At 72.4% G+C, this 114,379-nt stretch carries 104 protein-coding genes (2 of these 104 cut by a window edge); 51 read left to right on the forward strand and 53 right to left on the reverse strand.

From position 1 onward, the window contains the following. Together AB0C84_RS01355 and AB0C84_RS01360 are read left to right on the forward strand one after the other, a co-directional pair. Positions 1-576 carry the 3' portion of an ABC transporter ATP-binding protein gene (locus tag AB0C84_RS01355; RefSeq protein WP_179838563.1) on the forward strand. Its footprint begins 165 nt before the window's first position, so only the last 576 of its 741 coding nucleotides appear in the window; its start codon lies beyond the left edge, outside the window; the stop codon is at positions 574-576. After that, positions 566-1,399 carry an ABC transporter ATP-binding protein gene (locus tag AB0C84_RS01360; protein WP_361060000.1) on the forward strand — a complete coding sequence of 278 codons (834 nt, stop codon included), beginning with the start codon at positions 566-568 and terminating at the stop codon, positions 1,397-1,399. Before AB0C84_RS01355 ends, AB0C84_RS01360 begins: the two co-directional genes overlap by 11 nt. 73 nt (positions 1,400-1,472) lie before the next feature. On the opposite strand, the gene AB0C84_RS01365 is transcribed toward AB0C84_RS01360, so the two are convergent. Both AB0C84_RS01365 and AB0C84_RS01370 read right to left on the reverse strand, forming a co-directional pair. Beyond that, on the reverse strand, positions 1,473-2,057 hold the full coding sequence (locus AB0C84_RS01365) for a DUF4352 domain-containing protein (protein ID WP_361060003.1): 585 nt from the start codon (positions 2,055-2,057) through the stop codon (positions 1,473-1,475). Positions 2,058-2,316: 259 nt separating this feature from the next. After that, positions 2,317-2,733 (reverse strand): hotdog fold thioesterase, encoded by a 417-nt coding sequence (locus tag AB0C84_RS01370; protein WP_179849198.1) that lies wholly within the window; start codon positions 2,731-2,733, stop codon positions 2,317-2,319. Positions 2,734-2,811: 78 nt separating this feature from the next. Here AB0C84_RS01370 and polA point away from each other — a divergent pair, with 78 nt between their 5' ends. Next, positions 2,812-5,502: a DNA polymerase I gene (gene polA / locus AB0C84_RS01375; RefSeq protein ID WP_361060006.1), complete on the forward strand. Its 2,691-nt coding sequence runs from the start codon at positions 2,812-2,814 to the stop codon at positions 5,500-5,502. A gap of 376 nt (positions 5,503-5,878) precedes the next feature. On the opposite strand, the gene AB0C84_RS01380 is transcribed toward polA, so the two are convergent. The 6 genes from AB0C84_RS01380 to AB0C84_RS01405 form a co-directional block, all read right to left on the reverse strand. After that, positions 5,879-7,579, reverse strand: coding sequence for an ABC transporter ATP-binding protein (locus tag AB0C84_RS01380; protein WP_361060009.1), 1,701 nt, complete (start codon positions 7,577-7,579; stop codon positions 5,879-5,881). 7 nt (positions 7,580-7,586) lie between these two features. Further along, a complete protein-coding gene (locus AB0C84_RS01385; protein WP_361060012.1) occupies positions 7,587-9,371 on the reverse strand; it encodes an ABC transporter ATP-binding protein in 1,785 nt (594 codons plus the stop codon). 4 nt (positions 9,372-9,375) lie between these two features. After that, entirely contained in the window at positions 9,376-10,425 is a 1,050-nt protein-coding gene (locus AB0C84_RS01390) for an iron-siderophore ABC transporter substrate-binding protein (protein WP_361060015.1), read from the reverse strand. Positions 10,426-10,505: 80 nt separating this feature from the next. Continuing rightward, positions 10,506-11,393 carry an ABC transporter ATP-binding protein gene (locus AB0C84_RS01395; protein WP_361060018.1) on the reverse strand — a complete coding sequence of 296 codons (888 nt, stop codon included), beginning with the start codon at positions 11,391-11,393 and terminating at the stop codon, positions 10,506-10,508. Beyond that, on the reverse strand, positions 11,393-12,463 hold the full coding sequence (locus AB0C84_RS01400; RefSeq protein ID WP_361060021.1) for an iron chelate uptake ABC transporter family permease subunit: 1,071 nt from the start codon (positions 12,461-12,463) through the stop codon (positions 11,393-11,395). The genes AB0C84_RS01395 and AB0C84_RS01400 overlap by 1 nt, the downstream gene beginning before the upstream one ends. After that, the gene (locus AB0C84_RS01405; RefSeq protein WP_361060024.1) at positions 12,460-13,527 is read right to left on the reverse strand and encodes an iron ABC transporter permease; all 1,068 of its coding nucleotides are present in this window, start codon (positions 13,525-13,527) and stop codon (positions 12,460-12,462) included. The genes AB0C84_RS01400 and AB0C84_RS01405 overlap by 4 nt, the downstream gene beginning before the upstream one ends. A gap of 599 nt (positions 13,528-14,126) precedes the next feature. Here AB0C84_RS01405 and AB0C84_RS01410 point away from each other — a divergent pair. From AB0C84_RS01410 to coaE, 5 genes are all read left to right on the forward strand, one after another. Further along, the gene (locus tag AB0C84_RS01410) at positions 14,127-15,161 is read left to right on the forward strand and encodes a polysaccharide deacetylase family protein (protein ID WP_361060027.1); all 1,035 of its coding nucleotides are present in this window, start codon (positions 14,127-14,129) and stop codon (positions 15,159-15,161) included. Positions 15,162-15,397: 236 nt separating this feature from the next. After that, complete coding sequence (rpsA, locus tag AB0C84_RS01415) at positions 15,398-16,873, forward strand: 30S ribosomal protein S1 (protein WP_179842712.1); 1,476 nt, start codon at positions 15,398-15,400, stop codon at positions 16,871-16,873. A 216-nt stretch (positions 16,874-17,089) separates the two neighbouring features. Then, the gene (locus AB0C84_RS01420; protein WP_361060031.1) at positions 17,090-19,042 is read left to right on the forward strand and encodes an endonuclease/exonuclease/phosphatase family protein; all 1,953 of its coding nucleotides are present in this window, start codon (positions 17,090-17,092) and stop codon (positions 19,040-19,042) included. A gap of 34 nt (positions 19,043-19,076) precedes the next feature. Beyond that, positions 19,077-19,568 carry a GNAT family N-acetyltransferase gene (locus tag AB0C84_RS01425; protein WP_361060034.1) on the forward strand — a complete coding sequence of 164 codons (492 nt, stop codon included), beginning with the start codon at positions 19,077-19,079 and terminating at the stop codon, positions 19,566-19,568. Between the two features lie 42 nt (positions 19,569-19,610). Further along, a complete protein-coding gene (gene coaE, locus AB0C84_RS01430; protein ID WP_361060037.1) occupies positions 19,611-20,210 on the forward strand; it encodes a dephospho-CoA kinase in 600 nt (199 codons plus the stop codon). Here coaE and AB0C84_RS01435 read toward each other — a convergent pair. Beyond that, complete coding sequence (locus AB0C84_RS01435) at positions 20,207-26,065, reverse strand: TIR domain-containing protein (protein ID WP_361060040.1); 5,859 nt, start codon at positions 26,063-26,065, stop codon at positions 20,207-20,209. The two genes, coaE and AB0C84_RS01435, sit on opposite strands and share 4 nt — an antisense overlap. Positions 26,066-26,131: 66 nt before the next feature. Here AB0C84_RS01435 and AB0C84_RS01440 point away from each other — a divergent pair, with 66 nt between their 5' ends. Then, on the forward strand, positions 26,132-27,358 hold the full coding sequence (locus AB0C84_RS01440; RefSeq protein ID WP_361060045.1) for an SLC13 family permease: 1,227 nt from the start codon (positions 26,132-26,134) through the stop codon (positions 27,356-27,358). A gap of 25 nt (positions 27,359-27,383) precedes the next feature. On the opposite strand, the gene AB0C84_RS01445 is transcribed toward AB0C84_RS01440, so the two are convergent. The 3 genes from AB0C84_RS01445 to AB0C84_RS01455 are packed head-to-tail and all read right to left on the reverse strand — an operon-like array spanning position 27,384 to position 30,067. After that, complete coding sequence (locus AB0C84_RS01445) at positions 27,384-28,268, reverse strand: inositol monophosphatase (RefSeq protein WP_361060048.1); 885 nt, start codon at positions 28,266-28,268, stop codon at positions 27,384-27,386. 30 nt (positions 28,269-28,298) lie between these two features. Next, positions 28,299-29,006, reverse strand: a complete 708-nt coding sequence (locus tag AB0C84_RS01450) for a hypothetical protein (RefSeq protein WP_361060051.1) — start codon at positions 29,004-29,006, stop codon at positions 28,299-28,301. 47 nt (positions 29,007-29,053) lie between these two features. Further along, the gene (locus AB0C84_RS01455) at positions 29,054-30,067 is read right to left on the reverse strand and encodes a hypothetical protein (protein WP_179842705.1); all 1,014 of its coding nucleotides are present in this window, start codon (positions 30,065-30,067) and stop codon (positions 29,054-29,056) included. Positions 30,068-30,250: 183 nt separating this feature from the next. Between AB0C84_RS01455 and AB0C84_RS01460 the strand changes: the two genes are divergently transcribed. Both AB0C84_RS01460 and uvrB read left to right on the forward strand, forming a co-directional pair. Further along, complete coding sequence (locus tag AB0C84_RS01460) at positions 30,251-31,402, forward strand: histidine kinase (protein WP_361060055.1); 1,152 nt, start codon at positions 30,251-30,253, stop codon at positions 31,400-31,402. A 93-nt stretch (positions 31,403-31,495) separates the two neighbouring features. Continuing rightward, positions 31,496-33,613: an excinuclease ABC subunit UvrB gene (gene uvrB / locus AB0C84_RS01465; RefSeq protein ID WP_361060058.1), complete on the forward strand. Its 2,118-nt coding sequence runs from the start codon at positions 31,496-31,498 to the stop codon at positions 33,611-33,613. A gap of 78 nt (positions 33,614-33,691) precedes the next feature. On the opposite strand, the gene AB0C84_RS01470 is transcribed toward uvrB, so the two are convergent. The 3 genes from AB0C84_RS01470 to AB0C84_RS01480 all read right to left on the reverse strand — a co-directional run bounded on the left by AB0C84_RS01470 (position 33,692) and on the right by AB0C84_RS01480 (position 35,228). After that, positions 33,692-34,318, reverse strand: coding sequence for a GNAT family N-acetyltransferase (locus AB0C84_RS01470; RefSeq protein WP_361060060.1), 627 nt, complete (start codon positions 34,316-34,318; stop codon positions 33,692-33,694). Next, positions 34,296-34,544: a hypothetical protein gene (locus tag AB0C84_RS01475; protein ID WP_361060062.1), complete on the reverse strand. Its 249-nt coding sequence runs from the start codon at positions 34,542-34,544 to the stop codon at positions 34,296-34,298. The genes AB0C84_RS01470 and AB0C84_RS01475 overlap by 23 nt, the downstream gene beginning before the upstream one ends. Positions 34,545-34,667: 123 nt before the next feature. Continuing rightward, the gene (locus tag AB0C84_RS01480) at positions 34,668-35,228 is read right to left on the reverse strand and encodes a hypothetical protein (RefSeq protein ID WP_361060064.1); all 561 of its coding nucleotides are present in this window, start codon (positions 35,226-35,228) and stop codon (positions 34,668-34,670) included. A 292-nt stretch (positions 35,229-35,520) separates the two neighbouring features. Here AB0C84_RS01480 and AB0C84_RS01485 point away from each other — a divergent pair, with 292 nt between their 5' ends. The 4 genes from AB0C84_RS01485 to AB0C84_RS01500 all read left to right on the forward strand — a co-directional run bounded on the left by AB0C84_RS01485 (position 35,521) and on the right by AB0C84_RS01500 (position 39,390). Further along, positions 35,521-36,639, forward strand: coding sequence for an ADP-ribosylglycohydrolase family protein (locus AB0C84_RS01485; protein ID WP_361060067.1), 1,119 nt, complete (start codon positions 35,521-35,523; stop codon positions 36,637-36,639). Between the two features lie 51 nt (positions 36,640-36,690). After that, positions 36,691-37,197, forward strand: a complete 507-nt coding sequence (locus tag AB0C84_RS01490) for a GNAT family N-acetyltransferase (RefSeq protein ID WP_361060069.1) — start codon at positions 36,691-36,693, stop codon at positions 37,195-37,197. 84 nt (positions 37,198-37,281) lie between these two features. Further along, positions 37,282-38,319: an SGNH/GDSL hydrolase family protein gene (locus tag AB0C84_RS01495; protein ID WP_361060071.1), complete on the forward strand. Its 1,038-nt coding sequence runs from the start codon at positions 37,282-37,284 to the stop codon at positions 38,317-38,319. Positions 38,320-38,424: 105 nt separating this feature from the next. Beyond that, positions 38,425-39,390, forward strand: a complete 966-nt coding sequence (locus AB0C84_RS01500; RefSeq protein WP_361060073.1) for a CapA family protein — start codon at positions 38,425-38,427, stop codon at positions 39,388-39,390. 5 nt (positions 39,391-39,395) lie between these two features. Here AB0C84_RS01500 and AB0C84_RS01505 read toward each other — a convergent pair whose 3' ends face one another. Beyond that, entirely contained in the window at positions 39,396-39,983 is a 588-nt protein-coding gene (locus AB0C84_RS01505; RefSeq protein WP_361060075.1) for a TetR family transcriptional regulator, read from the reverse strand. Between the two features lie 49 nt (positions 39,984-40,032). Here AB0C84_RS01505 and AB0C84_RS01510 point away from each other — a divergent pair, with 49 nt between their 5' ends. Next, complete coding sequence (locus AB0C84_RS01510; protein WP_361060077.1) at positions 40,033-40,851, forward strand: class I SAM-dependent methyltransferase; 819 nt, start codon at positions 40,033-40,035, stop codon at positions 40,849-40,851. A 25-nt stretch (positions 40,852-40,876) separates the two neighbouring features. Here AB0C84_RS01510 and AB0C84_RS01515 read toward each other — a convergent pair whose 3' ends face one another. After that, entirely contained in the window at positions 40,877-41,371 is a 495-nt protein-coding gene (locus AB0C84_RS01515) for a pyridoxamine 5'-phosphate oxidase family protein (protein ID WP_361060079.1), read from the reverse strand. Positions 41,372-41,467: 96 nt separating this feature from the next. Between AB0C84_RS01515 and AB0C84_RS01520 the strand changes: the two genes are divergently transcribed. Beyond that, positions 41,468-41,818, forward strand: coding sequence for a metalloregulator ArsR/SmtB family transcription factor (locus tag AB0C84_RS01520; RefSeq protein ID WP_258939083.1), 351 nt, complete (start codon positions 41,468-41,470; stop codon positions 41,816-41,818). Continuing rightward, entirely contained in the window at positions 41,815-42,342 is a 528-nt protein-coding gene (locus AB0C84_RS01525; protein WP_361060081.1) for an N-acetyltransferase family protein, read from the forward strand. Before AB0C84_RS01520 ends, AB0C84_RS01525 begins: the two co-directional genes overlap by 4 nt. Before the next feature lie 7 nt (positions 42,343-42,349). Here the strand turns inward: AB0C84_RS01525 and AB0C84_RS01530 are convergent, their stop codons facing one another. The 13 genes from AB0C84_RS01530 to pip form a co-directional block, all read right to left on the reverse strand. Next, complete coding sequence (locus AB0C84_RS01530) at positions 42,350-43,126, reverse strand: DUF2071 domain-containing protein (protein ID WP_361060083.1); 777 nt, start codon at positions 43,124-43,126, stop codon at positions 42,350-42,352. A gap of 169 nt (positions 43,127-43,295) precedes the next feature. Continuing rightward, positions 43,296-44,447 (reverse strand): nitronate monooxygenase, encoded by a 1,152-nt coding sequence (locus tag AB0C84_RS01535; protein WP_361060085.1) that lies wholly within the window; start codon positions 44,445-44,447, stop codon positions 43,296-43,298. A 9-nt stretch (positions 44,448-44,456) separates the two neighbouring features. Further along, a complete protein-coding gene (locus AB0C84_RS01540; protein WP_179842690.1) occupies positions 44,457-44,852 on the reverse strand; it encodes an OB-fold domain-containing protein in 396 nt (131 codons plus the stop codon). A gap of 2 nt (positions 44,853-44,854) precedes the next feature. Further along, positions 44,855-46,015, reverse strand: a complete 1,161-nt coding sequence (locus tag AB0C84_RS01545) for a thiolase family protein (protein WP_361060088.1) — start codon at positions 46,013-46,015, stop codon at positions 44,855-44,857. A 186-nt stretch (positions 46,016-46,201) separates the two neighbouring features. Continuing rightward, positions 46,202-47,149 (reverse strand): ectoine/hydroxyectoine ABC transporter ATP-binding protein EhuA, encoded by a 948-nt coding sequence (ehuA, locus tag AB0C84_RS01550; RefSeq protein WP_361060090.1) that lies wholly within the window; start codon positions 47,147-47,149, stop codon positions 46,202-46,204. Beyond that, the gene (ehuD, locus tag AB0C84_RS01555; RefSeq protein WP_179842688.1) at positions 47,136-47,789 is read right to left on the reverse strand and encodes an ectoine/hydroxyectoine ABC transporter permease subunit EhuD; all 654 of its coding nucleotides are present in this window, start codon (positions 47,787-47,789) and stop codon (positions 47,136-47,138) included. The genes ehuA and ehuD overlap by 14 nt, the downstream gene beginning before the upstream one ends. Next, positions 47,789-48,505, reverse strand: coding sequence for an ectoine/hydroxyectoine ABC transporter permease subunit EhuC (ehuC, locus tag AB0C84_RS01560; RefSeq protein ID WP_258939089.1), 717 nt, complete (start codon positions 48,503-48,505; stop codon positions 47,789-47,791). The genes ehuD and ehuC overlap by 1 nt, the downstream gene beginning before the upstream one ends. A gap of 3 nt (positions 48,506-48,508) precedes the next feature. Beyond that, positions 48,509-49,402, reverse strand: coding sequence for an ectoine/hydroxyectoine ABC transporter substrate-binding protein EhuB (ehuB, locus tag AB0C84_RS01565; protein WP_179842686.1), 894 nt, complete (start codon positions 49,400-49,402; stop codon positions 48,509-48,511). Positions 49,403-49,504: 102 nt separating this feature from the next. Beyond that, complete coding sequence (gene thpD, locus AB0C84_RS01570; RefSeq protein WP_361060094.1) at positions 49,505-50,470, reverse strand: ectoine hydroxylase; 966 nt, start codon at positions 50,468-50,470, stop codon at positions 49,505-49,507. After that, positions 50,467-50,862: an ectoine synthase gene (locus tag AB0C84_RS01575; protein WP_179842684.1), complete on the reverse strand. Its 396-nt coding sequence runs from the start codon at positions 50,860-50,862 to the stop codon at positions 50,467-50,469. The genes thpD and AB0C84_RS01575 overlap by 4 nt, the downstream gene beginning before the upstream one ends. A 34-nt stretch (positions 50,863-50,896) precedes the next feature. Next, on the reverse strand, positions 50,897-52,159 hold the full coding sequence (gene ectB, locus AB0C84_RS01580) for a diaminobutyrate--2-oxoglutarate transaminase (protein ID WP_361060096.1): 1,263 nt from the start codon (positions 52,157-52,159) through the stop codon (positions 50,897-50,899). A gap of 52 nt (positions 52,160-52,211) precedes the next feature. After that, a complete protein-coding gene (ectA, locus tag AB0C84_RS01585; protein ID WP_361060098.1) occupies positions 52,212-52,760 on the reverse strand; it encodes a diaminobutyrate acetyltransferase in 549 nt (182 codons plus the stop codon). Positions 52,761-53,376: 616 nt separating this feature from the next. Beyond that, positions 53,377-54,345, reverse strand: a complete 969-nt coding sequence (gene pip, locus AB0C84_RS01590) for a prolyl aminopeptidase (protein WP_361060100.1) — start codon at positions 54,343-54,345, stop codon at positions 53,377-53,379. Positions 54,346-54,718: 373 nt separating this feature from the next. Here pip and AB0C84_RS01595 point away from each other — a divergent pair, with 373 nt between their 5' ends. The 14 genes from AB0C84_RS01595 to AB0C84_RS01660 all read left to right on the forward strand — a co-directional run bounded on the left by AB0C84_RS01595 (position 54,719) and on the right by AB0C84_RS01660 (position 68,794). After that, positions 54,719-56,458, forward strand: a complete 1,740-nt coding sequence (locus AB0C84_RS01595) for a hypothetical protein (RefSeq protein WP_179842680.1) — start codon at positions 54,719-54,721, stop codon at positions 56,456-56,458. A gap of 742 nt (positions 56,459-57,200) precedes the next feature. Next, on the forward strand, positions 57,201-58,895 hold the full coding sequence (locus AB0C84_RS01600) for a CTP synthase (RefSeq protein WP_179842679.1): 1,695 nt from the start codon (positions 57,201-57,203) through the stop codon (positions 58,893-58,895). Continuing rightward, positions 58,892-59,536: an NUDIX hydrolase gene (locus tag AB0C84_RS01605; RefSeq protein WP_361060103.1), complete on the forward strand. Its 645-nt coding sequence runs from the start codon at positions 58,892-58,894 to the stop codon at positions 59,534-59,536. The genes AB0C84_RS01600 and AB0C84_RS01605 overlap by 4 nt, the downstream gene beginning before the upstream one ends. Before the next feature lie 36 nt (positions 59,537-59,572). After that, positions 59,573-60,610, forward strand: a complete 1,038-nt coding sequence (locus AB0C84_RS01610; RefSeq protein ID WP_258939097.1) for a site-specific tyrosine recombinase XerD — start codon at positions 59,573-59,575, stop codon at positions 60,608-60,610. 227 nt (positions 60,611-60,837) lie between these two features. Next, on the forward strand, positions 60,838-61,704 hold the full coding sequence (locus tag AB0C84_RS01615) for a ParA family protein (protein WP_258939163.1): 867 nt from the start codon (positions 60,838-60,840) through the stop codon (positions 61,702-61,704). Positions 61,705-61,740: 36 nt separating this feature from the next. Beyond that, positions 61,741-62,376 (forward strand): hypothetical protein, encoded by a 636-nt coding sequence (locus tag AB0C84_RS01620; protein ID WP_361060105.1) that lies wholly within the window; start codon positions 61,741-61,743, stop codon positions 62,374-62,376. A 116-nt stretch (positions 62,377-62,492) separates the two neighbouring features. After that, positions 62,493-63,383 (forward strand): segregation/condensation protein A, encoded by an 891-nt coding sequence (locus tag AB0C84_RS01625; RefSeq protein ID WP_258939164.1) that lies wholly within the window; start codon positions 62,493-62,495, stop codon positions 63,381-63,383. Further along, positions 63,376-63,951 carry an SMC-Scp complex subunit ScpB gene (scpB, locus tag AB0C84_RS01630; protein ID WP_179842676.1) on the forward strand — a complete coding sequence of 192 codons (576 nt, stop codon included), beginning with the start codon at positions 63,376-63,378 and terminating at the stop codon, positions 63,949-63,951. Before AB0C84_RS01625 ends, scpB begins: the two co-directional genes overlap by 8 nt. Then, entirely contained in the window at positions 63,948-64,679 is a 732-nt protein-coding gene (locus AB0C84_RS01635; protein ID WP_179842675.1) for a pseudouridine synthase, read from the forward strand. Before scpB ends, AB0C84_RS01635 begins: the two co-directional genes overlap by 4 nt. 66 nt (positions 64,680-64,745) lie before the next feature. Beyond that, on the forward strand, positions 64,746-65,108 hold the full coding sequence (gene aroH, locus AB0C84_RS01640) for a chorismate mutase (RefSeq protein WP_179842674.1): 363 nt from the start codon (positions 64,746-64,748) through the stop codon (positions 65,106-65,108). A 10-nt stretch (positions 65,109-65,118) separates the two neighbouring features. Continuing rightward, positions 65,119-66,210, forward strand: coding sequence for a prephenate dehydrogenase (locus AB0C84_RS01645; protein WP_258939099.1), 1,092 nt, complete (start codon positions 65,119-65,121; stop codon positions 66,208-66,210). Positions 66,211-66,330: 120 nt separating this feature from the next. Next, positions 66,331-66,993, forward strand: coding sequence for a (d)CMP kinase (gene cmk / locus AB0C84_RS01650; protein WP_258939100.1), 663 nt, complete (start codon positions 66,331-66,333; stop codon positions 66,991-66,993). A gap of 37 nt (positions 66,994-67,030) precedes the next feature. Further along, the gene (gene der, locus AB0C84_RS01655) at positions 67,031-68,416 is read left to right on the forward strand and encodes a ribosome biogenesis GTPase Der (protein ID WP_179842673.1); all 1,386 of its coding nucleotides are present in this window, start codon (positions 67,031-67,033) and stop codon (positions 68,414-68,416) included. Positions 68,417-68,590: 174 nt separating this feature from the next. Next, a complete protein-coding gene (locus tag AB0C84_RS01660; RefSeq protein WP_179842672.1) occupies positions 68,591-68,794 on the forward strand; it encodes a hypothetical protein in 204 nt (67 codons plus the stop codon). Here AB0C84_RS01660 and AB0C84_RS01665 read toward each other — a convergent pair. Further along, positions 68,791-69,393, reverse strand: a complete 603-nt coding sequence (locus tag AB0C84_RS01665) for a hypothetical protein (RefSeq protein WP_361060110.1) — start codon at positions 69,391-69,393, stop codon at positions 68,791-68,793. The two genes, AB0C84_RS01660 and AB0C84_RS01665, sit on opposite strands and share 4 nt — an antisense overlap. A gap of 92 nt (positions 69,394-69,485) precedes the next feature. Here AB0C84_RS01665 and AB0C84_RS01670 point away from each other — a divergent pair, with 92 nt between their 5' ends. Beyond that, a complete protein-coding gene (locus AB0C84_RS01670) occupies positions 69,486-70,616 on the forward strand; it encodes a nucleoside 2-deoxyribosyltransferase domain-containing protein (protein ID WP_361060112.1) in 1,131 nt (376 codons plus the stop codon). A 1-nt stretch (position 70,617) separates the two neighbouring features. Here the strand turns inward: AB0C84_RS01670 and AB0C84_RS01675 are convergent, their stop codons facing one another. Continuing rightward, on the reverse strand, positions 70,618-71,592 hold the full coding sequence (locus AB0C84_RS01675) for an alpha/beta hydrolase (RefSeq protein WP_258939103.1): 975 nt from the start codon (positions 71,590-71,592) through the stop codon (positions 70,618-70,620). Positions 71,593-71,763: 171 nt separating this feature from the next. Here AB0C84_RS01675 and AB0C84_RS01680 point away from each other — a divergent pair, with 171 nt between their 5' ends. The 7 genes from AB0C84_RS01680 (at position 71,764) to soxR (ending at position 78,175) form a co-directional block, all read left to right on the forward strand. Further along, positions 71,764-72,171 carry a helix-turn-helix domain-containing protein gene (locus AB0C84_RS01680; protein ID WP_179842668.1) on the forward strand — a complete coding sequence of 136 codons (408 nt, stop codon included), beginning with the start codon at positions 71,764-71,766 and terminating at the stop codon, positions 72,169-72,171. Between the two features lie 9 nt (positions 72,172-72,180). Then, the gene (gene modA / locus AB0C84_RS01685; protein ID WP_361060115.1) at positions 72,181-72,954 is read left to right on the forward strand and encodes a molybdate ABC transporter substrate-binding protein; all 774 of its coding nucleotides are present in this window, start codon (positions 72,181-72,183) and stop codon (positions 72,952-72,954) included. Further along, complete coding sequence (modB, locus tag AB0C84_RS01690) at positions 72,951-73,784, forward strand: molybdate ABC transporter permease subunit (RefSeq protein ID WP_258939105.1); 834 nt, start codon at positions 72,951-72,953, stop codon at positions 73,782-73,784. Before modA ends, modB begins: the two co-directional genes overlap by 4 nt. After that, a complete protein-coding gene (locus AB0C84_RS01695; RefSeq protein WP_361060117.1) occupies positions 73,781-74,833 on the forward strand; it encodes an ABC transporter ATP-binding protein in 1,053 nt (350 codons plus the stop codon). The genes modB and AB0C84_RS01695 overlap by 4 nt, the downstream gene beginning before the upstream one ends. A gap of 179 nt (positions 74,834-75,012) precedes the next feature. Then, positions 75,013-76,830, forward strand: a complete 1,818-nt coding sequence (locus AB0C84_RS01700) for a phosphoenolpyruvate carboxykinase (GTP) (protein WP_179842664.1) — start codon at positions 75,013-75,015, stop codon at positions 76,828-76,830. A gap of 135 nt (positions 76,831-76,965) precedes the next feature. Further along, positions 76,966-77,559 carry an HdeD family acid-resistance protein gene (locus AB0C84_RS01705; RefSeq protein ID WP_361060120.1) on the forward strand — a complete coding sequence of 198 codons (594 nt, stop codon included), beginning with the start codon at positions 76,966-76,968 and terminating at the stop codon, positions 77,557-77,559. 61 nt (positions 77,560-77,620) lie between these two features. Beyond that, entirely contained in the window at positions 77,621-78,175 is a 555-nt protein-coding gene (soxR, locus tag AB0C84_RS01710) for a redox-sensitive transcriptional activator SoxR (protein ID WP_179842662.1), read from the forward strand. 21 nt (positions 78,176-78,196) lie between these two features. Here the strand turns inward: soxR and AB0C84_RS01715 are convergent, their stop codons facing one another. Then, entirely contained in the window at positions 78,197-80,593 is a 2,397-nt protein-coding gene (locus AB0C84_RS01715) for a glycoside hydrolase family 65 protein (protein WP_179842661.1), read from the reverse strand. Continuing rightward, complete coding sequence (locus AB0C84_RS01720; RefSeq protein WP_338742613.1) at positions 80,590-81,339, reverse strand: beta-phosphoglucomutase family hydrolase; 750 nt, start codon at positions 81,337-81,339, stop codon at positions 80,590-80,592. The genes AB0C84_RS01715 and AB0C84_RS01720 overlap by 4 nt, the downstream gene beginning before the upstream one ends. Before the next feature lie 156 nt (positions 81,340-81,495). Here AB0C84_RS01720 and gndA point away from each other — a divergent pair, with 156 nt between their 5' ends. The 4 genes from gndA to AB0C84_RS01740 all read left to right on the forward strand — a co-directional run bounded on the left by gndA (position 81,496) and on the right by AB0C84_RS01740 (position 86,962). Next, a complete protein-coding gene (gene gndA / locus AB0C84_RS01725) occupies positions 81,496-82,920 on the forward strand; it encodes an NADP-dependent phosphogluconate dehydrogenase (RefSeq protein WP_361060123.1) in 1,425 nt (474 codons plus the stop codon). A gap of 73 nt (positions 82,921-82,993) precedes the next feature. Next, positions 82,994-83,590 carry an HD domain-containing protein gene (locus AB0C84_RS01730; protein ID WP_361060124.1) on the forward strand — a complete coding sequence of 199 codons (597 nt, stop codon included), beginning with the start codon at positions 82,994-82,996 and terminating at the stop codon, positions 83,588-83,590. A gap of 53 nt (positions 83,591-83,643) precedes the next feature. Then, positions 83,644-86,151, forward strand: a complete 2,508-nt coding sequence (locus tag AB0C84_RS01735; protein WP_361060126.1) for a DUF3516 domain-containing protein — start codon at positions 83,644-83,646, stop codon at positions 86,149-86,151. Between the two features lie 10 nt (positions 86,152-86,161). Then, positions 86,162-86,962, forward strand: a complete 801-nt coding sequence (locus tag AB0C84_RS01740) for a carbon-nitrogen hydrolase family protein (protein WP_361060128.1) — start codon at positions 86,162-86,164, stop codon at positions 86,960-86,962. A 206-nt stretch (positions 86,963-87,168) separates the two neighbouring features. On the opposite strand, the gene AB0C84_RS01745 is transcribed toward AB0C84_RS01740, so the two are convergent. The 9 genes from AB0C84_RS01745 to AB0C84_RS01785 form a co-directional block, all read right to left on the reverse strand. After that, the gene (locus tag AB0C84_RS01745; protein ID WP_361060130.1) at positions 87,169-88,683 is read right to left on the reverse strand and encodes a CoA-acylating methylmalonate-semialdehyde dehydrogenase; all 1,515 of its coding nucleotides are present in this window, start codon (positions 88,681-88,683) and stop codon (positions 87,169-87,171) included. Between the two features lie 64 nt (positions 88,684-88,747). After that, positions 88,748-89,704: an ornithine cyclodeaminase family protein gene (locus AB0C84_RS01750; RefSeq protein WP_361060132.1), complete on the reverse strand. Its 957-nt coding sequence runs from the start codon at positions 89,702-89,704 to the stop codon at positions 88,748-88,750. 135 nt (positions 89,705-89,839) lie between these two features. Then, positions 89,840-91,273 carry an FAD-binding oxidoreductase gene (locus tag AB0C84_RS01755; protein ID WP_361060134.1) on the reverse strand — a complete coding sequence of 478 codons (1,434 nt, stop codon included), beginning with the start codon at positions 91,271-91,273 and terminating at the stop codon, positions 89,840-89,842. Then, on the reverse strand, positions 91,270-92,253 hold the full coding sequence (locus AB0C84_RS01760) for an alpha/beta hydrolase (protein ID WP_258939115.1): 984 nt from the start codon (positions 92,251-92,253) through the stop codon (positions 91,270-91,272). The genes AB0C84_RS01755 and AB0C84_RS01760 overlap by 4 nt, the downstream gene beginning before the upstream one ends. Beyond that, positions 92,250-93,167 (reverse strand): ABC transporter substrate-binding protein, encoded by a 918-nt coding sequence (locus AB0C84_RS01765; protein WP_361060137.1) that lies wholly within the window; start codon positions 93,165-93,167, stop codon positions 92,250-92,252. The genes AB0C84_RS01760 and AB0C84_RS01765 overlap by 4 nt, the downstream gene beginning before the upstream one ends. Positions 93,168-93,212: 45 nt before the next feature. Continuing rightward, positions 93,213-93,986 carry an amino acid ABC transporter ATP-binding protein gene (locus AB0C84_RS01770; RefSeq protein WP_361060139.1) on the reverse strand — a complete coding sequence of 258 codons (774 nt, stop codon included), beginning with the start codon at positions 93,984-93,986 and terminating at the stop codon, positions 93,213-93,215. Further along, positions 93,979-94,905 carry an amino acid ABC transporter permease gene (locus tag AB0C84_RS01775; RefSeq protein WP_361060141.1) on the reverse strand — a complete coding sequence of 309 codons (927 nt, stop codon included), beginning with the start codon at positions 94,903-94,905 and terminating at the stop codon, positions 93,979-93,981. The genes AB0C84_RS01770 and AB0C84_RS01775 overlap by 8 nt, the downstream gene beginning before the upstream one ends. Then, entirely contained in the window at positions 94,902-95,903 is a 1,002-nt protein-coding gene (locus AB0C84_RS01780; protein WP_361060143.1) for an ornithine cyclodeaminase family protein, read from the reverse strand. The genes AB0C84_RS01775 and AB0C84_RS01780 overlap by 4 nt, the downstream gene beginning before the upstream one ends. Then, entirely contained in the window at positions 95,887-96,888 is a 1,002-nt protein-coding gene (locus tag AB0C84_RS01785) for a pyridoxal-phosphate dependent enzyme (RefSeq protein WP_361060145.1), read from the reverse strand. The genes AB0C84_RS01780 and AB0C84_RS01785 overlap by 17 nt, the downstream gene beginning before the upstream one ends. 35 nt (positions 96,889-96,923) lie before the next feature. On the opposite strand from AB0C84_RS01785, the gene AB0C84_RS01790 reads away from it, so the two are divergent. Further along, on the forward strand, positions 96,924-97,841 hold the full coding sequence (locus AB0C84_RS01790) for a LysR family transcriptional regulator (RefSeq protein ID WP_361060146.1): 918 nt from the start codon (positions 96,924-96,926) through the stop codon (positions 97,839-97,841). A 237-nt stretch (positions 97,842-98,078) separates the two neighbouring features. Further along, the gene (locus AB0C84_RS01795) at positions 98,079-98,573 is read left to right on the forward strand and encodes a hypothetical protein (protein WP_361060148.1); all 495 of its coding nucleotides are present in this window, start codon (positions 98,079-98,081) and stop codon (positions 98,571-98,573) included. 8 nt (positions 98,574-98,581) lie between these two features. Here AB0C84_RS01795 and AB0C84_RS01800 read toward each other — a convergent pair whose 3' ends face one another. The 4 genes from AB0C84_RS01800 to AB0C84_RS01815 are packed head-to-tail and all read right to left on the reverse strand — an operon-like array spanning position 98,582 to position 101,776. Then, positions 98,582-99,139 carry a Clp protease N-terminal domain-containing protein gene (locus AB0C84_RS01800; protein WP_361060150.1) on the reverse strand — a complete coding sequence of 186 codons (558 nt, stop codon included), beginning with the start codon at positions 99,137-99,139 and terminating at the stop codon, positions 98,582-98,584. Positions 99,140-99,142: 3 nt separating this feature from the next. Then, positions 99,143-99,376 (reverse strand): helix-turn-helix domain-containing protein, encoded by a 234-nt coding sequence (locus tag AB0C84_RS01805; RefSeq protein ID WP_179278852.1) that lies wholly within the window; start codon positions 99,374-99,376, stop codon positions 99,143-99,145. Positions 99,377-99,434: 58 nt separating this feature from the next. After that, entirely contained in the window at positions 99,435-100,454 is a 1,020-nt protein-coding gene (locus tag AB0C84_RS01810; RefSeq protein WP_361060152.1) for a CNNM domain-containing protein, read from the reverse strand. Beyond that, entirely contained in the window at positions 100,451-101,776 is a 1,326-nt protein-coding gene (locus tag AB0C84_RS01815; RefSeq protein ID WP_361060154.1) for a hemolysin family protein, read from the reverse strand. The genes AB0C84_RS01810 and AB0C84_RS01815 overlap by 4 nt, the downstream gene beginning before the upstream one ends. A 154-nt stretch (positions 101,777-101,930) precedes the next feature. Here AB0C84_RS01815 and AB0C84_RS01820 point away from each other — a divergent pair, with 154 nt between their 5' ends. Both AB0C84_RS01820 and AB0C84_RS01825 read left to right on the forward strand, forming a co-directional pair. After that, positions 101,931-102,890 (forward strand): MBL fold metallo-hydrolase, encoded by a 960-nt coding sequence (locus AB0C84_RS01820; protein ID WP_361060156.1) that lies wholly within the window; start codon positions 101,931-101,933, stop codon positions 102,888-102,890. Positions 102,891-103,023: 133 nt separating this feature from the next. Beyond that, on the forward strand, positions 103,024-104,028 hold the full coding sequence (locus AB0C84_RS01825) for a hypothetical protein (protein ID WP_361060158.1): 1,005 nt from the start codon (positions 103,024-103,026) through the stop codon (positions 104,026-104,028). A gap of 55 nt (positions 104,029-104,083) precedes the next feature. Here AB0C84_RS01825 and AB0C84_RS01830 read toward each other — a convergent pair whose 3' ends face one another. The 4 genes from AB0C84_RS01830 to AB0C84_RS01845 all read right to left on the reverse strand — a co-directional run bounded on the left by AB0C84_RS01830 (position 104,084) and on the right by AB0C84_RS01845 (position 108,241). Next, positions 104,084-105,952, reverse strand: coding sequence for a potassium transporter TrkA (locus AB0C84_RS01830; protein ID WP_339156660.1), 1,869 nt, complete (start codon positions 105,950-105,952; stop codon positions 104,084-104,086). 193 nt (positions 105,953-106,145) lie between these two features. Next, a complete protein-coding gene (locus tag AB0C84_RS01835) occupies positions 106,146-106,475 on the reverse strand; it encodes an Lsr2 family protein (protein ID WP_258939126.1) in 330 nt (109 codons plus the stop codon). A gap of 17 nt (positions 106,476-106,492) precedes the next feature. Continuing rightward, positions 106,493-106,849 (reverse strand): histone-like nucleoid-structuring protein Lsr2, encoded by a 357-nt coding sequence (locus AB0C84_RS01840; protein WP_179842639.1) that lies wholly within the window; start codon positions 106,847-106,849, stop codon positions 106,493-106,495. A gap of 111 nt (positions 106,850-106,960) precedes the next feature. Further along, positions 106,961-108,241 carry a helix-turn-helix domain-containing protein gene (locus tag AB0C84_RS01845; protein ID WP_361060161.1) on the reverse strand — a complete coding sequence of 427 codons (1,281 nt, stop codon included), beginning with the start codon at positions 108,239-108,241 and terminating at the stop codon, positions 106,961-106,963. Positions 108,242-108,531: 290 nt separating this feature from the next. Between AB0C84_RS01845 and AB0C84_RS01850 the strand changes: the two genes are divergently transcribed. From AB0C84_RS01850 to AB0C84_RS01860, 3 genes are all read left to right on the forward strand, one after another. Further along, entirely contained in the window at positions 108,532-110,625 is a 2,094-nt protein-coding gene (locus AB0C84_RS01850; protein ID WP_361060163.1) for a catalase, read from the forward strand. A 670-nt stretch (positions 110,626-111,295) separates the two neighbouring features. Beyond that, positions 111,296-112,339 (forward strand): hypothetical protein, encoded by a 1,044-nt coding sequence (locus tag AB0C84_RS01855; protein WP_361060165.1) that lies wholly within the window; start codon positions 111,296-111,298, stop codon positions 112,337-112,339. 13 nt (positions 112,340-112,352) lie between these two features. Further along, entirely contained in the window at positions 112,353-113,549 is a 1,197-nt protein-coding gene (locus tag AB0C84_RS01860; protein WP_361060166.1) for a helix-turn-helix domain-containing protein, read from the forward strand. A gap of 45 nt (positions 113,550-113,594) precedes the next feature. Here the strand turns inward: AB0C84_RS01860 and AB0C84_RS01865 are convergent, their stop codons facing one another. Further along, positions 113,595-113,981, reverse strand: coding sequence for a nuclear transport factor 2 family protein (locus AB0C84_RS01865; RefSeq protein WP_361060203.1), 387 nt, complete (start codon positions 113,979-113,981; stop codon positions 113,595-113,597). Positions 113,982-114,071: 90 nt separating this feature from the next. Continuing rightward, positions 114,072-114,379: the 3' portion of a zinc-dependent alcohol dehydrogenase gene (locus AB0C84_RS01870; protein ID WP_179842635.1), read on the reverse strand. The gene runs 880 nt beyond the window's last position; the window shows 308 of its 1,188 coding nt (coding positions 881-1,188); its start codon lies off the right edge, out of view — the gene reads right to left on this strand; its stop codon occupies positions 114,072-114,074.

The raw sequence follows: 114,379 nt of genomic DNA on the forward strand, positions 1-114,379 counted from the left end.
CGCATCGACGGCAAGAAGCGGTACGCCGTGACGAAGCTGGGTGTGGCGCGCACGTTCCAGAACGTGCGGCTGTTCCACAACATGACGGCGATGGAGAACGTCATGGTGGGCGCGGACGCGCACCACCGGACGGGTTTCGTCGGGGCGGCGCTCGGGCTGCCGTGGCATCACCGCGAGGAGCGCCGCGGGCGCGAGCGTGCGCGGGAGCTGCTGGAGCTGGTGGGGATCCCGCACCGCGGCGAGGAGGCGGCGAAGAACCTGCCGTACGGCGACCAGCGGCGGCTGGAGATCGCGCGGGCGCTGGCCACCGAGCCGAAGCTGCTGCTGCTGGACGAGCCCGCGGCGGGCATGAACCCGGCCGAGAAGGTGGCGCTGCAGCAGCTGATCCGCGACATCCGGGACACCGGGGTGACGGTGCTGCTGATCGAGCACGACATGAGCCTGGTCATGGGCATCAGCGACCGGGTCGCGGTGCTGGACTTCGGCCAGAAGATCGCGGACGGCCTGCCGGCCGAGGTGCAGAACGACCCGCGGGTCATCGAGGCGTATCTGGGGGCTCCGGCCGATGCTTCTTGAGATCAGTGACATCCACGTCCACTACGGGAAGATCGCCGCGCTGAAGGGCATCACCGCGGAGGTCGGCCAGGGGGAGATCGTCACGCTGATCGGCGCGAACGGCGCCGGGAAGACGACGACCCTGAAGACCGTCTCGGGGCTGCGCGGGCTGTCGTCGGGCGCGATCCGGTTCGACGGCCGGGACATCAGCAAGATGCCCGGGCACAAGCGGGTGCTGGTGGGGATCGGGCAGGCGCCGGAGGGCCGGGGGATCTTCCCCGGCATGACGGTGGAGGAGAACCTGCTGATGGGCGCCTACGCCCGCAAGGACGACCCCGCCAAGGAGCTGGCCGAGGCGTACGAGCTGTTCCCGCGGCTGGCCGAGCGCCGCAAGCAGATGGGCGGCACGATGTCCGGCGGCGAGCAGCAGATGCTCGCGATCGGGCGGGCGCTGATGGCCAAGCCGAAGGTGCTGCTGCTGGACGAGCCGTCGATGGGCCTGGCGCCCATGCTCGTCCAGCAGATCTTCTCGATCATCCAGGAGATCAACCGGCGCGGCACGACGGTGCTGCTGGTGGAGCAGAACGCGCAGCAGGCGCTGCAGATCGCGCACCGGGCGTACGTGCTGGAGACCGGCCGGGTGGTCAAGTCGGCCCCGGCGGCGGAGCTGCTGGACGATCCGGAGGTCCGGGCCGCCTACCTGGGCGGTGAGATGGGCGACGGGGCCGCTCCCGCGGCCGGGAACGCCGCTCCGGCGGCCGGGGACGGCGCTCCGGCGGCGGAGGACGGCGCTCCGGCGGACGAGGGCTCGGCGGACGGGTCCGGCGAGGAGACCGCGAAGTAGCGGCGCGTCCGGGCGTGTCAGGCCCGCTCGGCCCGGTTCGTCCGGGTCGGGCGGGCCTCGCGCGTCCCCGGGGTCAGGGGAGCCTGATCTCGGCCGGGGCGGGGTCGGTCGTGGCGCCGACCGGCGGCGACCCGTACAGCCGGACGGCCCTGGTCTTGGCGCCGCGGGGCACGTCGAACCACAGGTCGAACTCGACGCGCATGCTCGCCCCGACCGACAGCCGCTCCGGCTGCCGCTTGATCATGGTGGCGTTGACGTCGGGGGAGTGGGTCCGGCCGTCGGTGGTGACGAGCCGCTGCCGCCAGGTGTCGAAGACCTGGATGTCGCGCCCGGTGTTGACGGCGAGGACGCGCACGCGGGTGAAGGCGCCCTTGGCGTTCATGGAGGCGTGGGTGCCCATGACGTCCGTCATGGCCTCGCGGAAGCCGACGACGGTGAACCGCATGTCGGCGCTCTTGCCGGTCTTGCCCTCGGGGACGGCCTCGTCCTCCCGCGCCCTCTCGGCGGGGATCTTGTAGTCGGGGAGCGAGGCGGTGCCTTCGGAGCCGGAGCATCCCGCGAGCGGGAGGGCCGCGGCGAGGACGAGCGCGGCGCCCGCGAGGGCGGCGCTCGCACGGGTGCCCGCACGGTGCCGGGTGCGCGTGTCAGGGTGGCGCATGCCTCGGAAGGTACGTCCGGCGCCGGGGGCGGGTGAACGGGCGGGATCGTTTCGCAACGCAACCGCAACCGGTGATGAACCTACACCGGTGTCGGCCGGCGGGAGGCGTCCCCGGACATGCGTTGACCCGGGGTCACCTTTGGGGCCGTACGAACCTTCCCCGGGCGCGTACGTTGTCTACTCGGTGACCCCGGGCCGGTCCGATCCACGCTACAGACCCGGGGCGGCGCATCGCAAAGAAAGCGCGGATCACGCCGTGTCAGCGGCCGGGCGGCGCGTCGCGCAGCATGCAGGTGAGGCGCGCGGTGCAGACCCGCCGGTCCTGGTCGTCGGTGATGACGATGTCGTAGGTGGCGAGGGTGCGGCCCCCGTGCGCGCGGGTCGCCACGCCCGTGACGTACCCCTCGGTCGCGGACCGGTGGTGGGTGGCGTTGATCTCGATACCGACCGCGATGCGGTCCGGGCCCGCGTGCAGAGCCGAGCCGACCGAGCCGAGCGACTCCGCCAGGACGCAGGAGGCGCCGCCGTGCAGCAGCCCGTAGGGCTGGGTGTTGCCCTTGACCGGCATGCGCCCCACGACGCGCTCGGCCGAGGCCTCCAGGTACTCGACGCCCATGTTCTTCGCCAGGTCGCCGTGCGCGTCGAACTCCTCCCCCGCGAGGATCTTCGCGCCCAGGTCCTCCGGGCTCGCGCCGCCGGTGTCAGTCACTTACGCCTCCACAAAACTGTCCTACGCGCAGACTAGAGTCCTGGTGTGGCGACCTCACCGACGACCCCTGACAAGCGCGACCGGCTTCTCCTGCTCGACGGCCATTCCCTGGCCTACCGGGCGTTCTTCGCATTGCCCGTGGAGAACTTCTCCACGACCGACGGGCAGCCGACCAACGCCGTGTACGGCTTCACCTCGATGCTCATCAACGTCCTGCGCGACGAGCAGCCGACCCACATCGCGGTGGCGTTCGACCGCTCCGAGCCGACGTTCCGGCACGAGCAGTACGTGGAGTACAAGGCCGGCCGGCAGAAGACGCCCGACGAATTCCGCAGCCAGGTCAGCCTCATCTTCGAGGTGCTGGACGCGCTGCGCATCCCGCGGCTGTCGGTCGCCGGGTTCGAGGCCGACGACATCATCGCCACGCTGTCCGTCCAGGCCACCCGCGCCGGGATGCAGACCCTCGTCGTCACCGGCGACCGCGACGCGTTCCAGCTCGTCGACGACTCGGTGACGATCCTGTACCCGGTCCGCGGCGTGTCGGAACTGGCCCGGATGGACCCGGCCGCCGTCGAGGCCAAGTACGGCGTCCCGCCCGAGCGGTACCGCGAGCTCGCCGCCCTCGTCGGGGAGAGCAGCGACAACCTGCCCGGCGTGCCCGGCGTCGGCCCGAAGACCGCCGCCAAGTGGCTCACCAAGTACGGCGACCTCGACACCCTCGTCAACCGGGTCGACGAGATCAAGGGCAAGGCCGGCGACAACCTGCGCGAGCACCTGTCCGGCGTCCTGCGCAACCAGCAGATCAACAAGCTCGACACCGAGGTCGGCCTGGAGCTGGCGCCGCCGCAGCTGTCGATGGGCCAGTGGGACCGCGAGGAGATCCACACCCTGTTCGACTCGCTGCAGTTCCGCGTCCTGCGCGAACGGCTGTACTCCTCGATCTCGGCCGCCGAGCCCGAGGCCGAGGAGGGCTTCGACGTCGAGGTCGAGGCGCTCGAACCCGGCGCCCTCGGCGCCTGGCTCGACGCCAACACCGCCGGGCGGATCGGCGTCGCCGTCACCGGCACCTGGGGCCGCGGCACCGGCGAGATCACCGCGCTGGCGCTGGCGTCCACGAAGGGCCCCGCCGTCCACCTCGACCCGGTCGAGCTGATCGAGGACGACGAGCGCGCCCTCGCCGCCTACCTCGCCGACCCCGCCCGCCCCAAGGCGATCCACGAGGCCAAGGGCCCGATGCTGGCGCTCGCCGCGCGCGGTATGCGGCTGGAGGGCGTCACCAGCGACACCGCGCTCGCCGCCTACCTCGCGCTCCCCGGCCAGCGCACCTTCGACCTCGCCGACCTCGTCCTGCGCTACCTGCACCGCGAACTGCGCAGCGAGACCGAGGACTCCGGCCAGCTCACCCTGGACGGCTCCGGCGAGGAAGAGGCCGCCGAAGCCCTCGCCGTCCGCGCGCGCGCCGTCACCGAACTCGCCGACGTCCTCGACAAAGACCTCGACAAGCGCGGCGCCACCCGCCTCCTGCACGAGGTCGAACTGCCCCTCGTCGGCGTCCTCGCCGACATGGAACGCGCGGGCATCGCCGTCGACGCCGACCACCTCGCCGGCCTGTCGGCGTCCCTGGGAGGCCAGGTCAAGGAACAGGAGCAGCTGGCCCACGCCGCCGTCGGCCGCGAGTTCAACCTCGGCTCGCCCAAGCAGGTCCAGCAGGTCCTCTTCGACGAGCTGAACCTGCCGAAGACCAAGCGCACCAAGACCGGCTACACCACCGACTCCGAGGCCCTCACCACCCTCCTGGAGAAGGACGGCCACCCCGTCCTGGAACACATCCTGCGGTGGCGCGAGGTCGCCAAGCTCAAGAGCATCGTCGACTCCCTCATCCCCATGGCCGACGACGCCGGCCGCATCCACACCACGTTCAACCAGATGATCGCCGCCACCGGCCGGCTCTCCTCCACCGACCCCAACCTGCAGAACATCCCGATCCGCACCGCCGAAGGCCGCCAGATCCGCGAGGCCTTCGTCGTCGGCGACGGCTACGAGTCCCTCCTCACCGCCGACTACTCCCAGATCGAGCTGCGCATCATGGCGCACCTGTCAGAGGACGACGCCCTGCTGGAGGCGTTCGGCTCCGGCGCCGACTTCCACACCATCACCGCCTCCCGCGTCTTCGGCCTGCCCCCCGAACAGATCGACTCCGAGCTCCGCGCCCGCATCAAGGCCATGAACTACGGCCTCGCCTACGGCCTGTCCGCCTACGGCCTCTCCCAGCAGCTCCGGATCTCCCCCGACGAGGCCCGCGGCCTCATGGAGGAGTACTTCGAGCAGTTCGGCGGCGTCCGCGACTACCTGCGCGACATCGTCGCCAAAGCCCGCCAGGAGGGCTACACCGAGACCATCCTCGGCCGCCGCCGCTACCTGCCCGACCTCAACTCCGACAACCGCCAGCGCCGCGAAATGGCCGAACGCATGGCCCTCAACGCCCCCATCCAGGGCTCCGCCGCCGACATCATCAAGGTCGCCAGCCTCAACGTCGACCGCGCCCTCCGCGACGCCCGCCTCACCTCCCGCATGCTCCTCCAGGTCCACGACGAACTCGTCTTCGAAGTCGCCCCAGGCGAACTCGACGACCTGAAAACCCTCGTCAGCAACCAGATGGCCGCCGCCTACGAACTCCGCGCCCCCCTGAGCGTCTCCATGGGCACCGGCCGCACCTGGCAAGACGCTGCTCACTAGTTTTTTGCGTTTTTCTCCTCCTTCGGGCCTGGCGGCCCTCCATCGTCGATAAACGCTTGCGATCGCTGGCATCGCTTCGACTCGCCTTGCGGCTCGCTGCGCGATCAGATTCTTGCTTCGCTTGAATCTGCCTTCGGACGCGATCGCGGCCCTGAGGTTGTTGCGTGGTTGGTGTGGGGGCTGGGGTGGTCGTGATGGTGGGGGCTTGGTGGCCTGGCGGGCCTCCATTGTCGGTAAAGGCTTGCGATCGCTGGCTTCGTTTCGGCTTGCCTTGCGGCTCGCTGTGCGATCAGGTTCTCGCTTCGCTTGAACCTGCCTTGGGCGCGATCGCGGCCCCCAGGTTGGTGCTGGGTCGTGATGGTGGGGGGGTGGTGGCTTAGCGGGCTACTGTGCGGCGGTAGGTGTTGTCGGTGGCCAGAAGGTCGCGGTGGGTGCCTTCCTTGGCGATGACGCCGTCGTCCAGGACCAGGACGCGGTCGGCTACGTCGAGGAGGGCGGGGCTGGTGGTGACCACGAGGGTGGTGCGGCCCCGGCGCAGTGCGGCGATGTTGCGGGCGATGAGCTGTTCGGTGACGGCGTCCACGGCGGTGGTGGGGTCGTGCAGGACGAGGACGGGGGCGTCGGCGGCCAGGGCGCGGCCCAGGGACAGGCGCTGGCGCTGGCCGCCGGAGAGGTTCGCGCCGCGGTCGCGGACGGGATGGTCCAGTCCGGCGCGGTGGAGGGCGACGACGTCGGTCAGCATGGACGCCTCGACCGCCTCGGAGACCAACCGGGCGGTCCCCGAGGGGTCGATGTTCGTGCGCAGGGTGCCCGCGAAGATCTCGGCGTGCGAGGGGTTCACGAGCAGGTGCTCGCGGAGCGCACCGACCTCCAGGTGTGCGGTCTCCCGCCCGCCGACCCGCACCGCGCCCTCGAACGCAGCCGGCGGAACCTCGCCGGACAGGACCGCCACCAGGTCGGCCGCCGAGCGCTGCCCGTAGGCGGCGATGGCGACGAAGCGCCCGGCGGGCACGTCGAACCCCAGTTTCCGCAGGGACCCGTACTGGACGCAGTCGACCTCCAGGCCCGCGTCCGCGGCGGGACGGTCCGTGCCCGGCGTCGCCACCGGCGGCGCGGCCAGCACCAAGGCCATCCGCTCCGCTGACGCGCGAGCGACCATGATGTACTTCGGCATCTCCGAGAAGAGCTTGAGCGGCTCCATGATGAACTGCGCCAGCCCGACGGCCATGACGAGTTCTCCGGTGGTGATCTGGTCGCGGAACGCCAGCCGGCCGGCCATCAGGGTCACGGCGGTGGCGAGGGCCATGTTGAGGGCCACCGCCGTCCCCGTGTAGGCGCCGTTCGCCCGGGCGACGGCGATCGCCTGGTCCCTCGCCTCGCCGCTGGCCCCGCGGTAGGAGCGCAGCGCCGCGTGGTTGCCGCCGAAGCCGTGCAGCGGGCGCAGGCCGGCGATCAGGTCGGCGACCTTCGCGCCCGCCCGCGCCACCCGGGCCTGCTGCTCGCCGGTGCGGGAGCCGATGCGCCTCGACATCACGCTCAGGACCGACAGGATCGCGACGGTCCCCGCGATCACCAGCAGACCGAGCCCGAGGTCGGCCGTGCCGAGCGCGACCGCCGCGATCAGCACCGCGACCAGCGAGCTGACCAGCAGCGGAACCACCTCGATGATGTCGGCGGTCTGGTCGGCGTCCTCGGTGGCGATCGTCAGCACCTCGCCGGACTTCAGATCGACGCCCCGGGCCACCGGCTGGAGCCCGCAGGCCGCGACGCTCACCCGCCGGCGGTGCGCCTCGGTCGTGTTGGCCCTCTGCAGGATGCGCATCCCGAACCGCCACGAGAACGACACGGTCGTGATGATCGCGGCGAGTGCGGCGAACGACAGGGCGAGGGCACCGAGACTCCGGTCCCCGAGCGCGTGCTCGACGATCAGACCGAGCGCGATGGGGAAGGCGGTCTCGGCGGCCTGGTACAGGCCCATGAGAACGGTGCCCGCGGCCATGGCGCGGGCGTTGCGGCGCAGCGCGGTCCGCAGGATGCGGGCCCCCGTGGTGGGGGCCGGGCTGTCCGGGGTCGTCATCGCAGGTTCAGCGCCCCGTCCGCCATGCTTGCCACAGCCGCGCGTACGCGCCGTCCAGGGCCACCAGTTCGTCGTGCGTGCCCTGTTCGACGACGCGGCCGCCGTCCAGGACGGCGATCCGGTCGGCCGTCCTCGCCTGGGTCAGGCGGTGCGCCACGAGCAGCGACGTGCGGTTCCGGCACGCGGCGAGGACGGCCCGCTCCAGTTCGGTGGCGCCTTGACTGCCCGCCTCCGCGGTGGACTCGTCCAGGACCACGACCGGGGACCGGTTCAGCACCAGGCGGGCCAGGGCGATCTGAGTGGCCTGTGCGGCGTCGAGGCGTTGACCGCCCTCGCCGACGAGGGTGTCCAGCCCGTCGGGCAGCGCGTCGACCCATCCGTCCGCGCCGACCGTGCGGAGCGCGTCCGCGAGGGCGGCATCGGTCGCCTCCGGCGCGGCCAGCCGGAGGTCTGCGGAGAGCGGGCCGGAGAAGACGTGCGTCTCCTGCGTCAGGATGCTCACCAGTGCGCGCGCTCCTGCCTCGTCCAGTCCGGCCAGGTCGGTGCGTCCGATGCGCACCGATCCGGCCTGTGGGGTCCCGATGCCCGCGATGAGGGCGGCCAGGGTCGACTTGCCCGCGCCGGTCGCGCCCACCAGCGCCAGCGAGCCGCCCGCCGGGATCGTCAGGTCGACATCGCGCAGGACCGGTTCGGTGGTTCCGGGATAGGTGAACGTCAGCCCCGCGACCGTCACCGGGTGGGCCGCGGCGCCCTCCGGCGCGGCGGCGCTGCCCACCAGCCGCTCGTCCGGGGCCTCCGCCAGCACCCCGACGAGCCGGGCCAGGCTCGCGCCCGATTTCTGGGCCTCGTCGAAGGTGAACATGATGGCGCCCAGGGGGTTGAACAGGCGGTGGAAAAGCAGCGGGGCCGCGGCCACCTCTCCCAGGCTCGCGGAGCCGGCCTCCAGCAGGGCGTACCCCACCGAAATGATCAGGACCAGCCCGATGAACTCGGCGCGGTTCTCCCTGCCGACGAACCGGCCGAAGAGGCGGAACACCTCGATGCCGATCTCACGCACCCGCCACGACTCGCGGGTGACCCGCTGCTGGAAGGCGTCTTCGAGCCGGTACGCCCGGACCGTCCCGATCCCGTCCAGGCCGCTGATCAGCTCCTGTGCCCGGTCGGCCTGGGCCGTCCGCTGCTCGGCGTAGAGCGGGGCCGACCTCGGCAGGTACCAGCGCAGTGCCAGCGCGTACGCGGGCAGCGCGCCGAGGCCCGCCAGACCGAGCCGCCAGTCGAGGCCGAACATTCCCGCTGTGGCGACGGCGACCAGCACTCCCGCCGACAGGACCGTGGGCACGGCCGTGCGGATGCCCTTGGACAGGACGGCGACGTCGTCGCCGACCCGGGAGAGCACGTCTCCCCTGCCGGCCCGCTCCACGCTCGTGATCGGCATTGCGAGCACCGCCCGGACGGCTCCCTCGCGCAGCCGCGCGAGCAGGTCCGCGCCCAGCCGTCCGATGAGGTGCGTCGACGCCGCGGAGGCCGCCGCGGCGAGCGGCGCGCCGACCGCCATGAGCACCCCGATCGTGAGCAGGGTCGATTCGGGGCCCCCGCGGGCGACCTCGTCGACCACCCTTCCGAGCAGGAGTACGGGCAGTACCTGGAGCGCCGCGCCGGCCACCGTGGTGAGAGCGGCGGCGGTGGTCGTCCACGGCGTCCGACGGCAGCGCGCCGTGACCCATCGTGCGGCCTCCCGCCCGGTCGCCGTGCGCAGGGCGGCCGGGGCGGGGCGCGTGCCGGTGGCGCTCACGCGGCTAGGCGGCCGACTCGGCGATCGCGTCGATCGCGTACGGCAGGGACGGCAGGGTGCCCTGGGAGATGGCGGCGCCGACCGCCGGCCCCTCACTGTCCAGCAGGTAGGACACCTTGCCGCCCTTGACGGCGGAGAGGTTGGCGAACAACGCGAACTTCTTCAGCGCCTCCTGGTCCGCCTTGTCGTTGATGACGAAGATGCGGTCGACGTCGACGAGGTCGATGCGCTCGGGGGACAGCACGGTGAAGAACTTGCCGCCCGCGATCTTGTCGATCTCCGTGGCGCCCTTGAAGCCGATTCCGGACACCAGCCGCCCGCGCACGTCGGTGGTGGTGAAGGGCGCGACCGAGTTCTTGTACCAGGACAGCACGACGGCGGTCTGGCTCCCGAACTCCGGGTGCGCCTTGCGTGCGGCGTCGAGCTTGGCCTGAATGGCGGCGACCTTCTGCCTGCCTTCCGCCTCCTTGCCCAGGGCCTTGGCGATGTGCACCGCGTTGTCCTGCCACGGCGCGCTGAACGGCTCCTTCTCGGCCTTGGTGCGGCCCACCGTCGGGGCGATCTTGGAGAGCTTGTCGTAGCCGGCCTTGTCGATCTCGGAGTAGACCGCGATGATCAGGTCCGGCCGCAGGGCGGCGATCTTCTCGAAGTTCGGCCCGGAGTCGCCGTTGCTCATGACGACCTCGGGACGGGCGCCGCCCCACTTGTCCTTCACCCAGGGCCACTGGGTGTTGATGTCGGGAGTCCGCCCGGGCGGGTTCGGGTACTGGTCGACCATGCCGACCGGCTTGACGCCGAGTTCCAGGATGGTCTGGTCGTCGGTGTAGCCGACGGAGACGACCCGCCGCGGGGCCTCGGTGATCTCCGTGGATCCGAAGGCGTGCTCCACGGTGACGGGGAACACGCCGCCCGCGGCCGCGGGGGCTTCGCCGCCCGGCTCGCCGGCCGGGCCGGAACCGCACCCCGCGAGGAGGCCGGCGCCGAGGAGCGCGGCGGACAGTGCCGCGGCCAACCGGCGCCAGGAGATCGTGGGTGTCATTCGGTGGGGGGTCATGCAGGATCCTCGCTCTGTGCACTGTCCGATGCGGCGCGTACGGGCCATCCGCAATGGAGGTTAAGTTAGGAAAGGCTAACCTAACTCATTGTCGGATCCGGGGTGCCGCCGCGTCCCGGCCGGGTGTGCGCGCGACCGATCGGAACGATGAGCGGCCGGTCTCCCACCGGGTCGCCGATCACCTCGGCGCGCAGCCCGAACGCCTCGTCCAGCAGCTCGGCGGTGATCACGTCCCGCGGATGCCCCTGCGCCAGGATCCTCCCCGCCCGCATCACGACGAGGTTGTCGCTGTAGCGCGCGGCCAGGTTGAGATCGTGGAGGACCATGACCACGGTGCGCCCCGCCTCGTGCAGGTCGTCCACCAGGTCCAGGACGTCGACCGCGTACGCCAGGTCCAGGTACGTGGTCGGCTCGTCCAGCAGTAGCAGGTCGGTGCCCTGCGCCAGGATCATCGAGATCCAGACGCGCTGGCGCTGCCCGCCCGACAGGGTGTCGACCGGACGGCCCGCCAGATCCGACACCCCGGTCATGGCCAGCGCGCGTTCCACGACGTCGGCGTCATCGGACGACCACTGCCGCAGCCAGCTCTGATGCGGATGGCGGCCCCTGGCGACCAGGTCGGCCACCGTCAGCCCCTCCGGCGCGACCGGCGCCTGCGGGAGCAGACCCAGCTTCCTGGCCACGTCCCTCGTCCGGAGCCCGGCGATGTCGGCGCCGTCCAGCACGACCGAGCCGCTGTCGGGCCTGAGGAGCCGCGCCAGGGTGCGCAGCAGCGTCGACTTCCCGCAGCCGTTGGGCCCGATGATCGTGGTGATCACGCCGGACGGGATCCGCACGTCGAGCCCGTCGAGGACCGTCCGCCCGCCGTACCCGACGGCGACGTCCCTGGCGGCGAGCCGCGCCCCGCCGTCGCCGCTCCCGGCCGGGGCGGCCGGCAGGTCCGTTCCGGATCTTCTCCGCCACGCCATCACGCCGCCTTCCTCACGTTCGCCCTCACCAGCAGATAGACCAGGAAGGGGCCGCCGACCGCGGCGGTCACCACCCCGACCGGCAGCGCCACCGGCAGCGCGGTGCGCGCCACCAGGTCGGCTCCGGTCAGCAGCGACGCCCCCACCAGGCCCGAAGCCGCCAGCGGCGGCGTCGGACACCTCGCCAGCCGCATCGCCACCTGCGGCGCCACCAGCGCCACGAACGGGACCGGGCCCGCGACGCTGACCGCCACCCCCGCCAGCAGCACCGCGCACAGCAGCATGACCGCCCGCACCACCGGGTACCTGACGCCCAGTCCCGCGGCCACCTCGTCGCCGAAGTGCAGCGGCCCGAACTGGAAAGCGGCCCCCGCCACGACGGCCAGGAGGACGAGCGTGCAGCCGAGCGCGGTCCAGGCCTGGCCCGGCGACCGGCCGTCCAGCGAGCCGACCAGCCACACCTGAGCCCGGGCCACGTCGGTGATGTCGGCCGTGACCAGCAGCCAGGTCGTGACCGCCTGCATCGCCGCGCTCACCGAGACGCCGATGAGGACGAGCCGGAAACCGTCGATCCCGCGGCGCCACGCCAGCGCGTACACCACAAGGCCGGTCCCGAGTCCTCCCGTGAGCGCCGCCGCGGGGAGCCCGACGGATCCGGTGACCGCCGCGGTGGCTCCGCCCGACACCGTCAGCAGCGCCACCGCGACCGCGCCGGCGCCCTGGGTGATTCCGAGGACGTCCGGGCTGGCCAGCGGGTTGCGCGCGAGGGACTGGGTGATCGCCCCCGAGACCCCGAGCGCGACGCCCGCGGCGAGCCCGGCCAGAGCGCGGGGCAGCCGCAGGTCCATGATCACAAAGGTGTCGAACCGTTCGCCGCGGCCGAGGAGCGTGGCGAGGACGCGGGGGAGGGCGATGGGGAAGTCGCCGGCGCCGATGGACAGGCAGAGCGTCAAGAAGGCCGCCGCCGCCAGCAGCACCGTGACCAGGGCCGGCCAGGGCCGCCAGACGAACGACACCGGGCCGAGCCGCACGCCTGGCGCCACGGGCCGCTTCAGATCGGTCCCGCTCATGCGTTCCTGAGCTTTCCGCGCCACACCAGGGCCGCGAGGAACGGGGCGCCGAGCAGTGCGACGACGATGCCCGCGTCCAGCTCGCCCGGCCTCGCGACCAGGCGTCCCGCGATGTCGCAGGCCATCAGGACGGCTGCGCCGAGCAGTCCCGCGTATGGAACGAGCCAGCGGTAGTCCGGGCCGGTCAGGTACCGCGCCACATGGGCCACCATGAGCCCCAGGAACGCGATGGGGCCGCACGCGGCGGTCGCCGCGCCTGCCAGAAGGGTCACGGCGACGATTCCGACCGTCCGGCTCAACGTGGTGTTCACCCCCGCCGCCCGCGCGACGTCGTCGCCCAGGCTGAGGAGATTCAGGGCGGGCAGCGTGGTGAGCGCCAGGACGAGCCCGACGGCGACGAACCCCGCCACCGGCCATATGACGGGGAACTTCACCCCGGCCACCGACCCCGCGTTCCAGAAGCGCAGCGCGTTCAGCGACTGCCGGTCCGACAGCGCGACCGCCGTCGTCATCGCCGCCAGGAACACCGTGACCCCCTGCCCGGCGAGTGCGAGCGTCAGCGGGCTGCCTGCTCCTCGGCCGATGCTCGCCAGCCCGAACACCACGCCTCCGGCGAGTCCCGCCCCCAGGAACGCGAACCAGACGTACTGGAACGGGCTGGTGAACCCGAGACCCGACACCGCCGACACCACGGCGAACGAGGCCCCGGAGTTCACCCCCAGCAGGCCCGTGTCGGCGATCGGGTTGCGCGTGCACCCCTGGATCAGCGCCCCGGCGACACCGAGGGCGGCGCCCGCCACGACCGCGAGCACAGTCCGGGGCGCCCGCACCGTCCGCACGATGAGCCTGATCTCGCTGAGCCGCTGATCGGAGTCCGGCGCCGCGAACAGCCCGTCCCAGACCTCGCCGGGGCTCAGGGCCCGCGCTCCGACGGCCAGCGACGCCGCGCCCGCCGCCGCGAGCACCGCGACGAGCAGGCCCAGCCCCGCCAGGCGCCTTCTCCGCGCCGCCGCGGTCCCCGCCTCGGGACGGGACGCGGGCGGGTTCTCCGTGACCGCGCTCATCCGCGCCTGTCGAGCCCGGTCAGCACTGCTTTCCTCCGACATCGGCCGCCAAATAAGGGAAGCCTAACCTAACGCGATGCGACCGGGCGCCCCGCCCTCCGCCGCGGCGCCCGGACAGGTGGGACGGACGAGCGGCCCGCGCCTGTGGGCAGGCCGGCGGGGCCTCGGCGCGCCATCCGCGAGACCGGCGCCGCTGCGCGGAGGTGCCGGTTCTTCGGCTCGGCGTTGGTCGTCATGACGGGAGGGGTGGATGGCAATTTGGGCTTTTTGTTCTTTTAGTGGTTATTCGTCGCTTTCTTGTATGGGACGGGGCTCGGTGATGGGGGTGTTGTTTTCGGGGGTGAGCGCGTTTTACCGGGGGTTTTCGGACTTTGGTTGATGTGAGGTGAGGCGGGGGTGGTGGGCAAGGGTCATATGGGTACGTCGGTTGGTGTCCTTAGATGTCCGGGGGGTCGTACGCTGTCCTCCTGGTCCTGTTCGGGTCTACCGGCGGGGGTAATGTGCCTCTCCTTCACAAGATCGCTGGAGTTGTGGTCGTCTGCGCCGTGATCCTGGGGCTGACACTTCCCGGGGGGCGGAAAGAGCGCGGCAAGGAGAACGTGGCGCAGCGCGCTGGAGCCGCGTCCCAGGTGACGCCCACCGCGCAGGCGGCCAAGGCGGGGATCACGCCGGGGCCCGGGGCGCCGGGGGCATCGGGGAGCGCTACGCCTTCCGTGACGGTGTCCACGCCCATTCCCGCGGCGGCGGCCGCGGCGGTCGCGGCCAAGGCGAACGAGCTGGGGCAGATCCCGGTGCTGATGTACCACCGGATCATGAAGAAGCCCGAACTGTCGCTGGACCGGTCGAGCAAGGAGCTGTACGACGAGCTGACCGGGCTCGCCAAGGACGGCTACTACCCGATCACCGCGGCCGAGTTCGTCAGCGGGCGGATCGACGTGCCGGCGGGGCGGCATCCCGTGGTGCTGACGTTCGACGACAGCACGCCCGGGCACTTCGGGCTGGACCCGCAGGGCAACCCGGCGCCCGACACGGCCGTGGCGGTCATCGAGCAGGTCGCGCGGGAGAACCCGGGGTTCCGGCCGGTCGCGACGTTCTACCTGAACAAGGAGTTGTTCGGGATGGACGACACGCAGGCCGCCGCAGGGCTGAGGTGGCTCCGGCAGCACGGGTTCGAGCTCGGCAACCACACCGTGTCCCACCCGAGCCTGTCGGGCATGTCCGAGAAGGGCGTGCACAAGGAGATCGGCGACATGGAGGACCGGATCGTCCGGCTCACCGGGGCGCACGCGACCACGTTCGCGTACCCGTTCGGGGCCGTCCCGAAGAAGAAGGCCTGGGCCGAGAAGCAGGACGGCCGGTACGCCTTCCAGGGGATCTTCCTGGCCGGGTGGCGGCCGTCGATCTCGCCGTTCGACGCCGACTTCGACCGGTGGAACATCGACCGGGTGCGCTCCGAAGGCAAGATCAAGGAGAACGACTGCACCAAGTACTGCTCCACGGCCTGGCTCGAGTACCTCGACAAGAACCCCGGCGAGCGGTACACATCGGACGGGGACCCGAACACGGTGACGTTTCCCAAGGCGGCCGAGGACCGGCTCGCCAAGCAGTACAGGGGTTTCGCGCGGACGTACTGAGGGCGGGCGCCGGTGGCGGATTGACCCCGGGAGTTCGGTCCCATATCCTGATCGCTGCGCTGTGGGCCTGCGCGCGCTTCGGACGGAGCAGGCTCGCGCTCGGTCAGGTCGGCGACATCGGTTCGGTTCATTTACGCGGTTGCCCGCGTTCCCTTCCGGTCTTCGGCAGGGCGGATAACGGCCCTCCGCGCAATGCCCATCACGACTTCCATGTCCGTACCGGAGCCAGCCGACACATGACGAGCAGCACCGAGGCCACCTCGACCACCCCGCAGGTAGCGGTCAATGACATCGGGTCCGAGGAAGCCTTCCTCGCCGCGATCGATGAGACCATCAAGTACTTCAACGACGGCGACATTGTCGAAGGCACTGTCGTCAAGGTCGATCGTGACGAGGTCCTCCTCGACATCGGCTACAAGACCGAGGGCGTCATTCCCTCGCGCGAGCTGTCCATCAAGCACGACGTCGACCCGAACGAGGTCGTCTCCACCGGAGACCACGTCGAGGCCCTCGTCCTCCAGAAGGAGGACAAGGAGGGGCGTCTGATCCTGTCCAAGAAGCGCGCCCAGTACGAGCGCGCCTGGGGCACGATCGAGAAGATCAAGGACGAGGACGGCATCGTCACCGGCACGGTCATCGAGGTCGTCAAGGGCGGTCTCATCCTCGACATCGGGCTGCGCGGCTTCCTGCCGGCGTCGCTGGTCGAGATGCGCCGGGTCCGCGACCTTCAGCCCTACGTCGGGCGCGAGCTCGAGGCCAAGATCATCGAGCTGGACAAGAACCGCAACAACGTGGTCCTGTCCCGCCGCGCCTGGCTGGAGCAGACGCAGAGCGAGGTCCGCCAGACCTTCCTCAACACCCTGCAGAAGGGCCAGGTCCGCAAGGGCGTCGTGTCCTCGATCGTCAACTTCGGCGCGTTCGTCGACCTCGGCGGCGTCGACGGTCTGGTGCACGTCTCCGAGCTGTCCTGGAAGCACATCGACCACCCCTCCGAGGTCGTCGAGGTCGGCCAGGAGGTCACGGTCGAGGTCCTGGACGTCGACATGGAGCGCGAGCGCGTCTCCCTGTCGCTGAAGGCGACCCAGGAAGACCCGTGGCAGCAGTTCGCCCGCACCCACCAGATCGGGCAGGTCGTCCCGGGCCGGGTCACCAAGCTGGTGCCGTTCGGCGCGTTCGTCCGCGTCGAGGAGGGCATCGAGGGCCTGGTGCACATCTCCGAGCTGGCCGAGCGGCACGTGGAGATCCCCGAGCAGGTCGTCCAGGTCGGCGACGAGATCTTCGTGAAGATCATCGACATCGACCTCGACCGGCGCCGGATCAGCCTGTCGCTCAAGCAGGCCAACGAGGGCGCCGCGGGGATCGAGGAAGAGGACTTCGACCCGACCCTGTACGGCATGCCGGCCGAGTACGACGACCAGGGCAACTACAAGTACCCCGAGGGCTTCGACGCCGACACCGGCGAGTGGCTGGAGGGCTTCGACGAGCAGCGCGAGACGTGGGAGCGGCAGTACGCCGAGGCCCGCGGCCGCTTCGACGCCCACCGCAAGCAGATCGAGGAGGCCCGCAAGGCCGAGGCGGAGGCCGGCGCCGAGCCCGCGAGCAGCGGCGAGACCTCCTACTCCGGCGGCGGCGAGAGCGAGTCCGGCGGTGGCGCCCTGGCCACCGACGAGGCGCTCGCCGCACTGCGGGAGAAGCTCTCCGGCGGGCAGTGACGCCCAGCCGACGCGCCGTCCGCGCGCGGCCGCTCCGGCGGCCCGCGCGGCGGCCGGTGAGATCCTGAACACGGCCGGAGAACGATCTTTCGAGATCGGCCTCCGGCCGTGCTGCGGTTGCGCCACCATGACCGTGAAGGCACGCGCCGGTCCGCGGCGCTCCGCAGCATCCGCACGTCCCGAAGGTCCGCTCGTCCCCCGGGAGCAGTCGTTCAATTGGCCAGCACAGACGTAGGCACAAGGACCGGCGGCCCGGCCGCGGCCGGCCCCCCGATCGTCCCGCAGGGCCCCGCCAGACTCGCGCTGATCGCCGTCACCGTCGCGGTGCTGGCGCAGACACTGCGGTTCTCGCTGCCGCAACTCGACCACTTCGCCGACGAGGCCGGGACCGCGGCCGCCGCCGGCGCGGTGCTCGTGGTCTACCTCGCCGGGTTCGCCTCCCCCCTGATCCGCCGCTTCGCCGGCCCGCGCGGGCTGCTGCTCGCCGGCGTCGGCGGGCTGTTCGCCGTCCGGCTCCTCGCGCAGGCGCTCGACCCGCGCACCTGGCTCGCGTTCGCCGGCACCGCCATCGGCATGATCGCCGTCGCGGCGCTGTACGAGGGCGCCCGCGGCCTGTCGGGGGTCGGCTTCGCCACCGCCACCGTCGCGGGCCTGTCCATCGACGGCGCCGTGCGGATGTGCTTCGCCACCTGGGACCCGGTGTGGCGCGACGGCATCGGCCCCTGGCTGGCCTGCCTGGCGTTCGTCGGCGTCGGCGCCGCCGCGCTCTACCGCGAGCTGGCCTCCGGGCCCGTCAGCGCGCCCGGCGTGTCCTGGCGGGACGCGCTCGGCGCCGCGGCGTTCGGGCCGTTCCTCGCGCTGCAGATCCTCGTCCTCGCCAGCCCCGCGTTCGTGGCCTCGTCCGGTTGGCAGTCGCTGACCGGCGCGCACGTCGCGATCGTCATCGGGCAGGGCCTGGCGCTGGCGTTCCTCGCGTCCGGGCTCGCGGTGCGGGCCGTGCCGGGTGGCGTGTGCGTGCTCGGCGGGACGCTCCTCGGCGTCGGTGCGGGCGCCGTCGCCGGGACGTACGCGGTCTCCGGCATCGAGGTCGTCCCCGTCGTGATCGTCGGGCAGGTGGTGTCGGCGTGGCTGCTGGCCGTGGCGTGCCGCGCGCCGCTGCGCCGCGCCGGGACCGGCGGGCCGGTCTGGCGGGTGGACGCCGGCGCCGCGCTCGGCGGCCTGCTCGTCGCCGCGATCCTCATCCCGTACCAGGTCAGCGCGGTCTCGCCGCTGCCGGTCCCCAACAACCTGCTGCCCGGGCTCGCCGGCATCGCGCTCGGCGCGCTCGCGGCGATCGCCGCGGCGCGCGGCGGCCCGCTGCCCGCCCGCGCACCGCTGCGGGCCCTCACCGCCGGCGCCGCCGCGCTGGTGCTGCTGGCCGGCACCCTCGTGTTCACCGTGGCCGCGCCGGACGGCGAGGCCCCGGCGGCGCCCGCCGGGGGCCAGGTGCGGGTGCTCAGCTACAACATCCACGACGCGGTCAACCAGTCCGGGCGCCTCGACCCCGAGGGCGTCGCCCGCGTCATCGAGGGGCAGCGCGCGCAGGTCGTCCTGCTGCAGGAGGCCGGGCGCGGGTCGCTGCTGTCCGGGACCACCGACGTCGCCGTGTGGCTGTCGCGGCGGCTCGGCATGAAGCTGATCTGGGGGCCCGCCGCCGACGGCCAGTTCGGCAACGCGATCCTGACGTCGCTGCCGGTGCGCAGCTCCGGGACGGGCCGGATGCCGAAGGGCGACTGGTCGCAGATCCGCGGCTACGTGTGGGCGCGGCTCGCCGTCGGCCGGACCACGGTGGACGTGTGGTCGACGCACCTGGAGGGCGGCGACGACCGGGGCCGCGAGCGGGCCCGGGAGATCGCGGCGCTGCTGCGGGCCTGGGGCGGCGCCCCCCGCACGATCATCGGCGGCGACTTCAACGCGGGCCCGGGCAGCCCGGAGCTGACCGCGATGACCGACGGCACCGACCTGCGCAACACCGCGATCGGCGGCGAGCAGTACCCGACCAGGTCCGACGGCACCAGCACCGACTGGGTGTTCGGGTCGGACGGGGTGCTCGTCACCGACTACGACGTGCCCGAGTCCGACGCCTCCGACCACTACCCCGTCGCGGTCACCGTCCGGATCGGGCGGTGAGCGGCCGCCGGGGGCGCCCGCTAGGGTCGTGCGCATGAGCGCCGAGACGGTCGCGATCGAGCGGGCGGCCCCCGGGGACGCGGGGGAGATGATGACCGTCCAGCGGGCCGCCTACGTGTCGGAGGCCCAGCTGTACGGCGACCCGTTCATCCCTCCGCTGGTGGAGTCGATCGAGCAGCTGCGCAAGGTGCTGTCCGGCGACGCTGTGGCGTTGAAGGCGGTCATGGACGGCCGCCTCGTCGGTGCCGTCCGCGCCCAGTTCAGCGACCGGACGTGCCTGGTCGGGCGCCTCGTCGTCGTCCCCGACCAGCAGGGGCGGGGCATCGGGCGGCGCCTGATGACGGAGCTGGAGAGCGAGATCGCCGGGCGCGTCGACGCGTGCGTGCTGTTCACCGGCCACCTGAGCGAGGCGAACCTGCGCCTGTACCGGCGGCTCGGCTACTCCGAGACGCACCGGGAGCGCGTCGCCGCGCACCTCACCCTCGTGCACATGCGCAAGGCCGTCGTCCCCGCCGGGACCCCCTAGCCGCCCGAAGCTGTCAGCGGCCGCGCCGCTAGGGTGTGTCCCGTGCTGAAAGTGGGACTCACCGGCGGGATCGGCTCCGGCAAGAGCGAGGTGTCGAAGCGGCTGCGCGAGCACGGCGCGGTCGTCATCGACGCCGACAGGATCGCCCGCGAGGTGGTCGAGCCGGGCACCCCGGGCCTGGCCGCCGTGGTGGCGGAGTTCGGCGAGGACGTCCTGCTGCCGTCCGGCGCCCTCGACCGGGAGAAGGTCGGCCGCATCGTGTTCACCGACCCGGACCGGCTCGCGGCCCTGAACGCGATCGTCCACCCGCTGGTGGGGGAGCGGATGCAGGAGCTGATGGACGCCGCCCCCGCGGACGCGGTCGTCGTCTACGACGTCCCCCTCCTGGCGGAGAACGGCCTGGCCGGCATGTACGACGAGGTCGTCGTCGTGGACGCGCCCGAGGAGGTTCAGCTGGACCGCCTCGTCGCCCGCCGCGGCATGACCGAGGAGGACGCCCGCGCGCGCATGGCCAACCAGGCGTCCCGCGCCGACCGCCGCGCCGTCGCCACCCACGTCATCGACAACTCCGGCACCCTCACCGACCTGAAGACCCAGATCGACACCCTCTGGACCACCCTCGCCCAGCGCACCGCTCCCTAGAAGGGGGCGTCGAGGGGGAGGCGGTGGACTTCGGGGAGGTAGGCGTCCAGTTCGCCTGGCTCGAAGCGGCACATGCCCACGGCGTACCAGAACTCGGCGGTGGCGTTGCCCTCCCACTTGTAGCGGCCGTCGGGGGCCAGGGCGGCCCAGCCCTCGGCGAGGCCGAGGAGGGTGGCGCGGCGCGCGGGGGCGGCGCGGTTGGCGACGTCCCACAGGATGATGGCGCCGTCGTCGCCCGCGGTGGCGAGCAGGGAGCCGTCCGGGCTGAACGCCGCGGACCAGACGCGGCGGGTGTGGCCGGTGAGGGTGTGCAGGAGCCGCCCGTTGGACGGGTTCCAGAGGCGCACGACCATGTCGTCGCCCGCACTGGCGAGCATCGCTCCGGACGGGTGGAACGCGGTCGTCCACAGGCGCCCGCCGTGCTCGGTGAGGGTGTGCAGGAGGTCGCCGGTGGACGGGTCCCAGAGGCGGACGGTCCCGTCGTTGCTGGCGCTGGCGAGCTTCTCCCCTGACGGCGAGAAGGACACCTGGTAGACGCGGTCGCCGTGGCCGCGCAGGGCTGCGGTGAGTTCGCCCGTGCGGGGGCTCCAGAGACGGACGACGCCGTCGTCGCAGCCGGTGGCGACCAGGGCGCCGCCGGGCTGGAAGTCGATGGAGCGGACGCGGCCCCTGTGGTCGGCGAGGTTGACGGTCTCGCGGCCGGTCGTCCAGTACCAGAGCCGGACGGAGTCGTCGTCGTTGGCGGTGGCGAGGACGTCCCCGGACGGGGCGAACGCCTGCGCCCAGACGTGGTCGGTCTCGACGTTCAGTTCGCGTTCGAACGTGCCCGTCCCGGCCTGCCACAGGTGGACGCCGCCGTCGTTGGTGGCGGTGGCGAGCTGGGAGTCGCGGGTGTTGAACGCGGCGGAGGTGAGGTTGTCGGCGACGCCGCGCAGCTCGCGGATCATCCGTCCGGAGCGCGGGTCCCAGAGCCGGACGAGGCCGTCGTTGCCGCTGGAGGCGAGCAGGCCGCCGTCCGGGCTGAACGCCACGCCGGTGACGCGGCGGCCGTGGCCGCGCAGCACGACGCGGCACTGCCCGGTCTCGGCGTCCCACAGCCGGGCCGTGCCGTCGTTGCTGCTGGTGGCGAGCTGGGCGCCGTCCGGGCGGAACGCGAACGGCCACACGGCGCCGCGGTGCCCGGCCAGTTCGAGGCGCTGCCGGCCGGTGCGCGGGTCCCACAGGCGGACGGACCCGGCGCTGTCGGCGGTGGCGAGGCGGCCCCCGTCCGGGCTGAAGCCGGCCTGGTAGATGCCGCCGCCGTGGCCGGTGAGGACGCCGCGCTGCCGGCCGTCCTCCCAGATGCGGACGGTCCCGTCGGTGTCGCCGGTGACCAGCAGGTCGCCGTCGGGGTGGAACGCGATGGCGTAGACGCGGCCGGTGTGGCCGAGGAGCTCCTGGCGGATCTCGCCGGTGCGGATGTCCCAGAGACGGACGACGCCCGCCTCGTCCCCGGCGGCGAGCAGGGAGCCGTCCGGGTGGAACACGGCGCGGAACACCGCGCCGTGGTGGCCGGCCAGCTCGCGGCGCAGCGCGCCCGTGGCGAGGTCCCAGACGCGCAGGGTGCCGCCCGCGTCGCCAGTGACCATGAGCGAGCCGGCGGGGTCGAACACGGCGGTGTAGACGGGGGCGGTGTGCCCGGGCAGCTCGTGCAGGAGCAGGCCGGACACGGTGTCCCACACGCGGATGGTCCCGTCGGCGGCGCCGGCGGCGACGAGGTCGTCGCCCGCCGGGGAGCGTCCCCCGACGACCAGGGGCCACACGCCGTCGGGGTGGACGGCGAAGGTGTGCGTGGTGTGGCCGGTGGCGAGGTCCCACAGCCGGACGGAGCCGTCGGCGGATCCGCTCGCCAGGAGGCCGCCGGCGCGGTCGAAGGCGACCGCGTAGGCGCGGTCGGTGTGGCCCTGGAGGTTGCGCAGCGGTGTGCCCGTCACGGCGTCGCAGATGAGGACGCCGCCGTCCTCGCTGCCGACGGCCAGGACGGAGCCTCCGGGGCTGTAGGCGAGCGGCTGGGGGAGGCGGCTGGTCTGGAAGTGGAAGCCGTAGGGGACGCCCACCGCGGCCGGCGCGACCTGGATGTCGATCGGGCGGCCCGGCGCGATGGCGGCCTCGCGCAGTTCGGGGGCGGCCGCGAGGTGGTCGGGGAGGGCGGCGTCGACGAGGGCGGCGCGGGTCCAGCGGCTGCCCTCCACGGCGACGTCCCGCAGGTCGGCGCGGGCGAGGCGGGCCCGGGACAGGTCGGCGCCGCGCAGGTCGGCGCCGGTCAGGGTGGCCTCGTCCAGGCGGGCCCCGGCGAGCGAGGCGTCCCGCAGGACGGCGCGCGAGAGGTTCGCGCCGACGAGCTGGGCGTCGGTGAGGTCGGCGCCGGTGAGGTCGACCTCCTGGAGGTCGCGGTAGGAGAGGTCCTCGCCCTGTAGGCGGGCGCCGCGCAGATCGGTGTGCGCGGGGGTGCGCAAGCGCGTCGTGATGCGGATCGCGTTGGCGCGGGCGATGTCGTCGGCCTCGGGGTCGGCGAGCACTCCGGCCGTCCACTCCTGGCAGGCGCGCGTGTCGGCGAGGTCGCACAGGAAGTCGACGGTGAGCTGGGTCAGGGCGCGGCGGCCGAGGGCGGCCGGTGCCTCGCCCTTGGCGAACTCGTCGGCGATGTGCCGGGCGACGAGCCACTCCATGACGGACGTGTGGATGAAGCCGAACAGGCCCTCGGGCGTGCGCACGAGCAGGCTCCCGGCGCCGACGGCGTGGGTCACCTGGTGCGGTGACATCCGCCCCCCGGCGAGCCCGGTGAGGGCGTCGGAGACGTCGGCGAGCTCGGCGAGGCGCAGGAACTGCTCGTTGCCCTCCCACAGGCGTAGCGCGAGGGTGCCCACGGCCTGCCACATGTCGTCGGTGCCCAGGCCGGACGGGCCGCCCGCGCCGCCGACGCGCTCGGCCTCGTACGCGAGCCAGGACGAAAGGATCTCCTGGTAGAGGTCGGCGGGGCTGACGGCGCGGCGCGCCTGCGCGACCGCGCGCAGCCGGTCCTCGGGGAGGTCGGCGATGAACGACAGCATCCGCGGGTTGGACGTCAGCGCCAGCAGCTCCTCGATGCCCGCCAGCAGGCTCAGCCGGTCCTCGGCCGCGCCCTCGTCGCCGTACCGGTTCACCAGGTAGGAGCGGACCTGCGGGGGAGTGAACTCCTCCAGGGAGAGGACGCGGCGGTGCGGCAGCACGCCGACCTTTTCGCCGAGGGCGGTCAGCACCTGGGCCTGCGACTTGAAGTGTTGCGTCCGGCTCGCCACGACGATCTTCGCCTTGTCCTGGGCGGCCTGGAGCAGGGTGTCGAGGTGGTCGGCGGCCCGGTCGTAGGTCATCCGCGTCACCAGCTCGTCGAAGCCGTCGAAGAGCAGGACGATGCGGCCCTGGCGGAGCATGTAGTGGAACGCCTTGAGGTCGATGAGCTCCTCGCCGTGGTTGGCGAGGTGCGCGGCGACGAGGCCGTCCACCGAGTGCGCCTTGTCGAGCGCCCGCAGCTCGATGAGGATCGGGACGACGTGCGGCAGCTCCTGCGGGATGCGGCGGGCCAGTTCCCGCAGGGCGAAGGTCTTGCCGCGCCCGAAGTCGCCGAGCAGCAGCAGGAACCGCCCGTGGTCGGCGGCCAGCAGCCGCAGCATCTCGCCGACCACGTCGTCGTGGACGTCCGCGCCCGCCCGGCGCTCGTCGTCCGGGCCGCCCTCCGGGAGGAACCGGTCGAGCTCCCGGTAGCGCTGCGGGACGTACAGGGACGGCGGGTAGAGCCCGCCGGCGGACAGCCGCCCCGTCTGGGCGACCACGTACTCCGACAGGTCGACCAGGCCCTGGAACTCGGTGAGGCTGCGCACCCGGATGCCCCGGCGCAGCGCGTCTTCGCGCAGGGACCGTGCCGGGGCCGGGCCCAGGTACACCAGTTCCGAACCGTGGTCGGTGCCGTCGGCGTGGACGTGCCGCACGAACGCGTCCACGTCCGCCTCGGTCACCTGCCCCACGTGGGCGCCGATGCGGTACTGGCGGACGAAGCCGTCCTCCAGGTGGGTGAGGAGCAGGTGCGGCGGGTCGGAGCGGCCGTCCTCGCGCGCGGGCGGGACGACGCGCCGGATGGTGGCGCGCTCGAACCGCGTCTCGCACGCCTCCGTCAGACGGTCGAGCAGGCGCCCCGTGGGGTCGGGGACGGGGTCGGCGGTGCCGTCCCCGCCGGGGCCGAGTTCCGGGGCGGGAGGGGCCGGAGGGGACTGCGCCAGGGGCGGCGGGAACGTTCCGCCCACGGCCGTCCAGGACCGTTCGAGGCGTTCCGGGCCGCGCCGCGCGGCGTCCTCGGGGATCCAGCGCTCCAGCCCGTCCGCGCGCACGACGACGAGCTGGTGCCTGCCGGGCCCCAGCGCCGGGACGGACGGGACGTCGCCACTTGCCAGCACGGGGACGGCGCCGTACTCCGACTCCGTCCCCTGGAAGAACAGGTTGATGTGGGCGGCGAGGAGCGCCTCCACCGTCTCGGGGTCGCGCAGCGCGCCGGGCTCGCCCGCGATGGGCGTGTGCCCGATGGCGCCGAGCCGCAGCCATCCCTCGTCCTCGAAGTGCCGCAGCCGCTGGTTGAACCAGGCGGCCTGCGCCTGGCCGACGCGCCCGTAGCGGTCCTCCTCGCGGTGGGTCTGCGGCAGCGTCGAGTTGAGCCCGGCCACCACGACCTTCAGATCGGGGACGGGAAACAGTGTCCACGGCTGGGCGCTGTCGAAGATGAGCGCGTCGATGCCCTGGTAGAACTCCTTGAACAGCCCCGCGTAGTGCCGCCACTTGGGCCAGTACGGCGGCTGGGGCTCGATGTCGTCGGCCTCGCAGCTGGAGAAGTACGCCTGGCAGGCCGCGCGGGTGACGTCGTGGGTGCCCGGCACCAGCACGACGCGCTGCGCCTCCAGGCCCAGCAGCGCGCGCAGGCTCGTCAGGAAAGACAGCGCCTCGGCGAACTCCTTGCGGCTGCCCGAGTGGGTGATGTCGCCGGTGACGACGAGGAGGTCGGGCCGCGGCACGCCGGAGTCGGCCAGCCGGGTCACATCGCTCCAGATCCGGTCCTGCAGCTCGGTCGCGGTCGTCGGCTCGCCGGGCTCGGCCAGCGTCCGGCCGAACCGGGGGCCGGAGACGTGCAGGACGGTCAGGTGATCGCGCGGCTCCCGCCCGGCGTCCGAGGCCGGGAACGCGGGCGCGGCGACGGGCGCGCGCCGGGCGGGCCGCTCCCCGGTCGGCCCGGGCCGACCGCCTCCGGGCCCGTCAGCCTCCTCCAGACGCCCCATCAGCGGTTCCCGGCCACCGGGAAGCGGCCCGGGGCGGTCGCGCCCCGCTCCGGGGAAGCCAGGACCTTCGAGGGGGCGCGCGTGGCCGGCGAGGGCCTCCTGGATGCGCCGCATCAGCAGCCGCCGCGCCTCGTCCGGGTCGTCCACCCCCACCAGGTCCACGTAGGTGATCGTGGAGAGCAGGCCGTCGATGGGGCAGTCCTCGATGCGGACCGTGACCAGCTTGCGCGCCGGGTCGTCCGGGTCGGCCCGCAGCGCCGCCATCCACTCCAGCCGCCCGTACCGCGAGCGCAGGTAGTTGCGCGACAGCACCGCCACGACGGCCTTGGCCTCCGACAGGCCCCGGTCCATGTAGTCGATGAAGTTGGTCCCGGGCACGAAGTCCCACGCCTGCATCATCGTGCGGTGCCCGGCGGCCTCCAGCTGCCAGGCGATCCAGGACGCCCACCGCTCGTCGGCCGGCGAGTAGCTGATGAAGAAGTCGGTGGGACGCTCCTGGGGGTGGCCGGGGGTTGTCATGGCGCCAGTATCGCGCGGCGTACGGCCGGACGCAGCGACACGACCGCCTGTGGAATCATGACGCGCGTGCCGCCCCCTCCGACCGAGGCCCTGCGCCGTGCCGCCGCCTCCCTGGGCGCCCTCGACTGGATCCGCATCGCCGTCCTGGCGCTCGGTCTGGTGTTCGTCGCCACCGGCCTGCTGCCCGCCGACACGGCCCGCTCCAGCGTCGGACGGATCGCCCCCCTGCTGCTCTTCCTGTTCAGCGTCATCATCCTGGCGGAGCTGACCAAGGAGGCGGGCGTCTTCGACGCGATCGCGCAGCGGATGGCCAAGGCCGGGCGCGGCAATTACGCCGCGCTGTTCCTGCTGTGCGTGGCGTTCGCGTCGCTCACCACCGTGTTCCTCAATCTGGACACGACCGCAGTACTGCTGACCCCGGTCATGCTGGCGTTGGCGGCGCGCGCGCGGATCGCGACCCTCCCGCTGGCCATGACGACGGTGTGGCTGGCCAACACGGCGAGCCTTCTGCTCCCGGTGTCCAACCTGACCAATCTGCTCGCCGCCGACCGTGTGGCTCTGGAGACCCGCGCGTTCGCGGCGCGGATGTGGGTGCCGCAACTGGCGGTCCTGGCCGTGACCATGGTGCTGCTCTGGGTGTTCTACTGGCGGCGTCGGATGCGCGGCGAGGAGACCTACGACCCGCCCGCCCCAGTCCCCGTCCAGGACCGGGTGCTGTTCTCCGCCACGGGTGCCGCGTGCCTGCTGTTCATCGCGGCGATCCTCGCGGGCGTGCACACCGGGATCCAGCTGGGCGTCGCAGCGACGGCCGCCGCGGTCGTGGCCGTGGTCGCCTTCGCCGTGCGCGACCGGTCGGTGCTGCGCCCCGCGCTCATCCCCTGGCAGCTCATGGTGTTCGTCACCGGGCTGTTCCTCGTCGTCCCCACCCTGGAGCGGTTCGGGCTGGACGACGCCATGCGCGCCCTGATCGGCGACGACGGCGGTACGGCAGGCGCGGTGCGGGCGGCGTTCTCGGGGGCGGGGCTGTCGAACGTCCTCAACAACCTCCCCGCCTACGTGGCCGGGGAGTCGGCTGTGCCCGCCTCGAACAAGGACCAGCTGCTCTCCCTGCTCGTAGGGACGAACGTGGGACCCGTCATCACGCCCTGGGGGTCGCTGGCCACGCTGCTGTGGTTCGAGTGGTGCCGGCGCTGGGACGTGCGCGTGCCGATGCGCACGTTCGTCCTGGCGGGCACGGCCCTGGCCGTGGCGGGCTCGGCCGCCGCCGTCGGAGCCCTCCTGCTGACCGGCTGAGTCCGCTTCCGGCCGCGAAACCGGCTCACCGGGCGAGGGGGGCGCGCCCGTCCCGCGGGTCGATCTTCGCCGTGGTCTCCAGGAGCCGGTCGAGCAGTTCCGGACGCGCCGCGACGAAGCCCAGCTCGGACGGCGGGCGGTCGATGCCCAGCTCGTACGGCGCCCCGTCCAGGCGGCGCAGCTCCGCGCCGGCCTCGGCGGCCACCAGCATCCCGGCGGGCAGGTCCACGATCTCGGGCAGATAGCCGACGATGCCGTCGATGTCGCCCCTCGCCAGCATCGTCCACGCCACCAGCGGCGCCCACAGTTGCAGCATCCGCGCGCAACGCAGCTCCAGGGCCGAGCGCATGGCGAACGCCACCGGATCGCCCGCACCGACCTGGTGGCCCTGCGTCCACGCCAGGAGCGGGTTCCTCTCCCGTCCCGGCCTGGGGCGGTCGGCCAGCGTCAGAGGGCCCCCGTCCGGTCCCATGGCGCCCCGCCCGCGCACCGCCGACCACGTCCGGCCGCTCACCGGGTCGTGCACGACGCCCAGGACCGGCTCGGCGCGCGCGCACAACGCCAGCCCGACCGCGTACACCGGCATGCCGATCGCCACGTTGTTGGTGCCGTCCAGCGGGTCGACGAGCCAGACCATGTCCTCGCCGGGCGCGCCGTCGAGGATCCCGGACTCCTCGGCGATGATCCGGTGCCCCGGATACGCGGCCCGCAGCCGCTTCACGATCAGGTCCTCGGCGGCGGTGTCCAGCTCGGTCACCACGTCCCCGCCCGCGCCCTTCGGACGCACCCCGAGGGGGCCGTCCACGCGGGCGCTCAGCAGCGCGCCCGCCGCCTCCGCCGCCTGAACCGCCACGCGGCGGGCCCTGGAAAGATCGACCGGAAGGGCCGCTGACGGGGGCGTGGGTCTCATCGGGCCTCTCCAGGGGGATCCGGCGTCCGGCTACCGGCGCGGCGAGCAGTGGGCGGCGGCGATCCTGCGGGCGGAGCGACGCAAGGCCCGCAGCGTGTCGGCGTGGTCGGAACGCGAGCGGCGCACCCTGTGGCTGGGAACGTCCAGAGGGCCGAGCGACAGATCGCCCCCGCCCGGCGTCTGCCGGCCCAGGGCGACCGTGGCCGCGTCCAGGCCGTCCTCGATCAGCGTGCTGTGGAAGACACCGGCGGGCAGGGTGTACGACTCCCCGGTCCGGTGCGTGCTGGACCTGGCGGGAGCGCAGTGGACGGCGCGCCCGGTCGCCCTCAGCTCGTCCAGGTCGCCCTGGCTCACGACCTCGAAGACCTGCTGCGTCCCGGTGGCGGACGCCTCACTGACGTCCATCCGCACGTTCCGGACCGTCCCGTACAGGACGAAGCTGAGCAGATCCCAGCTGTGGCAGTGGACCGGCGAGGTGGTGGACGGCGCCGGACGCACCTCCGGCGTCCAGATGTGCAGGCACACCCCGAGGTCACCGCTGCGCTCCAGGGGAAGGCACAGGAAGCCCAGCGGGTGCCGCACCGCCGGAACGCGGGAGCGGCCCCCCGCGGCGTCGTCCAGGACCCCGCCCAGGATCCGCCCGACCCGCTCCGGCAGCGTCCGGGCCGCGGTACCGGCGTGGATCTCCTCGCGGATCTCCTCGTACCTCACTCCGGCGGCCTCACCCTTCACCGTCACCGTCGCCCCCCGGACCGTCTCCCGCGCCCCGCACCGTCATCCGCGCGTCACTCGTAGGGGTCCTTGGCCCGCAGGGCCTTACGTATGATCTCGATGACGTCGCGGTCGGTATAGCCCTGCGCGAGGTCGATTCCGATGACCTCGAAGAGCTTGCGCACTTCCTCCACGGTCGGCTCGTCGTCGAGGGGCGCCAGCCTGGCCTGCTCGACCGGGACGCGCCGCGCCTGGTCGAGGCTCGTCTGCAGCTCCGCGCTCACCCAGCTGTAGTAGAACTTGGCGCTGTCGACGACCAGGGCCTCGCCGCGCGGATCGTCGCGGGTGACCACCACGCCCGAGGAGGCGAGGTCGTAGCGCAGCGTCGTCATCGTCTGCGCGAGGCCGATGTCGATGTCGAGCATCGCGAACCGCTGCTTGTGCCAGCACGCCGCCAGGATCGTGGCGTACGCCTCCTTGCGGGTGCGTTCCAGCGTCCACGGCTCGCCCGTGGCGTCCGGCCCGTCCGACACCGAGCGGCGGTGACGCGCATACGCCTCGCACACCTCCACGTTGGTGGGGTCGAGGATCTCCATGCGGAACAGCAGCGTCCGCCGCTCCCGCCGCGCGGCCGCCACGCACTCGGGCAGCGTGCGCGCGCGGATGTAGGTGCCCGTCCCGCCCTTGAAGAACCACCGGTCGGTGGCGCGGCGGGCCTCCGCCAGGACCTGCGCGACCTGCGCCCCGCTGATGACCCGCACGACCGTGGTCTCGTCCAGGGCGCGCTTGGTGTCGGACAGGACGCCCTCGAACGCCTCGATGTGGGTCAGCTTGGCGTCGAGCTCACCGAGCGTGGCCGCCGAGGCGCGCAGCGTGTCGCGCACCTCCGCCTCGACCGGGACGCGCCGCCCGCGGTCGCGCAGCACCGACGTCGCCAGCAGGCCGATCACCGCGAGGATCCCGCTGTTGGTGATCTCGGTCTCGTTCGGCAGGTTCACCCCGAGCCCGAGCACCGCCACGACGACCGCCAGCACCAGCGCGATCACGGCGTCGGCGTTCTTCCCGAACCAGTTGGCGAATCGGGCCATTGTGCGGTTTCCCCGTCCTAGTCGGCGCCGGGGCGCTCGGGGCGCCGAGGGGCGGCCCCCTCGAACGGCCCGACCGGCGCGGTCATCGTAACCACAGCGTCCATTCGCTGGAAAAGCCCTGCAGGTAAGGGCTGTGCTCACATGTGCGACAGGCGCCCTTTAAGTCGCTATAGGCTCATCGCCATGCGCGTACGGGGATGGTGGTCGGGGGCATGGCCCACCCGGCGTTCCCGTGCCTTCGACGTCGCGATCGCCCTGACATTCGCGGTGGGCGACGGCCTCTTCCTGTGGTTCGCCGAACAGAGCTTCTGGCTGCCGCCCCCGGTCGTGTCGGCCTGCAGCGTCGTGCTCGGCCTGGCCCTGATCGTGCGGCGCTCCCACCCGGTGGGGCTGGCGGTGTTCGCGGTGGTGTACGGCACCGTCACGGGCGCCGGGGCGTTCAGCACCCTCATCGTCCTGTACTCGCTCGCCGCCTACACCGCGTCCCGCCGCACGGTGGTGGTCATCGCGCTCGGCGGCTACGTCGCCAACCTGGTCTTCCCTGCCCCCACCGCGGCGACGGAGTCCTTCCTCGCACAGTCGATCTTCGGGATCGCGTTCGTGGGGGTCCCCGTCCTGCTGGGCCTCTACATGGGCGCGCGCAAGCAGCTCCTGGTCTCGCTCCAGGAACGCGCCGCGAGGCTCGAACGCGAGCAGCACCTGCTCGCGGAACGCGCGCGCGGGGAGGAACGCACCCGCATCGCGCGGGAGATGCACGACGTCGTCGCCAACCGCATCAGCGTGATGGTCGTCCACGCGGGCGCGCTGAAGGCGATCGCCGTCCGCGACCCGGAGCGGGCCGCCGAGACCGCCTCGGTCATCGGCGACATGGGGCGGCAGGCGCTGGAGGAGCTCCGCCATGTCGTCGGGGTGCTCAGGCAGGGGGAGGAGGCCCTCCCCCAGCAGGAGGTGACGCTGGCCCACCTCCGCGAGCTGGTCGGCCAGTCCGGCGCCGCGGGCCTGCGCGTGGACCTGACGATCCGCGGCGAGGAGCGCCCCATGCCCGCCGCCGTCGGCCGGACGGTCTACCGGCTCGTGCAGGAGGCCCTCACCAACGTCCACAAGCACGCCGGCGCCGCCGACACCCGCGTGCACCTCGGCCTCCTCCCGGAGGCGGTCGAAGTGGAGATCGCCAACGAGCCGCCCACCGCCGGGCCCCAGCACCGGCTGCCCTCCGGCGGGAACGGCCTGGTCGGGCTGCGCGAGCGCGTCACCGCCCTCGGCGGCAGCTTCGACGCCGGCCCCCGCGGCGGCGGCTACGCCGTCCGGGCCCGGCTCCCGCTGCCCGCCTCCTGATCCCGCGCGACGCCGCCCGCGCGGCCGCGGAATGTCCGAGCCCCTGCATACAGTTGGGAGAGCAGGGAGAACGCCGGATCCAGGGGAGTGTCGATGCGCCCAGTCACGGACCTGCGGCGTCGCGTGGCGCCGTTCGAGGTCGTCACCGAGATGACGCCGTCGGGCGACCAGCCGCAGGCGATCGCCGAGCTCGCCGCCCGCGTCTCGGCGGGTGAGAAGGACGCGGTGCTCCTCGGCGCGACCGGCACCGGCAAGACCGCCACGATCGCGTGGCTGGTGGAGAAGCTCCAGCGGCCCGTCCTCGTCATGCAGCCGAACAAGACCCTCGCCGCCCAGTTCGCCAACGAGCTGCGCGAGATGCTGCCCAACAACGCCGTCGAGTACTTCGTGTCGTACTACGACTACTACCAGCCCGAGGCGTACATCCCGCAGACCGACACCTACATCGAGAAGGACTCCTCGATCAACGACGAGGTCGACCGGCTGCGGCACTCGGCGACCAACTCGCTGCTCACCCGCCGCGACACCGTCGTGGTGGCGTCCGTGTCCTGCATCTACGGCCTCGGCACCCCGCAGGAGTACGTCGACCGGATGGTCCGGCTGCACGTCGGCCAGGAGATCGACCGCGACGACCTGCTCCGGCAGCTCGTCGGCATGCAGTACACCCGCAACGACCTCGCCTTCACCCGCGGCACGTTCCGCGTCCGCGGCGACACCGTCGAGATCATCCCGCAGTACGAGGAGCTCGCCGTCCGGATCGAGATGTTCGGCGACGAGATCGAGAAGCTGGCGACCCTGCACCCGCTCACCGGCGAGCTGATCACCGAGGACGAGGAGCTGTACGTCTTCCCCGCCTCCCACTACGTCGCCGGGCCCGAGCGCATGGAGCGCGCCATCGCCCAGATCGAGGCCGAGCTGGAGGAGGCCCTCGCCGTCATGGAGCGGCAGGGCAAGATGCTGGAGGCGCAGCGCCTGCGCATGCGCACCACCTACGACATCGAGATGATGCGGCAGGTCGGCACCTGCTCCGGCATCGAGAACTACTCCCGGCACATCGACGGCCGCGGCCCCGGCACCGCCCCCAACACCCTCCTGGACTACTTCCCCGAAGACTTCCTCCTCGTCGTCGACGAGTCCCACCAGACGGTCCCGCAGATCGGCGCCATGTACGAGGGCGACGCGTCCCGCAAGCGGATGCTGGTCGAGCACGGGTTCCGGCTGCCGTCCGCCATGGACAACCGCCCGCTGAAGTGGGAGGAGTTCCTCGAACGGATCGGCCAGACCGTCTACCTGTCGGCGACGCCCGGCCCCTACGAGATGAACCGCGTCAAGGGCGACGTCGTCGAGCAGGTCATCCGCCCCACCGGCCTGATCGACCCCGAGATCGTCGTCAAGCCGACCAAGGGCCAGATCGACGACCTCATCCACGAGATCCGCGAGCGCACCGAGCGCGACGAGCGCGTCCTGGTCACCACCCTCACCAAGAAGATGGCCGAGGACCTCACCGACTACCTGCTCGAACTCGGCATCCAGGTCCGCTACCTGCACAGCGAGGTCGACACCCTGCGCCGCATCGAGCTGCTGCGCGAGCTGCGCGCCGGCGACTACGACGTCCTCGTCGGCATCAACCTGCTCCGCGAGGGCCTCGACCTGCCCGAGGTCTCCCTCGTGGCGATCCTGGACGCCGACAAGGAGGGCTTCCTGCGCTCCGAGACGTCCCTCATCCAGACGATCGGCCGCGCGGCCCGCAACGTGTCGGGCCAGGTCCACATGTACGCCGACACCGTCACCCCGTCCATGGAGCGGGCGATCGACGAGACCACCCGGCGCCGCGCCAAGCAGCGCGCCTACAACGAGGAGCACGGCATCGAGCCGCAGGCGCTGCGCAAGCGGATCGCCGACATCCTCGACTCCCTCGCCCGCGAGGACGCCGACACCGAGACCCTGATCGGCGGCGGCGGCCGCCAGCAGAGCCGCGGCAAGGCGCCCGTCCCCGGTCTCGCCTCCCGCACCAGGGAGGCCGGCCGGCACGCCGCCGACCTGGTCGGCGAGCGCCCCCGCGAGGAGCTGGAGGGCCTCATCGAGCAGATGACCGACCAGATGCACCAGGCCGCCACCGACCTGCAGTTCGAACTCGCCGCCCGCCTCCGCGACGAGATCAAGGAACTCAAGCGCGAACTACGCGACATGAAGGAGGCGGGCGTCAAGTAGCCCCGTGGCGGTGGCGCCCCCTGCCCCCTGGACCGCCGGGGCCGCGATGATCGGGAGACGGCCGTTGAGAGCGGCCCTTCAGGGCCGGGCTGGTGGCGTGAAGGCGAGGACGAGGCGGTCTTCGACCGGGCGGTAGCCGAGGCGGTGGTAGACGCCGTTGCTGGTCGGGTTCGCGAGGTCGGTGAACAGCACGACCTCCGCGGCTCCGGAGTCCTGGGCGGCGCGGGTGACGGCGGCGGTCACCGCGGCCCCGTACCCGCGGCGGCGGTGCCCGGCCGGGGTGTACACCGGCGCCACGCGCGCCGTCCCCGCGACCGCCGATGTCCGTCCCGCCAGGGCCACCGGGCGGCCGCCCGCCTCCCACAGCATGATGCCGCCCTCGGTGAGCCTGCCGTCGACCAGCGCCGGGTTCGGGTCCCCGTAGCCGCCTGCGTCCCGGTGGAACGCCGCGTACCAGTCGAGCACCAGTTCCCGGTCCCCGCCGTCCGCGACCCGCGCGGCGCCGTCCGGCGGCGGATCCGGCAGGACGAGCCCCGCCAGCCGGTGGAGCCGCGCGCGGCGCGCGACGCGGGCAGGGCTCCCGGTCCGGCGGGTCCACGCGGCCGCGAAGCCCTCCGCGGCCTCCGGCGTCCCGTTGACGCAGGGGACCTCCGCCTCCCGCTCGGCCAATGCCTCGGCCAGTTCAGGCGCCGCGGGCGCCGGCATCGCGCTGAGCATGACCGGGTACGCCCCCCGTCCACACGCAGGTGCCCGCCACGTCGCCGCCCGCCGTCCACCAGCCGAACAGCGCTTTGGGAAAGAGGCCGGGGCCCTGCGCCCGGATCGCCTTGGTCACGGTCAGCGGCACGGTGTTCGCGACGGGATCGGCGCGCAAGAACGCATCCGCGCGCGCTAGGAACTCTTCGACATCACCGGTCAGTTTCCACGCCATGCCCCAGCATGGCCACTGTCACGTCCCGGACGCAGCCCAATTTCGGTGCGCTGAGGTCGCAGCCGGGTGCGGTGCCGCTGGTCACCGCCGGGGTGGTGTGCCTTCGGTTAGGGTGCTGCATGTTCACGGTGTGGTCAGGGCGGTCGGGGACGGGCGCTGCCTGCGGCGGAGGCAGTAGGCGACGGTCGCGGCGGCGAGGAGCGGGCCCCAGGCGATGAGGGGGCCGTAGGAGACGGCGAAGAGGATGAGCCTCCAGCCTTCGAGCCGCACCGCGGTCCCGTCCGGCGCGGTGAAGTCGTTGAAGCCGGGGAGGGCCGTGAGCGTTCCGATGGTGAGGACGGCGGCGCCCGTGCCCGCCGGGACGGCGGCGGCCAGGACCGGCACCCTGCGCCCGGCGAGGCCGGGGATCCAGCGCGGGACCACCTCGCCCCACCGGGCCACCAGGCCGACGGCGAGGAAGGCCAGCGCCTCGCTGAGGACGCTGAGGAAGATCGTGTAGCCCCACATCGGGACCCAGCCGGGCAGGTCGCCGCGCGCGTCGCCCATGTCCCCCCGCAGCGGGCCGATCGGAGCGCCGAAGCCGAGGGCGATCCGCCACAGGCAGGAGGGCAGGACCACCAGGCTGGCGGCGTAGGCGGAGACGACCGCCCACCGCGGGGCGCCCTCGACGGTGTCTCCGTGCATCCGGCGGATCATCGCCGTCGGGTTCCTCAGCATGTTCGCCCTTTCGGTCGTGCGGCCTGTCTGCACGGCCAGTGAACGGCTTCCGCCCGCTGGGGTACCTCCCTCCCGCGCGTGATCCGGCTCCCCTCCGGGAGGGAGCGGTCACCTGGACCGTGGTGGCTCCCTTGCGCTCAGCGGGTGTCCGAGCGTCGGCGGGGAAGGGCCTGGCGCGGGCTTCCTTCGATGCATGGCGCCGGGCCGCCCGATGATCTTCGCCGGGACGCGCGGCCGGCGGGTCGGTAGCGTGTCGGGCATGGCGGACATGGCGGGCGATCGGATGCTGGGGTGCCTGTTCGGCGGGGCGGTCGGGGAGGCGCTCGGACGTCCCGTGGAGGGGATGTCGATCGCCGAGATCCGCGCGGGCTACGGGCCCGCGGGCGTGACGGGCCTGCCGGGACGGGCGGAGATCGGGGAGGCGACGCAGCTGAGCCTGCTCACCGCGCAGGCGGGCGTCCAGGCGTCCATCCGGGCCCGGGCGAAGGGGATCGGCGGCGCGTACCTCGGGCTGGTGCAGGCGAACTACCTCGCGTGGCTGCGCGCGCAGGGCGAGCGGATGCCCGAGCAGGATCTGCTGGTGAGCGGGCCGGCGCTTCGCGATCCGGCGGTGACGGCCCGGCGCGGCGCCGGCCGCACCACCCTCGCCGCGCTGCGGATGGCGGCGGAGCGCGGCAAGCCGGGGTGGCCCCTAGGCAGGGTGGACGAACCCGTCAATGACTCCAAGGGCTGCGCCGGAACGGTACGGGCCGCGCCCTGCGGCTTCGGGTATCCCGATCCCGGGGCCGTCTTCACCCGGGGGCAGGGGACGGCGGCGCTCACCCACGGCCACCCGTCCGGCCGCCTCCCCGCGGGCACGCTCGCCGTGGCGGTGTCGGCGCTCGTCCACGGCGCCACCCTCGTCGACGCGCTGGGGCACGCCATGGCGCGACTGCGCGAGCACGAAGGGCACGAGGAGACGACGGGGGCGCTGGAGAAGGCGCTGGCGCTGCCGCGCGGCGGTCCGGCGTCCCAGGCGCCCGAGCGGCTGGAGAGCCTCGGCGGCGGATTCACCGGGCCGGAGGCCCTCGCCATCGCCGTGCACGCCGCGCTGGCCGCGGAGGCCGCGGGCGGCCACCCGCTGGAGATCGTCCCGCGCGGGACGCTGCTGGCGGTCAACCACTCCGGCGACAGCGACTCCACCGGCGCCATCTGCGGGAACCTTCTCGGCGCCCGGTACGGCTCCCGGGCGGTCCCCGAGCACTGGCGCGCGGGCGCCGAGGCCGCCGGCGTCATCGCCGTCCTCGCCGAGGGCAGCGCGGTCGAGTTCGGCCCGAGCCCGCCCGCCGACTCCTACGGCGAGCCGCCGATGGACTGGCACTCGCGCTTCTACGCCTGAGGCGCCGTTTAATCGGGGGACGGCGCTCGGGGGAGCGCCTACCATCGCGGCATGGAGCATGAGGTCCGGACGGCGCGGGGCGGTGACCTGGCGGGGCTGGCGGAGATCGAGAACTCGGGCGACGCGATGTTCGGCGAGATCGGGATCGTGTTCCCGCCCGGCCCGACCGTGGCCGAGCAGATGATCGGCAGGGGCGCGGAGATCGTGGTGGCCGGTGACCCGCCGGTCGGGTTCGCCGCCGTCGAGGAGGTCGACGGGGCCGCGCACCTGGAGCAGATCTCGGTGCGCGGCGACCTGGTGGGGCGGGGGATCGGCGTCCTGCTGCTGGACGAGGTCAAGGCGCGGGCCGCCGCGGCAGGGCGGCCCGGGGTCAGCCTGCTGACGTTCCGGGACGTCCCGTGGAACGGCCCCTGGTACGCCCGGCACGGGTTCGCGGAGCTGCCGCGGGAGCGGTGGGGGCCGGGGATCAGGTCCTACTGGGACGCCGAGATCGCGGCCGGCCTGCACGAACTGGGGCCGCGGATCGTCATGTGGGCGCCGCTCCGGCCCTCCAGTTAAAGATCTACAATGTAAAGGCGGGAACCCGGGGCGCTCGGCGGACGTCTGGCCCATGGACGTCCGGCGCGTGGACGAAGGAGAACGATGATCAGCCCGGTCGCATGGGTGCGGGGCCGTCTCGGCGAGCGGGGCGCCGCGCTCGCGCTCCTGGCGCTGCTGCTGGCGCTGGCGGTCGTCCCGCTGGTGGCGATGCCGGCGGCGCGGTGCGAGGTGTTCGGGAGCGGCTGCCGCGCTACGGATCCCGAGCGGCGCGCGGACCCGGTCGCCGCGGCCACCCCGGCGATCACCCCGGTCGAGGTGGCGACGCGGGGCGCCTATGTCGCGCTGGGGGACTCCTACTCGGCGGGCGTCGGGGCGGAGGCGACGGTGGGAGACCAGAACCCGCTCGACCGGTGCCACCGGACGTCCAAGGCGTACTACCACGAGGTCTCGCAGGCGTTCCGCTTCGCGAAGGGCAGCGCGTTCTGGGCGTGCTCGGGCGCGACCACCGACGACGTGCTGGACGGAAGGGGCGGCGAACCCCCGCAGATCGGCCGTGTCGGGCGGGACACCAGCCTGATCACGATCAGCATCGGCGGCAACGACGTCGGGTTCTCGCGGGTGCTCGCCGGCTGCGTGGTCAAGCTGCCGTGGGGGAGGGGCTGCTCCGGGCAGGGCGAGGAGATCGCCCGGCGGATGGCCGGGCTCCGGGAGAGCCTGCCCGCGCTGCTGGCCGAGATCACCGCGCGGGCGCCGGAGGCGCGGGTGATCGTGATGTCCTACCCCAAGGCGTTCTCCGAGGTCAGCGGCGTGGACGGGGACAACATCACCGTGCCGGACCAGCGCTGGCTGAACGCGCGGGCCTACGAACTGGGCGGGGTGATCCGGCAGTCGGTGATGGAGGCGGACGCGCGCAAGGTGGCCGGGCACCGGCACGGCAGCGTGGAGTTCGTGGACGCCTTCAGCGCGTTCGCCGGCCACGAGGTGGGCAGCCGCGACGCGTACATGAACGGGCTCACGCTCAACCTCGCGGCGCTCGAGGCGGAGCCGCGCAGCTACCACCCGACGGTCGCCGGGCAGCAGGCGCTCGCCCGGCTCATCGTCGACCAGATCAAGAAGGGCCCGGGCCGCGCGCTCTCCTGACCGCGCCGCCCGATCTCGCAGAGCCCGATCTCGCAGAGCCCGATCTCGCCGGGCCGGTGAGAGCCGTCCCCGACCAGGGCACGACTGTCCTAGGGGGTTCTGCGCATGGCCATCACGATCGCGCTCGCCGGAGACACGATGCTGGGACGCGGCGTCGCGGAGGAGATCGCCGCGTTCGGCCCGCACGGCCTGTTCTCCGACGGGGTGCGCGAGGTGTTCGGCGAGGCCGATCTCGCCGTGGTGAACCTGGAGTGCTGCGTGTCCGGGCGCGGGCGGCGGTGGGACGCGCCGGGCAAGCCCTTCCACTTCCGTGCGCCGCCGGCCGCGGCCGAGACCCTCGCCGACCTCGGCGTGGACTGCGTGACGCTCGCCAACAACCACGCCCTGGACTACGGACCGGACGCGCTCGCGGACACGCTCGACCTCCTCGGGCGCGCGGGCATCCGGACCGTGGGCGCCGGCGAGGACCTGGAGCGGGCGCGGGAGCCAGCCGTCCTGGAGGCCGGGGGAGCGCGGGTCGCGGTCCTCGGCGTCACGGATCATCCGGCCGACTTCGCGGCGGGGGCGGACCGTCCGGGCGTCGCCTATGCGGATCTGGAGGACGGCGTCCCCGGCTTCCTGCTGGAGGAGGTCCGGCGCCTGCGCGGCGGGCACGACGCCGTCCTGGTCATGCCGCACTGGGGCCCGAACATGATCCCGGTGCCGCTGCCCTACGTGCGGCGCGCGGCGGGGAGGCTGGTGGACGCGGGCGCGACGCTCGTCGCCGGGAGTTCCGCGCACGTCTTCCACCCCGTGGCGTGGCCGGTGATGTTCGACATGGGCGACTTCATCGACGACTACGCGGTCGACGCCCTGCTGCGCAACGATCTCGGCCTGCTGTTCCTGGTGACGCTGGACGACGCGGGGCCGTCCCGGATCGAGGCGGTCCCGATCCGGCTGGACTTCTGCCGCACCCGCCTGGCGGCCGGCGCCGACCGTGCCTGGATCATCGACCGGTTCGCCAAGGCCTGCGCGGCGTTCGACACGCCGGTGACCGTCCGGGACGAGCGCCTCGTCATCGAACGGCTCTAGGGGAGTCAGCGCAGCACGGCCGCGACGACGCCGGTCACCGTCCTGCGCACGGCCTCGTCGTCCGGAGGCGGGGCGGTCCGGTCGGCGAACAGCAGGTGGCCGGCGCCGACCAGGGTGGGGGCGAGCAGGTCGACCTCGGCGTCCGCCGCGATCCGGCCGAGGTCGCGCTCGGCGGAGAGGTAGGAGGCGATCATCTCCACGGCCTCGGTCAGCACCGGCACCCCGGCAGGCCAGGTCCGCCGCAGCCGGGCGCGCAACTCGTCCCGGAAGGTGATGAGGGGGACGATCGCGACGGCGACCGACGCGTAGACGGCTCTCAGGGCCTCGGAGAGGTTGCCGACGACGGTGCCGGTCCCGGCGGCGTCGCGCAGGGCGGCGGTCTCGGCGTCCATCCGGTCCACGCGGTCCAGCACGAACTCGGCGAGGAAGGCGTCGAAGTCGGCGAAGTGCCGGTGCAGGACGCCCTTGGCGCAGCCCGCCTCGGTGGTGACCGCCCGGCTGGTCAGGGCGCTCGGCCCGTCCCGCAGCAGGACGCGCTCGGCGGCGTCGAACAGCTGCTCGCGCACGTCGCGCATGGCGACCCCTGTCGGCACGGCGGTTCCTCCCTTGACGAGTGGGCAAGCGCCCATTCATAGTGGGCGCATGCCCACTATATCGACCGGCCCTCCCCCCGAACCGCACCGCGCCCGCGAGGTGGCGGAGTCCTTCGGCTCGGACGCCGAACGCTACGACCGCGCCCGGCCCCGCTATCCCGACGCTCTCGTGGAGCGGATCGCCGCCGCCAGCCCCGGGCCGGACGTCCTGGACGTCGGCTGCGGCACGGGCATCGAAGCCCGCCAGTTCCAGGCCGCCGGCTGCACGGTGCTCGGCGTCGAGCCCGACGCGCGGATGGCCGGCTTCGCGCGGCGCGGCGGGCTGGAGGTCGAGGAGGCGACGTTCGAGTCCTGGGACCCGGCGGGCCGGGACTTCGACGCCGTGATCGCCGGGACGGCCTGGCACTGGGTGGACCCCGTCGCCGGAGCGGCCAAGGCGGCGCGGGTGCTGCGGCCGGGCGGCCGGCTGGCGGCGTTCTGGCACGTGTTCGAGCTCCCGTCCACGGTCGTGGAGGCCTTCGCCGCCGTCTATCGACGGGTCGTGCCCGACTCGCCGTTCGACATCCGGACGGGCAGGTCGGCCATGGACACCTACCAGCTGATGTTCGCCAAGGCCGCCGACGGGATCCGGAGCGCCGGGGGCTTCGGTGAGCCGGAGCAGTGGCGGTTCGACTGGGAGCACACCTACACCCGCGACGAATGGCTGGACCAGATGCCCACCCACGGCACGCTGACCAGGCTCCCGGACGCCGACCGGGCGCAGGTGCTGGAAGGCGTCGGCGAGGCCATCGACGCCATGGGGGGCGCCTTCACCATGCCTTACGCCACCGTGGCCGTCACCGCGGCGCGCGACACCGGCCAGGGGTGACACGCGGCATGGATCCGCGGCCGGGTCAGGTCTGCGGTACCGGGTTCACGCGGCGGCGGGTGTCGATGCCGGCGGCGTTGCGCGGGTCCCGGCCCGGCAGGTGAACCTCGAATCCGGTCGCGTCCGCGTGGTAGAGGCGCAGCGGTGCGCCGCCGCTGAGCTCGTCCGGCCGGAAGGCCACGGCGTCGGGATCGACCTGGGGGAACGCGTCGGCGCAGCGTCGCGGCAGCTCCTCGTCCGCGACGACGGAGGCCACGGCGTCGATGTACACGGCGCGGCCCTGCCCGATCTCCACGGTCGAGTCGTAGATGACGATGGCGACCTCCGGACGCGCGGCGATGTTGCCCGAGTGCAGCGCGTCCGGGGAGGACACCCAGTAGAACGTGCGGTAGCCGGCGTGCGTGAAGTACACCGGCGACAGGCGGGGCCGGTGATCGGCTTCGCTCGTCCCCAGGGTCATGTACCGGTTTCCGTCGATCACCGTGCGCGCCAACGCGTCCAAGTCCTCTGGCAGGCTCATACGGAGGAGTGTGGCCCAGGGGACTGACATCGCGGGGACGGTCGCGGGGCGCCTGGCCTGGATCTTCGAGCTTTCATCGTCTATCGTCGATTAACGATGGATGCTGAGAAGGGCCCGCTGGACCGGCCCACCGCCGCCGAGTACGCCTCCTGGTTCAGGGCCCTGGCCGACCCCACCCGGATCCAGATCGTCTCGCTGCTGGCCCGCCGGGACCGCCCCATGAGCGTCGGCGAGATCGTGAAGGCGGTGGAGGTCGGCCAGTCGACCGTCTCGGCCCATCTGAGGGTGCTGGCCCGGGTGCGGTTCGTGCTGGCGGAACGGCGGGGCACCGCCTCCTACTATCGCGTCAACGCCGCCTGCGTCGGCTGCTTCCCGTCCGCCGCCGACGTCGTCATGGGCAGGCCCGTCCCCGCCCTGCCCGCCGGATCCCCGGAGGGACGGCCGTGACCGACCCCGAGGCGGGCCCCGGTGTCACCGTCAGGGCCATGCGCGCGGACGACGCCGGACGAGTACTGGCGATCTACCAGGACGGCCTGGACACCGGGCAGGCGAGCTTCGAGACCAGCGCCCCCACCTGGGAGAAGTTCGACGCAGCCAAGCTGGACCGCCACCGGTACGTGGCCGTCGACGCGGCCGAGACCTCGCCGGGCGACGTGCTCGGCTGGATCGCCGCCAGTGCCGTGTCCGACCGCTGCTGCTACAGCGGTGTGGTCGAGCACAGCGTGTACGTCTGCCCTGGAGCCCGGGGGCGTGGCGTCGGGTCCGCGCTGCTGGCCGCCCTGATCGCCTCCACCGAGGCCGACGGCATCTGGACGATCCAGTCCGGCGTCTTCCCCGAGAACGCCTCCAGCCTGCGGCTGCACGCCAGGGCCGGGTTCCGCGCCGTGGGCGTCCGTGAACGCCTCGGCCGCCTCCACGGGCGCTGGCGCGACGTCGTCCTCCTCGAACGCCGCAGCCCCCTCGTCCTGTAGCGGAACGTCATGCGCCCCTGAGCCGGCCCCCGCCGCGCCCGCGATGATCGCCCGGACCGTCCGGACGGCCGAACCGTACCCTCACGCCCGGCGAGTACAACACGCTCACCGGCTCCCCGAGCGGCCCCGGCAGACCCGCCGCCGCCACGAGGTTCTCCTCGCAGCGCAGGAGCGACGCCCGGTGCAGAGGCCACCGCGGATGGAAGTTGGGCAGGAACGCGACACGTCCGAGAAAGGCGTTGTGCATGCCCCAGCGGGCGGTCAGGAAGTGCTCCAGTTCCGAAGGCTCCTCCATCCGTTCGCCGATCCGCACGGCGATCCGGCTGCAGGCGCCGCGCGGGCCCGGCCAGCGTCGCGAACCGGCGTAACTGATCACGTCGCCCCGGGCCCGGATGGCCATGCGCGACCACTGGTACGGCAGCCGGAGCCCCGCCCGTGCGATCACCACGGGCAGCAGCCGCGAGGCGTCGAGCGACCGGAAGACCACACCGCGCCGCCCCTGCGCGTCCACCGAATACAGCCGCACGTTGGTCTCCGGGAACGTCCCCAGGTACGGGATCCCGGGCAGCCCGAACCACCCGATCCGGTGCATTCGGAACGCGATAAGGCCGACATAGGTGGTGCCGTACAGCGTGTCCGGAACAACGCCTCTGGGCAGCAGCGGCGCCACTCGTCGCGGCTCCACGGCCCAGTGGAGGAACGCCAGGTCAAGCCACCACTGAGTGAGCCACGGCCTGGGGACGACGCCGGGCGGATCGGCCGCGATGGGCTGGGGAGCGGGCACCGTGTCATCGTTCCACACTGTTGATCAAGTGACCTGCCGGCCTGTCTCCATGACCCTGGCGCGTCCAGGTGATCAGGGGGACGGACCTCCGCGGCACGATCTGGTGCGCCGAAGGGAAACGCTGAACGAGCGCTGCGGGCGGCGGTGTGGATGCGGTTCTCCGGCCCTCTCAGGACCGCGTGGTCGGCTCCTCGCCGGTGACGGCGTTGAGCCGATCCACCGCGTCGGCGAAGTCCTCGACCATGTCGTAGACGACCTGGCGTGCGGGCTTGACGGTGTTCATCAGGCCGACGCACTGGCCGACGAAGTAGTTCGCGAGGGCGCGGGCGCCCGGGTTGCCGGACTCGGCCACCTTGGTGATCTGCCGCATGGCGCCCTCGGCCACGATCATCTGGAGCGGCATGCCGAGCGGGCCGGGGCTGTCCGGCCCCTCCCACTCCTGCGTCCACGCCGAACGCAGCTGCCGGGCGGGCTTGCCGGTCCGCGACCGCGACCGGATCGTGTCGCGGGACGTGGCGGCGAGCAGCTTCTCCTTCACCGGCGGGGACGTCTCGGCCTCCTCGGTGGTGAGCCACACCGAGCCGCACCACACGCCGGACGCGCCGAGCGCGAGGGCCGCGGCCATCTGGCGCCCGGTGGCGATCCCGCCCGCGGCGAGGACGGGCACCGGCGCGACCGTGTCGACCACCTCGGGGACGAGCACCATCGTGGAGATCTCGCCGGTGTGCCCGCCCGCCTCGCCGCCCTGCGCGACGACGAGGTCGACGCCGGCGGCGACCTGGCGGCGGGCGTGCTCGGACGTCCCGACCAGCGCGGCGACGGGGATCCCGGCGGCCTTGGCCTTCTCCACCATCAGCGGCGGCGGGGTGCCGAGGGCGCTGGCGATGAGGCCGATGGGGTGGGCGAGCGACACGTCGATCAGCTCGGTCGCGCCCTCCTTGGTGACCTGCGCGCCGCCGCGCGCGTTGGACCGCCGGGCCTTGTCGAAGTCGGGCGGCGGGACGTCGTACTTGGCGAACAGGCCGACGAGGAAGCGCCAGTGCTCGTCGGGGACGGCGGCGAGCAGGGCGTCCAGGCCGCCGCCGCCCTCCGCCGCCTTGTCGATCTTGCCGGGGACGAGCACGTCGACGCCGTAGGGGCGGCCGCCCACGTGGTCGTCGATCCAGCGCAGCTCCTCTTCGAGCCGGTCCGGCGTGTAGGCGACGGCGCCGAGGACGCCGAACCCGCCGGCGTTGGTGACGGCGGCGACCACGTCGCGGCAGTGGCTGAAGGCGAACAGCGGGAACTCGATGCCGAACCGTGCGCAGACCTCGGTGTTCATGGGGCGACGCTAACGGACCGAACCGCGTTCGGTCCAGGGGCGGAACAGCACGTACGACTCGCCCTCGTCCGGATGCTCGAACGCCGCGCGCAGCGCGAGCCCCTCGCGCAGGTCCGCGCGCTCCACCCCGTCCAGGCGGGCGTGCAGCCAGGGCCCCTCGGCCAGCTCGACGAGCGCCAGGAACGCGGGCGGCTCCTTGGGCAGGATCGTCCAGGTCACCAGGGTCGCCGCGCCGCTCGCCTCGGCCCAGCCGAGCTCCTCCTCGCCGCAGCCGGGGCAGCCGCTCGCGTCCGGCGCGAACCACCGGTCGCACGCCTCGCAGCGCCGGACGACGAGCCGGCCGGCGGCCGTGCCGTCGAAGAACGGGTCGGTGCGCCCGTCCCGCCGCAGAACGCCGATGTCCATGGCTAGGCCCCCTTCTCGTGCGGGCTGACGACCAGCGTGGAGTGGTGGTCGAGGATCCCGCCGTTCCCGCTGACGAGGATCACGTCGGTGGAGGGCGCCTGCCGCCGCCCGCCGTCCCCCCGCGCCTGGATCACGGCCTCCGACAGCGGCGTCATGCCCCACATGTAGTACGCCGACAGCTGCCCGCCGCCGGTGTTGGTCGGCAGCGACCCGCCGGGCCCGAGCGCGCCGGACGCGGCGAACGCGCCGCCCTCGCCCTTGGCGCAGAACCCGTAGTCCTCCAGCGTCACCAGGACGGTGTAGGTGTAGCAGTCGTACAGCTCGCACACGTCCACGTCGGCCGTGGTGATCCCGGCCATCTTCATCGCCGCCGCACCGGACGCCGCGGCGCCCGTCGCCAGGCCGAAGTCGCTGCCGCGCTCCTTGCGGTGCCCCGGGTGGCCCTGCCCCCAGCCCCACAGGTGGACGGGCGGTCGGGCCAGGTCGCGGGCCCGGTCGGCGCTCGTCACGATGACGGCGATCGCACCGTTGGACACCAGGCAGCAGTCCAGCAGGTGCAGGGGTTCCGACACCCAGCGGGAGGCCTGGTGGTCCTCGATCGTGATCGGCTCCCGCATCTGCGCCAGGGGGTTGCCGGACGCCCAGGCGCGGGTCGCCACGGCGATCGCGCCGAGCTGCTCGCTCGTCGTCCCGTAGCGGGCCATGTGCCGCTGGGCGGCGAGGGCGTAGTGCGAGTTCACGCTGCGCAGGCCGAGCGCCGCCGTCATCCCGCCGAACCCGTACCATTCGCGTGAACTGCGGTTGTAGGCCGAGCCCGCCGACTGCTCCGGCTTCAGCGGCGCGTCCGCGAACACGCACGCGACCGTGGTCGCCGAACCGTTCAGCACCGACATCGCCGCGTACGACACCATCGCCCCGGCCGTCGCCCCGTAGGAGTTGACCAGGGCCAGCAGCCGCAGGTCGCGCAGGCCGAGCGTGTCGGCCAGCTCGATCCCGGGCGAACCGCCCATGCCGTGGCTGACCAGCAGGCCGTCCAGGTCGCCGAGCGCCAGGCCCGCGTCGGCGGCGGCCAGCCGTACCGCGTCGGCGGCGAGCCGCCGGGGGCTGCGCCCGTACACCCTGCCGAGCTCGGTCATCCCGAGCCCCACGATCGAAGTGCCCATCGCCTCGCTCTCCTCGTCCGTCGCCGCCACGGTACCGAATCGCGTTCGGTGTGGGGGCGGGCGGGGTGATCGGGAGCCCGGGCGCCGTCGCGGCGGCCCCCGGAAACGGGAGTCGCCCGCGTCCCCGGGGCGACGGGGACGCGGGCGACGCACGGGACGCGGTTCCGGCCGGCGGGCCCGGACCGGTCAGGACGCGAGCACGGCCTGCAGGAAGTCGCGGGTCCGCTGCTCGGACGGCTCGCCGAAGATCTGGTCCGGGGGACCCTCCTCGACGATCTGGCCCTGGTCGAACATCAGGACCCGGTCGGAGATGTCCTTGGCGAAGGTCATCTCGTGGGTGACGCAGAGCATGGTCAGGTCGCTCTGCCGGGCGATGTCGCGCAGCAGGTCCTGGACGCCGACCACGAGCTCGGGGTCGAGCGCCGAGGTCACCTCGTCCAGCAGCAGCACCCTCGGCTGCATGGCGAGCGCCCGCGCGATCGCCACCCGCTGCTGCTGGCCGCCCGACAGCTGGGTCGGGTGCGCGCTCTCCTTGTCCGACAGGCCGACCATGTCGAGCAGGCCGCGGGCCCGCTCGACCGCCTCGTCCTTGGACACCCCGAGCACGCGCACCGGCCCCTCGGTGAGGTTGCGCAGCACGTTCATGTTCGGGAACAGGTTGAACTGCTGGAACACCATGCCGACCTGCTTGCGCATCTCGTGCAGGTGCTTCTGGTTCGCCGGGACGCGCTTGCCGCCGCGGTCCATGTGCCACAGCGTGTCGTCGCCGATCCAGATCAGTCCCTCGTCGAGCGTCTCCAGCGTCATCAGCAGCCGCAGGATCGTGGTCTTGCCCGACCCGCTCGGCCCGATGAGCGTGACCCGCTCGCCGGGCGCCACGGTGAAGTCCAGCTCGCGGAGCACGGCGTTGGAGCCGAAGCGCTTCACCACCTTCTCGAAGCGGATGCCCGGCGCCTCGCCGCGCGGCAGCCCCGCGGCCGGCCCGGCCTTCGTGGCGGTGCCCTTCTGCGTGGAGACGCCCGCGCCGGCGGCCGCCTCGCCGGGGACGGGGGCCGGCGCCTCGGCGGCGCCTTCGGGGGACGGGCGGTCCGCGGTGCCCCCGGGGTCGACTGAGTCGGTGTCAATTGGTGGCATAACGCCTCTCCAAGCGGCGGACGAGTATCGAGGATATGACGCTGACCACGACGAACAACAGGCCGACCATGGTGATCGGCTCCAGGAACTGCAGGGACTTGGACCCGACCTGGTACGCGGAGAACAGCAGCTCCGCGACGTTGATCGCCAGTAGCATCGGCGAATCCTTGAACATCGCGATCAGGTAGTTGCCGAGCGTCGGGATGACCCGCCGGATCGCCTGCGGCAGGACCACGTCCAGCCACACCCGCGAACGCGGCAGGTTCAGCGCGGTGCACGCCTCCCACTGCCCCTTGGGGACGTCGGCGATCCCGGCCCGGTACACCTCGGCCGTGTAGGTCGAGTAGTGGATCCCGAGCGTGATCGTGCCCGCGGTGAGGGACCCGATGGTGACGCCCCAGGCCGGCAGCACGAAGAACACGAAGTACAGCTGCGGGATCAGCGGCGTGGACCTGATGAACTCGGTGACCCACCGGACCACCTGGTTGAACACCCGGCTCGGGGAGCGGCGCAGCAGCGTCCACACCAGCCCGAGGACCAGGGCGATCACATAGCCCAGCAGCGTCGCGGTCAGCGTGTAGCGCAGCCCGTTCAGCAGGTCGGGCAGGATCTCGCCGGAGTAGTGCCAGTCCCAGCTCATCAGCCGCTCACCCCCGCCCCGGGCGCGCCGGCCGCGATCGTCCCGAGGGACGGCTCAGCGGGCAGCCTGCGTCCCAGCATCCGGTCCACGCGCCGCTCGGCGTAGCGGACGAACAGCTGCAGGACCTGAGCGATCACGAAGTACAGGACGAGCACGACCGTGAACGAGGCGACGGTCTGGCCGGTGCTGCCCTGGATGTTCTTGGAGACGCGGGTCAGGTCGACCAGGCCCACCAGGGACACGATGGCGGTGCCCTTCATCAGCTCGATGATCAGGTTGCCGAACGGCGGCAGCATCAGCGCGAACGCCTGCGGCAGCAGCACGCGCCGCATGCGCTGGAACGGCGTGAAGTTCAGCGCGATCGTCGCCTCGTACTGCGCCTTCGGGACGGCGTTGATCGATCCGCGCACCACCTCGGCGCCGTACGCGCCGACGTTCAGGCCGAGGGCCAGCACGGCCGCGAACATCGTGGAGAACCGGAGGCCGATCAGGGGGAGGGCGTAGAAGAACCAGTACAGCAGCACCAGCGTGGCGTTGCCGCGGAAGAACTCCACGTACACGCGGTTCAGCCCGCGCACCCCCGCGCTGCGTGACGTGCCCGCCAGCCCGAAGACCAGCGCGAGCACGAGCGCCAGCGCTCCGCCGAGGAGGGTGAGCCGGATGGTGACCCACGCCCCGTCCAGCCACTGGGGATAGCTGTCGAGGACCTCGGACACGGGTCAGCCCTGGCAGAACTTGGCGGCGGTGTCGTCCGGGCCGGGCATCTCCGCCTGGGTGAAGCCGAACGGCTGCAGGACCGGCAGCAGCTTGTTGCCCTGCTGGAGCTTGGCGAGCTCGGCGTTCCAGGCGTTGAGCAGGTCCGAGTCGGCCTTGCGGAACGCGAACGCGCCCGCGCCGAGCTGCTCCTTGCCGTCGATGACGGGGGTGAACGCGTCGGTGACCTCGAAGCCCTCGCCCTTGTGCTTGGTCAGCAGGTCGGCCAGCGAGATGCGGGTCAGCCAGATGCAGTCGATGCGCCCGGCCTTCAGGCCCTCGTAGGCGCTCGCCTGGTCGGCGAAGGTCTTGACGTCGCCCTTCTTGACGCCGGTCTTCTCGGCGTACCCGGCCTCGACCGCGCCGGTGAGCACGCCGACCTTGACGCCCTTCTTGCCCGGGTCCTCGGCGGCCTTGAGGCCCTTCGGGTTGCCCTCGGGCACCATGAAGGCGCTCTTGGCGACGTACTCGGGGTTGCCGAACGCCGCGGAGGCGCACCGCTCGGGCGTGATGAACATGCCGGCGGCGATCGCGTCGAAGCGCTTGGCGTTGAGCCCGCCGATGAGCCCGCCGAAGTCGACCTGGACGCCCTTGATCTCGTCGATGCCGAGGTTCTTGAAGATGACCCGAGCGAGCTCGGGGGCCTCGCCGGTCAGCTTCCCGGACTTGTCGGTGTAGCCGTAGGGAGCCTCGTTGGCGAACCCGACCGTGATGGTCCCGGAGTCCTTGGCCTTCTGCAGCGTGCCGCCGCCGGCCTTCTCCTTCTCCGGATCCGTCGTGGAGCAGCCCGCCGCGGCCAGCGGCGCCGCGGCGGACAGCAGCACGGCGGTGCGGAGGAAGTCGCGTCTCGAGGAAGTCATCGTCGATCTCCTGGTGATGGGTGCGCTCCGCGCCCGCAGGGAGGCCGGACGGCCCCCTTGCGGGCGCGGAGCGGGGTGGGTCGGGTTATCGAATTGTTAGGTTCAGGCGCCGGCGGTCCCCTCCGCGGCGGGACGGCCCGCCCCGCCATCCGGAGAGGTCTCGACTCCGACGGGAGTGAAGTCACGGGCGCCGATGAAGGAGGGCCGGGGCGCGGGTGCGGAGAACGGCTCGACGCACGTGTTCTCCACGCTGTTGAACACGATGAACACGTTGGAGCGCGGGAACGGGGTGATGTTCCCGTTCGAGCCGTGCATGCAGTTGCAGTCGAACATGGTGGCCGAGCCCGCGGGACCGGTGAACAGCTCGATCCCGTGCTTGTCGGCCAGGATCGACAGGCTGTTGGGGTCGGGCGTACCGATCTCCTGTCCGCGCAGGGACTCCTTGTAGTGGTCGTCCGGGGTCTCCCCGACGCAGGCCACGAAGGTCTTGTGCGAGCCAGGCATGATCATTAGCCCGCCATTGTGCACGAAATTCTCGGTGAGCGCGATGGATATGCTCACCGCGCGCATCCGGGGCATGCCGTCCTCCGCGTGCCAGGTCTCGAAGTCCGAGTGCCAGTAGAAGTCCTTGCCGGTGAAACCTGGCTTGTAGTTGACCCGGCTCTGGTGGACGTAAACCTCCGAGCCCAGGATCTGCCTGGCCCGGCCCACCACGCGGGGGTCGCGGACGAGCTCGGCGAACACTTCGCTGATCTTGTGCACCTCGAAGATGGAGCGGACCTCGTCCGAGCCGCGCTCGGTCACCGTGCGCTCGTCGGCCAGGATCCGCGGGTCCGACGACAGCCGGCGCAGCTCGGCCCGGTAGTCCTCGACCTCCTCCGGCGCGATCAGCCGGTCGACGGACAGGAACCCGTTGGCCTCGAAGGAGTCGAGGGTCGCGCCGTCGATGGGCCCGTCCTTCGCCTCGCCGTACACGACCGGGTCCTGGCGGTACAGCAGCGCGGCCTCGGAGGCCTTCCGGGTGGGGTAGGCGTCGTCGATCGTCGGATGGGACTCGATGATGCTCATGCGTCCTCCTCGGTCAGCAGGGGGTAGACACCGTTCTCGTCATGGACCTCCCGGCCGGTGCAGGGCGGGTTGAACACGCAGACGGTCCGCACGTCGGTGTGGGCGCGCAGGGTGTGGTGCTCGTGGCCGTCGAGCAGGTACATCACGCCAGGCTCGATCTTGTGCTTCTCGCCCGTCTCGTCGTTGGTCAGCTCGCCCTGGCCCTCGACGCAGTACACGGCCTCGATGTGGTTGGCGTACCACATCTTCGTCTCGGTGCCCGCGTACAGGATCGTCTCGTGCAGCGAGAACCCGACGCCCTCTTTGGCCAGCACGAGGCGGCGGCTGCACCAGGTCGGCGCCTGCACGTCGCGCTCCGTGCCGATGATCTCTCCGAGGGAACGAACGATCATTGAAACTCCTCTGCTGTGTCGGTGCCCGGCGGGCTCAGGCGGTGATCTTCTGGCGGACGGCCTCCACCGAGTCCGCGATGATCTCCAGGCCGGTGGCCAGCTCGGACTCGGTCGTGGTGAGCGGCGGCAGCAGCTTGACGACCTCGCCCTCGGGGCCGGAGGTCTCCATCAGCAGCCCGCGGGCGAACGCCTCGCCGCACACCTGCGGCGCCGTCTCCGGGTCCTTCATCACCAGGCCCCACGCCATGCCGCGGCCGCGGACGGCGTCGATGGCGCCGGCGTGCGCGATCGCGATCTCGTTCAGCGCCGCCTGGACCTGCTGGCCCTTGGCGAGGGTCTGCTTCTCGAAGTCGTCGCCGGTCCAGTAGTCCTCCAGCGCGCCGACGGCCGTGATGAACGCCGGGTTGAAGCCGCGGAAGGTGCCGTTGTGCTCGCCCGGCTCCCACACGTCGAGCTCGCGCTTCATCAGCGTGATCGCGAAGGGCAGCCCGTAGCCGCTCAGGGACTTGGACAGGCAGACGATGTCCGGGGTGATCCCGGCCTCCTCGAAGCTGAAGAACGGCCCGGTGCGGCCGCAGCCCATCTGCACGTCGTCGACGATGAGCAGGATGTCCTGCCGGTGGCACAGGTCCTGCAGGCCGCGCAGCCACTCGGCCGTGGCGACGTTGATGCCGCCCTCGCCCTGCACGGTCTCCACGATGACGGCGGCGGGCTTGTCGAGGCCGCTGCCGCTGTCGTCCAGCATCGTCTCGAAGAGCAGGAAGTCGGGCGTCCTGCCGTCGAGGTAGTTGTCGTAGGGCATCGCCACGCCGTGCCCGAGCGGCACGCCCGCACCGGTGCGCTTCATCGAATTGCCGGTGACGGCGAGCGCGCCGAGCGTCATCCCGTGAAAGGCGTTGGTGAAGCTGACGACGGTCTCCCGGCCGGTGTACTTGCGTGCCAGTTTCAGCGCCGCCTCGACCGAGTTGTTGCCCGCGGGCCCGGGGAACTGGACCTTGTAGTCGAGGTCGCGGGGCGCCAGGACGTACTCGTTGAAGCGTTCCAGGAACTCCCGCTTGGCCGAGGTGTACATGTCGAGGCCGTGCACGACGGGGTCGCCGGCGAGAAAGTCCAGCAGCCGGCGTTTCAGCCCCGGGTTGTTGTGCCCGTAGTTGAGGGTTCCTGCGCCGGCGAAGAAGTCCAGGTAGGTTTTGCCGTTCTCGTCGGTCATGTGGCTGCCCTGTGCCGTGGTGAACACCGTGGGCCAGCTTCTGCAGTAGCCGCGGACTTCCGATTCCATGCGGTCGAACACGTCCATGTCTGCCTCCAGGCAGGGTCGGAGAGGAGCGGATGGGGGCGTGGAGCGTGGGTCAGTTCGCGGCGGCGATCGGGCCGATCCTGAAGAGCACCTCGGGCTCGTGTCCCCCCTCGGGGAAGTGCTCCGCGGCGAACAGCGGGCTGCGGGCGAGTTCGCACCCGCGGGCTCTGGCGAAGGATTCGAACATCGCGGTGGAGGCGGTGTTGTCCGGTGTGACCGTGGCCTCCATGTACTCGAGCCCCCGGGGCGCGAGGCGGTCGGCCAGGGCGTCGAGCATGCGGCGGGCGAGCCCCTGGCCGCGGTGGTCGCCGTCGACCGCGACCTGCCACACGAAGAACGTGTCCGGACGGGTCGGGCGGACGTAGCCGGTGATGAAGCCGCACGGACCCGCGTCGTCTCGCGCGACGACGGAGGTGTCCGCGAAGTCGCGGCACCAGAGCGTGTAGCTGTACGGCGAGTTGACGTCCAGGACCCGTGAGTCCCGGGCGAGCCGCCAAAGCGCGGGTCCATCGGCGAGGCTCGGCTCCTGGAGTTGCACTTCCGCGTTCGTCTCGTTCTTCCCGGGGCGTCGGGTCGGTGATTCCAGGGGTTGCGCTGCCATGTCCAGGCAATTTAGCGAATCTCGCGCGATGATCGCAGATAGATGTTATCGACGAGATGTTTAGGTCGCTCGCCAGTGGGTATGATTAATTGCTTTCCCGATTCGGGTGCAATTTGGGCGGTCTTCAGGCGGGCCGCGATCCGCTTTTCCCCGGGATACGCAGGAGGTACTGCCGGGTGCGCCGGAGATGTTGCCGGCATGCTTCCTGAATGCAACCTTAACGTTTCGCCGCGGGGCGGGGAGCCGCTTTTTATATCGGTTATGTGAGGTAAGTCACATGGATCGGGTGACAACGGGGCGGGTGCGGCGGGCGTCACTTCGCATCGCGGGAGGTCGGGCCGCGCGCGGGCGAGGTGGGGCGGGTGTGGGTCGAGGCGCTCCGGGAGGCCCTCTGTGCTGCCCCCTGGGGGCAGGTGCGCTATCCAGAGAGTAAGGCCGGGCTTGCCAACAAGACAGGAAATGTGGATTTTGGTCCGCTTCCGGGTGGCCGGGGCCGGGCGAGGAAACCGGACCCCGACCCGGTTGCGGACATGCTGAAGCTCATTCTCGGTGTGACCGATTCAGGCTCGGCCCCTCAGCGTCCGATAACAGGACGCTATCAAATGACCACCATGAGTCACGTCTTCTCGGCGAAACGGTCGGTCGCCTCGATCAGGTGGTGCAGGATGCCCGGCTCGCTGTAGGCGTGCCCCGCGTCGTCGACGATGTGGAAGTCCGCCTCGGGCCACGCGCGGTGCAGGTCCCACGCCGTGGCGACCGGCGTGCACACGTCGTAGCGGCCCTGGACGATCACGGCCGGGATGTGGCGGATCCTGTCCACGTCCCGGAGCAGCTGGTCCTCCTCGAAGAACCCCTCGTTGGTGAAGTAGTGGTTCTCGATGCGCGCGAACGCCACCGCGTACTCGGGCTCGCCGAAGCCCCCGGCCATCTCCGGGTCCGGCCGCAGCGTGAGCGTCGAGCCCTCCCACGTCGCCCACGCCTTCGCGGCCGTGATCCGCACCTGCGGGTCGGGCGATTCGAGCCGCTCGCGGAACGCCGAGATGAGGTCCTCGCGCTCGTCCTCGGGGATCGGCTCGACGTACTTCTCCCACAGATCGGGGAACAGCAGCGACGCCCCCTCCTGGTAGAACCAGTACAGCTCGAACGGCCGCAGGGTGAAGATGCCGCGCAGCACCAGCTCGGTCACCCGGTCGGGGTGCGTCTGCGCGTACGCCAGCGACAGCGCGCTGCCCCAGCTTCCGCCGAACACCAGCCAGCGCTCGATGCCGAGGTGTTCGCGGATCCGCTCCATGTCGGCGACCAGGTTCCAGGTGGTGTTGCTCTCCAGCGACACCTCCGGGTCCTTCGCGTGCGGCAGGCTGCGCCCGCAGTTGCGCTGGTCGAACAGGACGATCCGGTACGCCTCCGGGTCGAACTGCCGGCGGTGCGCCGGGCTGCACCCGCCGCCCGGCCCGCCGTGCAGCATGACCGCGGGCTTGCCGTCCGGGTTCCCGCAGACCTCCCAGTAGATACGGTTTCCGTCGCCGACGTCGAGCAGCCCCGAGTCGTAGGGCTCGATCGGCGGGTACAGCGTGCGAAGCTCCATGAGGCGCGATTGTTCCATCCGGCCGCCGCCGCGGCCGGATGTGACCCACGGCACCCCGCGGACGGGTCGCGCAGACGACGATCAGGCGTCCTGCGTGCGCGAACGCCGGACGGGTGTCGAGAAGGCAAACCCCAAACTGGGCAAACGTTCCGCTGGTCGGGACTAGAGTGCTCCTAGTGAGCGAAGCGAGGAGCCGCAGGGCCGGCAGCGGAGCGAACGAGATGTGCACAACGACCCCCGCGAACGCGGCCGAGCGCCGCCGGGCGAGGAGACACGTGAGCGATGTGACGAGCCGGCGGGCCGGGAACGCCGCGAGCAGGGCGGGCGGCGTGCCGCCGGCCGGCCCGCTCCCGTCCGGGAGGCGAGGAGACCGGTGAGCGAGCTGAACGGATCCGGCGGTTCCCGAGGAGTCCCCGACGCGGCGACTCCCTGGCCCGCCATGGGACGCGACCCGGGCGGCGCGCAGCAGGCGCTGCCGTCCGCCCAGCAGCCCATTCAGATGGCCAAGCCCGGGCAGCCCGCGCAGCCCGGCCAGCCCGCGCACGGGCAGACGGGGGAGATCATGCGCCCCGACGTCGAGCAGGCCGGGGCCCAGCCCTGGGACATCGTCGAGCGGCTCCGCCAGATGGCCGACCTCATCGGCGACGCGCTCGCCGCAGGGGAGCGCAAGGTCAGCGAGGCGCAGACCGAGACGGCCTCCCAGGTCGCCGCCATCCAGGCGGAGAAGGAGTCGGCGCAGCGCGACGCGGCCGCCGCCTGGGGCGAGGTGCAGCGCGCCCGCGGCCAGGCCGAGCAGGCCGACCGCCGCGCCGTGGAGGCCGAGCGCCGCGTCACCGAGGCCCAGAACGAGACCGCGGCGCAGATCGCGGCCGTCCAGGCGGAGAAGGAGTCGGCGCAGCGCGACGCGGCCGCCGCCTGGGGCGAGGTGCAGCGCGCCCGCGGCCAGGCCGAGCAGGCCGACCGCCGCGCCGTGGAGGCCGAGCGCCAGGTCGCCGACGCCGAGCGCCGCGCCGCCGAGGTGCAGAACGAGGCCGTCACGCAGATCGCGGCGCTCCAGACCGAGAAGGAGAACGCCCAGCGCGACGCGGCCGCCGCCTGGAACCAGGCCCAGCAGGGCCGTGTCCAGGCCGACCAGGCCCGGGGCCAGGCCGAGCAGGCCCGCGTCCAGGCCGACCAGGCGCGCGCGCAGGCCGAGCAGGCCCGCGGGCAGATGGAGCAGTTCCAGGCCCAGGTCGAGCAGGCCGAGCGGCGCGTCGCCGAGGCCGAGGCGACGGTCCGGCAGGCGATCCAGCAGCGCGACGCCATGAGCGAGGCCCGCGACGACGCCCTGCGCGCCGTCGAGGACGCGGTCGGCGGCCGCCGTTCCGCGGAGGCCGAGCGCGACCGCGTCGCCGAGCAGGCGGGTGAGCTGTCCCGCGCGCTGGAGACCGCGCACGCCGAGCTGGCGGGGCTGCGCGCCAAGGTCACCGACGCCGAGATGACCGCGCAGAACCTGCAGCACGCCGTCGTCGCGGCGGGCAAGGAGGCCGACGAGTCCCGGCGCCGCGCCGAGGTCGCCGAGCGCCGCGCGCAGGAGAACGAGCGCCGCGCCCAGGAGGCCGAGCGCCGCGTGCAGGACGCCGAGCGCCGCGCGCAGGAGGCGGCCGGACGGGCCGACGCCGCCGAGGGCGAGCGGCAGCAGGCGCTCGACACGGCCGCCCAGTCGCTGGAGGCCGCGAAGAAGGCCGAGCGGGAGCGCGACGGCAGCGCCAAGGCGCGCGAGGCGTCCGAGCGGGCCCGGGAGGGCGCCGTCCAGGCGCAGGCGCGCGCCGAGTCCGAGCTCACCCTGGCCCGGGGCCGCGCCGACCAGGCCGGCCGCGAGCGCGACCAGACCGTCGCGGCGATGCGGCAGCTGGCCGCCGAGCGCGACGCCGTGGCCGAGAAGCTGGCCGAGCGCGACCAGTGGGTCGACCAGCTGGCCCAGGCCGTCACCGAGCAGCGCGCCCAGATCGCCGAGCTCTCCCAGGAACGCGACGCCGCCCGCCAGGCCGCCGACCAGGCCCGCTCCCTGATCGACGAACTGACCCGCCAGCTACGCACCATCATGCCCACAGCCGCCACCCCCCGCCTATGAGCGACGGCGGGGGCACCCCGCCAACGCCACGCCCGCGACCTGAGGGGGCCGGTCGCAGAATCGGCCACGCCCCGCGCCGCCAGGCGCGAGCACGGCAGTAGCGGGCCCCGCCGCAAAGGCCGCGCCTTCAATACGACGAGCCCTCACTGGGCGCGCCAGCGAAGGCGAGGCCGCGGCGCCACGCGAGCGACAGCGCCCCTACCGCGTCGACCGACGGATCAATCGCGCTGACACCAGCCCAAACCGCAACCACGCAACAACCTAGGCACCGCGATCGCGTCCGAAGGCAGGTTCGAGCGGAGCGAGAACCTGATCGCGCAGCGAGCCGCAAGGCGAGTCGGAGCGATGCCAGCGATCGCCGCGGCGCCCCGACGATGGAGGGCCGCCAGGCCCGATGGAGGAGGGCGCTGCCATAAACACAGCGACCTCAGCCACCACGGCAACCACGGCAACCACGCGACGAGCTGGGGCTCGCGATCGCGTCCGAAGGCAGGTTCGAGCGGAGCGAGAACCTGATCGCGCAGCGAGCCGCAAGGCGAGTCGGAGCGATGCCAGCGATCGCCCGCGTTTCTCGACGATGGAGGGCCGCCAGGCCCGAAGGAGGAGAGAAGCGCAGTAAGAACCGCCCGCGTTTCTCGACGATGGAGGCCCCCCGGGCCGAAGGAGGAGAGAAATGCAATAAGCTAGAACCCCGTGGACAGTGCGGTACCGTCCGCCTCGTTACGACCACGGGAGCGCCTTCTTGCCTTCGGCTACCACTGGTAGGTCACGTCCTACCAAGCATCTCTTCGTCACCGGCGGTGTCGCCTCGAGCCTCGGCAAGGGTCTGACGGCGTCCAGCCTCGGGCGGCTTCTCGCCCTCCGCGGTCTTCGGGTCACCATGCAGAAGCTGGACCCGTACCTCAATGTCGACCCCGGCACGATGAATCCGTTCCAGCACGGCGAGGTCTTCGTCACCGACGACGGCGCCGAGACGGATCTGGACATCGGGCACTACGAGCGGTTCCTCGACACCGAGTTGCACGGGTCGGCGAACGTCACGACGGGCCAGGTCTACTCGAACGTGATCGCCAAGGAGCGGCGCGGGGAGTACCTCGGCGACACGGTGCAGGTGATCCCGCACATCACCAACGAGATCAAGGACCGGATCCGGGGGATGGCCGACGACGGCGACGTCGACATCGTCATCACGGAGGTGGGCGGGACGGTCGGCGACATCGAGTCGTTGCCGTTCCTGGAGTCGGTCCGGCAGATCCGGCATGAGATCGGCCGGGAGAACTGCTTCTTCCTGCACGTGTCGCTGCTGCCTTACATCGGCCCGTCCGGTGAGTTGAAGACGAAGCCGACGCAGCATTCGGTCGCCGCGCTGCGTTCCATCGGCATCCAGCCCGACGCGATCGTGTGCCGGTCGGACCGGCCGATCACCGACGGGCTCAAGCACAAGATCAGCCTGATGTGCGACGTGGACCGTGAGGCCGTGGTGTCCGCGGTGGACGCCGCCAGCATCTACGACATCCCGAAGGTGCTGCATTCCGAGGGCTTGGACGCCTACGTGGTGCGCCGCCTGGACCTGCCGTTCCGCGATGTGGACTGGGGCGCCTGGGACGAGTTGCTGCGCCGGGTCCACAAGCCGGCCCGTGAGGTGACGATCGCGCTGGTCGGCAAGTACATCGATCTGCCCGACGCCTACCTGTCGATCACTGAGGCGCTGCGGCACGGCGGGTTCGGCAACGACGCCAAGGTGCACATCCGCTGGGTGAAGAGCGACGACTGCGAGACGCCCGAGGGCGCCAAGCGGGAGCTGGACGGTGTCGACGGCGTGCTGGTGCCCGGCGGGTTCGGTGTCCGCGGCATCGAGGGCAAGCTCGGGGCGATCCGGCACGCCCGCGAGAACCGTGTCCCGCTGCTCGGCATCTGCCTCGGGCTGCAGTGCATGGTGATCGAGGCGGCGCGGACCCTGGGTGGTCTCGCCGATGCCGGCAGTTCCGAGTTCGACGCCACGACCGCCCACCCTGTGGTCGCGACGATGGCCGACCAGCTCGACGTCGTCGCCGGGGAGCGTGACATGGGCGGCACGATGCGGCTCGGGCTCTACCCGGCGGATCTGGCCGACGGGTCGCTCGTCCGGGACCTGTACGGGGAGGCGAAGGTGTCGGAGCGGCACCGGCACCGCTACGAGGTCAACAACTCCTACCGCGACCGGCTGGAGCAGGCGGGGCTGCGGTTCTCGGGCCTGTCGCCCGACGGGCGCCTGGTCGAGTACGTCGAGCTGCCGCGCGACCGGCATCCGTTCTTCGTCGGGACGCAGGCGCACCCGGAGTTCCGGTCCCGCCCGACGCGCCCGCATCCGCTGTTCACCGGCCTGGTGTCCGCCGCTCTCGACTATGCCGAGGCGCGCGCGGGCGAGGGCGGCGCGGGCTCGGCGGACGCCTCGTGAGCGGCGGGGAGCTGGGCCCGGACGATGTCCGCGACCGTCCCGACCGCTGGAGGGTCGTGGAGTCGTCCACGGTGTACCGGGGGCGCGTCTTCAACGTCCGCAGCGACCGGGTCGAGATGCCGCGCGGCGAGGCCACGGAGGCCGTGCCCCGCGACGTGATCGAGCACACCGGGTCGGTCGGCGTCATCGCCGTCGACGACCGTGACCGGGTGCTGCTGTTGCGGCAGTACCGGCATCCGGTGGGGCGGCTGCTGTGGGAGGCGCCCGCGGGGCTGCGGGACGTGGCCGGCGAGCCCCTGCACAAGCTCGCCGAGCGCGAGCTGCTGGAGGAGTCGGGGTACCGCGCGGAGCGCTGGGACACCCTGCTGGACGTGTTCCCGTCGCCCGGCATGGCCGACGAGCGCATCCGGATTTTCCTGGCGCGTGGCCTCACCGAGGTTCCGGCCGACCAGATCGACTTCGAGCGCGTCCACGAGGAGGCCGACATGCCGGTCGTGTGGGTGCCGCTGGAGGAGGCGGTCCGGAAGGTGTTCGCCGGTGAGCTGCACAACATGATCGCGTGCATGGGGGTGCTCGCGGTGCGCGCCGCCCGCGACTCGGGCTTCGCGAACCTGCGCCCCGTCGACGCGCCGGAGGACTGAGCCGGATGAGGTCCCCCTCCGGTCGCCGGAGGGGGCATGATGGGCGGGTCCCCGGAGCCCACGGCCGGAAGAGGTGCCGCCCTGTCCCCGAGCCCGTCCTCCCGGAGCACCGCGCGGCGCCCCGCAGGCGACGCCGGCGCGGGGTCCGCGCTCGACTCGGCCGTGCGCACCTATCTGGGGCATCTGGCCGTGGAGCGCGGCCTGGCCGCCAACACGCTCAGCTCCTACCGCCGCGACCTGCGCCGTTACGCGCAGGTGCAGGCGGGGCGGGGGCGGGAGGCGGTCGGGGAGGTCACGGAGGAGGACGTCCGTGCGTTCCTGGTAGGGCTGCGCGAGGGCGACGAGGACCATCCGCCGCTGTCGGCGGGTTCGGCGGCGCGGGCGCTCGTGGCGGTCCGGGGGCTGCACCGGTTCGCGCTGCGGGAGGGGCTCGCCGCCGGCGATCCCGCCCATGACGTGAAGCCGCCCACGCCGCCGCGGCGGCTGCCGAAGGCGATCTCGCTGGAGGACGTCGAACGGCTGCTGGGGGCGGCGGCCGGGCCGTCCGGTGACCCGGGCACCGCGCGGGGCCTGCGCGATCGGGCGCTGCTGGAGCTGCTGTACGGGTCGGGGGCGCGCATCTCCGAGGCCGTGGGCCTGGACGTCGACGACCTCGACCTGCGGGACGGTTTCGCCCGGGTCGCCGGCAAGGGGGGCAAGGCCCGGGTCGTGCCGATCGGCGACTATGCCCGCGAGGCGGTGGACGCCTACCTGGTGCGGGCGCGGCCCGAGCTGGCCGGGGCCGGGCGGGGCGGGCCGGCGCTGTTCCTGAACGCGCGCGGGGGGCGGCTGTCGCGGCAGGGCGCGTGGATGGTGCTGCGCGCGGCCGCCGACCGGGCGCAGCTGTCGGAGGTGTCTCCGCACACGCTGCGGCACTCGTTCGCCACGCACCTGCTGGACGGGGGAGCCGACGTCCGTGTCGTGCAGGAGTTGCTGGGGCACGCCTCGGTCACCACCACGCAGGTCTACACGCTCGTCACGGTCCAGTTGCTGCGCGAGGTCTACGCGACATCGCACCCGCGGGCGCGGAACTGAGCGGAACCGAGGGGGAACCGGCCCGTCCGCGGGGCGCAACGGACACGCATGAAGGGACGAATCGGGCCGTCCGGCACATCGACAAATCGCGACCTTCGTTGCGCGTCGGCTTGAGCGACGGGGTGGACGGGCCTAGAGTCCCCGTTCTGGATGGCATTTCCGGGCCGCCGGGGAGGGATCTGGTGACCAGCACTAACGGTGCGGATGGAGTCCTTTCCTCCGCCACCATAGAGACCGATCCGAGCCGTGCCCTCGGGCCCACTCAGCGACCCGTCCCGGTGTTCCCGGAGCCGGAGCCGCTGGCCGAGCACGGGCCCGGGCGGATCGTGGCCGTCTGCAACCAGAAGGGCGGCGTCGGCAAGACCACCACGACGATCAACCTGGGTGCGGCGCTCGCCGAGTACGGCCGCCGCGTCCTGCTCGTCGACTTCGACCCGCAGGGCGCCCTGTCGGTGGGCCTCGGCAAGGGCGACCCGCGCCAGCTCGAGGTGACGATCCACAACCTGCTGCTCGAACGCGACACCGAGTGGGAGGACGTCGTCATCGAGACCGGCGTCGACGGGATGGACCTGCTGCCGAGCAACATCGACCTGTCCGGCGCCGAGGTCCAGCTCGTCCACGAGGTCGGCCGCGAGTACATCCTGCAGGGCGCGCTGAAGTCGGCCGTCGACCACTACGACTACATCCTCATCGACTGCCAGCCCTCGCTCGGCCTGCTCACCGTGAACGCGCTGGCCGCCAGCGAGGGCGTGCTGATCCCGCTGGAGTGCGAGTACTTCGCGATGCGCGGTGTCGCGCTCCTGATGGAGACGATCGAGAAGGTGCAGGGCCGGATCAACCCGGGCCTGGTCATCGACGGCGTCCTCGGCACCATGTACGACTCGCGGACGCTGCACACCCGCGAGGTCCTCGGGCGCATCGTCGAGGCGTTCGGCGACAAGGTGTTCCACACCGTGATCAACCGTACGGTGCGGTTCCCCGACGCGACCGTGGCGGGGGAGCCGATCACCTTCTTCGATCCCAGTTCGATGGGCGCGAACGCCTACCGCAGCCTGGCCCGGGAGGTCCTCGTCAGGTGGGCGGAGTTCGAGTGAGGCCGCCCGGCGGCCGCTGACCCGACGGAGCGCACCATGGGCCACCCCCCGCCCGCCCCTTACGGCATGCCACCCGGCGCCGTGCCGCAGCCATCGCCCTCCCGTGGGCCGGGCCCGCTGCTCATCGGGCTGGTGGCCGTGGCCGCCGCGGTGCTCCTCGCGGTCGTCGGCCTCGGGGCCTATCTGGTCCTGAGTGACGACGGCGACGACTCGGCCGCCGCCTCGTCGGGCCCGGTCGACCTGCGGGTACCGCTGACGTTCCGGCTCCTGGCGAGCGCGTCCGCCCCGCCGTGCGCGGGCGGCGCCGTCACCGTCTCCGGCGCCTCCGAGTGCTACACGCTGAGCGCGGACCTCCTGACGGTGCGCCGGCTGGAGGAGGTCAAGGCCGTCCCGCCCGACCCGGCGCGCGGCAGTCCCGGCTGGTCGGTGGCGCTGACGCTGACCTCGGCGGACGCGCCCGGCTTCGCCGCGCTGACCCGCAAGGCCGCCGACGCCTTCGCCGCCCAGGCGCCCGGCGGGAGGATGGCGATGCTCGTCGGAGGGACCCTGGTGTCGGAGCCCGCGCAGGTGATGCAGGCCATCACCGGCGGCCAGGTGGAGATCAACGGGCCGGCCGACAGGTTCACCCGCGCCTACACCGAGGACCTCGTGCACCGGATGACCGGGAAGTAGCGGCGCGGCGCGGCGTCACCGCCGGTGATCACGGCTGGTGCGAGCGCGGGCCGGGGCATGGGACGATGGGGCCGGTGAGCACAGCACGCGAGCGGCTCTCCGCTACCGTGAGCGACGTGGACGCGACGTCGCCCGAGCCGGGGCGGGAGACCGAGGAGGAGCAGGGGTTCCGCGTCCGCCTGGACAACTTCGAGGGCCCCTTCGACCTGCTGCTCGGGCTGATCTCCAAGCACAAGCTCGACATCACCGAGGTGTCGCTGCACAAGGTCACCGACGACTTCATCGCGCACATCCGCTCGCACGGCGCGGAGTGGGACCTCGACCAGGCCAGCCACTTCCTGCTGGTCGCCGCGACCCTGCTGGACCTCAAGGCCGCCCGGCTGCTGCCGTCCGGCGAGGTCGACGACGAGGAGGACCTGGCGCTGCTGGAGGCCCGCGACCTGCTGTTCGCGCGGCTGCTGCAGTACCGGGCGTACAAGGAGGTCGCGCGGGTGATCGCCGCTCGCGTCGCCGACGCGAGCCGCCGGTTCCCGCGGCTGGTCCCGATGGAGCCGAAGTTCGCGGGCCTGCTGCCGGAGGTGCTGCTCGGCCTCGGCCCGCAGGAGTTCGCGCGGCTGGCCGCCAAGGCCCTCACGCCGAAGGCGCCGCCGTCGGTCTCGGTCGAGCACATGTACCAGCCGAAGGCCAGCGTCAAGGAGCAGGCCGCGATCGTCGTGGAGCTGCTCCGCCGGCTCCGCCAGACCACCTTCCGCGTCCTGGCGGCCGACGCGGAGGGCACCTACGAGGTGGTCGCCCGGTTCCTGGCGCTGCTGGAGCTGTACCGGGAGCAGGCCGTCACGTTCGAGCAGCACGAGCCCCTCGGCGAGCTCCACATCACCTGGACCGGCGCCGACGACGGCGACGTGGAGGTCGGCGACGACTACGAGGGCGCCCCGAAGAAGGACCCCGCGCAGGACGCCGCCGGACCCGACCCGAAGACCCGGAAGGACGAGGGAGACGATGAGTGAGGAACCCGGCGCGGACGTGCCGGAGCTTCCGGGACTGCGCGCCTCGATCGAGGCGATCCTGCTCGTGGTGGACGAGCCGGTCACCGAGATGACGCTGGCGCAGCTGCTGGAGCGGCCCCGCGGCGAGGTCGCCGGGACGCTGCGGGAGCTGGCCGCGGAATACACCGAGCAGGGCCGGGGGTTCGATCTCAGGGAGGTCGCCGGCGGCTGGCGGTTCTACACCCGGGACGTCTGCGCCCCGGTGGTGGAGCGGTTCGTCACCGACGGGCAGCAGGCGCGGCTGACCCAGGCCGCGCTGGAGACGCTCGCCGTCGTCGCCTACCGGCAGCCGGTGAGCCGGGCCCGCGTGTCGGCGATCCGCGGCGTCAACAGCGACGGCGTCATGCGGACGCTGACGCTGCGCGGCCTGATCGAGGACGCCGGGCAGGACCCGGAGTCGCAGGCCCACCTGTACCGGACCACCGGGTACTTCCTGGAGCGCCTGGGGCTGCGCGACCTCGACGAGCTGCCCGAGCTGGCCCCCTACCTTCCCGATGACCTTCCAGACGACATAGTTGAGGACGCGTGAGCGAGAACGAGGGCGTACGCCTGCAGAAGGTCCTGGCCGAGGCCGGGATCGGCAGCCGCCGCCACTGCGAGGAGCTGATCGGCGAGGGCCGCGTCACCGTCAACGGGCACAAGGTGTTCCGTTTCGGTGAGCGCGTCGACCCGCGGAGCGCCGTCATCCACGTGGACGGCAAGCGGGTCGAGACCCGGTCCGAGATGCGCTACTACGCCATCAACAAGCCGCGCGGCGTGGTGTCGACGATGGCGGACGAGCGGGGCCGCAAGTCCCTGGCCGACTACGTGGAGGTGCCCGAGCGGCTGTTCCACGTCGGGCGGCTGGACACCGACACCGAGGGCCTGATCCTGCTCACCAACGACGGCGAGCTGTCGCACCGGCTGACCCACCCGTCCTACGGGGTGTTCAAGACCTATCTGGCGGAGATCCACGGCCCGATCCCGCGCGACCTCGGCAAGCGGCTCAGGGCCGGGGTCACCCTGGACGACGGTCCCGCGAAGGCCGACAAGTTCCGCATCTTCGACCAGGTCGGCCGGCGCGTGCTGGTCGAGATCACCCTGCACGAGGGGCGCAAGCACATCGTCCGGCGGCTGCTGAAGGAGGTCGGCTTCCCCGTCCAGCAGCTCGCCCGCGTCGAGTTCGGGCCGATCAAGCTGGGCCAGCTGAAGCCGGGCGGCATGCGGGCGCTCAGCGTCCACGAGGTCGGCGAGCTGTACAAGGCCGTCGGACTGTAGAGGCACCCGACACCACGAGGACACCGGACACCACGAGGACACCGGACACCACGAGGAGGTACGACTGTGGCGGTACGCGCGGTCCGTGGCGCGACGCAGACGGACGCCGACGAACGGGAGCAGATCCTGGAGGCGACGACCGAGCTCGTCGCCGAGGTGATGGCCCGCAACGAGCTGACCACCGACGACGTCATCAGCGTCATCTTCACGGTGACGCCGGACCTGACGGCCGAGTTCCCGGCGCTCGCCGCCCGCAAGCTCGGGTTCCACGAGGTGCCGCTGCTGTGCGCCACCGAGATCGGGGTGCCGGGCGCGCTGCCGCGGGTCATCCGGCTGATGGCGCACATCGCGACGGACCGTCCCCGCTCCGACGTCCAGCACGTCTACCTGCGCGGCGCGACGGCGCTCCGCCTCGACATCGCACAGTAGGGTTTCGGACGTGAGCGAGGACGTGGTGCCGCGGCGGATCGTCGTGGTCGGGACAGGCCTGATCGGGACGTCGATCGCCCTGGCGATGCGGGAGCGCGGCGCCGAGGTGCTGCTGGCCGACCGGGACTCGGCGGCCCTGGCGCTGGCCGTGGAGCTCGGCGCGGGCGAGGCGATGCCGGACGGGGCGCGGCCGGAGCCCGCCGACCTGGCGGTCCTGGCGGTGCCCCCGGCGGCGGTGGCGGTGACGCTGCTGGACGCGCAGAAGCGCGGCCTGGCGACCGCCTACACCGACGTGGCGAGCGTGAAGGCGCTGCCGCTGGCGCAGGCGGCCGAACTGGGCTGCGACCTGACGACGTTCGTGGCGGGCCACCCCCTCGCCGGGAGCGAGCGGTCCGGGCCGAGCGCGGCGCGGCACGACCTGTTCCTCGGCCGCCCGTGGGCGCTGTGCGCGACGCCGGAGGCGACGCCGGAGACGGTCGAGGTCGTGACGGGCCTGGCGAAGGCGTGCGGCGCGATGCCGGTGCAGGTGGACGCCGCCGAGCACGACCGGGCCGTCGCGCTGGTCTCCCATGCCCCGCACGTGGTGTCGGCCGCGGTCGCGGCCCGCCTGACCGGCGCCGACGACGTGGCGCTCGGCCTGTCCGGGCAGGGCGTGCGGGACGTCACCCGGATCGCGGCGAGCGACCCCCGGCTGTGGATCGGGATCCTGTCGGCCAACTCCGCGCCCGTCGCCGACGTGCTGGAGGCGGTCGCCACCGATCTCGCGGTGGCGGCGTCGCTGCTGCGCGACGGCAGCGAGGAGGCCGCCACGCACGTCGCCGACCTGCTGCTGCGCGGGAACGCGGGCCGGTCCCGCATCCCCGGCAAGCACGGCGGTGACCAGCCCGCCTACGCGACGGTCCAGGTGGTCATCCCCGACCGGCCGGGCGAGCTGGCGATGATCTTCCAGGCGGCGGGGATCGCGCGGGTCAACATCGAGGACGTGACCATCGAGCACTCCCCGGGCCGCCCGCTCGGCGTGCTGGAGCTGTCGGTCGTCCCGGAGGCGGCCGAGCGGCTGGCGGAGGAGCTGCGCGCCCGCGGCTGGTCGGTGCCCGGCTAGGCCGCAGTGGTACCGCGCGGCCGGTAATCTGGGGCGCCGAAGACGTGTTCCGGGGGACTTCTGCGCACCGGCGCGGCGACGAGCGCCGCCCGCTTCACGACGAACAGAGAGGGAGCGATCGTGCCGCTCGTCATCGCCATGGACGGTCCGTCCGGGTCGGGGAAGTCCAGCGCGTCCAAGGGCGTCGCCCGGACGCTCGGGCTGCGCTACCTCGACACGGGCGCCATGTACCGCGCCATGACGTGGTGGATGCTGGAGAACGGCGTTCCGGTCGAGGACGGCGCCGCCGTCGCGGCCCGCGCGCAGGACCCCGTGATCGAGTCCGGCACCGACCCGGCGGCGCCGACGATCACCGTGGACGGGACGGACGTGTCCGGCCCGATCCGCACCCGCGCGGTGACGAACGCGGTCAGCGCCGTCAGCTCCGTCCCGGCGGTGCGCGCCCGGCTCGTGGAGCTCCAGCGCGAGATCATCGGGGCGGGCGGGATCGTGGTGGAGGGGCGCGACATCGGGACGGCCGTCGCGCCGGAGGCGCCGGTCAAGGTGTTCCTCACGGCGAGCGCCGAGGTCCGCGCGGCGCGCCGCGCGAAGGACCTGGCCGCCGACCCGGGCGCCTCGGTGACGGTCACGCGGGCCGAGCAGGAGCGCCGGGACCGGCTGGACTCGACGCGCACGGCGTCGCCGCTGGCCAAGGCGGCCGGGGCGCACGAGATCGACTCAACCGGGCTGAGCCTGGACGAGGTCATCGAGGCGGTCGTCCGCCTCGCCAAAGAGCATGAGTGAGCGGGCGGCCTGACGGTCCCCGCCGGGGAATGTGACAGTGAGCGATTTCGAGATCGAAACGGTGGACGTCGTCGAGGACGTCGACCAGGACGCGGGCCCGGCGCCGGTCGTGGCCGTGGTGGGGCGGCCGAACGTCGGCAAGTCCACCCTGGTCAACCGGATCCTCGGCCGCCGCGAGGCCGTCGTGGAGGACGTCCCGGGCGTGACCCGCGACCGGGTCGCCTACGACGCGTCGTGGAGCGGGCGCCGGTTCACCGTCGTCGACACGGGCGGCTGGCTGCCGGACTCCTCCGGCCTGGCCGCGGCGATCGCCGAGCAGGCCCGGCTGGCGGTCGACCTGGCCGACGTGGTGATGTTCGTGGTGGACGCGACCGTGGGCGCCACGGACGTGGACGAGGCCGTGGTGGAGATCCTGCGCCGGTCCGGCAAGCCGGTGGTGCTGGTCGCCAACAAGGTCGACGGCGTGAGCGCCGAGTCCGACGCGGCGCTGCTGTGGTCGCTCGGGATCGGCGAGCCGCACCCGGTCAGCGCCCTGCACGGGCGCGGCAGCGGTGACCTGCTCGACGCGGTGCTCGACGCGCTGCCCGAGGAGCCTCCGGCGGAGACGTTCGGCGAGTCCGGCGGGCCGCGCCGGGTCGCGCTGCTGGGGCGGCCGAACGTCGGCAAGTCGAGCCTGCTGAACAAGCTGGCGGGGGAGACCCGCGCCGTCGTCGACTCGGTGGCGGGCACCACCCGCGACCCGGTCGACGAGCTTATCGAGCTGGGCGGCAAGACGTGGCGGTTCATCGACACCGCCGGCATCCGGCGCCGGCACCGCGAGAACCAGGGGGCCGACTTCTACGCGACGCTGCGCACGCGGTCGGCGCTGGAGCGCGCCGAGGTCGCGGTCGTGCTGGTGGACGCCGACCAGCCGCTCGCCGAGCAGGACCTGCGGATCATCTCCATGGTGATCGAGTCGGGCCGGTCGCTGGTCATCGCCTACAACAAGTGGGACCTGCTCGACGAGGAGCGCCGCCACTACCTCGAACGCGAGATCGACCGGCAGCTGCACACCGCGCGGTGGGCGCCGCGGGCGAACATCTCGGCCCGCACGGGCCGGCACATGGAGAAGCTGGTGCCGGCCATCGAGACGGCGCTGGAGGGCTGGGGCACCCGCGTCCCGACGTCCAAGCTGAACCAGTTCTTCGCCGACCTGGTGAACTCGCATCCGCACCCGGTGCGGGGCGGCAAGCAGCCGCGCGTGCTGTTCGCGACCCAGGCGGGGGTGCGGCCGCCGCGGTTCGTGCTGTTCACGTCGGGCTTCCTTGAGGAGGGCTACCGGCGGTTCATCGAGCGGCGGCTGCGGGAGGAGTTCGGGTTCGACGGGACGCCCCTCGACATCACGATGAAGATCCGCGAGAAGCGCGGCAAGGGCAAGAAGTAGCGGAAATGTCACGCGGCGGCCCGCCGGAGATCTTCCCCGGCGGGCCGCCTCCGTGGCAGGATGCATCTGCGAGACGGGTAAGTCTTCCATTACTCGCTGATCTCGCGACGGACGCGTTCGCGACGTCCGGGCGGCCGGGTCCCCCGGCGCCGGGACGCGGTCGAGGGGTGTGACGTGAAGCTCTTGCTGCTCATCGCCGTCGCCGTCGCCTGCGTGGCGCTCAGTTTCGCATGGCGGGAGCCGTGGATCGGCGGTGTCGGGCTGCTGGTCGCCTTCGTCGCCATGTTCACCGACCGCGACGACGTGCGCCTCGACGACGAGCGCGGCAGCTACGAGACCACCAAGTCGGTCCGCGACATGCGGCGCAGGGACCGCTAGCGTTCCCAGCGTGTGTCACCGGCGACGTGCTGGTCGCCGGTCGGCGGCGGGTCCTGGCCGCGCTGGTTCTCCCGCGCGTAGCGCCCGTAGACGAGCGGCTGCGTGGTGTTCGACCCGGGGGGTTCGGGTTCGTTCAGCCGCTGTTCGCGGACGCCGACCACCGCGAACCTGCCGAGCGCCAGCGCGGCGAGGAACACGATCACGACGCCGAGGCCGGTGAAGCCGGCGAGCTGCTCGGCGACGTGCCGGCCGTCGCCCGCGCCGAGCGGCGCGCCGATGCCCTGCACGTTCCACAGCGTGGCGAGGATCGGCCCGACGGCGAACCAGGCGCCGGCGAGCGCGGCCAGCCAGCCGCCGAACATCCCGACGGCGCGGTTGGCGCTGAACAGCAGGATCAGGCCGCCGAGGACGGCGGCGGCACCGGGGGCGATGCTGAGCTGCAGGCGGTCGGTGGTGTAGACCCAGGTGTCGTCCGGTGCGAATCCAAAGTGGAAGTAGGGGCCGACGAGGGGCAGCAGCGCGCCCCAGAGCCCCAGAAGGATCAACAGGATTCCGCTGAGGACGCCTCGGGTGCGCGGAACTCGCATGGTCCCAGCCATGATCGATTCCTCCTGACCGGGAGTGTGATTCTGTTATCAGCAGCGTTTACCCGTTAGTAGGCGGTCCACACGACCGGGAAGGGAGCCGCCGCATGGACGACGGCGTGATCCTCGTCCATGCGAGGGAGGAGCCGCCGGACCGCTGGGACGCGGCCGTGTTCCTGGCCGGCCCGACGCCCCGGACGCCCGGGGTGGCCTCGTGGCGGCCGGACGCCCACGCCGAACTGCGGGCCCGCTGGCGCGGCGGCGGGCGGCTCGTGGTGTTCGATCCCGAGCACCGGGAGGACCGCTACGACGACTACGACGGCCAGGTCGAATGGGAGGAGCGCTGCCTGCATCTGGCCGACGAGGTCGTCTTCTGGGTCCCGCGCGACCTCGCGACCATGCCCGCCTTCACCACGAACGTGGAGTGGGGGATGTGGCACGACAGCGGCCGGGTGGTGTTCGGCGCGCCTCCGGAGGCGCCGAAGAACGGCTACCTGCTGCACTACGCGGACAAGTCCGCGGTGCCGACGGCCGCCGGCTTGCCGGAGACGGTCGCGGCGGCGCTGCGCCGGATCGGCGCCGGCGCGCCCCGGGCCGCCGGGGAGCGCGAGGTCCCGCTGCTGCTGTGGCGGGACGCGGCGTTCCAGCGCTGGTACGCGGGGCAGCGGGACGCGGGCAACGTGCTGCTCGGGGCGCGGGTGGTGTTCCGCTTCGGGGTGTGCTGGGGGCTGCACGTCCGGGTCCGCGTGACCGCGGAGGACCGGGTCAAGGACAACGAGATCGTCATCGGGCGGCCGGACATCTCGGCCGTCGTGCTGTACCGGCCCGGCGCGACGCTGGACGCGACGCAGGTCGTGCTCGTCCGGGAGTTCCGGAGCGCGGGCGCGGACGGGGCCGTCCACGAGCTGCCGGGAGGCTCCGGGCCGGGCGGCCCGGCCGAGGTGGCGCTCGCGGAGGTCGCCGAGGAGACCGGGCTGGTGCTGGAGCCCGCCCGGCTGCGCGGGCACCGCTCCCGCCAGGTGAACGCGACCCTGTCGGCGCACCGCGCGCACCTGTTCTCCGCCGAGGTCACCGCCCGAGAGCTCGATCGGATCCGGGGGTCGGGCCCGCACGGTGTGGCGGCGGCCGGCGAGCGCACCTACGTCGTGGTGGCCCCGTTCGGGCGGATCAGGCGGGAGGGGCTCGTGGACGCCGCCAACCTCGGGATGATCGCGGAGGTGCTGCTGGAGACGCGCTGACTCAGCCGTCCAGGGCGTCGCGGACGAACGCGCCGAGCGCGGCGACCGCCGCGCGCGACTCGGGCAGGTACGGCCCGAACATCTGGAACACGTGCAACTGCCGGTCCCACACCTGGAGCGTGACCGGCACCCCGGCCTCGGCGAGCCGCCGCGCCATCAGCTCGGAGTCGCAGTAGAGCAGTTCGGTGGATCCGGCGGTGAGCAGGACGGGCGGCAGTCCCGCGAGGTCGGCGCGGACGGGTGAGATCGCGGGGTCGGCGAGGTCGAGGTGGCCGAGGAACCCCTCGACGAGGCGTTCCAGCAGCGCGCCGGGGCCGGAGGGGTCGAGGCCCATGTTGGCGTGCGCGAGCTTGCTCGTCAGGTCCATGTCGAGCATGGGGGACAGGGCCGCGAGCGCCGCCGGCATGGGCAGCCCCTCCTCGCGGGCGCGCAGCGCCGTGGCGAACGTGAGGTGCCCGCCCGCCGAGTCCCCCATGATCACGACGCGTCCGGGGTCGATCCCCCGCTCCTCCAGCAGCCACCGGTAGGCGGTGACGCAGTCCTCGACCTCCCGCTCGAACGGGACCGCCGGGATCATCCGGTAGTCCACCGACAGCGCGGTGGCGCCGGACGCGGCGGCGAACGAGGCGATCATCCGGCGGTGCGTGTTGAGGCCGCAGGAGATCCAGCCGCCGCCGTGCAGGTAGAGGATCGCCCGGTCGCGGGGCGGGGCGGCGCCCGGCGCCGACACCCACTCGGCGCCGAAGCCGTCGAAGCGGACCTTCTCCACGCTGATGCGCCGCGGCGTCCCGGCCCGTGCCGCCAGCCGGTCGAGGAGGGCGGCGCGGCGCAGCGCCCGGTCGTCGAACGGCCGGCCCGCGAGCCGGGCGAGGCCGGGGCGGACCAGCCGCCGGACGCCCGCCGAGACCGCGCGGGAGCGCAGGCTCGCCGTCCCGTGCCGTTCTATCACCAGGGTCGCGGGGCCTTGCGCCGTCACGGGTCCTCCTCGCGGTCGGGGGATGTAAGTAGATGGTGACATCCGCGGCGATCGACGGGGAAGGGGGCCTTCCCCTTTCGCGGTTGCGAGGGCATGGGTGCGGTAGATATCGCTGTATCAAGGATGATGCCGCTCTTCCCCTTGCATATGCGGTTGTCTAGGCTTTGCCGGGTGACGACGTTCAGGATCAGCGAGGCCGCCGCGCTTCTCGGCGTCAGCGCCGACACCGTCCGCCGGTGGGTGGACGGCGGCAGGCTCCCGGCGTCCCGGGACGAGCACGGCCACCGGCGGGTGCCGGGCGCGGAGCTGGCCGCCTTCGTGCGGGACCAGGCGCGCGGCAACGGCTCGTCCGACCAGGCCGAACGCTTCTCCTCGGCGCGCAACCGGATGCGGGGGATCGTCACCGAGGTCCTCCGGGACGGGGTGATGGCGCAGGTCGAGATCCAGGCGGGGCCGTTCCGCGTCGTGTCGCTGATGAGCCGCGAGGCGGCCGACGACCTCGGCCTGGAGCCGGGCGTGGTCGCCGATGCCGTCGTCAAGTCCACGAACGTCGTCGTCGAAGTGCCGGACCAGGGCTGAGGAGGCAACGTGGTCAAGCGAACCGCGGCGGTGGCGGCGCTGTCGCTCGCCGTCCTGGCGGGCTGCGGCGACGCCGGCGACTCCTCCGGTTCGGGAGAGCCGGGCGGCGGCAAGACCCTGACGGTGTTCGCGGCGGCCTCGCTCACCGAGGCCTTCACCGAGCTCGGCAGGACGTTCGAGGGCGCGCATCCCGGCGTGAAGGTCAGGTTCCAGTTCGGCGGCAGTTCGACGCTGGCGCAGCAGATCACGCAGGGCGCCCCGGCGGACGTGTTCGCGGCCGCGAGCCTTGCCACGATGAAGACGGTGACCGACGCCGGGGACGCGTCGGGGCGGCCGCAGGTCTTCACCCGCAACCGCCTGGTCATCGCCGTCCCGAAGGGGGACCCGGGCAGGGTCGCGAAGGTGGGCGACCTCGGCCGGCGGGGGTTGAAGGTCGTGCTGTGCGCGGTGCAGGTGCCGTGCGGCGCCGCGGCCGAGACGGCTCTGGCCGCCGCCGGGGTTCAGGTCGAGCCGGTGTCGCGGGAGAAGGACGTCAAGGCCGTCCTGACGAAGGTGGGCCTGGGGGAGGCCGACGCGGGGCTCGTCTACCGCACCGACGTGAAGGCGGCCGGCGGCGAGGTCACGGGCATCGAGTTCCCGGAGGCCGCGAAGGCGATCAACGACTACCCGATCGTGGAGGTCGCCAAGGCGCCGCAGGGCGCGCTCGCCGGGGAGTTCATCCGGCTGGTGGTCGGTGAGCAGGGCAGGGCGGTGCTGAGCCGGGCGGGCTTCGAGGGGCCGTGACGCGACCGCGGAGGGCGTCCCGGGAGGCGCGGGAGGCGGACCGGCTGCCGGGCCGGCCGCCGTGGGTGCTGCTCGCGCCCGCGCTGCTCGGGCTCGGCTTCCTGGTGCTGCCGCTGCTCGGCCTGCTCGTCAGGGCGCCGTGGTCGACGCTCGGCACCCGCCTCCTGCAGGCGCAGGTCCTGGAGGCGCTCCGGCTCTCGCTGCTCACCGCCACCCTCGCCACCGGCCTGTGCCTGCTGCTCGGCGTCCCCCTCGCCTGGACGCTCGCCCGGGTCCGGTTCCCCGCCGCCCGGCTCGTCCGTGCCCTGGTGACCGTTCCGCTGGTGCTGCCGCCGGTGGTCGGCGGCGTCGCGCTGCTGCTGGTGCTCGGACGGCGCGGGCTGGTCGGCGGCTGGCTGGACCGCGCCTTCGGCCTCACGTTCCCGTTCACCACCGCCGGCGTCGTGCTCGCCGAGGCGTTCGTCGCGATGCCGTTCCTGGTGATCAGCGTGGAGGGCGCGCTGCGCGCCGCCGACCTGCGCTACGAGGAGGCCGCCGCCACCCTCGGCGCCGGCCGTTGGACGATCTTCCGGCGGGTCACGCTGCCGCTGGTCGCGCCGGGCGTCGCGGCCGGGTCGATCCTGTGCTGGGCGCGGGCGCTCGGCGAGTTCGGGGCGACGATCACCTTCGCGGGCAACTTCCCCGGCCGGACGCAGACGATGCCGCTCGCGGTGTACCTGGCGCTGGAGACCGACCCGCAGGCGGCGATCGTGCTCAGCCTCGTCCTGCTCGCCGTCTCGGTCGCCGTCCTCGCCGTGCTCCGGGACCGCTGGGTGGGCGGCGCGCGATGAGCGGACCCCGGGGGCTGGACGCGCGGCTCGTCGTCCGCCGCGCCGCGTTCGACCTCGATCTCGCGCTCACCGCCGGGCCGGGCGAGGTCGTGGCGCTGCTCGGCCCGAACGGGGCGGGCAAGAGCACCGCGCTGCGCGCCCTGGCCGGGCTCGTGCCGATGGCGGGCGGGCACCTGCGGGTGGACGGCGCCGACCTGCGCGCGCTGCCGCCCGACCGCCGCGGCATCGGCATGGTGTTCCAGGACTACCTGCTGTTCCCGCACCTGACGGCGCTCGACAACGTCGCGTTCGGGCCGCGCTGCCGGGGCGCCGGGCGCCGCGCCGCCCGGCGCATCGCCGCGGGCTGGCTGGAGCGGATGGGGCTCGCCGAGCACGCGTCCGCGCGCCCGCGGGCCCTGTCCGGCGGGCAGGCGCAGCGGGTGGCCCTCGCCCGCGCGCTGGCCGTCGATCCGGGCCTGCTGCTGCTGGACGAGCCGCTCGCGGCGCTGGACGCGCACACCCGGATGGAGATCAGGGCCGCGCTGCGCCGCCACCTCGCCGGGTTCGAGGGCGCCGCCGTGCTCGTCACGCACGACCCGCTGGACGCCATGGTGCTCGCCGACCGCCTCGTCGTCGTCGAGGGCGGCCGGCTCGTCCAGCAGGGGACCCCGGCCGACGTCGCGCGCCGCCCGCGGACCGACTACGTCGCGCGACTGGTCGGGCTGAACCTGTACCGGGGCAGGGCCGAGGCGGGGACGGTCGCCCTGGGGGGCGGTGCCGCAACCCTCGACACTGTCGACTCACTCGAAGGCGAGGTGTTCCTCGCCTTCGCGCCATCCTCGGTGGCGCTGTACCGGACGCGTCCCGACGGCAGCCCGCGCAACCTCTGGCGCACGCGCGTCGGCGCGATCGAACGGCAGGGGGACCGTGTCCGGGTCCGGCTGTCGGGGCCGCCTTTCGACGCCGTAGCGGACGTCACTCAGGCGGCGGTCGCGGAGCTCCAATTGTCGGAGGGCAGCCCCGTCTGGGCGGCCGTGAAGGCCACCGAGACCCACGTTTACCCAGCTTGAGCGCTCTCGTGCCGTCCGGCGGGTGCGGGTGGGCGGTCGGTTCCCCCATCCAGTGATATCCCTCACAGAACCGGGCATCATGCCCCAAAAGCGGACGGGATTGGTCCAGACCAAATGGCAAAAACGACGGGTCTTGTTCATCATGCAAACATCCTGCGAACAGCTGAAGGAGAACGCCCGTGTCCAACCAGGTCCCCGGCCTCGACCAGGCCCCTACCGGCCACACCGAACTGATTGAGTGGGTGCGCGGGATCGCCGAGCTGACCGGGCCCGACCGGGTCGAGTGGTGTGACGGCTCGCAGGAGGAGTGGGAGCGGCTCACCGGCCTCCTCGTCGAGCAGGGCACCCTGACGCGGCTGGACCCGGCCAAACGGCCCAACAGCTTCCACGCGGCCTCCGATCCCACCGACGTCGCCCGCGTCGAGGACCGGACGTTCATCTGCTCCGAGAAGCAGGAGGACGCCGGTCCCACCAACAACTGGGTCGCGCCCGGCGAGATGCGGGAGACCCTGGGCGGCCTCTTCGCGGGCTGCATGAAGGGCCGCACCATGTACGTGGTGCCGTTCTGCATGGGCCCCCTCGGCGGCACCATCTCGCAGCTGGGCGTGGAGATCACCGACTCCGCCTATGTCGCCGTGTCCATGCGGATCATGACGCGGATGGGCGAGGGCGCGCTGCGCCTCATCGAGGAGCGCGGGTCGTTCGTCAGGGCCGTCCACTCCGTCGGCGCCCCCCTGGAGCCTGGCCAGGAGGACGTCAGGTGGCCGTGCAACTCGACCAAGTACATCACCCACTTCCCCGAGACCCGGGAGATCTGGTCCTACGGGTCCGGGTACGGCGGCAACGCGCTGCTCGGCAAGAAGTGCTACGCGCTGCGCATCGCCTCGACGATGGCCCGCGACGAGGGCTGGATGGCCGAGCACATGCTCGTGCTGAAGCTGACGCCGCCCACCGGTGAGACCCGCTACGTCGCCGCCGCGTTCCCCTCGGCGTGCGGGAAGACCAACCTCGCCATGCTGGAGCCGACCATCCCCGGGTGGAAGGTCGAGACGATCGGCGACGACATCGCCTGGATGCGCTTCGGCGACGACGGCCGCCTGTACGCCATCAACCCCGAGGCCGGGTTCTTCGGCGTCGCGCCCGGCACCGGCGAGAGCACCAACGCCAACGCGGTCAGGACGCTGTGGGGCAACAGCATCTTCACGAACGTGGCCCTCACCGACGACGGCGACGTGTGGTGGGAGGGACTCACCGACGAGCCGCCCGCGCACCTGACCGACTGGAAGGGCAACGACTGGACGCCGGACTCCACGAGCCCGGCGGCCCACCCGAACGCCCGCTTCACCACCCCGGCCGGGCAGTGCCCGATCATCGCCGACGAGTGGGAGGACCCGAAGGGCGTCCCGATCTCGGCGATCCTGTTCGGCGGCCGCCGCGCCTCCGCCGTCCCGCTCGTCACCGAGTCGTTCGACTGGCAGCAGGGCGTGTTCCTCGGCGCCAACGTCGCGTCCGAGAAGACCGCCGCCGCCGAGGGCGCCGTCGGCGAGCTGCGCCGCGACCCGTTCGCCATGCTGCCGTTCTGCGGCTACAACATGGGCGACTACTTCGGCCACTGGCTGGAGATCGGCAAGGCCACGGACCCGGAGAAGCTCCCGCGGATCTACTACGTCAACTGGTTCCGCAAGAACGCCGACGGCAGGTTCATCTGGCCCGGCTTCGGCGAGAACAGCCGCGTCCTGAAGTGGATCGTCGAGCGCCTCAACGGCAAGGCCGACGCGGTCAAGTCCCCGATCGGGCACCTGCCGACCCGGGAGGCGCTCGACACCGAGGGCCTCGACATCGACGACGCCGACCTGGGGACGCTGCTGTCGGTCGACACCGAGGTGTGGAAGCAGGAGGCCGCCCTCGTGCCGGAGTTCTTCGAGCGGTTCGGTGACCACACGCCGAAGGCGCTGTGGGACGAGTACCACGACCTGGTGCGCCGCCTGGAGCACTGACGCGCGGGCGGAGCCGGCCACCGGCCGGACCCGTGGGCCGGTCGCGAACTTTGCGAAGTTCGCGACCGGCCTTTGCGTTCCCCGCAGGCGCCGGCGGTCAACACTGGAGGAGTTCCCCGTCCCCGGGAGGCCGGAATGTTCGACCTGATGACCCGCCACTGGTGGGTGCTCGCGCTGCGCGGCACGTTCGCGGTCATTTTCGGCATCGTCGCCTGGGTGTGGCCGGGCATCACCGTCTGGGCGCTGGTGGTGCTGTTCGGCGCCTACGCCCTGGTGGACGGCGTGTTCGCGGTCGCGCAGGCGATCCGCGGAACCTCCGGCGGCCCGCGCGGCCTGCTCGCCCTGTCGGGGGCCGCCGGGATCGCACTCGGCATCGCGGCGCTGGTGTGGCCCGGCATCACCGCGTTCGTCCTGCTGATGCTGATCGCCGCCTGGGCGGTCGCCACCGGCGTCCTGGAGATCGGGGTCGCGCTCGCGATGCGCAAGGAGCTGAAGGGCGAGTGGGCGTACGTGCTCACCGGTGCCGTCTCGCTGATCTTCGGGATCATGCTGTTCGCGTGGCCCGTCTCCGGCGCGATCGCCATCGTCTGGCTGATCGGCCTGCTGGCCGTCCTGGCCGGCGCCGCCATGATCGGCGCGGCGTTCCGGCTGCGCCGGCTCGGCCACGCGGCCGAGCGCCCCGGCGGGACGAGCCCCGCCGCCCACTACCGGCCCGGCCCCCGCTACTGACCGGGGCCCGGCCGCCCGGCCCGACCTCAAGCGCGGTTGAGGAACGCATAGGATCCGGTGCATGACGCGGCTGGAGCACCGGGTGCACGAACTGACCGTCGGGCAGCTCGCCGAGCGGAGCGGCGTGGCCGTCTCGGCGCTGCACTTCTACGAGTCCAAGGGACTGATCAGCAGCCGGCGCACGGCGGGCAACCAGCGGCGGTTCAGCCGGGACACGCTCCGCCGGGTCTCGTTCATCAAGGTCTCGCAGCGCGTCGGGATCCCGCTCGGCGACATCCGCGACGCGCTCGCCACCCTCCCCGAGGAGCGCACCCCCACGGTGGCCGACTGGGCGCGCCTCTCCGAGAGGTGGCGCGGCGAGCTCGACGCGCGCATCCGGCAGCTCGAACGGCTGCGCGACGACCTCACCGACTGCATCGGCTGCGGCTGCCTGTCGATCAGCAGGTGCGCGCTCGCCAACCCCTACGACCGGCTCGGGGACGAGGGACCGGGACCGCGCCGGCTGCTCGTGCCGGCCGGCCCCGGAGACCCCGCGTCCCGCCCGGCGGACGGGACGCGGGCCTCCGAGGCGGACGGCTGCGCGCGGGTCTGCGCTCCGGAGAGCGGCCCCGCCTAGCGGCCCCGCTCAGCGACCCGCCTAGCGGCGGCGGGGGTCGCGGCCGTGCGGGTCGATGCGCCGCGGCGCGGGCTCCCGGCCCGCCGGCTGTGTCACCGCCGGCCGCACCGGGATCTGCTCGATCGGCAGCTCGACGGGCTCGTCGGCGAGGGTGAACCGCTCGCCGTGGTGCCACAGGGTGAGGCCCCGGCCGTCCAGCAGCTCGTAGCGGGCCGCCTCACCGGTCACGCTGACCTTGATCCGGTTGCCCCGGTACCGCATCCGGAACGCCAGCCGGCTGATCCCGCCGGGCAGCCGCGGCGCGAACCGCAGCGTGCCCTTGCCCGCCCGCATCCCGCCGAACCCGGCGACGAGCCCGCTCCACGCCCCCGCCATCGAGGCGATGTGCAGCCCGTCGCGGGTGTTGTGGTTCAGGTCGTGCAGGTCCATCAGGGCGGTCTCGCCGAGGTAGTCGTGCGCCAGCTCCAGCTGGCCGACCTCGGCGGCGACGACCGCCTGCGTCTGCGCCGACAGCGACGAGTCGCGGACGGTCAGGCCCTCGTAGTAGGCGAAGTCGCGTTCCTTCTGCTCGTCGGTGAACGCGTCGCCGCACAGGTGCAGGGCGAGCACCAGGTCCGCCTGTTTGACCACCTGCTTGCGGTAGAGGTCGAAGTAGGGGTAGTTCAGCAGCAGCGGATAGTGGTCGGGTTTGGTGGCGGAGAAGTCCCAGCGGGCGTGGTTGGTGAAGCTCTCGCTCTGCGGGTGGACGCCGAGCCGCTCGTCGTAGGGGATGAGCATCGCCGCCGCCGCGTCCCGCCACGACGCCGCCTCCTCGGCGTTCACGCCGAGCCGGTCGGCCACGTCCGGGTGGCGCATCGCCGTCTCGGCGGCCTCCTGGAGGTTCCGGCGCGCCATCAGGTTGGTGTAGACGTTGTTGTCCACCACCGCGCTGTACTCGTCGGGGCCGGTGACGCCGTCGATGCGGAACACCCCGCCCACGTCGTGGTGGCCGAGGCTCCGCCACAGCCGGGCCGTCTGGACCAGGATGTCCAGGCCGATCTCCCGCTCGAACTGCTCGTCCTGCGTGGCGTCCACGTACCGGACGACCGCGTCGGAGATGTCGGCGTTGATGTGGAACGCCGCGGTGCCGGCGGGCCAGTAGCCCGAGCACTCGTGCCCGCGGATCGTCCGCCACGGGAACGTCGCACCCTCCAGGCCGAGCTGGTTGGCACGGTCCCGGGCCAGGGGCAGCGTCATGTGCCGCCAGCCGAGGGCGTCCGCCGCGGCGCCGGGGGAAGTGTAGGTGAGGACCGGCAGCACGAACGTCTCGGTGTCCCAGAACGTGTGCCCGTCGTAGCCCGGTCCCGTCAGCCCCTTGGCCGGGATCATGCGGCGCTCCGCGCGGGCGCCCGCCTGCAGGACGTGGAACAGCCCGAACCTGACCGCCTGCTGGATCTCGGCGTCGCCGTCGACCTCGACGTCCGCGCCCTCCCAGAAGTCGTCGAGGTACTCGCGCTGCTCGTCCAGCAGGCCCTGCCAGCCGGTCTGCCGCGCGCCCGCCAGCGCCCCGACCACCTGGTCGTGCAGCGCGGGGCGCGACCGCCGGCTCGACCAGCCGTAGGAGATGTACTTGACGATGCGCAGCCGCTGCCCCGGCTCCAGCCGCGTCGCGACCGTCAGCCGCCCCACGTCCTTGGAGCTCTCGGTGTCGATCGCCATCGACTCCGGGCCCTCGATGTCGTGCGACATCCCGGCGGCCATCCGCAGGCCGCTCTGCCGCGTCCGGTGCAGCAGCAGCACCTTGGTGCCGTTGGCGACGTGCTCCTCGCCGACGAGCGGGCTGCTCAGGATCGCCGAGGCGCGCGGGTCCTTGCCGCCGCCGGGCAGCGCCTCGTTGGCCACCAGCTCCGACTGGGCGACCACCCGGACCGCCTCGTCCACCGGCTCGACCTCGTAGCAGATCGCCGCGACGGCCCGCTGGGTCAGCGACACCATCCGGACCGAGGTGACCTTGATCCTGCGGTCGGCCGGGGACGTCCACTCCACGTGCCGGGTGAGCGTCCCCGCGCGCATGTCGAGGATCCGCTCGTGGTGGTGCAGGCGGCCGTAGCGCACGTCGAGCGGCTCGTCGTCGACGAGCAGCCGGATCACCTTGCCGTTGGTGACGTTGATGACCGTCTGGCCCATCTCGGGGTAGCCGTAGGCGGTCTCGGCGTGCGGCAGGGGACGCTGCTCGTAGAAGGAGTTCAGGTAGGTGCCGGGAAGCCCGTGCGGTTCGCCCTCGTCGAGGTTGCCGCGCATGCCGACGTGCCCGTTGGAGAGGGAGAACACCGACTCGGTCTGGGCCAGCCGGTCGAGCCGCAGCTCCGGCTCCCGCACGCACCACGGCTCGACGGAGAACACCGGCCGGTCGGCGCCCTGGCTCTCGTGCTCGCTCACGGCCCCTCCAGCAGCTCGGACAGGTCGTCGACCACGATGTCGGCGCCGTGCTCGGCGAGCGCCTTCGCGTGCTCGTCGCCGACCCGGTTGACGCCGACGACGTAGGCGAACTTCCCGGCGCGCCCCGCCTGGACGCCGGCGAGCGCGTCCTCGAAGACGACCGCCTTGCCGGCGGGGACGCCCAGCTCCTCGGCCCCCGCGAGGAAGGTGTCGGGAGCGGGCTTGCCGGGCAGGTCGCGCTCCGCCGCGACGACGCCGTCCACGCGCGCGTCGAACAGGTCGGTGATGCCGGCGGTCCGCAGGACCTGGACGGTGTTGGCGCTGGAGGAGACCACGGCGGTCTTCAGCCCGGCCTCGCGCGCCTTGCGGACGTAGTCGATCGACCCGTCGAAGGTCTCGACGCCCTTCTCCTGGATGATCTTCAGGACGAGGGAGTTCTTGCGGTTCCCGAGGCCCCGGATGGTCTCCTTCTCGGGCGGGTCGTCCGGATCTCCCTCGGGCAGGGAGATGCCGCGCGACTCCAGGAACGAGCGCGTCCCGTCCTCGCGTCTCTTGCCGTCGACGTAACGGCCGTAGTCGCGCACGGGGTCGAACTCGGTGAACGGCTCACCGGTCCGCTCCGCCCGTTCGCGCAGGTAGCCGTCGAACATCTCCTTCCACGCCGCCGCGTGAACGGCCGCGGTCCGGGTCAGCACGCCGTCGAGATCGAAGAGACACGCGGCCGCCTCGTCCGGCAGTCCCAGCATCGCACCCCCAGGTAGATGGCACCATCGATAGTGATCCTCAAAGCGCGACCCGTTCCCGCGACGAGCGCGGGTATGCGGGCCCGGGCGCTCGAACGGGGGGATCATGAGCCGCGTACAACCCCTTGGTCAGGGTCGCACACGAGGAGGAGTCAGCCAATGCAGAAGGCGCGAATCGGTGTCACCGGACTGGCGGTGATGGGGCGCAACCTGGCCCGCAACCTGGCCCGGCACGGGCACCCCGTGGCCGTGCACAACCGCACGTCCGCCAGGACGAAGGCCCTGGTGGAGGAATTCGGCGGCGAGGGAACGTTCCTGCCCGCGGAAACGCCGGAGCGGTTCGTGGAGTCCCTGGAGCGGCCCCGGCGGCTGGTCGTCATGGTGAAGGCGGGCGGCCCGACCGACGCGGTCATCGACGAGTTCGCCCCGCTGCTGGAGCCCGGTGACATGATCGTCGACGGCGGCAACGCCAACTTCGCCGACACCCGCCGCCGCGAGGCCGCACTGCGCGAGCGCGGGATCCACTTCGTCGGCACCGGCATCTCCGGCGGCGAGGAGGGCGCGCTGCACGGCCCGAGCATCATGCCGGGCGGCTCCGCGGAGTCCTACGAGGCGCTCGGCCCGCTGCTGGAGGACATCTCCGCCAAGGTCGACGGGACGCCCTGCTGCGTGCACGTCGGCCCCGACGGCGCCGGGCACTTCGTGAAAATGGTGCACAACGGCATCGAGTACGCCGACATGCAGCTGATCGCGGAGTCCTACGACCTGCTGCGGCACGCCGCCGGGCTCGCGCCGGCCGAGATCGCCGAGGTGTTCCGCACCTGGAACACCGGCCGCCTGGAGTCCTACCTGATCGAGATCACCGCCGAGGTCCTCGCACACACCGACGCCTCGACGGGCCGGCCGTTCGTGGACGTCGTCCTGGACCAGGCCGAGCAGAAGGGCACCGGCCGCTGGACCGTGCAGACGGCCCTCGACCTCGGCGTCCCCGTCGGCGGCATCGCCGAGGCCGTGTTCGCCCGGTCCGTCTCCGGCCACGCCGCGCTGCGCGAGGCCGCGCGGGGCCTGCCCGGGCCGTCCCGCACGGCCGTCGCGGACTCCGGCTTCGCCGACGCCGTGGAGAAGGCCCTGTACGCCTCCAAGATCGTGGCGTACGCGCAGGGGTTCCACGAGATCCAGGCGGGCAGCGCCGAGTACGGCTGGAACATCGACCTCGGGGCGATGGCCACCATCTGGCGGGGCGGCTGCATCATCCGGGCCCGCTTCCTGGACCGCATCCGCGCCGCCTACGAGGCCGACCCGGAGACCCCGACGCTGCTGACCGACGACCACTTCGCCGAGGCCGTGGGCGACGCCCAGGACGCCTGGCGCGAGGTGGTCGCCACCGCCGCGCGTCTCGGCGTTCCCGCGCCCGGCTTCTCCACCGCGCTGGCCTACTACGACTCCCTGCGCGCCGACCGCCTGCCGGCCGCGCTCACGCAGGGGCAGCGCGACTTCTTCGGCGCCCACACCTACCGCCGCACCGACCGCGACGGCTCCTTCCACACCCTCTGGGGCGGCGACCGCACCGAAGTAGGCGCCTGACGGCCGGGCCCTATGCCCGCAGCTCGGTCCGTCCCTGACGGGCCGAGCGGGCGCGCCGGTCTAAGGTCGTGGGGTGGAGATACCTGGGGTCGACGAGATCCGGGCCCTGCACGAGCGGTACGCGCCGGGGGCCGAGGCGTTCGAGGCCGTGTGGACGCACTGCGTCATCGTGTCCGAGATCGCCGAGCGCATCATGGACGCGGCGGGGCTCGCGGTCGACGCCGATCTCGTGCGGGCCGGGTGCCTGCTGCACGACCTCGGCGTCTACCGGCTCTACGGCCCGTCCGGGACGATCGACTACAGCGGCTACGTCCGGCACGGGGTGCTCGGTCACGAGATCCTCCGGGAGGAGGGGTTCCCGGAGGAGATCTGCCGCTTCTGCTCGTGCCACACCGGGGTCGGGCTGACCCGCGCCGACATCGCGCGGCAGCGGCTTCCCGTCCCGGCCGGCGACTACGTGGCCGTGACCGGCGAGGAGCGGCTCGTGATGTACGCCGACAAGTTCCACAGCAAGACCGATCCGCCGACCTTCGTGTCCGCCGCCACCTACGCCGGCCGCGTCCGGCGGTTCGGGGAGGAGAAGGTCCCCGTCTTCGAGGCGATGCGGGAGTCCTTCGGAGAGCCCGACCTCCGGCCCCTCATGGACAGGTACGGCCACGGGCTGGTCTAGACGCGGAGCGGCGTCCGGCGCGGGCAGTGGGTGATCGGGGGCAGGATGGAGGGGTGAGCCTTATCGATGAGCTTCCCTCCGGAAACGACACCGACGCCGACTCTCTGTTCGAGGCGTTCGAACGGTGGGTGTCGGGGCGCGGGATCACGCTGTACCCCGCCCAGGAGGAGGCGCTCATCGAGGTGGTCTCCGGCGCGAACGTGATCCTGTCGACGCCGACCGGGTCGGGCAAGAGCCTGGTGGCGGCGGGGGCGCTGTTCGCGGGGCTCGGCCGGGACCAGGTCGGCTTCTACACGGCGCCGATCAAGGCGCTGGTGTCGGAGAAGTTCTTCGACCTGTGCGAGATGTTCGGGCGCGACAACGTCGGGATGATGACCGGCGACGCCAGCGTGAACGCGGACGCGCCGATCATCTGCTGCACGGCGGAGGTGCTGGCGAACATCGCCCTCAGGGACGGCAAGGACGCCGACATCGGCGTGGTCGTGATGGACGAGTTCCACTTCTACGCCGAGCCCGAGCGGGGCTGGGCGTGGCAGATACCGCTGCTGGAACTGCCGCAGACCCAGTTCCTGCTCATGTCGGCCACCCTCGGGGACGTCGCGTTCTTCCAGAAGGACCTGACGCGGCGGACAGGGCGGCCGACCGCCCTGGTGACGTCGGCGGAGCGGCCCGTGCCCCTCATCTACGACTACCGGGTGACGCCGCTGCACGAGACGATCGAGGAGCTGCTGGCCGAGCAGAAGGCGCCGATCTACCTGGTGCACTTCACGCAGGCGGCGGCGATCGAGCGGGCGCAGGCGCTGATGAGCATCAACGTGTGCACCAAGGCGGAGAAGGCGCGGATCGCCGAGCTGATCGGCAACTTCCGGTTCACCACGAAGTTCGGGCGCAACCTGTCGCGGTTCGTCCGGCACGGCATCGGGGTCCACCACGCCGGGATGCTGCCCAAGTACCGGCGGCTGGTGGAGCGGCTCGCGCAGGCCGGGCTGCTGAAGGTCATCTGCGGGACCGACACCCTGGGGGTCGGGGTGAACGTCCCCATCAGGACGGTCGTGTTCACCGCGCTCAGCAAGTACGACGGGCACCGGGTGCGGCGGCTCAGGGCGCGGGAGTTCCACCAGATCGCCGGGCGGGCGGGGCGGGCCGGCTTCGACACGGTCGGGTTCGTCGTCGCGCAGGCGCCCGAGCACGTGGTGGAGAACGAGAAGGCGCTGGCCAAGGCCGGCGACGACCCGAAGAAGCGGCGGAAGGTCCAGCGCAAGAAGCCGCCGGAGGGGTTCGTCGGCTGGGACGAGGACGTCTTCAAGAAGCTGCAGGAGGCCGAGCCGGAGATGCTCCGGTCCCGGTTCCAGGTCAGCCACGCGATGCTGCTGTCGGTGATCGCGCGGCCGGGCAACGCGTTCCAGGCCATGAAGCGGCTGCTGACCGACAACCACGAGGAGCCCGCGGCGCGGCGCAGGCACATCTCCCGCGCCATCGCGATCTACCGGTCGCTGCTCGCGGGCGGCATCGTCGAGGTGCTGCCGGAGCCGGACGACGCCGGCCGGTACGCGCGCATCACCGTCGACCTCCAGGAGGACTTCGCGCTCAACCAGGCGCTGTCGACGTTCGCGCTCGCGGCCTTCGAGATCCTCGACCCGGCGTCGCCGTCGTACGCGCTGGACGTGCTGTCGGTGATCGAGGCGACGCTGGAGGACCCGCGGCAGATCCTGGCCGCGCAGGTCAACCGGGCGCGGGGCGAGGCCGTCCAGGAGATGAAGGCCGAGGGCATCGAGTACGAGGAGCGGATGGAGCTGCTCCAGGACGTCGACCACCCGAAGCCCCTGGAGGACGTGCTCGGCGCCGCCTACGAGGTGTACCGCGCGGGGCACCCCTGGGTCGGCGACCATCCGCTGCGCCCGAAGTCGGTCGTGCGCGACATGTACGAGCGGGCGATGACGTTCACCGAGTACATCGGGTACTACGAGCTGGCGCGGGGCGAGGGGCTCGTCCTGCGGTACCTGTCGGGGGCCTACAAGGCGCTGCAGCAGACCGTCCCGGAGTCGATCAAGACCGACGACCTCATCGACCTGATCGAGTGGCTGGGCGAGCTGGTCCGGCAGGTCGACTCCAGCCTGCTGGACGAGTGGGAGCAGCTCGCCAACCCCGCCGCCGAGGACCTGGACGAGCCGATCGAGGAGCGCGTCACCAAGGTCACCGCGAACGCGCGGGCGTTCCGGGTGCTGGTGCGCAACGCGATGTTCCGCCGGGTGGAGCTGGCGGCGCTGGAGCGCTACGGCGAGCTGGGCGGGCTGGACCCCGAATTCGGCGCCGACGCGTGGGCGGAGGCGATGGACCGCTACTTCGAGGAGCACGACGAGCTGCTCACCGGGGCCGACGCGCGGGGGCCGAAGCTGCTGCAGATCGAGGAGGTCCCGCAGGACGCGCTGTGGCGCGTCCGGCAGGTGTTCGACGACCCCGAGGGGCATCACGACTGGGGCGTCAGCGCCGAGGTCGACCTCGCGGGTTCCGACCAGGAGGGCGAGGCCGTCGTCCGGGTGACCGGCGTCGACCGGATGTAGGAGGCGGCGTATGGTGCGGGTCGCGGTGGCGCAGTTCGCGCCCGGAACCGACAAGGACGAGAACCTGGCGGCGATCGGCGGGCTGGTCGCCGAGGCGGCCGGGCAGGGCGCGCGGGTCGTGGTGCTGCCCGAGTTCGCGATGTTCACCGCGCCGAAGCTGGACCGGCGGTTCGTCGACTCGGCCGAGGCCCTCGACGGCCCGTTCGTGGCGGGGCTCGGCGGCCTGGCCCGGCGCCACGGCGTCCACGTCGTCGCGGGCGTGAACGAGCGGCTGGACGATCCCGGCCGCATCTCCAACACCCTCGTCGCCGTCGCCCCCGCCGGGGACGTCGTCGCCGAGTACCGCAAGATCCACCTGTACGACGCGTTCGGGTACGAGGAGTCGGCGCTGGTGCGCCCCGGCGAGATCGGCGAGCCGCGCACCTTCGCCGTCGACGGCGTCACGTTCGGCATGCAGACCTGCTACGACGTCCGGTTCCCGGAGGTGACGCGGCGGATCGTGGACGCCGGCGCCGACGTCCTGGCGCTGCCCGCCGAATGGGTGCCGGGGCCGCTCAAGGAGGACCACTGGCGGACGCTGGTGCGGGCCCGCGCGATCGAGAACACCATCTACGTGGCGGCCGCCGACCAGTGCGCCCCGACCGGCGCCGGAAACAGCATGGTCGTCGACCCGATGGGCGTCGTCGTGGCGGCGCTGGGGGAGGGGACCGGGGTCGTGTCCGGGGACGTCTCGCCCGAGCGGGTCAAGGCCGTCCGCGCGAAGAACCCGGCGCTCGACCTGCGCCGCTTCACCGTCACCGAAGCCGGCTAGGCCGACAGCGTGACAGCTGGTCTCCGTCCGCCGGACGGAGACCAGCCATACACCCGGTGGCCCGCTGGGCGGCGCCGAGCGCATCGGTCGGCCTGAGGCACCGTTTGGCCCGGCAGCCTTGGCCCGGCAGCCTTGGCCCGGCAGCCCAGGATCGGCAGCCCAGGATCGGCAGCACTGCGTTTCGGCGCACCGAAGCTTGGGCGGTGTCAGGCATTCTGCGGGAACCCTAGTTCGAGCCCGCCTCCTGAGCGGACGGCCGGGTCGATCCAGCGGGAGGTGACGACCTTGGCGCGGGTGAAGAAGTGGACCCCCTCGGTGCCGTGGGCGTGGGTGTCGCCGAACAGCGAGCGCTTCCAGCCGCCGAAGGAGTAGTAGGCGACCGGTACCGGAATGGGAATGTTGACCCCGATCATGCCGACGTGGACGTCGTTCGCGAAGCGGCGGGCGGCGCCGCCGTCGTTGGTGAAGATCGCGGCGCCGTTTCCGTACTGGTTGGCGTTGATGAGCGCGACGGCCTCGTCGTAGGAGGAGACTCGCACGACGCACAGGACCGGCCCGAAGATCTCCTCACGGTAGATCTCCATATCGGGCGTGACGTGGTCGAACAAGGTCGGGCCGAGCCAGAAGCCGCCCTCCTCGCCATCGGCTTGGACATCGCGGCCGTCGATGACCGGTTCGGCGCCGGCCCTCTCGCCCGAGGTCACGAAGCCCGCGACCCTGTCGCGGTGGGCCTTGGTGACGAGGGGGCCCATGTCGATCGCGTTGGCGCTGTCACGGCGACCGTCGCCGATGCGCAGCGTCCGGATGCGCTCGGCGATCTGGACGACGAGCTCGTCGGCGATCGGCTCAAGGGCGACCAGCACGCTGATCGCCATGCAACGCTCGCCGGCGCTGCCGTACCCGGCGTTGACCGCCGCGTCGGCGGCGAGGCCGAGGTCGGCGCCGGGCAGCACGACCATGTGGTTCTTCGCGCCGCCGAGGGCCTGCACTCGCTTTCCGCGCCGACTGGCCTCCTCGTAGACGTATTGTGCGACCGGAGTGGAGCCGACGAAGCTGATCGCGGCGACGTCGGGGCTGCGCAGCAGTCCGTCGACGGCGGTCTTACCGCCTTGGAGCACGTTGAAGACACCGTCGGGGAGCCCGGCCTCCCGCCAGAGGTCGGCGATCCAGAGCGCGGCGGAGGGGTCCTTCTCGCTGGGCTTGAGGACAACGGTGTTGCCCGCGGCGATCGCGATGGGGAAGAACCACATCGGGACCATGGCGGGAAAGTTGAACGGGCTGATGATGCCGACCACACCGAGCGGGGCGCGTGTGGAGTGCACGTCGACGCCCGTGGAGGCGTTCTCGGAGTGACCGCCCCTGAGCAGGTGAGCGATGCCGCAGGCGAACTCGACGACCTCCTGGCCGCGGGAGATCTCGCCGAGCGCGTCGGAGAACACCTTGCCGTGCTCGGCGGTGATCAGCGCCGCGAGCTCGCTCTTGCGGCTGTTGAGCAGCTCGCGGAACGAGAACAGGATCTGGGTGCGGCGGGCCAGGGAGACGCCCGCCCAGGTCGTGAAGGCCTTCTTGGCCGCGTCGACGACGAACTGGACGTCGGTTTCGCTGGCAAGCGCGACGCGTCCGGTGACGCGTCCGGTGGCGGGGTTGGTGACATCGCCCCACAGTTCCGGGGTCCCGGTGAACTCGGTGCCGCCGGCCCAGTGCGTGATCTCTTTGGTCATCGTGCATCTCCTTGCTACTGGCGGTTGCGGTCGTCCTCGTCGGGCCGCGGTGACGGTGCCGCGCTCAGCGGTCGTGCGGCCGTCGCATGGAGGCTTCCAGGACCGTGTTCGCGATGATCAGGTCCTCCCACGACATCCCGGAACTCTTGAACAGCACCGGGCGGCCCGCCTCGAGCCCACGTGATCCGTCCACGACGTCGCGCATGGCGACGAGCCGATCGGCAGTGATCACGCCATCGGCGACGGCCATGACGATGTCACCCGACTCACGGGTGGCCGTCTCCACGTCCTCGACCACGACCTGCGCACGACCGACGAACGCGGAGTCGATCTCACGAGCGTCCGGCTGGTGTGAGCCGACGGCGATCACGACGCAGTCGTCCTTGACCTGGTTCGAGTCGAAGCAGGGCGTGGACGCGCTCGTCGCGCAGACGATGAGATCCGCTTCGGCGACGGCTCCGTGATGAGCTCCGGCCCGGATCACCGGCGCGGCCCCGACCGTGCTCCGGTCCACGCGGTCCGGGTTCCGAACCACGTAGGTCACGTGTGCCACCGCCTCCGGACCGAGAAGCGACCGAAGCGCGTCGACGTGCGCCCGCCCCTGCGGTCCGGCTCCGAACAGCAGGATCCGGGGCGCGTGACCCAGACGCGAGACGGCGGACCGAACCGCCGCGAAGGACACGGCCGGTGTGCGCAGTGTGGTCAACGCGGTCCCGTCGAGCAGGGCTCGGGGGGTGAGGGTCGCCGCGTCGAACAACACGTAGAGGGCCTGGATTCGCGGTAGCCCGCGGCGAGGGTTGCCGGGGGCGACGGACGCTATCTTGACGCCGGCGCTGTCGCCGGCCTCTGACGGCATCAGCAGGAACTGGCCGTGTCTCAGGCCGGTGGCCGTCCGGACCAGGTCGTCCTTCGGATCGAGCCCTGACCGGAGAGCGTCTTCGATCGCGGTGACCGCCATGGCCGGCGTCGTTGAGGCGTGGATGTCGGCGGCGGTGAAGTAGGGAATGTCGGCGGCACTCATCTCGGCGCCGGATTCCGGGCCGGTCGCCCGCCGGCGGAGTACTCGTACACCATCATGTCTCGTTTCCTTATCTGGACGGTCGAAAGCCGCCGAACCCGCAGGCGGGCGGCCCGGCCGCCTGCGGGCAACGGATGATCAGCGCGTACCGATCTTCATCCCGAGTCGCGCCGGCAGGTTCGCGACGAAGCGCTGGAGCCCGTTGACCGACACATCACCCTGCTGGCCGTCCTCGACTCTCGCGATCGACAGGCGGACGGCGTTGCCTCCGACCCAGCGGAACGGCTCTGGCGGGAAACGCGGGACGGTGCGCCGCACCAGCGGAAGCCGCCCCCAGGAGTCCCGCCGTCCGAGGACGAGCGAGGTCAGGATCCGCCCCATGAGGTAGGAGGGATTGACGCCATGGCCGGAGAACCCGCCCGCCCGGAGGACTCGCCCGGTTCTGCTGGGGCGGATGAACGGCAGCCCGTCCCCGCTCACGTCGATCGGGCCACCCCAAGCGCGCTCGATGCCGACGCCCTTGAGCGAAGGAAGCAGGAACTCCAGGCCGCGGCGCGCACGAGCGACGGCCTGCCGATCGGCGTAGAGGCTCGGGTTGATGCGCCCCCCGTAGGCGATGTGCCCGGAACCGCTGCCGATGGCTATCCGGCCGTCCGGCGTCGTCCGCAGATAATGGACGAACATCCTGGCGTCGAAGATGCCCACCCCGTCGGTCCATCCCAGCTCCTCGATCAGCTCGGGAACCGGCTCGGTGAGAATCATGTGGCTGCTGAAGTTGACGACGCGGCTCCGGATGTGGCGTTCCCCGGTCAGAGCGGCCCCGGTGGCGATGACCGCACGCTCCGCCCGTACCTGCCCGCGTGCGGTCGAGACCTCGACCCGGTCGCCTGAGTCGAGGATCTCGGTGACGGGTGAGTGCTCGTGCATCCGCACGCCCACCTCGACGGCGCGCCGCCGCAGCTCCCGGGCGAGCCGTGCGGGTTGCACGGTCGCACCGTGCCTGTAGTGGACGCCGCTCCGGAACCGCGGCGAGTCGCAGAACTCGCGGGCCTCCGCGCCGCTGAGGCCGCGTACCTCGTCCAGTACACCGAGACGGCGGGCCACCGCGATCGATTGCCGAACGATGGTGTCCTGTTCGGGAGTCGCCGACATCATGGTGATGCCGGCGACGTTGAGCCACAGATCACGTTCCGAGCCCCGGCAGAAGTCCAAGATCGCCTGTTGCGCCTCGTCCGCCGCGCGGGCGACCGTCAACCCCTTCTCCGGGCCGAACAGGTCGACGAGCTGGCCGAGTTGTCCCCAATAGCCATGGACGAAACCACCGTTGCGGCCGCTGGGCCCCAGACCGCACTCGTCGCGTTCCAGCAGGACGACGTCCAGGCTCGGATCGTGCGTCTTCAGCAGCCACGCGGTCCACATGCCCGTGTAGCCGCCCCCGACCACCACGACATCGGCGTCGATCCTCTCCGAGAGAGGCGACAGCGCGGCCCCCTCGGCCTCGTCCCGAAGCGCGTCCTCCGTCCACCATGGAGTCGACGCGGTGGCGACGATCTGGTCGAGCGTCAGCGTCATATCACGACCTCGAAACTCAGGTCGTCCCAGCTCCGTAGCGGTCCGGTGACCGAAAGGCGGGAGTGGAGGAACGCGGCGGCCGATTCGAGCGCGACCCTGCCCAGCGGGATGGTGCCCGGCATGCGGAAGAAGCCGTGGATCGTTCCATCGAAACGGCGCATGCTCACCGGCACGTCCGCCGCCACCAGCGCCGCACCGTACTCCTCCGCCTCGTCCCTCAGCGGATCCAGTTCGGCGGTCAGGATCAGAGCGGGCGGGAGGCCGCGCAGGTCGTGGGCGGCGAGAGGTGAATGCCCCGGGTCGTCGGCCTTCGGTGCCTCGCCGAGGTAGTTCGACCAGTACCAGAGCATCTCCGCGGCCTCGAGACCGTATCCCGTCGCCATCGTCTCGAAGGACTTCGATCGGGACCTGCTGTCAACGGGGGGGTAGACCAGCACCTGGCAGCGCAGGTGCACCCCGGCGGCCGTCGCTCGCTGTGCGATCACCGCCGCGAGATTGCCTCCCGAGCTGTCGCCCACCACGGCGATCGCCCTGGGGTCGACGCCGAGGTCGTCGGCATGGGCGGTGAGCCATTCGAGCGCGGCCTCGCAGTCTTCGACCGCCGCCGGATACCGGTGCTCGGGAGCGAGCCTGTAGTCGACGGCGACAACGGTGACGCCCGCCAGGGCGCACAGCGCCCGGCTCACACCGGCGTGCGAGTCCAGATCGCCGACCGTCCATCCGCCGCCGTGGATGTACAGCACGACCGGACCGACGCCCGCGTCTCCGGCGGGCCGGAACACGCGGACCGGGACGCCGCCCGCGAGGTGGTCCGCCATGGCGCCGACGACCGGCTGCGGGCCGAACTCCGCGACGAGTTCCTTCCGGTTGAACTCACGTGCGTCGGCCGCGCCCATCTCCTCCTCCGAGGTCCGGGACGGGACGTTCAGGCGGCGCAGGTATGCCGCCGTCGCCAGCTCGATCCTCGGTCGTGCCGTCACTGGGGAGTCTCCGCTCCATTGATCTCGATCTTCTTGACGACGGATCCCTGCAATCCGTGCTTCTTGAATATCTCGGTATAGGTTCCGTCCGCGAAGAGCGCCTCCAGCGCGGCCTTGACCGCGTCCCGCAGCTCGGTGTGGTCCTTGCCCACACCCACTCCGATCTTGATCGGGTTGTAGCCGCTGGGCGGCGCCTTGGAATCGTTGAGGACTTCGAACGCCGCTCCCTTCTCGCTGGTCCGGGCGATGTAGGTGCCGCTGGCGAGATCGACGAAGAATCCGCTGGTCTTGCCGGTCTTCAGGGAGAGCAGCGCGTCAGAGCTCTTCGCGAACTGGGCGATCTGGATGGGCTTTCCCGCCTTCGCGCAGGTGGTCTTGTTGAACTCCTGGATGAAGGTGACCTGGATGGCGCCCTTCTCCATCGACACCGGCTTCCCGCAGAAGTCGGCCAGCGTCGTGACGCCTTGAGGGTTCCCCTTCGGGATGACCATGCCGATGCCGGCGAGCGCGTACGTGACGAAATCGATCTCCTTCGCCCGCTCGGAGGTGACGCCCATGTCCGAGATGATGAGGTCGAACCTCTTCGCCTTGGTCCCGGCGATGACGCCGTCGAAGCTGACCGCCTGCCAATCCGTCTTCATGCCCAGCTTGGCGGCCACCGCATTGCCCAGATCGATGTCGAGTCCGACGAGCTTCTGGTTCTCGTCGAAGTACTCGAACGGCGGATACGGCGCCGCGGTGGCGATGCGCAGGCGGCCCCTGAACGAGTCGGGGACCTTCGCCGCGAGTTGCTCATCGACCACGACCTTTCGATTCGCGATCGTGGTCGAGCCGCTGCCGGTCGAGTCGGATGAATCACCGCAGCCGACGAGCCCGCCGGCGAAGACGGCCGCGCATGCTGCGACCGCCGCCAATCTACGTGCTTTCATGTCTTCCTTTCGGGAATTTCCCGGCCGTGCTCAGGCGAGTACCTTGGAGAGGAAATCCCGTGTTCTGGCGTGTGAAGGATTGGTGAGTACCTGCTCGGTGGGGCCGCTCTCGGCGATGATCCCGCCGTCCATGAAGGCCACGCGGTCGGCGACTTCCCGGGCGAAGCCGATCTCGTGGGTGACGACGACCATCGTCATTCCGCTCTGGGCGAGGTCTCTCATCACGGCGAGGACGTCGCCGACCAACTCCGGATCCAGAGCGGACGTGGGTTCGTCGAACAGCATCAGGTTGGGGCCCATGGCCAGCGCGCGGGCGATGGCCACTCGTTGTTGCTGGCCACCCGAGAGCGAGGAGGGGTAGCAATCGGCCTTGTCACTGAGGCCGACCGTTTCCAGCAGTTCCCGCGCGGTCTGGTATGCCTGCTCTTTGCTCTTGTGCAGGACGCGTACAGGCGCCTCGGCGACATTCTGCGCCGCCGTCATGTGCGCGAAGAGGTTGAACCGCTGGAAGACCATGCCGATCTCGCTGCGGCGACGGCAGACCTCTTTGTTCGGCAGTTCGCGAAGTACCCCCCGCTCTTCGCGGTAGCCGACGGGTTCGCCGTAAACGGAGAGGAGGCCGACGTCCACGGTCTCGAGATGGTTGATGCAGCGGAGGAAGGTGCTCTTGCCCGAGCCGCTCGGGCCGATGAGGCAGACGACCTCTCCGTCGTGGACGTCGAGGTCGACCCCCCGGAGCACGTGGATGTCGCCGAAGCTCTTGTGGATCCCTCGGGCGCTGACGGCCAGGCGCGGTTCAGGCATCGACGACTCCCCTCCGCTTGAAGCCGACGAGCCTGTTCATGGGCCCTCGGGGCGTGGTCCGGGTCAGGCCCCGGCTGTAGCGCTTCTCGAGATGGGTCTGGAGAAGAGTGAGCACCGAAGTGATCGCCATGTACCAGATGCTCGCGACGATGAGCAGCGGGATGACCTGGAAGTTCTGCGCGTATATCTGCTGCAGGTTCGTCAGCAGGTCCTTGCCGGCGATGACGGAGACCAGCGCCGTCGTCTTCAGCATGGTGATGACCTCGTTGCTCATCGGCGGGACGATCGTTCGCATGGCCTGCGGAAGGACGATCCGCCGCAGGGTCTGGGGTGAGTTCATCCCCAGCGACGACGCCGCTTCGACCTGCCCGGCATCGACTCCGAGGATCCCCGACCTCACGATCTCCGATGCGTAGGCCACCTCGTTGAGACCGAGGGCCAGGAGCGCGGCGACGGTCGGCGTGATGACGTTGGCGTCGAAGGACACGAAGGTGATGCCGGTGAACGGAATACCGATCTTCAGTTCGGGATAGAGCGCTCCGAGGTAACCCCAGAAGATGATCTGGATCAGCACGGGTGTTCCTCGGAAGACCCACAGGTACAGGTTGGCGCAGAACGACAGGACGGGGTTCTTCGACAGACGCATGATCGCCAGAAGCGTGCCCCCGACCAGCCCGATGACCATGGCGAGAACCGTGAGGTACAGGGTGACGACGAGCCCGTGCAGGGTCAGTTCATGGAAGAGGTAGTCCCACACCACGTCCTTCGGCAGTCGCGGATTCGTCCACAGTGAATGGACGAGTGCGACGAGGAAGAACACGACGACGGCACCGCAGAGCATCCTGAGTCGCCGCGCGGCCCGCCGAGGATGCACGCGCAGTTGCTGGGCCGGTGCCGTGGGCGTCCTGGTGGCGCTCATTTCGTCTCCTCGGGGAATCGGGCCTCGGCGATGCGGCGGCCGATCCCTCTGGCGACGGCCTTCGAGTACGCGAGCGACGCGATGGCCGCGTCCTGCGAGCCGACGCCGGACAGGTCCGCGATCGTGATCCCGCGGTCGTCGAGCCGTCCGTGCGACTTCCCCTGGAGGAGGGCGCCGAGCGTTACCGTGCGCGACACGTCCCATGACCCGTCGCGTCCGGCATGCTGGAGTTCTCCATGAGTGATCGCCTGGTCGGGGTCGTCGACGACCACGACCGCCGCGCGCCGCAGGCACTCGGCGTCCAGTTCGCGCTTGCCGGGCGAGTCGCAGCCGATGGCCGTGAGGTGGGTCCCCGGTTCGAGCCACGCGCCTTCGACGACCGGCTCGCGCGATGGTGTGGTCGTCACGACGATGTCCGCGCCCGCCACGGCCTCCTCGCCCGAGTCGCACACCTGTACGGTCACGCCGTAACGGGTCCGGGCATCGAGCGCGTAGCGTTCCGCATGAGCCCGGCGTCTGGAGAGGACGCGTACCGTGTCGATCTTGCGGACGCGAAGAAGGGCGTCGAGCTGGAACCTTGCCTGGCTGCCGGCGCCGATCACGGCCACGGTCGAGGCGTCGGCTCTCGACAGCAGGTCGGTGGCCAGCGCGCCGGTGGCGCCGGTGCGGAGTTCGGTCAGGTATCCGTTGTCGAGGAGAATGGCCTCCAAGTAGCCTGAGGACGAACTGAAGACGAGGCTCAGGCCGCTGTGCACGGGCTCGCCCGACCTGTTGTTTCCGGGGAACGATGAGGCGACCTTGACGGCCCAGGTCGGATCGCCGTGGATGTAGGAGCCCTTGGCGTGGACGTCCGCGCCGTGCTCGTCGAATTCAAGGGTGATCACATCCGGCTTCTCGACGGCTCCCCGGTCATGTGCGATGAAGCTCGACCTCATCGCTTCCAGAGCCTCGGCCGGAGTGAGCAGGGTGTGGATCTCCGACTCACTGAGCAGAAGCATCGCCGAGCACCCCCGCCAGCGTCGACAACGCGATGTTCCTGCCGGTGACCAGCGCCAACGGGCTTCCCACGGAGTTCGCCCGGCGGTTCATGAGGGCGGCCACCCCGACGGCCCCGGAGCCCTCGGCGACCAGCCCGTGCTCGGCCGCGAGGAACCGGATGGCCTCCTCGATCTCCTCCTCGGTAACGGCGACCATCTCGTCGACGCGTCGTGAGGCGATCTCCACCGTGACTGAACCCGCCTCGAGATTGCCCGCGAGTCCATCGGCCAGCGTCCGGCCGACGGGCACGTTCACGACGCGTCCCGCCTCGATCGCCGCGCTCAGCCCTCGCGACGCCGCGCTCTCGACACCGACGACCCTCACGTCGGAGCGGTCCTGTGCCCACAGGCAGACGCCTGCCACCAGGCCGCCCCCTCCGACGGGGACGTACACCGTGATCGGTCCGTCGATGTGCGCCAGTTCGGCGCCGATGGTGCTCTGCCCCGCGATGACGTTCGGGTCGTTGTAGGCGGAGATGTAGGAGTGGCCTTCCGCCGCCAGGGTGAGAGCGTGCTCCTCGGCCTCCTCGTAGTTCTCGCCCACGTGTTCGAGCTTGCAACCCGAGCGTTCGAGCGCCTTCGCCTTCGCGCTGGAAGCCGTCCGAGGGATCACGACCGTGGCCTGCCGGTCCAGCCGCTCGGCCGCCCACGCGACCGCCAGTCCGTGATTGCCTGCCGATGCCGTGACGATTCCGCGGTTTCGCTCGGCCATCGCCACGGCGGCCAGGGCACCCCGGACTTTGAAGGAGCCGGTCGGTTGGAGGCTCTCGAGTTTGAGGAACGCGTCAGGCGCCAGCCGCGGGCTCGGCATGAGAGGGCTCGCCACCAGGGTGTTCGTCACCACGGCCAGTGCCGCGTCTACCGCCGAGGCGGTCGGAGCACTCACAGCTCGCGTTGCGGGGTGAATCATGCGGGAAGTATTGAGGTGCGCCGAGACGGAGGTCAATCGCAGGTTTTTCCGAAATAGATTAAGTTTTGCTTATGCTCGACGCGAAACGCCTCCGAGTCCTCGCCGAGTTGGCACGGCGGGGGACCATCGTGGCCGTCGCGAGGGAGCTCGGTTACACGGCCTCCGCCGTCTCCCAGCAACTCGCGCAGCTCGAGCGCGAGGCCGGAGTCGTTCTCCTGGAGAGACACGCCCGCCGGGTGCAGCTGACCCTGGCCGGCCGTGTCCTGGCCGAGCACGCGTACAGGGTGCTGTCCGAGCTCGAGGCGGCCGAGCACGCCGTCCACGACGTGGCGAACCTGCGAGCCGGCATCCTCCGCATGGCCACCTTCGCGACCGCCGCGACCGAACTGCTCCCGTCGGCGCTGCGACTGTTCCGGCACCGCTACCCGGGCATCTCTCTCACGATCATCGAACACGAGACCGAAGCGGCGCGCGCGGCCGTCCTCGGCGACGAGATCGATCTCGCGATCACCTACCAGTACTCGTGCTCGCCCAGGCCGGACAATCGCGGTCTCCAGCAGACGTTGCTCGGGGCGGAGCCGATGCTGCTGGCGGTCCAACGAAATGATTCGCCGTCCGCTCACTCGCGGGCCCGCCTGTCCGACTACGCCGAGGCGGAATGGGTCGGTGACATGGTGCCGCCGGGCCACCACTCCGTCACCGAGATCGCCTGCCGGGCCGGGGGGTTCGAGCCTCGGGTGCCGTACAAGGCGGTCAGCTACCGCACTGCCCTCGGCCTCGTGGCCAGCGGTTTCGGCATCGCCCTCATCCCGGAGCTGGCCAGACAGCGCGAGGATGTGATCCAGTACCTTCCCGTCGACGAACCGCAGGGGTTGGCCCGCGAGATCTTCGTGACCTGTCGCGCATCCGATGCGAATCCGGCCGTCCGCGCCATGTCCATCGCGCTGTGGGAGAGCGCGTCGGCCTCGCTTCGCTCCACCTCGCCCTGACGAGCCGGACGTCCAGGTCGGGATGGTGGGAGAAGCCGAAGCGGCCCCCGCCGGGAGACCCGGTGTGATCACGGGCCGCCGGGGACGGACCGGGGCGGACGGCGGGTGTCGGTCTCCTCCGCGTTCGTCGAGGAATTCGCCTGCTCGCGAGGCTTCGGCCCCCGCCAATGTATCGAGCTGGCAACGGTTGCGGCGCGTCTCCGTGTCCGGGCGGGTGCGTAGCGTGACCATCGTGGGGTGCGCCTTTCCTCCAGCCTTCCGCCCGCCGGGTTCACCCGCGGCGGGCCCCGGCGGCCCATCCGCCGCCCGACCCGCCTGCCGGCGGTCGCCGCGGCGTTCGCCCTCGTCGCGGGGCTCGTCCTCGTCATCGCCTACGGCACGACGCGGTTCGCGCCGGTCCGTCCGGCGGACGGCGTCACCACGCCGGTGCCGTCCGCCAGGCCTTCGCCGGCCTCGTCGCCGCCGCCGGGACGGGACGTGGCCGAGCCGCGCGCGAACCCGTCCCGGCACCACGGCGGGCACGAGAAGCGGGCTCATCGCGGCGGGCACGCCGCCTCGCCGCGCCGGCACCACCGCCCCGTGCGGCGGCACCACAGGCCCGCGGTGCGCAAGCCTCCGCGGGCCCGCCATGCGCCCCCGCCGTGGGTCTCGGGGGAGTGCAAGCGGCGCTTCCCCTACGATCCCGCCCGCGGCGCCGCCTGCGTCGGCGCCCTCACCGGCGCCTTCGGCTGACCGGGCGGTCAGGCCGCCTTGGAGGTCAGCAGCCGGCGCACCTCGGCGCGCAGCTCCTCGACGTCCACCCCGGCCCCGGTGACCAGCCGCACCGACGAGAAGCCGCCGTCGTGCAGGACGCCGAGCAGGAGGTGTCCGCTGCGGATCTCCTTCTGACCGAGCCGGATCGCGTGCCGGAGGCTCAGCTCCAGCGCCTTCTTGGCCTCGGGCGCGAAGGGGACGCGGCTGTGACGGGACCGGTCGGCCTTCCCGGCCGGCGCGTCGAGCGCGCCTTCGCCGAAGCTCTGCTCGGTGGCCTCGCGGACCGCGGCCAGGTCGATCCCGATGCTGCGCAGGGCGTCGGGGTCGAGGGCGTCGCGGTCCGCGCGGCCGGCGCGGGCGATCCGGGCCCGCAGGTCGTCCGGGGTGAGCCCGTGCGAGCGCAGCGCGCGTCCCGTGGCGTCCTCGGCGCCCGCCAGGGCGAGCAGTAGGTGCTCGGTGCCGATGCGGCGGTCGCGCAGCGCCCGCGCCTCGGCCTGGGCCCCGGTGACCGTCTGCCGCGCCTCGGCGGTGAAACGCTCGAACATGCTCTACTGCTCCTTCTTGAGTAGGCGGCGGCCGGAGCCGTGCTTCTTGTGGACGGCCTGCCGGCTCACGCCGAGGCAGACCGCGATCTCCTGCCAGGACCAGCCCTGGTCGCGGGCGCTGGCGACCTGCAGCGCCTCCAGCCTCTCGGCCAGTTCGCGCAGCGCGCGCACGGCCCGCAGCCCCACCGCGGGATCCCGGCTGCTCGCCTCCTGGGCGAGCGTCACTCCATCGCTCATGCCTGTCAATGTAAGTTGACATCGAGGGCATGTCAACCAACGTTGACATGCCGGGGGTTCAGCGCACGGCCAGCAGCGTCGTGAGCAGGTCGTCCAGGCTGACCAGGCCGGCGACGCGGCCGTCCGGCGCGACGGCGAGACCGAGATGGCTGTGGCCCGCCTTCAGGGTGGCGACCGCCTCGCCGACGGGCGTGCCGACCGGCATCGCCGGGACGGGATGCGCGAGGTCCCCGGCGGGGGTGGCGCGGCCCCGCGCCCGGGCCACGAAAGCGTCCCGGACGTGCACCATGCGGGCCTGCCCCGGACGCCCGAGGCCCCGCACCATCAGCCGGATGTGACCGGTGCGCGCGGCGACGTCGATGACCTCCTGTGGCGTCGCGGACGGCGGGACCGACACGATGTCGGTGACCGGCACGACGAGGCCCGCCAGCGGGGCGCGCGGCGCGTCCAGCGCGGCGGTGAGCAGCGTCAGGTCGCTCTGCCCGATCAGCCCCAGCCGCCGCGACTCCTGGGCGATGCCGCGCAGCTGCTCGGGGGTGCGCGACACCTCCCGCGAGTCGGCCGGGCGGACGCCCACCAGCCTCAGCAGCAGGTTCGTCGCGCCGTTCAGCGCGGCCAGCACCGGGCGCGCGAGGGCGGCGAACGCGCGGAAGGGCAGGCCCAGCACGCTCGCCGAGCGCTCCGGGTCGGCGATCGCCCACGCCTTCGGCGCCATCTCCCCGACGACCATGTGCAGGAACGTCACGAGCGCCAGGGCCAGCACGAACGCGACGGCGTGCGCCGCGCCCCCCGGCAGCCCGGCGGCGTGGAACAGCGGCGTGAGGGTCCCCGCGAACACCGGCTCGGACACCAGGCCGAGGCCGAGCGAGCACATCGTGATGCCGAGCTGCGCCCCCGCGAGGGTCAGCGACAGCTCGTCGATCCCCGCGACGGCCGCGCCCGCGCCCCGCCCGCCGCGCGCGGCGGCCCGCTCCAGCCGCGGCCGCCGCGCCGCCACCAGCGCGAACTCGGTGGCGACGAAGAACCCGTTGCCCGCCAGCAGCGCCAGCGTGACGGCGGTGCCCAGCCCGAGGTTCACCGGTCCTCCTCGACGGTGCGGACGCGGATCAGCTCCGGCACGTGCCGGCGGATGGTCAGGACCTCCACCACGGCCGTGCGGGCCGGCTCGTCCAGCCGGGTCGGCGCCAGCTCCACCCGGACGACGTCGCCCGGCCGCGCGACCCGGCCGAGCCGCTTCATCAGCAGCCCCGCGACGGTCTCGTAGTCGCCCTCCGGCAGCGCGATGCCGGTCTCGTGGGCGACCTCGTCCATCCGCAGCCCCGCGTCCGTCGTCCACCACTCGCCGCTGCGGATCGCGAGGTCCTCGCCCGGCTCGTTCTCGTCGGCGATCTCCCCGACCAGCTCCTCGGCGACGTCCTCCCAGGTGAGGATGCCGGCGAAGCCCCCGTACTCGTCCACCACGCAGGCCAGGGGCTCGCCGGCCCCCTGGAGCCGCAGCACGACCTGCGGCAGCGGCAGCGACGACGGCAGCAGCAGGGCCGGCCGGGCGAGCGCACGGACCTCGGTGCGCGCGGCGGCGTCCGGGTCCAGCGCGACCAGCTCCTCCAGCCCGACGACTCCGACCACGTCGTCGACGCCCTCGCCGAGGACGGGGTAGCGGGTGTGCCCGCTCGCCGCGATCACGTCGCTCACCTCGGCGGCGCGCGCCGCGGCCGGGACCGTCACCACGTCGACGCGGGGCACCATGACCTCCTCGGCGTCCCGCTCGGAGAACACCAGGGCCCGCTCCAGCAGGTCGGCGTGGCCCGCCTGGAACAGCTCCCCGGACTCGCCGATCATGTGCCCGAGCTCCTCCAGCGTCGCGCCGTGCCGCAGCTCCTCCACCGGCTCGATGCCCACCGCGCGGACGAGCCGGTTCGCGGACGCGTCGAACAGCCTGATCAGCGGGCCGGCCACCGCCAGGTAGACCAGGGTGGAGCCGGCCAGCGCGCGGGCCAGCGGCTCCGCCCGCGCCAGCGCCAGGTTCTTGGGGAAAAGCTCGCCCAGCAGCATCTGGATCAGAGTGGCCAGGACGAACCCGAGCGCGACCGCCACCCCGCCGACCGCCGTGTCCGGGACCGCGAGCGCGCGCAGTGCCGGCGCGATCAGGTCCGCCAGGGCCGGCTTGGCGATGAAGCCCACGACCAGCGCGGTGACCGTGATGCCGAGCTGGGCGCCCGACAGCATGAACGACAGCCGGCCCATCACCCGCACCGCGCGTCCCGCGGCCCGGTCGCCCTCCGCCGCCCGCTGGTCCAGCGCCGGGCGGTCCGCGGTGACGAACGTGAACTCCTGCGCCACGAAGTAGCCGGTCGCGGCGGTCAGCACGAGGACGGCCAGCAGTCCGAGCGCGGCGTTCACCCGGGGATCCTCCTCACGCGCGGCGTCTTCGAGTCCCCTCCTACCCCCGGCCGGGCGTCCCTCCCCGAGGGGTGGGACGGTTATCGACCGCTCTGTGTGGAATGAACCACATTGCAGGCGAAGAGGCCGGGGCCATGACCGCGAGGGGGCGCCCATGCCGAGACCGTTCGCGTCGTCCGCGGACCTGGGCGGCAAGACGCAGACGCTGGAGATCCTCGCCGACGGGGTGTACGCGCTCACGGCCGAGGGCGACCCGAACGTCGGGGCGGTCGAGGGCGAGGACTTCCTCGTCTGCTTCGAGGCCCTCGCCACGCCCGCCGCCGCGCGCGACTGGCTCGCCGTCCTGCGCGAGCACACCGACAAGCCCATCCGCTACCTGGTCCTGTCGCACTACCACGCCGTCCGGACGCTGGGCGCGAGCGCGTTCGGCGCCCCGGTGATCGTGGCGCACGACCTCACCCGCGCGCTGATCGCCGAGCGCGGCAGGCAGGACTGGGAGTCGGAGTACGGCCGGATGCCCCGGCTGTTCAAGGACCCGGACGGCATCCCGGGGCTCACCCGGCCGACCGCGACGTTCTCCGGCACCCTCACCATCGACCTCGGCGGCGACCGCGGCGACCTCGACCTGGCCTACTGCGGGCGCGGCCACACCGAGGGCGACATCGTGGCGTGGCTGCCCCGGCACCGGATCCTGTTCGCCGGCGACCTCGTGGAGACCCAGGCGGCGCTCTACACCGGCGACGCGTTCCACCGCGAGTGGGCGTCCGGCACGCTCGACCACGTCCACTCCTTCGGGGCCGAGATCCTCGTCGGCGGGCGCGGCGCCGTCGCGCACGGCCGCGCCGCCGCCCAGGCCGCCGTCGGGCAGACCCGCGACTTCCTCGTCACGATGATCGACGAGGTCGAACGGGTCCGGCGGGAGGGCGGCGCGCTCAGGGACGCGTTCGCCGCCGTGCACGCGGCGCTCGCCCCCGCCTACGGCGGCTGGCCGATCTTCGAGCACTGCCTGCCGTTCGACGTCTCCCGCCTCTGGGACGAGCTGGACGGCGTCGAGCGCCCCCGGATCTGGACGGCGGAGCGCGACCGGGAGGTCTGGGCGGAGCTGCAGGACTAGCCGGTACCGGAGGAGGGATGCCCAGCGACGGCAGAAATGTCCGGATCTCGTGACAACCCGGAGAGAGCCGGGTCCCGCGTGGAAGGCTCGGAAACGGCCCGGCAGCGGGTTCCCGACGCGGAGGGGAGTGGCGATGACCGAGCGATACCGTCCCCGCCCGGTGTTCGATCCCGGCATCGGCGGCGAGGAGCGCGCCCTGCTGGCCGCCGCGCCCGAGCGGCTCGTCCCGGCCTGCCTGCCCGCTCCGGCGCCCCCGCGGCTGCGCACCTCCACGGTCGCCGCGCGGCTGGTGTGGATCCCGGCGTTCGCGCTGTTCTACGGCGTGCTGCCCGGAGGATGGCTGCGCGTGTGCTTCGTCGCCTCGCTGGACGACGACGAGCTGGTGGGCGGCGCGGTGCGCTGGGGGAGGCTGCCCGTCCTCGCGATGATGCTCACCCCGGCCCTGCAGGTCGCCCTGCTGCTGCTCGGCCAGGTGGAGGCCGCCGTCGTCCTCGCCGCCGCGAGCTTCGCCGCCTGGGTCGCCGGGGCCCTGCGCCACGTCCGGGAGCCCGCGGCCGCCCGCGCCGCGCGCGAGCACCACGGACGCTACCTGCTGCCCGCCGACTTCGACCAACCCTCCTCCGGTCTCCTCGTGCGCGCCCAGCGCGCCGTGGACGGCGTGCTCGGGTCGCGGGCGCACTGCGCCGGGCTGCTCGACGACATCAACAACTCGGTCGTCCTGCCGCGGCAGGAGTGGGCGATCGCGGACGCCCTCGCCGAGCACACCCGGCTGCGCCGGGAGCGCCGCGCCCAGCGGCCGGAACGCCTCTCGCCGCACGTCCTGGCCCTGCTGGAGCCGCAGGACCGCGCCCTGGACCTGTCGGTCCGCTCGGTCACCGGGCGGATCGAGGCGCTGGAGGCCTACGCGCGCCGGGCGAGCGAGGCCGACGACGCCTACCACGAGGCCGGCGTCCTGCAAGGGCTGCCCGAGCAGAACGCCCGCTACCGGGACCTGCTGGCGAGCACCGTCGGGGACGCGATGGCCGGCGAGGAGATCCGCGGGATGGCCGAGGACGCCCGCCGGGCCGAGCTGGCGCTGCGCGAGCGCGTCGCCGGCGCCGTGCGGGCCGGGCACGAGCTGGGCCCGCCGCTGCGCTGACCCGAGGCCCCCGGGCGCCGCAGGTGGCCCCTCCCGGCTCCCCGCGGGCCCGCGCTCAGTTTTCGGCGAGCACGATGACGCGGTCGTCGGCCGACAGCGTCAGGGGCGCCGTCTTGTCCGGGTTCAGCACCACCCCGTAGCCGGGCGGCTCGTGGAACCGCTCCGTCAGGCGGTAGCCGAGCGCGACCTCGCCGCGCCGCCGCGCCGACTCGATGAGCGTCGCGAAGTCGGCCTCGGCGCCCGGCGCCAGGTAGTCGCAGGCGGGCTTGAGGTAGATCTCCGAGCCGGCCGGGTCGAGCAGGTCGGCGAACACCTCGTACAGGTGCCGGTTCTCGCTCAGCTGGGTCAGCATCAGACTGATCAGCTTCTCGCTGACCACGAAGTCGTCGGCCTTGGTGACCTGCGCGATCTCCCGGTTGGCGTCGTCGTTGATCTCGCTGACGATGGCGAAGGGGTCGCCGAGGCCGTCCTCGATGTCGCGCAGGTGCAGCAGCGTGACGAGGGTGCGGGCGTCGGCGTGCTCCCGGTCGTGCCGGGCGTCCGACAGCACGATGACCCGCTGGAAGGAGCCGAGGTCGAGGGACTCCAGCGCCGGTCGCTCGGTCGGCTCCGCCCGGACGAAGGCGATCTTGAGGTTGACCGCGGTGGGCAGCGCCCCGGTCGGGTCCTCCCGCGGCGCGGCCACGACCAGTTCCGAGTCCGGGGCGAGGAACTCGTCCAGCAGCTCGACGATCTTCGGGGCGCGGTGGTTCCAGCCGAGCATCAGCGTGCGCTCGGCCGCCGGGGGCCGGGCGGTCGCCGTGGTGATCGCCTCCTCCCGGACGGGCGGCGCGGGCCCGGTGGCCAGCCGGATCAGCAGGTCGTCCTCCGCCAGCACGATGACCTCGTCGTCGGCGCGGATCTCGGTGTCCATGGGCGGGTTCAGCAGCACGGTCCCGTCCGCCCGCCGCAGCCCGGCCGGGACCCCGAGGTCGTAGGCCGCCAGCGAGGCGCCGAACCGCATGCCCGCCAGGGCCGGCTCGGCGCGCATGTAGAACTCGTGCCCGGCGAAGTCCAGCAGGTCGGTGCAGACCTGCGACAGTCCCGACTGCCGGTGCGACTGGACGATCAGCCGGATCGCCACGTCGTCGGCGTCGATGACGTGCGCGGCGGGCCCGCCCGCGAGCCGGGCGGCGGGCAGGTTCGCCGAGTCGTGCACGGCGGCGACGATGTGCGGGCGGCGCCGTCCCCAGGAGCGGGCGCCGAGCGACAGCAGCACCTTGATGACGCGGGCGTCGGACTCCTCGACCTCCGGCGTGACCACCATGATGGACCGCGCGGTGCCGGGGCTGACCAGCTCCACGTCCGCGACCTTCAGCGGGTCGCCGGTGCGGCACACGATCCTGGTGCGGCCGAGGTCGCCGACCCGGGCGCGGATGGCGTCCTCCATCTCGACCTTGTCGCGGTCGGCGAGGATCGCCACGCACGACCTGCGCCGGCTCTGGTTGGCCTCCACCAGCTCCGCCACCACGGTGAAGACCTGCTCGGACCAGCCGAGCAGCACCGTGTGGTCGTGCTCGACGATCCGCGACCGGCCCTTGCGCAGCTCGGTGATCTTCGCTTCCAGGCCGGTGGTGAGCACGCCGATGAGCGAGCTGACGATGAAGATCCCGCCGATGGTCGACACCAGCATCAGGCCGAGGAACGGCGCGGTGCCGGTGTCGCCCCCCATCGTCCCGGGGTCGAGCGTGCGCAGCAGGCTGCGCCAGACCATGCCGGGCCAGTGGCCGTTGGACTCGCTGTCGCCGGGGGCGATCACGAGCGCCGCGGTCGCCACCACGAGCACCAGTGCCACGGACGCGAGCCCGAGCCAGCCGATGAGAGCGGGCGTCCCTTTCGACATCGTCCGGTCGAACCAGTACCGGACCCTGTCCCGCCGCGTCACGCGTGTCAACGGGCCGCCCCCTCCGCCGTCGCCCCCGGCGCCAGCCTATTGTGTTGTCTCGCACCATTACTGGCATTCTCTCCCGCAATGAGGGGAGGATTTGCCTGATGCGCACGCAAGAGGGCCGGGGCGTGGATAAATCCGCCCCGGCCCCTCGCCGCGCGCCGGAAGACCGCCGGCCGCGCGGCGGCCGCTAGTGCGCGGCTTCGTACTGCTCGATCACATTGGCGGGGATACGGCCCCGCTCATTGACCTTGATGCCGCGGTTCTTCGCCCACTCGCGAATCTCCGCGGAGCGCTCGCGGCTGCCCGCGGTGCGCGTCCCGCGGCCGGCCCGGCCGGCGGCCTTGCGCGCCTTGCGGGCGCCGGCCACGAACGGCTCCAGGCCGCTGCGGAGCTTGGCGGCGTTCTTCTTGCTCAGGTCGATCTCATAAGACGTGCCGTCGATGGAAAAGCTGACGGTCTCGTCAGCCTCTCCGCCGTCGATGTCGTCCACGAGAAGGACTTCGACCTTCTGTGCCATGCGGGGACTCCCTCTAGCTATGCGTCCGGCTTGGCGTCCGGATGTGCCTCGATGAATGCAGCATAGACCTCATCCGATATCTTGCCACGTTCGGAGACTTCGATGTCCTCACGCAATGCCCACGCCCGGACATCGCCGTTCGTGTAGCCCTTGATCTTCGCGGTGCGGGACTTGCGGCCCTTCCCGGCCGGCTTCACCTCGGCGGCGTTCTCGATGAAGGGCGCGAGGGCGTCCAGCATCTCGTTCAGCCGCTTGTAGTTGTCATCGTTCAAGTCGATCGTGAACGTCCGGTCCAGGACTTCGAAGTCCCGCTTTGCGACATCGGCTCCTTCGGAGCCGTCCATGTCGTCCACCCGAATGACCTTCTCGGCCATGTGTTCTGTGTCTTCCTTCCCCTCGCCGACTGCGGCGACCTTGACCGTAGCGGATTCCGGGGGCGGACATGGTGGCGGGACGCGCGGGGAGCACGGAAAGAAGGGCGCGCGTCAGCCGCCGCGGCGCTGGATCCAGGTGTGCAGGAGCAGCATCATCTCCAGCCGGATCTCAGGATCCTCGATGTCGAAGCCGAACATTTCGTGGAGTTGCGCCAGCCGGTAGCGGACGGTCTGGGGATGCACGCGGAGGACCTCGGCCGCCCCGGTGGCGTTGAAGCCGTGCTTCATGCACTCCAGCAGCGTCACCGCGAGCCGCCGGCCCTGCCGGGGGCCCAGCGCGTCCAGCGGGGCCAGCCGCCGGGCGGCCACGAGCGCGGCGAGCGTCGCGCCCTCGCGCAGCAGCAGGCCGGGCAGGTGCTCCTCGGCCCGCACGAGCAGCCCGCCGCGCCGCGACCGCCGTCCGGCCCGGCCGGGGGCGGGCCCGTCCGGGCCGGGCGGCGCGGGCGGCGCCAGGTCGAGGGCGCGCCGCGCCCACAGCAGCGACGTCCCGGCCTCCTGCGCCGGCACGGACGGGCCGACCGCGCCCGTCCAGCCCGCGAGCGTCGCGGCCAGCTCGTCCAGCCGCCCGGGCCCGTCCGGGTCCGGCATGACCAGGCAGGGGCGGCCGTGGTCGAGCCCGGTCAGCAGGGACGGCGGCAGCCCGGCCGGGCCCTCCCCGCCGCTTCCGGGCCGCGCCCGCAGCACGATCACCGCCAGCCGCCGCGGCAACGGCCAGGCGGCCCGGGCCGCCTGCTCGCGGACGACCTCGGGCGGCGCCGGCGGGTCCGCCAGCAGCAGGGCCAGCAGGCGGCCGCGGCGCTGCTCGCGCTCCCCGGCGGCCTTCTCCCGCGCCCGGGCGTAGCCGTGCGCCGCCGCCGAGGCCAGCGCGTCCAGGTAGGCGAAGTTCGCCTCGGCGAGCAGGCTGACCAGCGCGGGAGGGCGGCCCAGCCGCTCGGCCTCGACCGCCAGGTGCCGCCAGGCGAGCCGCGACCCGACCCGCATCGCGTTCTGCAGGTGCTCCAGGCTGCGGCCCTCCACGGCCTCGCCGTAGCCGACGTCGAAGTAGACCTGGTACACCTCCTTCCACGAGGTGTCCGGATCGGCGATCATCTGCACGAAGTGCTCCATCGCCTTGGCGACGGCGGCCTCGGCCACCCGCCAGTAGGCCGCGTCGCCCGGCCGGTCGTACTCGGGGACGTGGCGCAGCACGCCCTCGACCATGACGCCGAGCAGCCCGGGCAGGCGGGGGCGCATCCAGCGGGCCTCCTCGGCCGGGACGTCCCGCCACGGCTCGTCCGCCAGGCCGTCGAGGACCGGTGGCCCGGAGGCCGCGTCGTCGTGGGCCACCGCCACGGTGACACCTCCCCTCGCCGTACTGGAGCGGGCACAGGACCCGGACGTCTCAACCTAGGCACGCGGCGTGACGCGCGACACTCACCGGGCCTCACCGTCCTCGGCGGCCTTTGTCAGCGGCCTGACAAGCGCCGCCGACCGTCCGCGCGGCCCGTACCGGCCCGCGCCGAACAGGACTCAAGTTCCGGTCAAACAACGCATGCCACAGAAATACCGGGGTAGCCGCCACAACACGTGCGCAGTCATCGCCAACGAGTCACCACCCGCGTCATCATCCGAGGAGCCAGAACATGGGCGACCCCACCGGCCGCGACGACCGGAAGCAGGAGCAACTGGACCACCGGAGGGTGAGCCCGGAAGGGACGAAGCTCACCACCGACCAGGGGATCCGGGTCGACGACACCGACAACTCACTGTCGGCGGGCGAGCGCGGCCCGTCGCTGATGGAGGACTTCCATCTGCGCGAGAAGATCACCCATTTCGACCACGAGCGGATTCCCGAGCGGGTCGTGCACGCGCGCGGTTCGGGGGCCTACGGCCATTTCACGCTGCACGAGTCCCTCGCCGAGTACACCACGGCTGAATTCCTGACCGACACGTCGCTGACGACGCCGGTGTTCGTGCGGTTCTCCACCGTCGCCGGGTCCCGCGGCTCCGCCGACACGGTCCGGGACGTCCGCGGCTTCGCCACGAAGTTCTACACGCGCCAGGGCAATTTCGACCTCGTCGGAAACAACATGCCGGTCTTCTTCATCCAGGACGGCATCAAGTTCCCCGACTTCGTGCACGCGGTGAAGCCCGAGCCGGCGAGCGAGATCCCGCAGGCGTCCTCCGCGCACGACACGCTGTGGGACTTCGTGCAACTCCAGCCCGAGACCATGCACATGATGATGTGGCTCATGTCGGACCGGGCGCTGCCGCGCAGTTACGCGATGATGGAGGGCTTCGGCGTCCACACATTCCGGCTCGTGAACGCCCAGGGGCGCGCGACGTTCGTGAAGTTCCACTGGAAGCCCAAGCTCGGGACCCACTCGCTCGCCTGGGACGAGACCCAGAAGATCGCGGGGAAGAATCCCGACTTCAACCGGGCCGACCTGTGGGAGCGGATCGAGGCCGGCGCCTTTCCCGAGTACGAGTTCGGCGTCCAGCTCGTTCCGGAGGAGGACGAGCACGCCTTCGACTTCGACCTGCTCGACCCGACCAAGATCATTCCGGAGGAGCGGGTGCCGGTGCGGACGGTCGGCACGCTGGTGCTCGACCGCAACCCCGACAACTTCTTCGCCGAGACCGAGCAGGTCGCCTTCCACCTCGGCAACGTCGTGCCCGGCATCGACTTCACCAACGACCCGCTGCTGCAGGCGCGGCTGTTCTCCTACCTGGACACGCAGCTCATCCGCCTCGGCGGGCCGAACTTCCCGCAGATCCCCGTGAACCGGCCCGTCGCGCCGGTCCGCAACCACCACCGCGACGGCTACCACCAGACGGACATCCACCAGGGCCGGGCGAGCTACCACAAGAACTCGCTGTCGGGGGGCTGCCCGGCGGTCGGCGGCGAGGGCTCCTTCACCCACTACCAGGAGCGGGTGGACGGCAACAAGATCCGCAAGCGCAGCGAGAGCTTCGCCGACCACTACTCCCAGGCGACGCTGTTCTGGAACAGCATGTCCGACTGGGAGAAGGAGCACATCGTCGGCGCGTTCCGGTTCGAGCTCGGCAAGTGCGACCACCGGCACATCCGGGAGGGCGTCATCGAGCAGCTCAACCGCGTCGACCACGACCTGGCCGTCCAGGTCGCCGAGGGCGTCGGGGTGGAGCCGCCGCAGGAGGCGACGGCCAACCACGGGCGCACCTCGCCCGCGCTGAGCCAGGCGAACGCGCCCGCGGAGTCCGTCCAGGGCCGCAAGGTCGCGGTGCTGGTGGCGGACGGCGCCGACTCGGCGGCCGTCGCGGCGGCCGGCGACGCGCTCACCGAGGCAGGGGCGGTGGTCGAGGTCCTCGCCGCGAAGGACGGCTTCGTGCAGGCGGCCAACGGCGGTCAGATCGAGGTGACCCGCGCCATGCCGACCGTCGCTTCCGTCCTCTACGACGCGGTGCTGGTGCCGGGGGGCGAGCAGAGCGTGCGGACGCTGGCACAGGACGGCGACGCCGTGCACTTCGTCGCCGAGGCGTTCGTGCACTGCAAGACGATCGGCGCGCTCGACGAGGGCATCGGCCTGCTGGAGCGGGCCGGCATCGACAGCGTGCGGTTCTCTGGCGGGGAGGCCGTCAGCGACGCCGGCGTCGTCACCGGGCGCGGGGCGGGCGGCGACTTCCCGGCCAGGCTGGTCGAGGCGGTCGCGGCGCACCGGCATTGGACGCGCAGGAAGGCTCACGTGCCGGCCTGACCGCGGTGGGCGGGACGTCTCCCGCCCGCGGGCGGGGACGGATCGGGGGACGGGGCCCGGCACGGCGGACGCTCGCGCGGCCGCCGCGCCGGGCCCCGCCGCGCTGGCCGCATTCTGCCAATTAATTGTGGGCAACGTCACAGGACCGCGGCCGGTCGCGGCAATTGAACAATAATCTGAAAATATACCTTGTGCGATCGCCCTGAGAATGTGCGGCGCCGGTCGCGCGGAAACGCGCGGCGTGCGGTCCCGCCGGGAGCGGGTGACGTGCGAGGTCCGTGCCCGCGTCGCCGGGGCGGTTCCTGCAAGCAGACGCTGACATGCGGTTTCCGGGGCAGAGGAGCCTAGCGCGGACGGTGCTCGCGCCGCGCCGGTTGCCGGTCCGGGCAGCCCGGCGCGCCCTGGACTGCCCGGGAGTGCAGTTCAGCAATCCGCATTTCTGTAGCAAGATGACGGCCGTCCGGTCGGCTTATCCGACCTTCCCCGGAAGGGCACCGGCGCCGTTTCCGGCCGGGCCGGCGAGCGTTGTGGTCGAAGAAATCAGGAAACGCGCGTGGCCGGGGCCGTCATCGACCGATTCCGTGAGCCGGCACTCTCGGCGGCGCCCGGATCGAGCCGGACGGCGGCGCCGGCACGGCCCGAGACACCCCCGCAGCAGAGGAGTTGGCACGTGGACGAAGGAGCGTTCGGCAGGGCCGCCCAGGAACGGGCGATCGCCGAGGTCGAGGCGGAGATGGCGCGGCTGTGCGAGCTGCTCGCCGAGGGCCTCGCGATGGGCGTGGACGAGGGCCGCGAGATGGTCGGGGGCGCCATGTCGGAGTTCCTCGTGGAGTTCTTCGACCTCGCCCGGGCCGAGGGCTCGCGTCCCGGCGTGAAGGCGATGATCACGCTGCCGCTGCTGGTGCACGGCGCGGAGACCGGCGAGCCGGGCCCCGCGATGCCCGTCGCCGTGCTGCACCTGCTCTGGTGGGCGTCGGCCCTCTACCTCCACGACCTCACCGGCGCCGCCGGCGCACCGTCCCCCGGGGGCGGCGCCGGCGGGAGGGTGCTCACCGCGCTGGCCGTCGGCGGCCAGCTGCCCGGCCGGCTCATCGCCGGCCTGCCCGCCGGCGCCGCCGTCCGCGCCGCGCTCGCGGACGAGCTGTCGCGCTCCTGGGTGGACGCCGTCGACGGCCGGCTCCGCGACCTCACCGAGCGGGCGCCGAACGCGACCCCCGAGTCGGTGCTGCGCGGCTACGAGGGCAGGGCCGGCGCGCCCTACGCGATGGCCGCGGCCTCGGCCGCGCGCCTCGCCGGAGCCGTCGACCACCGGGTCGCGGGCTGGCGGGCGTACGGCCGCGCCCTCGGCGTGCTGCGCCGGCTCGCCGACGACCAGCGCGACCTCGCCTCCGGGCGGTACGAGGACCTCGCGGCCGGCACCGCCACGTTCCTGCTCGTCCACCTGCTGGCCGAGCTGCCCCCCGCGCGGCGTCGCGAAGCCCTCGCGCTGCACGCCGCCGCCCGCCACTCGGCGTCCGCGCGCGCCGAGATGGCGTCCTGGATGCTCGACGAGGAGGTCGCCGAGTCCTACGCCGCCTCCCTCGCTCCGCTGATCGACCGCGCCCACGGCCTGCTCGACATGCTCGGCGGCGATCCGGGCTGCGTCCGGGAACTGCACCGGGTGGTCGACGGCACCGTCGGCCACCTGCCCGGGCTCCCGCTGGCCGCGGCCTAGGGGAGGACCGTCGATGACCGTTCCCGGCGGCCTCCCGGAAGTCCTCGCCGCGCACTGCCCGCGGGTCGCCACGGCGATCCGGGAGGCACTGCACGGCCATCCCGCCTACCAGCCGATCCGGCGGGCGGCGGGCCCGATGTTCGGCGGGCGCCGGGAGACCTGCGCCCGGCTGCTCGGCCTCGTCCTGCGCCGGGCCCCCCTCCCCGAGGACGACCGCGGGCGCTTCCGCGACCTCGGCGTCCTCGCGGCCCGGCAGGCGGTCCCGCTGCCGGTGCTGTCGGAGGCGTGGGACCTGGCCCTGGCCGCCGCGGCGCGGACCTGCTGGACGGTCGCGCCGCCCGGCTGCTTCACCGAGATGGCCGAGCTGACAGCGCACGCGGCCCTGCTCGCCTCCGGCGCGCGGGAGGCCTGCATCCAGGGCTACGCGGAGGCGCCCCGCGAGGGGACGAGGTCGCGGCCGCTGCGCCGGCTCCTCGCCGAGACCCTGATCGACGGCGCTCCCGCCGGCGTCATCGCCGACGCGGCCGGCGTCCGCCTCGCGCCCGCCTACCTCGTCCTGCGGTGCGAGGCGCCCGCCCTCGCGGCGGAGGACTGGGAGCGGGAGAGCGGGCGCCTGGAGTCCTGGGAGGGCGTGCTGTACTCGGGCGACCCGGCGGGGCTGATCGTGCTGTTCCCCGCCGCCGAACCGCTGCGCGCCGAGAACCTGGCCGCCGAGTTCACCGCGGGGCTCGCCGCCCGCTCGCGCGGCCCGGTGCACGCCGCCGAGTCCTACCGGCGCGGCATCGCCGACATCCCGGCCGGGCTGGAGGAGGCCTCCCGCGTCCTGACGATCGCCAAGGCCATCCCGGACGCCGAGGACCGCCCCTACCGCGCCGACGAGCTGCTCGTCGAGCTGGCGATCCTCGGGCAGCCCGGCATCCGGGGCCGGCTCGCCGCCGTGCTGTCCCCGCTCGACGCCGGCACCGACCTGCGGCGGACGCTGGAGGTGCTGCTCGCCTGCAACCTCGACCGCGAGCGCGCCGCGCGGGAGCTGTGGATCCACCGCCGCACCCTGCACTACCGCCTGGACCGCATCCGCGAGCTGTCCGGCGTCGACCCGAGCTCCGCGCGCGGCCTCCAGCTCTTCCGCGCCGCCCTCACCTCGGTTCGGCTGACGTGCCTGGAGCGCGAAGGCCGCCGCGCCGAGGACTCGCCGCCGCTGAGCGCCTGAAGGAGGCACCGTGGAGCTCTGGAAGGCCCGGCGGGAGCCGGGGCGTCAGGCGAGACCCATCTCGCGCCTGACGGTCTCGAACTGCACCGCCATCGCGTCCGCCAGCGCCTGCGCCCCCGACAGCGGCCGGACCATGACGCAGAACTCGTCGATGAGCCCGGCGTCGTCGTGGTGCAGGAAGTCGCAGCCGTGCACCTCGCGGTCGCCGACGCGCGCCTTGAAGACCAGCGCGTGGTCGCGGCCGCCGCCGATCTCGCGGACGTAGCGGAAGTCGGTGAAGACCCGGGTCACCGCGCGCAGGATCGCGGTGGCCGTCGCCCGCCCCTCGTACGGCGCGAACGCCACCGGGCTGAGGAACGTCACGTCCTCGGCCAGCAGCGCCGGGAGGGCGTCCAGGTCGCCCTCCTCGATGGCGGCGCGGAACGGGTGCATCGGGTCCACCTCCAGAGCCTCGGTCATCGGCACGCCCGAAGACGTGCCGGAAAGCCTAGGCCCCGGCCCGCGATCACCTCGCGGGCGGCGTCACGTGCCCGGCTGCAGCAGCACCTTGATGGCGCCGTCCTGCTTCTTCTGGAACATCTCGTAGGCCTGCGGCGCCTTCTCCAGCGGCCAGCGGTGCGTGGCGAGGTCCATCACGCCGAGCGGGTCGGCGTCGTCGGCGACGAGCGGCATCAGGTCGTCGATCCAGCGCTTGACGTGGGCCTGGCCCATCCGCAGGGTGATGCCCTTGTCGAACATCTGCATCATCGGCAGCGGGTCCGTCATGCCCCCGTACACGCCGCTGAGGGAGATCGTCCCGCTCCGGCGCACCACCTCGATGGCCGTGGTGA

The organism is Actinomadura sp. NPDC048955 (genome assembly GCF_040649435.1).
GTDB classification, from domain to species: Bacteria; Actinomycetota; Actinomycetes; order Streptosporangiales; family Streptosporangiaceae; genus Spirillospora; species Spirillospora luteofluorescens.

Excerpts from the sequence above, each read along its gene's own strand:
- AB0C84_RS01780 (WP_361060143.1), bottom strand. The coding sequence starts at position 95,903 with ATGCTTCTGCTCAGTGAGTCGGAGATCCACACCCTGCTCACTCCGGCC.
- uvrB (WP_361060058.1), top strand. The coding sequence starts at position 31,496 with ATGCGCCCAGTCACGGACCTGCGGCGTCGCGTGGCGCCGTTCGAGGTC.
- AB0C84_RS01720 (WP_338742613.1), bottom strand. The coding sequence starts at position 81,339 with ATGCTGGGACTGCCGGACGAGGCGGCCGCGTGTCTCTTCGATCTCGAC.
- AB0C84_RS01800 (WP_361060150.1), bottom strand. The coding sequence starts at position 99,139 with ATGTTCGAGCGTTTCACCGCCGAGGCGCGGCAGACGGTCACCGGGGCC.
- AB0C84_RS01750 (WP_361060132.1), bottom strand. The coding sequence starts at position 89,704 with ATGAGTGCCGCCGACATTCCCTACTTCACCGCCGCCGACATCCACGCC.
- AB0C84_RS01545 (WP_361060088.1), bottom strand. The coding sequence starts at position 46,015 with ATGGGCACTTCGATCGTGGGGCTCGGGATGACCGAGCTCGGCAGGGTG.
- AB0C84_RS01705 (WP_361060120.1), top strand. The coding sequence starts at position 76,966 with ATGTTCGACCTGATGACCCGCCACTGGTGGGTGCTCGCGCTGCGCGGC.
- AB0C84_RS01490 (WP_361060069.1), top strand. The coding sequence starts at position 36,691 with ATGGAGCATGAGGTCCGGACGGCGCGGGGCGGTGACCTGGCGGGGCTG.
- AB0C84_RS01380 (WP_361060009.1), bottom strand. The coding sequence starts at position 7,579 with ATGACGACCCCGGACAGCCCGGCCCCCACCACGGGGGCCCGCATCCTG.
- AB0C84_RS01665 (WP_361060110.1), bottom strand. The coding sequence starts at position 69,393 with ATGGCTGGGACCATGCGAGTTCCGCGCACCCGAGGCGTCCTCAGCGGA.
- AB0C84_RS01495 (WP_361060071.1), top strand. The coding sequence starts at position 37,282 with ATGATCAGCCCGGTCGCATGGGTGCGGGGCCGTCTCGGCGAGCGGGGC.
- AB0C84_RS01480 (WP_361060064.1), bottom strand. The coding sequence starts at position 35,228 with ATGCACGGAGACACCGTCGAGGGCGCCCCGCGGTGGGCGGTCGTCTCC.
- AB0C84_RS01865 (WP_361060203.1), bottom strand. The coding sequence starts at position 113,981 with ATGCACCCGTTCCGCGCCGCCATCGAGGAGGGCGACCTGGACGCCCTC.
- AB0C84_RS01470 (WP_361060060.1), bottom strand. The coding sequence starts at position 34,318 with ATGCCGGCGCCCGCGGCGCCTGAACTGGCCGAGGCATTGGCCGAGCGG.
- ectB (WP_361060096.1), bottom strand. The coding sequence starts at position 52,159 with ATGGACGTGTTCGACCGCATGGAATCGGAAGTCCGCGGCTACTGCAGA.
- AB0C84_RS01475 (WP_361060062.1), bottom strand. The coding sequence starts at position 34,544 with ATGGCGTGGAAACTGACCGGTGATGTCGAAGAGTTCCTAGCGCGCGCG.
- AB0C84_RS01360 (WP_361060000.1), top strand. The coding sequence starts at position 566 with ATGCTTCTTGAGATCAGTGACATCCACGTCCACTACGGGAAGATCGCC.
- AB0C84_RS01455 (WP_179842705.1), bottom strand. The coding sequence starts at position 30,067 with ATGGCCCGATTCGCCAACTGGTTCGGGAAGAACGCCGACGCCGTGATC.
- AB0C84_RS01770 (WP_361060139.1), bottom strand. The coding sequence starts at position 93,986 with ATGCCTGAACCGCGCCTGGCCGTCAGCGCCCGAGGGATCCACAAGAGC.
- AB0C84_RS01620 (WP_361060105.1), top strand. The coding sequence starts at position 61,741 with ATGGGCCACCCCCCGCCCGCCCCTTACGGCATGCCACCCGGCGCCGTG.
- pip (WP_361060100.1), bottom strand. The coding sequence starts at position 54,345 with ATGGAGCTTCGCACGCTGTACCCGCCGATCGAGCCCTACGACTCGGGG.
- AB0C84_RS01520 (WP_258939083.1), top strand. The coding sequence starts at position 41,468 with ATGGATGCTGAGAAGGGCCCGCTGGACCGGCCCACCGCCGCCGAGTAC.
- AB0C84_RS01540 (WP_179842690.1), bottom strand. The coding sequence starts at position 44,852 with ATGGACATCGGCGTTCTGCGGCGGGACGGGCGCACCGACCCGTTCTTC.
- AB0C84_RS01485 (WP_361060067.1), top strand. The coding sequence starts at position 35,521 with ATGGCGGACATGGCGGGCGATCGGATGCTGGGGTGCCTGTTCGGCGGG.
- AB0C84_RS01365 (WP_361060003.1), bottom strand. The coding sequence starts at position 2,057 with ATGCGCCACCCTGACACGCGCACCCGGCACCGTGCGGGCACCCGTGCG.
- AB0C84_RS01820 (WP_361060156.1), top strand. The coding sequence starts at position 101,931 with ATGCCGAGACCGTTCGCGTCGTCCGCGGACCTGGGCGGCAAGACGCAG.
- ectA (WP_361060098.1), bottom strand. The coding sequence starts at position 52,760 with ATGGCAGCGCAACCCCTGGAATCACCGACCCGACGCCCCGGGAAGAAC.
- AB0C84_RS01840 (WP_179842639.1), bottom strand. The coding sequence starts at position 106,849 with ATGGCCGAGAAGGTCATTCGGGTGGACGACATGGACGGCTCCGAAGGA.
- ehuD (WP_179842688.1), bottom strand. The coding sequence starts at position 47,789 with ATGAGCTGGGACTGGCACTACTCCGGCGAGATCCTGCCCGACCTGCTG.
- AB0C84_RS01610 (WP_258939097.1), top strand. The coding sequence starts at position 59,573 with ATGATGGGCGGGTCCCCGGAGCCCACGGCCGGAAGAGGTGCCGCCCTG.
- AB0C84_RS01850 (WP_361060163.1), top strand. The coding sequence starts at position 108,532 with ATGGGCGACCCCACCGGCCGCGACGACCGGAAGCAGGAGCAACTGGAC.
- AB0C84_RS01695 (WP_361060117.1), top strand. The coding sequence starts at position 73,781 with ATGAGCGGACCCCGGGGGCTGGACGCGCGGCTCGTCGTCCGCCGCGCC.
- AB0C84_RS01775 (WP_361060141.1), bottom strand. The coding sequence starts at position 94,905 with ATGAGCGCCACCAGGACGCCCACGGCACCGGCCCAGCAACTGCGCGTG.
- AB0C84_RS01805 (WP_179278852.1), bottom strand. The coding sequence starts at position 99,376 with ATGAGCGATGGAGTGACGCTCGCCCAGGAGGCGAGCAGCCGGGATCCC.
- AB0C84_RS01835 (WP_258939126.1), bottom strand. The coding sequence starts at position 106,475 with ATGGCACAGAAGGTCGAAGTCCTTCTCGTGGACGACATCGACGGCGGA.
- AB0C84_RS01390 (WP_361060015.1), bottom strand. The coding sequence starts at position 10,425 with ATGACCCCCCACCGAATGACACCCACGATCTCCTGGCGCCGGTTGGCC.
- AB0C84_RS01860 (WP_361060166.1), top strand. The coding sequence starts at position 112,353 with ATGACCGTTCCCGGCGGCCTCCCGGAAGTCCTCGCCGCGCACTGCCCG.
- soxR (WP_179842662.1), top strand. The coding sequence starts at position 77,621 with ATGACGCGGCTGGAGCACCGGGTGCACGAACTGACCGTCGGGCAGCTC.
- AB0C84_RS01500 (WP_361060073.1), top strand. The coding sequence starts at position 38,425 with ATGGCCATCACGATCGCGCTCGCCGGAGACACGATGCTGGGACGCGGC.
- AB0C84_RS01755 (WP_361060134.1), bottom strand. The coding sequence starts at position 91,273 with ATGACGCTGACGCTCGACCAGATCGTCGCCACCGCGTCGACTCCATGG.
- AB0C84_RS01740 (WP_361060128.1), top strand. The coding sequence starts at position 86,162 with ATGGTGCGGGTCGCGGTGGCGCAGTTCGCGCCCGGAACCGACAAGGAC.
- AB0C84_RS01790 (WP_361060146.1), top strand. The coding sequence starts at position 96,924 with ATGCTCGACGCGAAACGCCTCCGAGTCCTCGCCGAGTTGGCACGGCGG.
- AB0C84_RS01575 (WP_179842684.1), bottom strand. The coding sequence starts at position 50,862 with ATGATCGTTCGTTCCCTCGGAGAGATCATCGGCACGGAGCGCGACGTG.
- AB0C84_RS01515 (WP_361060079.1), bottom strand. The coding sequence starts at position 41,371 with ATGAGCCTGCCAGAGGACTTGGACGCGTTGGCGCGCACGGTGATCGAC.
- rpsA (WP_179842712.1), top strand. The coding sequence starts at position 15,398 with ATGACGAGCAGCACCGAGGCCACCTCGACCACCCCGCAGGTAGCGGTC.
- thpD (WP_361060094.1), bottom strand. The coding sequence starts at position 50,470 with ATGAGCATCATCGAGTCCCATCCGACGATCGACGACGCCTACCCCACC.
- AB0C84_RS01535 (WP_361060085.1), bottom strand. The coding sequence starts at position 44,447 with ATGAACACCGAGGTCTGCGCACGGTTCGGCATCGAGTTCCCGCTGTTC.
- ehuA (WP_361060090.1), bottom strand. The coding sequence starts at position 47,149 with ATGCCACCAATTGACACCGACTCAGTCGACCCCGGGGGCACCGCGGAC.
- AB0C84_RS01745 (WP_361060130.1), bottom strand. The coding sequence starts at position 88,683 with ATGACCAAAGAGATCACGCACTGGGCCGGCGGCACCGAGTTCACCGGG.
- AB0C84_RS01405 (WP_361060024.1), bottom strand. The coding sequence starts at position 13,527 with ATGAGCGCGGTCACGGAGAACCCGCCCGCGTCCCGTCCCGAGGCGGGG.
- AB0C84_RS01510 (WP_361060077.1), top strand. The coding sequence starts at position 40,033 with ATGCCCACTATATCGACCGGCCCTCCCCCCGAACCGCACCGCGCCCGC.
- gndA (WP_361060123.1), top strand. The coding sequence starts at position 81,496 with ATGCAGAAGGCGCGAATCGGTGTCACCGGACTGGCGGTGATGGGGCGC.
- AB0C84_RS01670 (WP_361060112.1), top strand. The coding sequence starts at position 69,486 with ATGGACGACGGCGTGATCCTCGTCCATGCGAGGGAGGAGCCGCCGGAC.
- AB0C84_RS01435 (WP_361060040.1), bottom strand. The coding sequence starts at position 26,065 with ATGACAACCCCCGGCCACCCCCAGGAGCGTCCCACCGACTTCTTCATC.
- AB0C84_RS01425 (WP_361060034.1), top strand. The coding sequence starts at position 19,077 with ATGAGCGCCGAGACGGTCGCGATCGAGCGGGCGGCCCCCGGGGACGCG.
- ehuB (WP_179842686.1), bottom strand. The coding sequence starts at position 49,402 with ATGACTTCCTCGAGACGCGACTTCCTCCGCACCGCCGTGCTGCTGTCC.
- AB0C84_RS01460 (WP_361060055.1), top strand. The coding sequence starts at position 30,251 with ATGCGCGTACGGGGATGGTGGTCGGGGGCATGGCCCACCCGGCGTTCC.
- AB0C84_RS01825 (WP_361060158.1), top strand. The coding sequence starts at position 103,024 with ATGACCGAGCGATACCGTCCCCGCCCGGTGTTCGATCCCGGCATCGGC.
- AB0C84_RS01445 (WP_361060048.1), bottom strand. The coding sequence starts at position 28,268 with ATGAGACCCACGCCCCCGTCAGCGGCCCTTCCGGTCGATCTTTCCAGG.
- AB0C84_RS01400 (WP_361060021.1), bottom strand. The coding sequence starts at position 12,463 with ATGAGCGGGACCGATCTGAAGCGGCCCGTGGCGCCAGGCGTGCGGCTC.
- AB0C84_RS01395 (WP_361060018.1), bottom strand. The coding sequence starts at position 11,393 with ATGGCGTGGCGGAGAAGATCCGGAACGGACCTGCCGGCCGCCCCGGCC.
- scpB (WP_179842676.1), top strand. The coding sequence starts at position 63,376 with ATGAGTGAGGAACCCGGCGCGGACGTGCCGGAGCTTCCGGGACTGCGC.